This is a genomic window from Pantoea sp. S-LA4, assembly GCF_054482835.1.
This window is the reverse complement of sequence record NZ_JBTLRC010000002.1, coordinates 1,321,767-1,437,109: the sequence shown is the minus strand read 5'-3', so window position 1 is coordinate 1,437,109 and position 115,343 is coordinate 1,321,767. Positions and strand designations below refer to the sequence as shown.

The following is a 115,343-nucleotide window of genomic DNA, read 5'->3' as shown; positions in this document are numbered from 1 at the left end:
GGCAACGATGCCGCTTTTAGCCGGGCCAAAGCGATCGTGCGCCACTTTACGCGCCAGCTTCAGCGCGGCTTCGTTCGCCTCAGCACCGGAGTTACAGAAGAACACACGGTCCGCAAAGGTGGCGTCGATCAGCTGCTTAGCCAGACGCAGAATCGGCTCATTGGTATAACCGTTACCGGTATGCCATAAACGTGCGGCCTGTTCCTGCAACGCCTGCTGTAATGCCGGATGCGCATGGCCTAACGCATTGACGGCTATGCCACCGGCGAAATCGATGTAATCCTTGCCGTTCTGATCCCAGACGGTTGACCCTTCAGCGCGAACCGGCACAAATGTGGCGGGCGCATACACCGGCATCATCCATTGATCGAAATCGTGACGCGAAACCTGCAGTGACATAACCGACTCTCCTGCTTACCCGGCTGGGTAAATATTTTGTTTTAAAATTGTTAAAGGATGTTGTGAAGCTGCTCTACTGTAGAGTGCAGATAGCGTGCCAGCCAAGGAGATTAATGCATAAAATCGTCCTGCAAACGGATTATCAATAACTTAGCCACTGACACTATTCACTTATTTTGCATATATAGTGAATAATTGTCTTATCGCAGCGGCAGCGCCGGGTTTTAATCAGCAGAATTATGCATTTATGGCAGGAAATATCGCTTTTGTGATCGCTGATAAATTATCTGTCCAAAAAAGGTCAACCGTTGCCCTGTTTTGGCGCAAAAGGCTACCAGACGGTGCAACAGAAGCGTGGCTATAAAGGGGTTATGCGGCGGAAGGCGTCAGGAAAGAGAAAAGTATCTTCATATGGCCTGCCATATCAGCGAGGTGACCTCGCCGACGATGCCAGCCATTAACATTGTCGCAGCGCTGTGCGGCAAATATGCGTAATTGTGGAGCAAAACAGTGGGGTGAACCGGTTACTGATTAGGCTGAATCAGTGAGTGCCTCGCCGCATCCGATAGAGCGGATCACGGGTTCTGGGTAAGGAGGTTGGCGACTCAAAACGTTTCACTGCTTCCGCCTGTTGTTTCCTTTGCAGAATCTCATAATCCCTTTCCGGGTCCGTTGATTTTTCTATCGAAGAACAACCTGCGACTAACAGAGAACATAGCGGCAGAAGAAAGCGTATTTTCATGTGCAACTCGCTGAGGTGGCTTAAACATGGCGAGGTAACGACGAGACTGATGTCGATATCTCTCTCATCTTCACGCCAGGTTAACCATGCTGTAAGCGCATCGGATAAAGGTGATGCTGGCCCGACACGGTACAATTAGCCGATACGCCCGTTAGCAGGCACGCTTAAAGGCTGAGCCTGCGCCGGTTTATCTTCAGATCTGTAGCTTTTCACCTGGATATTGATGGGGTTATCGCCAGGACAAGTAACAACAGGCCATCAGATTAGCCGGTACCTTAGCGCAGGGCGCGGACGGCAGCGCTGCGGTATTTCACCTTACAACGCGACACATCAACGCAGCTGCAACAGTATTACACTTCAGCACGATGGCTACAGCGCCACACCCGAAACGCCGGCTGGTGCCATCAGATCGTAACGCTCATCCGGTGACGGTGGGTCCATCGCCATTGGCGGCTGGATTTTCAGGGTGATCCAGTTTGAGGTCACACGCTGTTGCTTGTTGTCTTCCAGCGTGACTGACAGCCGGTATTCGTTGCTGGCACCCGGCGAATCATCCCACTGCGGTAAAATGACGCTCCAGCCCTGCGGATCGGCATTATTGGCAGGTGGTGTCAGGCTCAGGGCCTGGGTATCGCCCTGCCAGCTAACGGCTTTAATCGGATTACTGGCGCGCACCTGCAGCTTCAGCGGCAGACTTTCACCGGCGTTCAATTGCCACGGCGGCGTCGCGAGGAACACCGACAGGGTTTTGCGCTGGCGGAATGAGAGCACCGGCGTATCGCTGCGGGTCACAGTATCGTAACGACTGCCGCGCAGCGAGTGCGCTTCAGCAACGTTACTGGCATCCAGCTGGCGGCTCAGCGCCACACCGAAGCGGTAATTGAGCTTCAGGCCGAGCTGATCCTGACTTTCTCCGGCACTGCTGGTTTTATGGGTCGCGGACAGCGTCACCAGCGGCACCGGCGTATAGGAGAGGCCAAATGCCATTGCGGAGGGATTATGGTAGCGGTTGCCGCTGTTAAACAGATCGACATTTTCGCCGAGATATTGCTGGTAGCTCACCGAGACGCCAAGCTGACGATAGAACGGCAGATAGCTCTGGCTGGTGATGTCGTAACCGCGCGCCATGCGCTGCTGCTGTGAATCGCCGAGATTTTTCCAGCCTGACAGCGGCATATAGTAGTTGGCGGAGAGGCGCAGATTGTCGCTCCAGGCCTCGGTCCCCAGCGAGGCACGCTGCAGGCCGCTGCTGAAAATGCGATCGACAAAACCGTTGTAGCCCAGCAGCCAGTTGCCTGCATCCCAGCGTTGCCCCAGCCCGGCATTCCCCACCAGCCCGTCGCCGGTGTCGTGTACTCCGAGCTGGCTGAAGGTGAGCATACTGTTCTCATCGGCCAGCGCACTGAACAGATCGCCACCGGTGCCGGTAAAGTTACCGTTCATGTCCACCATCAGATCGAGCTGTGCGGTGCCGTACGGGGAGAGCAGTGACTGCCCTTCGCTCTCGACCCGATCGGCCACCTCATCACGCAGATGATTAAAGGCCCAGACGCCAGCCTGCTGTCCAAAGGAGACGTCACTGTCACTGTTGTTACTCGCTTCACCAATACTTTTGGCGACCGCCGCCAGTTTTTTGCTCCACTCTTCATCCTGCTCAGCGCTGCTGCCCAGCGACGGCAATGCGTCCAGCGACTGACGATAGCGAGCAGGATCGTCAAATGGCGTCTCAGACACCTGTGTTTCGGTCTGGAGCGCGCGAACAGGCTGCAGCGTCAGCAGCACCGGTGCGAACAAAGAGAGAATCACTGTTTTTCGTATCATGTCACCAGGCATTCAGATTAAGGTTTAGTGGCAGCGGATGAAAAATAACGTGCCTTTACCTTACCATATTGTGACGGCGATACAGGACAGAGGTGACAAATCGTGCATATGCCAGAAAAATCTGACGCAAAAAAAGGCCTGCCGCAGCAAGCCCGGAGTTAATGCGCATCCTCAGGAGAAAATTAATCCGCCATCGACATTGATCGTCTGGCCGGTGATGTAGCGCGCATCCTCAGACGCCAGAAAGGCCACCAGACCGGCGACATCCTCAGGCTGACCGGCGCGCTTCAGCGGAATATTTTGCACCCACTCCGCCATCAGCTCGCCCTTGCCGTAGGTTTTCTGGTCGCTACTGAGGATTTCTCCCCAGACGCGGTCGTTGTAATCCCACATCTCACTCTCAATAATGCCGGGACAAAAAGCGTTGACCGTGATGTGCCAGGGTGCCAGTTCCAGCGCCAGGCTCTGAGTAATGCCGATGACTCCCATTTTGCTGGCGGCGTAGTGCGGCGTGTAGATGAAGCCCTGCCGTCCCTGTCCCGATGAGGTATTGATCAGACTGCCGCTGCGCTGCTTTACCATATACTTCGCCGCTTCGCGACAGCAGAGCCAGACGCCGGTAGTATTCACCGCCAGCACCTTCTCAAAATCACTTTTCGGCATCGTATCGAAGCGATCGATGGTGATCACGCCAGCATTCTGGATCGACACGTCGATCTGGCCAAAGCGATCGGCAGCCTGCTGATAGAGCTGCTGCACCGCCGCCTCATCGGTGACATCCACCTGTAGCGCCAGAATCTCACTGCCGTATTGCTGCTGTAACTGCTCAGCGGTGGCGAAGACGCGGTCGGCGTTGGACACCATCACCAGCTTCGCACCATCGCGGGCAAAGCGGGCTGCAATTCCGGCACCGATGCCGCGACAGGCACCGGTGATTACCACTGTTTTTCCACTAAAATCGCGGGTCATAAACACTCCTGTTAGCTGTGACGAATGTCAGAGAGCGGTGCCGCCTGTAACTTCTTTTCATGGCGACGTAACAGCACCACTTTGCTTTGCAGACGCTGCTGGAACTGGTCAATGACGACGGCGGTCACAATCACCAGCCCTTTAATTACCATCTGCCAGAAATCGCTGACGCCCATCATCACCATGCCGTCAGCCAGAAAGACAATCACGAAGGCGCCAATAATCGAACCGGAAACCCGTCCGCGTCCGCCCGCCAGCGCGGTGCCGCCCAGCACCGTGGCACCAATCGCATCCATCTCAAACATGTTGCCGGTCATCGGATGCGCCGTCTGTAGCTGAGAGGCCACCACCAGCCCGACCAGGCCAGCACACAGGCCAGAAAAGGCGTAGACAAACACTTTGACTTTGATAATCGGCACGCCCGCCAGCCGGGCCGCGGACTCATTGCCGCCGGTGGCGTAGATGTAACGCCCGAGCGGCGTTTTGCGCGTCAGGTAGAGCCCGAGCAGCAGGAAACCGATCATCAGCCAGATCGGGATGTAAACGCCCAGCACCGTGCCGGAGCCAAGCAGCGCAAAGCCGGTATTGCCGAGCGCCGGCAGCCCGACCAGATTGGCGTAGGTGCTGCCGTCGTTGAACAGCAATGCCGCACCGCGCGCCACATACATCATGCCGAGGGTACAGATAAAGGGCGCCACGCCCAGCCGGGTAATCACCGTGCCGTTGATGAATCCCACCAGCACGCCAAAGATCGCCACCACCAGAATCACTTCGGGCACGTTAAGAAACAGCGTATTCCCGCCCCACAACGGCACGCCGTTGGTGAGCAGCGCGCCCGCCACCATGCCGCAGATGCCCGCCACCGCACCCACCGAAAGATCGATACCGCCGGTCAGGATCACCAGCGTCATACCAATCGCCAGCAGGCCAGTAATTGCCACATGCTGAGTCATAATCAGCAGGTTGGAGGGCGTCAGAAAGTTCGGCACCATCACGCTGAAAAAGCCGACCACAATCAGCAGCGCGATGAAAGTGCGCGCCTTCAGCAGGTACATATAGAGCAGATATTTTTGGTTCATGAAGTTCTCCGGCCAGCTTAGGGCCTGGCCCACCAGGCGTAATGGTTGCAGGCAGTCTGGACACGGACAGCGCGGAACAACCAGCCGTACACGCAGTACGTGAGGATTACTCGCTGTGCTCGCCCCTTCAGGGCCGCCCTGACGGGCGTTCAGGTTGCTAAAGCAGCCTGTGTGACCACTGCCCAGCGTCAGACTGACAAATAAAATAGCCCGATGGACCAGGCTTTTAATCCTGCGGGGTTGATGCCGCAATCAGTTGTTCTCGCGTCGCCACGGCACGCGGCAAATCGGCAGTAATCCGGCCATCGGCCATCACCAGGATGCGGTCTGCCAGCGCCATCACCTCATCCAGTTCTGAGGAGGAGAACATGACCGCCAGCCCCTGTTGCGCCAGATTGCCAATCAGATGGTAAACATCGGTTTTTGCGCCGACGTCGATGCCGCGCGTTGGCTCATCCAGCAGCACCACCTGCGGACCGGTCATCAGCGCTTTACCCAGCACCACTTTTTGCTGGTTGCCGCCGCTCAGCGCGGTGATCGGCAGTTCCGCATCGCTGACCTTGATCGACAGATGCCCAATCATCTCATTCACCCGCTGATTCTCCTGAGCCGGCCTGAGCAGCCGTAGCGCATGGCGAAACCCGCGCAGGCTGAGATCGGAGAGCGTCATGTTGGCGGTGATCGACATCAGCTCCACCACGCCTTCCCCTTTACGGTCTTCCGGCACCAGCGCGATACCGCTTTTTAGCCGCTGCTGGAAGCTGCGTTTCGCCAGATCTTTACCCGCCAGCTGCACCTGACCTGACTGACACGGCATCAGGCCAATCAGCCCTTTAAACAGTTCGGTGCGCCCGGCACCCAGCAGACCGTAAATGCCAATCACTTCGCCTTTGCGCAGGGTAAAGGTCACGTCATTCAGGGTGTAACCGCCGTTCTGGTGCAGGGCAGTCAGGCCGTCAACCTGCAATACCGTTTCCCCCTGCGGAGCCGCCTGGTAATCGAACTGCTTCTTCTTATCACCCACCATCTGGGCGATAATCCACGGCACGCTCGCCTCACGCACGTCGCGTTCGCTGATAAAGCGCCCATCGCGGAAGATGGTGATGTGATCGCCAATCTCCATCAGCTCCTCCAGCCGGTGCGAGATATAGATGATGGTGACGCCGCGCCGCTTGAGCTGAGCGATCACGTTAAACAGCACTTTCACCTCGGACTGACTCAGCGCGCTGGTCGGCTCATCCATGATCAATACCCGCGTATCCTTGGAGAGCGCGCGGGCGATTTCCACCAGTTGCTGATGACCGATGCCCAGCTCACCAAGGGGCGCATAAGGGTCAACATCCAGCTCCAGCCGCTCCAGCAGCGTCTTCGCCAGCGCATACTGATATTTTTCGTTGATCACGCCACGCTGGAAAAACTCGTTAGCGATAAAGATGTTGTCCATCACGTTCATGTTGGGGAACAGGTTCAGCTCCTGAAAGATGATACTGATGCCCTGCTTCTCTGCCTGATGGGTCGAGTTAAGCGATACCACCTTACCGTCCAGCAGGATCTCGCCGGATGAGGGCGTTTCGACCCCCGCCAGCATCTTCATCATGGTTGATTTGCCGGCACCGTTTTCGCCAATCAGCACGTTGACTTTATTGCGATAGACCCGGTAGTTAACCTGATCGAGTGCCGTAACGCCGGGATAGAGACGCGACACGTTGCGGGTTTCGATGATCACATCGCTGCTCTGCTGCGGTTGAAGATCTTGCATCTGCCGCTCCTTATTGCCGGCTGATCGACGCCGGAGTGATCTCCGGCAGCGACTGCGGGATGTCCCAGCTACTGAACACGCCGACGACCGTCACCTTATCGCCCACGCCAGGCTTGAATGTCTGCATCAGGCTGGCCGCCTGCTGATTAATCGCTTTGCCGTAATCACCAAACAGCACCTGATCGTTAAAGTCCTGATAGCTCGCGCCCTTATAAGCATCACGCAGCGCGGTCCCGCGAATGATCGGCCCGGTCTGAATAGTGACAGTGTCACCTGATTCATCTTTGACGCTCATCTTGCCGCTGCGGGAAGTGGTGTTTAGCGCGGTGACGTCACCACGAACCGTCACGCTGAATACGCACGGATTTTCCGCCTGGCTGCGGTAGCCATAGGATTGGCAGGCGCTGTCAAAATCTTTCGCCGTCTGCAGCGACTTCATTAACACCGCCAGCGGTTTCGCCTCGGCCGTGAGCTGTGGCACCAGCTTTTGCTGCCAGACCTGATCGATGTTGGCCATCTGTGGATTGGGGGGATTTTTCAGCTCGGCCAGCTGTTGCTGCGACACAATCCGGCAGCCGCTCAGCAGCAGGACCCCCAGTGTCAGCCAGACTCTTCCGGACATCTTCTTCTCCCTGGCGCCCGCTCAGGCAGGCGCGGCGGCGATGAGTGAATTACGATTTGAAGTTGAAATCCTGTACGCCGCTGGCGTTATCCGGCGTAATCAGGATGCCGCGGAACATTACCCGCTGTTTCTCCGGTTTCGCCCCTTTCTGGATATAATTGTCGAGGTCGGTCACGCCCTGCGCCGCAATCGCCTGCGCCTGTAACATCACCGTGGCTTTCAGGGTGCCGGCCTTCACCGCATCCCGTTCGTCATTGCTGCCATCGATCCCCACCACAATCACATCGTTGCGTCCGGCTGCTTTCAGGGCGGCAATGGCCCCCAGCGCCACCGGTCCGTTACCGCAAATCACCCCTTTCACATCCGGATGCGCCTGCAGAATACTGTCCATGATCCGCTTGCCGTCGATCAGCGTTCCTTTGGCATCCTGGCGTGCCACGCTCTGCATATCGCTGTACTGATCCAGCACCTGATGGAACGATTTGGAGCGCGTCACGCAGTTATTGTCGGCCAGGTTACAGGTCAGCTCGGCGTACTTGCCCTTCTCACCCATCTTCTCGACAAACACGTTGGCGACGTCAGAACCGGCCTGGAAGTTGTTATGGGTAATCTGCGCCAGCGCCACGTCATCCACCGGAATTTCACGGTTGATCAGCACCACCGGAATACCGGCATCTTTGGCTTTTTTGATCGCCGCCACGCTGGCGGTAGAGTCGGCGTTGTCCAGCACGATACCCTGCACTTTTTTACCGATGGCGGCGTCGATCAGTTCGCTCTGCTTCTTCACATCTTCGCCGTGCGACAGCACCGAGGTTTTGTAGCCCAGCGCCTGCGCTTTGAGGTTGGCGCCTTTGGCTTCCGAGGCGTAATACGGGTTATCGAGGGAGTTAACCAGAATCATAATGGTGCCTTTCTCGACGGCGAATGCCGCCTGCGAAACCAGACAGGCGGCCACAGCAGTGCACAGCAGGGTACGGTTTTTCATGATGTTCTCTCTTATCGTTATCACTGGGTGTTGATTCCCGGGTGTCAGAGCAGCCTTACCAGATGGTAAATCCGCCATCGATCATCAAATCTGCGCCGGTGATCATGTCGCTGCCGTTGCTGGCAAAAAACAGCACTGCGGCGGCAATCTCATCGGTGTAAGCAAAGCGGCCTAACGGAATCAGTTTCTTCATCTGCTCGCCCTTCTCGCCGCGCCAGGCTTTTTCGCCCATCGGCGTCAGCACCACTGTGGGCGAAAGGGTATTAACGTTGATGCGGTACGGCGCGAACTCTTTCGCCATCACCTTCGTCATGCCGAGCAGTCCCGCTTTGGCCGAGGTGTAGGCGACGTGGTTATCAATGGCGATGGAGGCCGCCTGCGAGGCGATATTGATGATTTTTCCGCCGTTACCCGCCGCGATCATCAGGCGCGCTGCGGCCTGCGAACAGAGAAAAGGGCCAGTGAGATTGACGGCGATCTGCTTCTGCCACTCGGCAAAATCGGTCTCGATCACCGGCTGTAACATCACATACCCGGCGCAGTTCACCAGAATATCGATGCGGCCGTAGTGGGCGATCACCTGGTCAAAGGCCGTCGTAACGGAAGCGGGGTCAGTGACATCACAGCAGACGAAACGCACCCGATCGGCAGCAAACTCCGCCTCAAGGCTGGCTACCTTATCCGCCTCGAACGGCGGATAGAGCAGCGCCAGACGTGCGCCTTTCTCCAGCAACATGCCATTGGTCGCCATCGCAATGCCGCCGAGCCCGCCGGTCACCACCGCGACTTTCTCAGCCAGATTCAGCGCGGTATCCACGCCGTAGCGCAGGTTTACGTCATATTCAGCACTCATCCCACTTATCCCCTCAGTTTTTTGCTGCCGCTCTGGACTCAATCATTTTCGAACAAAAATATAAGCTATCGAAAAGAAATGATATGTGGGGCAGATCAAATTTCGACCATCTGCCTGCTGGCAGGGATTATCTTATTGAAAAGACGTGATCCGGCTTGCAATGCGGAAATAAAAGTGCTGAACCGCATGGATGAAAACTCGGATGATTCAATGACCTGTCGGATATTAACTTTCGTTCGAAAATCAATGTTGCTGCGGGCTATCTCGCATTCATAAAAACGTCGCGTTAAACTCTGCGACAGATCCTTCTTCGCCTGAACCCCTGCGATTGGAAAAGGGAGCATTTCGATTGAAAAGCAAAAGTGAGCAGTTAGCTGATATGCAGCAACGCCGCGAAAAAATTCTGGAGATGATCCGCGAGGATGGCACCGTCACGGTCAAAGCCCTGACCGAGACCTTTGGCCTGACGGAAGCCACCTTGCGCAGCGATCTGCGAATGCTGCAAAAACAGGGCTTTGTCCAGCGCTACCACGGGGGCGCAACCCTGATGACCGGCAAACAGAATACCGGGGCGATGCTGCTTGAGCGGCAGACCCATCTGGAAGAGAAGGAGGCGATTGGCCGGCTGGCAGCCCAGCATATCGAAAATGGCGACACGGTGATTTTCGATTCCGGTACCACCACCACCGCCATCACCGACGCCATGACGCATATCCGCCGGTTGTCGGTGGTCACCACGGCGGTAAATATCGCACTAAAACTGGGCGGCGAGCCCGGCATTAACATACTGCTGACCGGCGGCACCTTTAAGTTTCCGACGCTGTCGACCTCCGGCGAGAAGGCAGCTAACTTTTTCGAAAATGTGTTAGCGGAAAAACTGTTTCTGGCGACCGCCTGCATCTCACCGCGCCTCGGCCTGAGCTTTCCAAGCGAAACCGACATCAAGGTCAAGCTGGCGATGATCCGCTCCGCCAGTACGGTGTATGTGGTGGCCGATTCCAGCAAGATTGATAAAGTTTCAATGTTTGCGCTGCCCTGTGACTGGAGCAATATCCACTATCTGATTACCGATAGCGGCATCAGCCCGGCGCAGGTCAGGGCTTTCGAAACGTTGGGTGTCAGGGTGCTGGTGGCACCGCTGCCGATGAAGCGGGCAATGTAACCGCAATAGCGTCGGCGGGGATCATCACAACGACATGTGGTGCGTCTATGTTGCGATCACGACGCTGAACGTCGCGGTCAGAAAGGTGAACAACCGATGAAAGACGAGATTTTTGAGCGCAGGCGGACACGGGCATTCGCCATCATGGCGGAGAAAAAAATGTGGGGCAGCCACGCCCCACCGCCGTTACATCGACTGCTGTGGAACATGAAAATCTACCTTCCCTTGCCGCCCTTTGCTGCTTTCTGGCTCAATGTGCTGGTTTTTGCCTCGCTCTATACGCTAATGATGCCGCTGCTGCTGTTATTTCCTTCACTTTCCGCGCCCACTTTTGACGCCATTTCCATCGCCACCAACCTGATGGCCGCGCTCTTTTTTGGCCTGTCGATCGCGGGATTCTACGCCTGGCGTAAAAGAGTTTATCGTTTGCCCGAATGGGATCAGCTTTAAGCGCAGCCAGCGCTCGCACCTGACGCTTAGCCCACTCAGATCATTAAGCCCTTTCAGCCCCTCACCAAAACGCGTACTCCAGCCCGCCGGGCAGGCACTTACTGACCACTGCACCTGTCTCACAGCCCGCTCCGTCGCACGGTTAGCCCCCTGACCTCAACACGCGGCAACGCGCGCCAGCGCACCCACCTGCAAATCAGCACGGTAATAACGCACCACCTCACCGACCAGCAACAGCGACGGCGACACCGGCTTCTCCTGAGCTACCGTCTGTGCCAGCCCGGCCAGCGTGGTAATCAACACCCGCTGATCCGGCCGGGTGCCGTTCTCAATGATCGCCACCGGCGTCTCTGCATCACGCCCCTGAGCCTGCAGTTGCGCACTGATCGAGGCACTCCAGCTCAGGCCCATATAAAACACCAGTGTCTGATTGTCCGCCGCCACGGCGGCGGCATCGAGTTGCGGCTCCCCGCTACGCCCGTGCCCGGTAATCAGCCGCAAAGACTGCGCACAATCACGGTGCGTCAACGGAATACCGCTGGCCGCCGCACAGCCGACCGCAGCAGTAATCCCCGGCACCACTTCACAACGGATCCCGGCCTGCTGCAGACTCACCATCTCCTCTCCGCCACGACCAAAAATAAAGGGATCGCCGCCTTTCAGCCGGATAACATCCCGGCCACTGTATGCCAGATCGATCAGCAACTGATTGATCTGCGCCTGCTTCAGACCGTGCTGCCCAGGCTGTTTACCGACATCAATACACAAGGCGCTCTCCGGCACTTCCGCCATCACCGCCTCGCTCACCAGCCGGTCATAGACCACCACCTCAGCGCAATGCAGTAACCGCAACGCTTTCACCGTCAGCAACTCAACATCACCCGGCCCGGCACCGACTAACCACACTGCACCCTGCTGCGGAACAACGCCCTGTGGCGTCAGTAATTTATCCAGCGATTCAATGGCCAGCGTCATGATTCCTCCGTTACCGATTGGGAAAGCAACAGCTGTTTCAGTTCCGGAATGCAGGAACCGCACTGCGTGCCGCATTTAAGCCTCTCACCCAGCGCCTGGGTCGTCCTGCAACCCTGCGCCACCGCCTGCAAAATGGCCTGTTCGCCAACCACCATGCAACTGCAGATAATCCGCCCCGCCGCCTGGCCCTGCGCGGCCTGACCTGCCAGTAACCGGTGCCGCCGAAACGCATCCGGTGGCGCAGCCTGAAACGCGGCAGCGACTAAATCGTGATCGACATCCGGCAACCTGGCCCCGGCATAAAACGCCCGTTGCAGCACGCCATCGCGCCATGCCAGCACCCGATAATCACTGCCGCTGCCGCCCGCGACCTGCAACTGACACCCGGTGAGATCATCATGCGCAGCCAGCCAGGCTTCCGGCGCGCCCTCGCCCGCGACCACATAGCGCTGCACCCCGGCGTAGGGTGAGCGTGCCCAGTAACGTAATCCCGCTGGCGACGTCACCGCGGGCTGCCATAACCAGCCCTGCCAGCTCACCGGCAACGGCATAATCCGCACCGGCGTCTGTTTCAGCGCCGGTTGCTGTGAAAACGGACAGCCTCGTGCGGCGACCAACATATCGACATGGCTCTGCTGACTGAACTGACGGTTCCAGTGCATCGGCACAAACAGCTCTCCGCACCGCAGCCCGCGATCAATCGTCACCCGGACGCTGATCCAGCCCGCAACCGACTGCACCCGCGCCAGCGCCCCTGCCGTTAACCCATAACGGGCCGCATCGGCCGGATGAAGCGCCACAAAGGGTTCGTCACAATGCTGCATCAGCCGCGGCACCAGCCCGGTACGGGTCATGGTATGCCACTGATCGCGCACCCGTCCGGTATTCATCAGTAACGGATAAGCCGCCTCGCGTGACATCACCGCGGGCGTTGCCGGCACCCACAGTCGCGCCTTACCATCAGGATGATAAAACCGCCGATCGCGAAACAATCGGGCGCAACCCTCGGGATGTTCAGCGTTCACCGGCCACTGAACCGGACGCAACGCATCCCAGCCAGCATCACTTAACTGCGCCAGCGCGCTGATATCAAACGCTCGTCGACCACCGTTCTCAAAGCCCGACAGCGCCGCGTGTTCACGAAAAATCGCCGCCGGATGCTGCCAGTCAAATCCATCAAAACCTAAACGCCGGGCCACCTGGGCCAGCAACCACCAGTCGGGACGGGCATCGCCAGGTGCGGCGGCAAAGGCGCGCTGACGCGAAATCCGCCGTTCGGAATTGGTCACGGTGCCATTTTTCTCGCCCCAGCCCTGGGCCGGTAGCAGGATGTCAGCAAACGCACTGGTATCGGTGTGCGCCATGATGTCCGACACAATCACCAGCGGACAGGCCGCCAGCGCCTGCGCCACCCGATTGCCCTCAGGCATCGACACCGCCGGATTGGTGCCCATAATCCAGACTGCTTTCACCTCGCCGCGCGCAATAGCCTGGAACAGATCCATCGCCGTCAGACCAGGCTGACGGGCAATGGTCGGACTGCGCCAGAAACGCTGCACCCGATCACAGTCAGCCGGGTCAAATCCCATGTGCGCCGCCAGCTGATTGGCCAGCCCACCCACTTCACGGCCGCCCATCGCATTTGGCTGTCCGGTCAGCGAAAACGGGCCGCAGCCTGTCCGGCCGATTTTGCCGCTTAACAGGTGTGCATTGAGAATCGCCTGGTTGTTATCACTGCCGGTCACCGACTGATTAATCCCCATGCACCACAGCGTCAGTACCCGATCGGTGCCACTGAACAGCGTAAAAAACGCCGTGACCTGCTGCAGTGTCAGATCGCACTGCTCGGCGACGTGCGCAATCTCCCACGGCTCTGCCGCCGCCAGGGTCTCTTCCACGCCGCTCAGATGGGGCAGCATCGTCTGATCGATGCCGCCCTGCGTTGCCAGCCAGCGCAGCAGACCGGAAAACAGCAGCGTATCGCTGCCAGGACGCATCGGCAGATGCAGATCGGCCAGATCGCAACTGGCGGTGCGGCGCGGATCGATCACCACCATCCGCATTTCCGGACGCTGCTGTTTCGCCTGTGCCAGCCGCTGCCAGATCACCGGATGTGCCCAGGCAGCATTGGAACCGACCAGCACCACCAGATCGGCCTGCTCCAGATCCTCATAACAGCAGGGCACCGCATCCGCACCGAACGCCCGCTTATAGCCAATCACCGCCGACGCCATACAGAGCCGCGAATTGGTATCGATATTGGCGGCGCCGATATAGCCCTTCATCAGCTTATTGGCGACGTAGTAATCCTCGGTCAGCAGCTGGCCGGAGCCATAAAACGCCACCGCCTGCGGACCATAACGATCCATTACTTCTCTTAATCCCTCTGCCGCGGCATCCAGCGCTGCGTCGAGCGTCACTGGCTGGCCGTTGACCTGCGCGGTAAGCAACCGTCCCTGTGGCGTCAGCGTCTCGCCTAACGCAGTGCCCTTAACGCACAGCCGCCCGGCGTTGGCCGGATGCTGGGGATCGCCCATCACCTGCGCCCGATGATTGTCCTGCGGCGTGACGCAGACGCCACAGCCGACGCCGCAATAGGGACAGGTGGTCTTCATGATGCCTGCGCCAGCTGATTAATCGGGCGATTGGCCAGCCAGATCTGCCCCGCTTCCAGCTTCACCGGCCAGCAGCGTAACTGATGCTGCGGATTATCCAGACTCTGACCGTCCCGCAGACGCACACGCTGCTTGTGGAGTGGCGAAATCACCACAGGCTCACCGCCAACATCACCGAGGATACCGCGCGACAACACGCTGGCTTCGCTGCCCGGTTCACGATCTTCCAGCGCATAAAGCGCCTCGCCAAAGCGGAACAGGGCGATACGCTCGCTGCCCAGCCGCGCCCCGATACCCGCCTGCTGTGGCACCGCATCAAGGGCGCAGATCGCGCTCCAGGGTTCAGCGGGCAGTTGCAGCACCGGCCGGGATGTCGCTTCATCCGGCTGGCGCTGGCCGCGTACCCGGCTGTAATACAGACTCTCATCCGGTTGATCGCTGTTGACCGTCGGAGTAAACAGCGCAAGGCGTGACGCATCGGCCAGCGTGGTCTGCCATTCGCACTGGTAAGCCTGCACCACCTGCTGCATCTCCTGCTCCAGGGTGGCGGCCAGACCGAGGCTATCGTCGATCACCACCTGGCGGAGATAGTCGAGTCCGCCCTCCAGGTTATCCAGCCAGACGCTGGTACGCTGCAGACGATCGGCGGTACGGATATAAAACATCAGCAGTCGATCGACATAACGCAGCAAGGTGGCGTCGTCGAGATCGCTGGCGAACAGATCGGCGTGACGCGGCTTCATGCCGCCATTGCCGCAGACGTAGAGGTTCCAGCCCTTGTCGGTGGCGATCACCCCGATATCTTTGCTCTGTGCTTCGGCACACTCACGGGTGCAGCCGGAGACCGCCATCTTGATCTTGTGCGGGGCGCGCAGGCCCTTGTAACGATTCTCCAGCGCGATGGCGAATGCCGTCGAATCCTGTACGCCGTAGCGGCACCAGGTCGAGCCGACGCAGGACTTCACGGTGCGCAGCGATTTGCCGTAGGCGTGGCCGGTTTCAAAGCCGGCATCCAGCAGCGTCTGCCAGATAGCGGGAAGCTGTTCGAGCCGCGCCCCGAACAGATCGATGCGCTGCCCGCCGGTAATTTTGGTGTAGAGATCGTAACGCGCCGCCACTTCACCAATGGCAATCAGGCCTTGCGGAGTGATCTCACCGGCTGGCACGCGCGGCACCACCGAATAAGTGCCATCTTTCTGGATGTTGGCGAAGTAGCGATCGTTGGTGTCCTGCAGCGGCAGATGCGCCGGTTGCAGCAGATAATCGTTCCAGCAGGAGGCCAGTAACGAGGCCACCAGCGGTTTACACACTTCACAGCCGTGGCCTTTGCCGTGCGCCGCCAGCAGATCGTCAAAGGTAGTGATACCTTCCACCCGAATCAGGTGATAAAGCGCTTGCCGTGACCAGGGGAAGTGCTCGCAGATATCCGTCTTCACCTCGACGCCGAGGTTTGACAGCTGGTAGTCCATCACCTGTTTCACCAGTGCGGAACAACCGCCGCAGCCGGTGGCGGCTTTGGTGCAGCTTTTAATGCTGCTCATCTCACTGCAGCCACTTTTCACCGCGGCGCAGATATCGCCTTTGCTGACGTTATGACAGGAGCAGACCTGAGCACTGTCACGCAGCGCGGCTACGCCGGGCGCTTTGGCCGGTGCGCCCGCCAGTTGCGGCAGGATCAGACTCTCTGGCGCGGCAGGCAGCGGCAACGCATTCAGCATCATCTGCAGCAGCGTGGCGTAATCGCTGCTGTCACCCACCAGCACGCCGCCCAGCAACCGGCTGCCATCGGCAGAAATCACGATTTTTTTGTAAATGCCCTTTGGACCGTCCGTCCAGTGATAACTCTGGCAGCCCGGGGCCCGCCCCTGTGCATCACCAAACGAGGCCACCTCGACGCCCAGCAGCTTGAGCTTCGTGCTCATGTCTGCACCGCTGAACGCACTGGGTTCCGCCGCCAGATGGCCCGCCAGCACCCGTGCCATCTGATAGCCAGGTGCCACCAGACCAAAAATCTGCCCGTTCCACAGCGCGCATTCGCCGATGGCGTAGACCGCTTCATCGCTGGTCTGGCAACGATCGTTAATCTCAATACCGCCGCGCGGACCGAGCATCAGCCCGGCATCACGCGCCAGTTCATCACGCGGTCGGATGCCCGCCGAGAACAGCACCAGATCGCTGTGCAGGCTGCTGCCATCGGCAAAGTGCAGCAGCACGCTGCCGTCAGCCCGGGTCTCAATCTGCTCTGTCTGTTTTGAGGTATGTACCGTCACGCCGAGCGCCTCGATCTTCTGACGCAACATTAACGCGCCGCCCTCATCCAGCTGCACCGCCATCAGGCGCGGCGCAAACTCCACCACGTGGGTTTCCAGCCCCAGTTGCCGCAGCGCATTCGCTGCCTCCAGACCCAGCAGCCCGCCGCCAATCACTACGCCGCGCTGACTGTGCCGGGCGCAGGCGGCAATCGCGTCCAGATCGTCCAGCGTGCGGTAGACGAAACAGCGTGCCGCGTCGTGGCCGGGAATCGGCGGCACGAAGGCGCGTGACCCGGTGGCCAGCACCAGCCGATCCCACGCCAGCTGGTTGCCCGCGCTGTCAGTCAGGCTACGCTGCGCCCGATCAACCGACACCACCTGGCAGCCGCTGCGCAGTTCAATACCGTGCTGAGCAAAGAAATCCGCCTCCACCAGAGAGAGGTCAGCCGCCTGCTTGCCGTTGAAATAGTCCGACAAATGTACCCGGTCATAGGCTGGCTGAGACTCTTCGCCATACACCACAATCTGATAGTGCTGATGCAGTTCACGGGCGACCAGTTGCTCAAGAAAATAGTGGCTGACCATGCCGTGACCGATCACGGCTAATAGAGGTTTACTCATCAGAAGGCTCTCTGCAGCCTGTGGCTGCGTTTCAGGTTGATCGGGATCGAACAGGGTCGCGAGGGTGGCGGATTCAGCGCGCTGCAGGCGGCCAAGCAGTGCGGCCCCCTGCTGGCTGTCACCAAACAGCAGCACGCCGTTGAGGCGTCCCTGTCGCAGAAAGAGACGACGATAATCGCCGGAGATCGGATCAAAACTGCTGACCGACGGCGCTTCACGGATATCCCCGGCGCTGAACAGGGAAATGCCGCTGACTTTGAGCCGCGTGCCGCCGGGCTGCGTCCGGTAATCGGGTTCTGGCGTACCAGCCAGCTGCGCCGCCAGTACCTTCGCCTGTGCCAGACAGGGCGCCACCAGGCCAAAAGTTTCGCTCTCAATTTCACAGCACTCGCCGACGGCGTAGACACCGGGTACGGCGCTGCGTAGCTGGCGATCGACCAGAATACCGCGCTGACACGGCAGGCCCGCATCCCGCGCCACGGCCACCGCCGGTTCCACCCCAATGGCGATCACCACCTGGCTGGCCGCGCAATGGTAGCCATCGGTCAGCAGCACGCCCGCGGCAGTGATCGCCTGCACGCCGCTGTTCAGCGCACACCGTATGCCACGCTCGCGCAGCGCCGTCAGCAGCAGTTCGCCCGCTCTGGCATCCAACTGGCGATCGAGCAGGCAGCCTTTGTGATGAATCAGCGTCACTTCGCGTCCCTGGGCTCGCAGCGCCGCCGCCGCCTCAATACCGAGGAAACCGCCACCCAGCACCGCCACCGGACCGTGGCCCGCCAGCAGCCGCTCAACGTCACTGATGCAGCGGAAACTGCTGACCTGCGGCCGATCGATGCCTGGAATAGCTGGCAGGCGCGGCTGCGATCCGGTGGCGAACACCAGCCGGTCCCAGCCCAGCTGACGCTGGTCGGTCAGCACCGTACGGGCCGCCAGATTGACCTGCTGCACCGTTTCGCCCGCCAGCAGCGTCACGCCGTGCTGCTGATACCACGACGTTGCATGGATCAGGGTCTCGCTGAAGCGCATCTCACCCGCCAGCACCGGTGATAACAGCACGCGGTTGTAGTTGCCATACGGCTCGCGGCCAATCACCGTGATGGCGTAACGCTGCGGCGCCCGTTGCAACAGGCTCTCGACCAGCTGCATCGCCGCCATGCCATTCCCTATTACCAGCAGCCGTTGCGTCATAATGCGATCCTCACGCCGCCGTGGTCTGTTTTTCATACAGAAAGTGCAGCACCTGCTGGCGCAGCTGGTGATAGCGCGGCTCATCGGCCAGCGCGACGCGTGAACGCGGACGCGGCAGATTGACCGGCAGGATCTCACCGACTCGCGCTGCCGGGCCGTTGGTCATCATCAGTACCCGATCGGACAACAGCACCGCCTCATCGACGTCATGGGTAATCAGCACGATGGTGGTGTTCAGCTCCTGCTGAATACGCATCACGCTGTCCTGCAGGTGGGCGCGGGTCAAGGCGTCCAGCGCGCCAAACGGCTCATCCAGCAGCAGCACACGCGGCTTCATCGCCAGCGCCCGCGCGATGCCAACCCGCTGCTTCATGCCGCCGGAAATTTCACCCGGCCGCTTGTGCATCGCATGGCTCATCTGCACCCGATTCAGGTTGTGCTCAATCCAGTCCTGCATTTCCGCTTTACTCAGCCTGCCTTTAAACACCTGCTGTACCGCCAGCTCAACGTTCTGAAACGCCGTCAGCCACGGCAGCAGCGAATGGTTCTGAAACACCACCGCCCGCTCCGGCCCCGGACCGCCGATCTCACGGTTATCACACAGCAATACGCCGCTGCTGGGCCGGCTCAGTCCGGCAATCAGGTTCAGCAGCGTCGATTTTCCGCAGCCGGAATGGCCGATCAGACTCAGGGTTTCGCCTTCGTGAATATCAAAACTGACGTTATCCAGTGCCAGGAATTCACCGCTGGCGGTATTGAAGCGCTGGCTGACCTGCTGGACGCGTATAATGTGTGTCATGGTGAACTCCTTATTTATCCCAGCTAAAACGACGTACCAGCAGCATCAGGCCCTGCTCCAGCAACAGGCCGACGCCGCCGATAATCAGGATGGCGATCAGAATGTTTTCCACGTTGAGGTTGTTCCACTCGTTCCAGATCCAGAAGCCGATACCGAGTCCGCCGGTCAGCATTTCAGCGGCGACAATCACCAGCCACGCAATGCCAATCGACAGGCGAACCCCGGTCAGCACGGCGGGCAGCACCGCCGGCAGCAGGATGCGGCGCATCACGGTCCACTCGGAAAGCTGCAGCACCCGCGCCACATTGAGGTAATCCTGCGGAATGCGTTGTACCCCTTCGGCGGTGTTGATGATCATTGGCCAGATCGAACAGATGAAAATGGTCCAGCTGGCGGCAGGCTCAGCGCGCTGAAACAGCAGCAGGCCAATCGGCAGCCAGGCCAGCGGACTGACCGGGCGCAGCAAGGCGATAATCGGATTAAACATCCGCGCCATAAACAGAAACCGACCGAGCAGAAAACCGGCGGGAATACCCACCAGGGCGGCCAGGCCAAAGCCGATAGCGACACGCTGCAGTGACGCCAGCACGTTCCAGCCGATACCCTGATCGTTGGGGCCATTGCTGTAGAACGGATCGGCAAACAGAATCTGCGCCGCCTGCCAGGTGGCGTACGGCGTTGGAAAAGCCGGCGCCGATAGCGCAGCGATTTGCCACACCAGCAGCAGCAACAGCATCCCACCAGCGACCGGAATAGCCCGCTGGATCAGCGGACGCAGGCGGGCCGGTCTGGCGGCGGCTTTCGGGGTAGTCTGCAACGGGATCACGGTGGCACTGCTGTCGGTCTGCACCGGCTGCGCCAGGGCGCGCGCGTCAGTTTTCATGGCATCCTCTCTTAACGTTTGATGGCGAAACTGGCGGCATAGGCGGCAGGATTGCTGCCGTCCCACACTTTGCCGTCGATGAGGGTACTGCTGCGCATCTCTGTGGCGGGCAGCGCGATCTGGCCGACCGCACTGGCGGCCTGTTTATAGATGTCGATACGATTAATCTGGCGCGCGACGGCCTGATAATCGGGATCGCGGGTCAGCAGCCCCCAGCGCTTCATCTGGGTCAGAAACCACATGCCGTCGGAGAGCCAGGGGAAACTGACGTTGCCGTCACCAAAGAAGCGCATCGGGTGCGCATCCTGCCACGACTGACCGAGCCCGTTCTGATACTGCCCCAGCATCCGTCCCTGTAACATCTCAACTTTGGTATTGATCCAGGCGCGTCCGGCTAATACCTGAGCCGTTTCGCGGCGGTTATCGTCGGAGGCGTCAATCCAGCGGGCGGCGTCCAGTACTGCCGCCGTGAGGGCACGGGCGGTGTTGGGGTTCTCTTTGACCCACTGCGCACGGGTGCCGAGGATTTTCTCCGGATGTTCAGGCCAGATCTGCTGGCTGGTGGCGGCGGTAAAGCCGATGTTGTCGCTGATGGCACGCTGGTTCCACGGCTCACCGACGCAGAAGCCACTCATGTTGCCAATTTTCATGTTCATCACCATCTGTGGCGGCGGCACAACCACAGTGCGCACATCCTCAAACGGGTTGATGCCAGCATTAGCCAGCCAGTAATAGAGCCACATGGCATGGGTGCTGGTAGGAAAGGTGTGGGCGAAGGTCAGGCTGCCTTTGGCCTGGCTCTCCACCGCCTTTTTCAGGCTGGCCGCGTCGGTCACGCCGCTGGCTTTCAGCTGGTTCGACAGGGTGATCGCCTGGCCGTTGTGGTTGAGCGTCATCAGGTTAGCCATGTCGTGTTGCGGACCGGCCACGCCGAGCTGTAACGCGTAGATCATGCCGTATAACACGTGCGCCGCATCCAGTTCACCGGAAGTCAGTTTGTCGCGCACTGCCGCCCAGCTCGCCTCTTTACTGGCCTGAAGGCTCAGGCCATATTTTTTATCGAAGCCTTTAACGGACGCCATCACCACCGGCGCGCAGTCAGTGAGCGGAATAAAGCCGACCCGGACCTCGGCTTTTTCGGGTGCATCTGATCCCGCCGCCCAGACGGCATTGCGTAATCCTGGGATAACCCAGGCCGCACCCAGCGCGGCCCCGGAAATCAGTAACTGGCGTCGTGAGACTGGCATTTTGCTCATCATATGGCCCCTGAACAGGAATAAAAAAAGGCGTCCTCCGACATGCCGAAGCATGCGGATGGACGCCTTTATCCAAAGCACTGGCCCCACCGCCGTTGGCAGGAACAATGCGTACTGTCTGTAAGGTTAAGCAAACAGCGTGCCAGACTCCCTGCCCACGCGCTATCAGGTCTCCCGCCTCAGGAGTGGTGGAAAAATAACCGTTTTTGCACTCCTCTGACGCAGCGTGCGCACAAGCGTTGTGCAGCTACCTCTTACGGGTTAAACGCTGAGCGTCGCGGCGACGGCCAGCACCGCTTGTGCGATCTCCATGACCTTTTTGTTCTGGTTCATGGCGCTTTTACGCAGTGCCTGCCAGGCCGCTTGTTCACTGAAACCGTGCTGCTGCATCAGCCAGTGCTTGGCCTGTTCAATGATCCGGCGCTCATCAAGTGACGCGCGCATAGCGGCCAGTTCATCAGCCTGCTGCTGCAAGCGCTGCTGCTGTTCGCCAATCAACGACAGTACCGAACGCCCAAGCTGCGGTGCCAAACCATCGCTGTCCAGCGTGGCCGCGCCGGGCAGCCAGTCGGCACCGGAAACATAAAGCGCAAAACTGCTGTTTCCCTGCGCGGGGGTCAGCGGCAATGCCGCCTGGTCAATCGCGGTGCGGCAACGCAGCATCAGGGTAGCGGAGAGACCATCTTCGACCCTTTTCATCTGATCGAGCCGCTCAGAGAGCAGTGAAAACCAGTTCAGCGCGCCAGATTCTTCGCCGGTGCCGCCGGTGCAGGCGATGCGCCGTAGCCGCTCGATATCCCGGCTGGCCTGCGCCAGCGGCTGCCACTGGGTACAGGCTTCAGCATCGGCAAACTGGCTAAAGGTGGTGAAGCTCTGCTCCTGGGCGGCAATCAGCGCCACCATCTGGCTGCGCTGGTCGGCAGTGAACTGCCCGGCCGCAAAGCCAGCGGACCCAATGGCGCGCTCCTGTCCGGCCAGCTCTTTGCCCTGCATAAAGCTGAATAGTGCTATCAGGGCGCGAGAAATATCGGGATGGCTGGCAGTGTCTGCCGCTTCAAAGACCAGATTGAGTAAGGTGCGGATCACCTGATTAAACGCCGCCATTGCCGTTACCTGAGTCAGCGTTTCTTCAGCGATCTGCTGTCGTAGCGCGGGCAGCTCGCTCAGCGCCTGCAACGCGGCGGCAATCAGGTGACAGAAGCGGCTGTAGCCCGGCTGCGCCACGGCGGGCGGTAGCGCCTGATAAAAGTGCTGCAGGCAGGCGCTGACATCCTGCTGACGGGCGAGCCGCTCAGTGCTAAACAGCCGCCCATGAGAACAGATCCAGATATTACTGGCCCCGCGTTCCCGCTGCAGCTGGTGAACCAGCTCACTGACCGCAGTAATCAGTTGTCCGGTCTGGAGTAGCCGTTGCAGGCTGGCAATATCGCTTTCCCGCGATGCACGTAGCCAGGTCAGGGCGTCTCTCATTGCTCACCTCTCATCGCCATAAAACACTTTTTAAGCAAAAGCCGTGCCGCTTTCGGCGCATAAGCGGGATGAGACGGACCCGGAAATTCCGATTTTAATAAGATTATTAAGGCAAACGGATAAAATTTTCTGGTAATAAGTGATTAGAAAAACTTAATAGTTTCCAATTGAATTCAATGCATGGCAAGATGCGCGGCAACATTCACAACCGGTTTGCGGTCGCGATAATTCAGTTCGCTTTAACTATTGTAAAGCATGGCGCTTTTCCTGCGCCCTGGCTTAGCGGTAACGCGCCCGCTATCACGCATCGGCAGCCGGTGCAATGGTTTGAATTCTCAAAAGTCTTAGGTAGACTGAACGCAGTACTATCCCGATGTAATCTGACCTTTTTTTGAATGTCAGAACGTTGGCCCACTGCGGTGCCAATGTCGGCCTTCCCCTGCGTCGGGCCAGGCAATATGCAGATACTTTGATGAGATCACGAGGAACATGGTGAAAAAGAGTCTTGCGTTAACACTGCTGGCGGTCCTTACCCTGGCAGGCTGTAAGGCCCCGCCGCCGCCCGTCACTGATGACACGCTGGTGACCAGCGAAATTAATGGCGTCAAACTGGTTCATCGGCACGCCGTGGCGCCGCCGACTGAATTTGAGCCGGTCAACCAGACCTGGCGGGCGCTATACGGTGCGTCAGTAATGACCACGCCCGATTATGGCGGCAAAGTGGTTCGCTATCTCGAAACGGGTAAACCGTTTGAAGTATTAGGCAATGTGGAAAATCACTGGCTGGCGATTGCTGACCAGGCTGACGGCCCGATGATCGGTTACGTCCCGTTAAAAGCGGGTGTGGAAAGCAGTCGTTATGATGCAACGGTGCTTAGCGATCGTCCCCGTCCCCGCAAAACGAAACAGGTCTGTGTCGCCGTTGGCGGTGCCAGTAAAGCGTGCCGCACTAACGATACCGCGACCTGGATCTTAGACTAAACATGAAATCCGGCGCATATTGCCCGCAGCACCGTCCTGGGCTGCGGGTACAGGGATTTGCCATTGGCTGGAAGATCACGAATTAATGACTGTGGAATCCCCTGCGCGTGAGGTCATCCCCTCAGGCAATGAGAATCTATTACTTCAGGCTGCAGCACCACTGCTGAACGCGGTGGTGCAAATTCGTCAGTCAGCCACCCATGACGACCCCGCGGGCTTACGCCAGTCGCTTATTGATGAGATCCGCCTGTTCGAACAGCGTTGTAAACAGGCGGGTTTGCCGTTTGAGATGATTATCGGCGCACGTTACTGCGTCTGCAGTGCGCTGGATGAAGCGGCGGCACAAACCCCGTGGGGGACGCGCGGCGTCTGGTCTGGCAACGGTATGCTGGTGACGTTTCACAATGAGAGCTGGGGCGGCGAGAAATTTTTTCAGCTGCTGTCACGCATTTCACAAAGCCCGCAACAGCACCTCTGGCTGCTGGAGGTGGTGCACTACTGTCTGCTGCTGGGCTATGAAGGCCGCTATCGCGGCAGTGAAAACGGTCGCGCCCAGTGCGACGGCATCCGCAAGCGATTGAAAAGCCTGATTGACGAAACGCGCGCGCAGCGTCAGACGCCGCAGCCACCGCTGGTGGAGGTGCATCCGCTGGTCAGCACGCTGGCGCGGCCGATGGTGCCGCTGTGGGCCTGCGCGATGCTGGTGGCGCTGATTGGCTGCCTGATCTACAGCGGCCTCAACTGGCGACTGGGTAATGCCGCCGAGCCGCTGCTGCGCGCCATCTACCAGACCCCATTGCCGCAGATTACGGCTGGCCGTCGTCCCTCCTCTCCGCAGGCGCTGCTCGATCTGCGCCAGCGTCTGAATGATGTGATTGCCGCCGGTCAGCTGGAAGTCAGCGACGGCGCCTTCGGCAGCAAAGTGATTATCCCGGCGGATAAGCTGTTCGCCGAACAGGGCACGGTGATCAATCCGGTGGGCCGCGCCCTGCTGGCTCGTGTCTCGACGGCGATGAAAAATGTGAAAGGCGCTATCCTGGTGTCGGTGTTTACCGACGATCATCCGGTCGACAACAGCCGTTTTGCCTCCAGTTACGAATTTTCTTTCGCCCGCGCCCGCGCGGTCACGCAGTTGCTGCAGTCCCAACTGGCGGATGGCCATACGGTGCGCTCTGAAGGCCGCGGCGACAGCGACCCGCTGCTGCCGAATGACAGCAGCGAAAACCGAACCCGCAACCGCCGCGTTGAAATCACACTGTTTGCCGCGCCCGAAACGCTCAGTAATCATCAAGGAGCACAATAATGCGCGCTTCCGTTCGACTGCTTCTGACGCATCGATTGTTATGGAGTTTTATCGGCGTCACGGCGCTGAGCTGTCTGGTCTGGATGCTCGGGCCGCTCTGGTCGTGGGGCGAATCGCGCCCGCTGGAGCCGATCCTGCCGCGTCAGCTCACCGTCGCTGCGCTCTATTTTCTTTGGGTTCTGTTCCAGCTGATCCCCTCGCTTTATCGTGCCTGGTTTAACAGCCGGTTACTGACCCAGCTGCAGGCCGCCGGCAGCGACGATCCGGCTGAACGTCAGGTCACCGAGGAGCTGCTCAACCAGCGCTTCAGCGATGCAGCAATGCAGCTCAAACGGACCCAGTTTGGCCGTCGTCACGCTGGCGGTCTGCTGACGCGGTTCAATTCAAACTACCTTTATCAGCTGCCGTGGTATCTGGTGATGGGCGCACCGGGCGCCGGAAAAACCACCGCCCTGCTGAATGCCGGTCTGAATTTCCCGCTGACAGACACGCTGGGTAAAAATGCGATTCGCGGCGTGGGCGGCACCCGGAACTGCGACTGGTGGTTTACCGACAGTGCGGTGCTGATTGATACCGCGGGCCGCTACGCCCTGCAGGAGAGCCAGCGTGCGCGCGACGCCGCCGAGTGGCACAGCTTTATCAACCTGCTTAAACGTTACCGCACCCGTCAGCCGATTAACGGTGTGATCATGACCATCAGCGTCGCCGATCTGCTGAGTGACTCCGCTGAGGCGCGCTTTGCGCAGGCCAGTGCACTGCGTGAACGCATGGCAGAACTGCATCAGCAGAGCGGCATCCATTTCCCGGTCTATGTGATGGTGACCAAAACCGACCTGCTGAAAGGCTTTATGAGTTATTTCGGCTCGGTGGACAAAGCGAAGCGTGATGCTATCTGGGGTTTCACCTTTAACTGGGACCTCGGCAAGCCGCATAAAGGTGACTGGCATCGCCATTTCGGCCAGCAGTTTCAGCGGCTGGAGCAGCAGCTACAGCAGCAGCTGGCTGACCAGATGACGCAGGAGCGCGATCTCAATGAGCGTGCTGAATGCTTCCTGTTTCCTCAGGAGTTTGCCTCGCTGCGTCCGCTGCTGAATGAGTACCTCGACATCGTCTTTTCCGATCATCAGGATGCGGTTGCCTGGAGTCCGCGCGGCCTGTTTTTCACCAGCGGTACGCAGGAAGGCCTGCCTTTTGACCGGGTGATGGGCGAGCTGAGCCGAAAATTGCAGCTGCGCCCGGCGGGTGACCATTCGATCGCCGCGTGGGACAGCGTTAACCGCAATAGCCCGATTCCGGGTAACAAAGGACAGAGCTTCTTTATCCGCGATTTGCTCAGCGATCTGATCTTTAAAGAGAGCGGACTGGCTGGCAGCAACCGACGCTGGGAATACCGTAATCAGCTGTTTCACTGGATCGGCTATGGCGTTCTGGCCGGCGCTCTGCTGATTATGTCGAGCCTGTGGGGCATCAGTTACTACCAGAACCAGCACTATCTGGATCAGGTTGAGGCGCGGGTACCGGCTATTCGTGAGCAGAGCCAGCAGGTGATTCATCAGCCTGCTGATAATATTTTTGATCTGCTACCCTTTCTTAATAGCCTGGTGAAACTGCCGCTCTCAGACCGTTTTTCTCTCGATAATCCGCCGCTTACTATGCGGATTGGCTTATATCGCGGAACCCAGGTCAGCGATGCGGCCTGGGCACTTTATCAAAATGCGCTTAAGTCTTTACTGCTGCCGCGCGTGGCCCAGCAGATCACCAATATTTTGCGTAATGACCCAGGCGATGATAATGCGTATAGCCGCAATGCCCTGCGCGCCTATCAGATGCTCTATCAACCGCGTAATTACGATGGTGAATTTCTGCGTGCCTGGCTGCTGCAAAACTTACAGCGTTCGCTGCCCGATACGGTCAGCACCCGCGACCTTCAGCAGCTCGACTGGCACCTGAGTCAGCTACTGGATCAGCAGATTCAGTCATCGCCCTATGCACGTGATAATGCGCTGATGATGCGGAAACTTGCGGAAAATCTGAAAATTGCGGGGCAATCCGGCCCTGTGCTGGCGGTAACGCCCTCGCGCTCTGCACAGCGGTTGACCCTGCATAGCGAGTAATGGTGAGGTGAATATGGCTGCTTATACTGCCCCCGGCTGGTATGGCAAGCTGCCGTCTACCGGCGACTTTCTGCACCATCGGCTGAGCGAGCAACAGATCACCCCGTGGAACCACTGGTTCCAGCAGGGATTACTGCACTGGCATCAGCAGGACGACGCGGTGACCGCGAACTTTTTGCGCGCGCCGGTATGGAATTTTGTCTTGCCGATCACCCCGACCCGGCAACAGGTGCAGATGGGCTGTTTACTCCCCTCCTGTGACCGCGTCGGACGGGCCTGGCCGCTGCTGGCGCTGCACAGCTTTCCGCTCAGCCAGTGGCATCCGGCGCAGCTGACTATCTCGGGAGAGTGGTTTCAGGAGCTGGGTGCCACGCTGCTGCGTGCGGTACAGACGCCGCTTAATGGTGAGCAGCTTGAGCAGCAAATCCAGGCGCTGACGCCGCTGCTGGTGCCCGCCAGGCAGCCTTCGGACATTATGGATGTGATCGGGTTTCAGGATTTGCCCTGCACGCTGAGCTGGCGTGAAGTGGCTGAACGTTTCGATCCCCAGCAGCATATGAGCTACTGGTGGAGTAACCGCAGTGATGGTTTTGCCCACGCGACCCATAAGCACAGCGGCAACCTCACCGCACAACTGTTTTCGTTACTGTTTAACCCGGCGGCAGGTGCACAGCCGGGACGTAATGGCCTCTACCCACCGATGTTTGAGTAAGGCCGGTTGCGTTTGCCGTTCAATCTGGGATAACTCATGCAATTTACCATTGTGCAATGCACTACGGATGTTCCGGTTAAAACCGTCGTGTTTCAACCGCCTGGAGGCACCATTGGCCGCAGTCAGGACAACGATCTGGTACTGCCAGATGAGTCACGCGCCATTTCGCGTCTGCAGGCGCTGGTTCATGTGTCGCACGACGGCGAATGCCGGCTGACGAATCAGGGCAGCGTCACGCCGGTGGAGCACAACGGCATCACGCTCGGTCGCGGGATGCAGGTGCTGCTGAAGCATGGCGATGCATTACGCATCGGCGACTATGCGCTGGACGTGCGCGATCCCGCCTGCCATCGCGAGCAGAGCGATCCTCTCGCGCTGTTTGCCGGTAACAGCGACCACCCGGCGAATCCGTTAGGCATTCACGAACATCATGAGGTGGAGGATCGCCTGATGGTGAATGAAAGCGCGCCGGTGCGGCACGAGCGTCACAATGATGCGCGGCTGGCGATAGAACCGCAGGCCAACGAGCCGCGCCGTGCGCTCGCCTCTCAGCCGCAGGATCAGGATAAGCTGATTGCCGCGCTGCTGGACGGCATGGGGCTGAGCAACGGCCACGCGACACCCATCGACGAAGAGCAGATGCGCATCACCGGCCGGATGCTGAGCCTGTTTTCGCAGGGTACGGTGGCGTTGCTGTCGTCGCGCTCCATCCTCAAGCGCGGGGTGAAAGCGGACATGACGATGATCCTTAACGAGGCCAACAACCCCTTTAAGATCCTGCCTTCCGGTAAGACCGTGCTGATGCAGATGTATCAGAGCCAGATGCCGGGCTTTATGCCGCCCGAGCAGGCGGTACGCGATGCGCTGGTTGATCTGCAGGCGCATCAGCTGGGGATGATCGCCGGTATCCGCGCCATCATTGCGGCCATGCTGCAGTCGTTTAATCCGGCCCGGCTGGAAGAGCAGGCCCGCGCCGACGGCATGCTGCCTAAGCTACCCTTCACCAGCCTCAAAAAGGCGGCGCTGTGGGATTACTTTACCCGCAACTATCAGCGTACCGCCGGCGAAATTGACGATGATTTCCATACCCTGTTTGGCGAAGCGTTTCTGCATGCCTATGACATGGAGGTCAATCAGTACAAAGATTCCCAGACGCGGGTAGATGAAGCATGAAGATCGTTTTTGCCAGCCGCTGCCAGCAAGGTCTGCGCGATGATAATCAGGATCGCACCGGTGCCGAGCTGGACGATCGCCGGGCCTGTTTTGTGGTCTGTGACGGCGTCGCCGGCCTCCCCGGCGGCGAGATGGCCGCGCAGCTGGTGCGTGACTGCCTGATTAGCCAGCTACAGCATTGCGAGCACTTTACCCCGGAGTTTACCCATCAGGCGATCGAACAGTGCCGGATTGCGCTGCACGAGGCACAGGGAAAGAATCCTAAATTTGCACGCATGAGCACCACCCTTGCGGCGCTGTTTATTGACCGCCAGAAACAGCGCGCATGGTGGGCGCACGCAGGTGATAGCCGGGTTTACCACTTCCGGCGTGGGGTGCTGCATGAGGTGACCCGGGACCACAGTCTGGCCCAGCAACTGAAAGAAGCGGGCTATGAAAATACCGGCATTAACAGTAATTTACTCTATAATGCGCTCGGCGCTGAACCGCCGCGTGCCGTCAGTTTTTCTCAGGAGATTGCGCTGGAAGATGGCGACGCGTTTCTGGTCTGCACCGATGGATTCTGGCTTAACCTGACCACCGGTGAAATGGAACAGGCACTGCGTATGGTTAACGCCTGCGAAGAGTGGCTGGCGCTGATGGAACAGGCGGTGAGCCGTAACGTGAAAAAAGATAATCTCAGCGCACTGGCGGTCTGGATTGGTGAGCCGGAAGAAGCGACATTGCTCTATTCACTGGCTGATTCGGCGCGCTTTCTGCCGCCTCGTTTTTGATTCCAAGGATTCTTATGAAACTGTGGTTGCCCGGCATCGCCACCTTACTGATCGCCTTTCACGCCCAGGCCGAAAATTATCGTGTGGTCTATTCGCCCAGCCTGGCGCTGGAGGTCTACATCGATAATGTGGTGAGCAAAGCGCCTGACGACTGGTGCAAGGAGACCTTGCCGCTGCGCATTGTCTCTGGCAAAAGTAAGGATTCGGCGGTGCTGACCACCTTTTTACCGCGCGTCGGCACCCTGCTGGCTAACCAGTGCGGCTTGCTGGATGTTATGCCGTGGCAGATGACCGACAAAGAGGGCGGCGTACTCGCCAGCGGCAGCGCCAGCAAGTTACAGAACTGGCGGCCGATTGTGATGGCGGACGCCACGGCCAGCGCCAGCGCCAGTAATGCCGCCCCGCTCGATCTGTCACGTCCGGCCAACAGCACGCCGCTGCAACATTTTGATCTGCCCAGCGGCTGCCATTTCCGCACCGCCTGGGATGAGAATGCCCAGACGATGTTTATCCCGGATGTCAGCAAGCAGCAGTGCTCGCCCGACGGCTGGGTCGAGGGCAAAAGTGAGCTGACGCTGGCCACGCCGGATCATTCGACGCCGGTGGCAGTGACCTTTTATCAGGGCTATCCGATCGCCAATCTGGCCATCCCGGATAGCAAACTGGAGGTCATTGCGGCGAATAATCAGCGCATGATCGTCACCCGCGCCGAAGCGCCCGATAGCTGGCTGGTGCTGCCGTTTGACAGCCAGCAACATGTCTGGCGCTTTAATGGAACCTTGTTGATTAAGATGGATAAGAATGCTGCGCAGCAGGACGCTGACGCTGTGAAATCGCGGGTTGAGACTTTGCGCGGCCAATGGGCGCCGCATTTCATGCCACAGCAAAAAGTGAATGTGTTACTCATCGACACCCTGCACGCGGATCTGGTTGATCCTGCCATTGGTGCCTGGCGTAACATCAATTAATTACCGCGCAGCCTGGCGAGCAGGCCGTGTTCAGAGAGTTCACTATGTCGGCAAATGATAATCAGAAAACGGTTCCGAATGCCCTGCCGGACGGATACCGCTTTAACGAGTTTGAGATCAAGGAAGTGATTGGTGGCGGCGGTTTCGGCATCGTCTATCGCGCGTGGGATCACCAGCTGGAACGCACCATCGCCATCAAAGAGTACATGCCGGTTTCGCTGGCGGTGCGTGCGGCGGATTTAACCCTGGAACTGCGCGGCGAGCGCTTCCAGAAACTGTTTAACGCCGGGCTGAACAGCTTTATCCAGGAAGCACGTCTGCTGGCCCGCTTTAACCATCCCGGCCTGCTGCACGTATTGCGCTTCTGGGAGCAGAACGGCACCGCCTATATGGGCACGCTTTACTACAGCGGCATGACGCTGAAAGAGTGGCAGCTCACCAGCCCGGAGTCGATTTCCGAAGCCTGGATTCGTCGTCTGCTGCCGCCGCTGCTGGGCGCCATCAGCACCATTCATCAGGCGGGCTATCTGCATCGCGATATCTCGCTGGATAATATCCAGATTCAGGAAAACCAGCTGCCGGTGCTGCTGGATTTCGGCTCGGCGCGCAAAGAGATCGGCAATCTCTCCGATGAAACCGAAATCATGCTGAAGCCCGGTTTCGCCCCGATTGAGCAGTACAGCGAAGAGGGAGAGGTTGAACAGGGCCCGTGGACGGATATCTACGCGCTCGGTGCCGTGCTGCACAGCCTGATCACCGGTAATCCCCCGCCGGTGAGCGTGGTGCGCTGCATTGAAGATAACTATCAGCCACTGGTTGAACGTCAGCCAGAAGGGTATTCGCTGCCGCTGCTGCATGCGATTGACTGCGCGCTGGCGATGAAGCCGGGCGATCGTCCGCAAACTATCGATGCGTTTGCGGCGCTGATTGATCTGCCGGTCAGTGATGTTGAAGCCGTGGTTAACAGTTTCCCGGTGCCGGGCGAAAGTCCTGCCGTCGTGGAAGAGGAGCCGGTCGAGACGCCAGCCCCGGTAGTAATGGCGGTGAATCACGGTGCCGCCGCCGCCGAGCCGGTTACGCCGCGTACCGTACGCCGACTGTCGCCAGGATTGCTGGGCGCTGCGGCCGTTGCGCTGCTGGCGGTGGTGGCTGCCGTCTGGCTGGCGAATCGTCACGCTGCAACACCGGAACCGGTCAGCCATGCACCGGTTGCCGCCACCGGTGCGCCCGCAGCGGCAGCGCCGGCCACGGACGCGCCAGCAGTACTGGCGACGGTTTATCTCAAGCTGGAAAGCGGTGAAAACGTGGTGCTCAACGGACAGCAGGTGGAAGTTAAACCGGGCAGCAGCGGCTTTGCCGCGCTGAATCTGGCGGCCGGACAGTATCGCATTGAAGTGCATAACGGCAGCGTGACCCACACACAATCGCTGACCATTGATAAGCCAGGCACCTGGCTGATTAATCCGGCCAACTGAGGTGAGGTAAGGCGGGAACGTAACCGCCAGCTCACCGTTTCCCCTGCTGCCAGAGGGCGGCAGGGGAAACGGGTTACGGTTACGGCGTCAGGCCTGCTTCAGGCAATGGCTTTGTTGTAACGTCCGTACCTGATGGGCCAGCCGGCTCAGACTCTCCTCTTCCATGCCGCGTCGGGTCAGCTCTTCTTCCAGCGAAAACAGATACTGGGCATTGGAACCCAGCGGGCCACTGGCAGCGGCAATCAGTGGGGCGATCGCCTCCGGGCAGGAGTCCGATTCATACAGCGGGTGACGCGGGTCCATAATAAAGGTCAGTGCCGTCACGCTGCGGCCATCATCCAGCTGCAGTTCGCACCAGGTCGGCAGATAGCAGCCGGTAATCATCTCGCGTTTCCACAGCAGCGCCAGCTCCTCATGCAGCCGCGCCTCCGGCAGGCGAAACGCCAGACCGCTGGTGCGACCGCCCTGTTTCAGCGCCAGCATCCGGCCGGGGTGCGTGGCGGTGCCGCGTCCGGCAATCAGCCGCAAACAGAAAGCGCGATGCCAGCCTTCCAGCCAGCCGGAAGCCACCTCATCCGCTTCAAAGATCGGGTTCCACATCAGAGAGCCGTAACCAAAGATCCAAACCGGGCTGTGATCGGGACGGCAGGCCAGCGTAGCCGCCAGCGACGCCGCGCGCTGCTCGCAACTCCAGAGCAGCGTCTCTTCGATATCACCGAACGACGTTTTACAATCCGCTTTTAAAAGAAATTCCCGGGTAAGCAATGCGACCTCCTCGACTATCACGGCGTCCTGTCCAGATGGCTCCTCTGTAATGATCACCAAAACGGCTTCGCGTTTCGTTCATAAAATTGACATTAATCCATTTACCGGACGGGTTTCAAGCGTGAGGTGGGTCGCAGGATAAAAAAAACCAGATAAACCTGATAGCGCAGAGGCAAAAAAGGACCAGATGTTTCTGGCCCTTTGCTGAAATCCGTCTACCTGCCGGCGTTAACGTTTAGGATGCCATTTATCATCATCCCCTTTTTCATACTCTTTCTTTACCGCCGACCAGGCAACTTTATGCGCCACCTCTTCGCGGGACTCATCACCACGACGATCGTCGGCGTCTTTATACTGTGACCAGGCGCTGTTGAATGCCTGCTGATAGATATCCTGCGCATGGGCCGGCAGTACGTGTCTGACGTTGTCGGGTAGATCGTTTCGGTTATCGTAAGGCATGTTTGCTCCTCGCTTTACAGGGTAATATTAAGTCTGGCCCAGCAGCGGAAAATTACAAATGCCGATTTATGCCAGGCTCAGATTAAAAATCGATTATCGGCACTGTAAATGCAGTTATCTGAGACTTTTTATCCGACTATCACGATGAAAGGATGGGTTTCGGCTTTTTATTGTTAACTGATTAATAATGAAATATTGATGATAATATCTGGTTAAGAGGCTTACGTTCATTTATTGGGAATAAGTAAAAAGCAGTAAATTTTCCCCGTTGAGTCAGCTGAAAAGATAAACTGCGCCCTGCCCTAAAACTGATTATATTTTAACAGCAGCAGCCGCTGCCCTTATGATCATTAACCAGAGAGGATGGTGAATGCCTTCACATGAAAAAACACGTCACAAGGAATTCTCGCTGATATTTCCCATCGTTACGCTGGGTGTACTCTACTTTTTTGGCGCACAAACCTCGTTCCCGATCGTCGTCGGTATCAACATTCTGGCCCTGATTGCCATTCTTAGCAGCGCGTTCAGCGTAGTGCGGCACGCAGACGTGCTGGCACACCGGCTGGGTGAGCCTTACGGATCGCTGATTCTGAGTTTATCGGTGGTAATCCTTGAGGTGAGTCTGATCTCGGCGCTGATGGCGACCGGCGATGCCGCGCCTGGCCTGATGCGTGACACGCTCTACTCGATTGTCATGATCGTGACCGGTGGGCTGGTAGGCTTTGCCCTGCTGCTTGGCGGTAATAAGTTTGCAACGCAATACGTTAATCTGGCGGGCGTGAAGCAATATCTGATCGCTATCTTCCCGCTGGCGATTCTGGTGCTGGTCTTTCCCAACGCCCTGCCCGGCGGCAACTTTTCCACCGCGCAGGCGCTGCTGATCGCGGCAATTTCAGCGGCGATGTATGGCGTTTTCCTGCTGATCCAGACCCGGACTCACCAAAGCCTGTTTATCTATGAACATGAAGATGAGAGTGACGATGGCGATCCGCATCACGGCAAACCCTCGGCCCACAGCAGCATCTGGCATACCGTCTGGCTGATTGTGCATCTGATTGCGGTGATCGCCGTGACCAAAATGAATGCCAATACGCTGGAAAGTTTGCTGACCGAAATGAATGCGCCGGCACAGTTCACCGGTTTCCTGGTGGCGCTGCTGATCCTCTCGCCTGAAGGCCTGGGCGCGATCAAAGCGGTGCTGATGAACCAGGTGCAGCGCGCCATGAACCTGTTCTTTGGTTCCGTGCTGGCCACCATCTCGTTAACCGTCCCGGCGGTGACTATCATTGCCACTCTGACCGGCCAGGAGTTGATCTTTGGCCTGGAGCCGCCACAGATGGTCATTATGATGGCGTCGCTGATCCTGTGTCAGCTCTCCTTCTCTACCGGCCGCACCAACGTGCTGAACGGTGCAGCGCACCTGGCGTTGTTTGCCGGTTACCTGGTCACCATCATGCTGTAACAACCCTTTTCGCAGACGAAAAAAAAGAGCGATTTCTCGCTCTTTTTTTCGTTGCGGCCGTTACTTACTTGCTGGTATCGAGATCCGGGAAGCTCTTGACCAGATCGTCAATCGCCTTCATCTGCATCAGGAACGGCTCCAGTTTGTCCAGCGGCAGCGCAGAAGGACCATCACACAAGGCGTGATCCGGGTCCGGATGTGCTTCAATAAACAGGCCGGCAATGCCCACCGCCATACCGGCACGTGCCAGTTCAGCCACCTGCGCACGACGTCCGCCAGACGCGGCGCCAAACGGGTCGCGGGTCTGCAGCGCATGAGTCACGTCGAAAATCACCGGGCTGTTTTTGGTCACTTTCTTCATCACGTTGAAGCCAAGCATGTCGACCACCAGGTTGTCATAACCGAAGTTGCTGCCGCGGTCACACAGGATCACCTGCTCGTTACCACCTTCAGCAAACTTATCCACGATGTTGCCCATCTGGCCAGGGCTGACGAACTGCGGCTTCTTAACGTTAATTACCGCACCGGTTTTCGCCATCGCTTCCACCAGGTCCGTCTGACGCGCCAGGAAAGCGGGCAACTGGATAACGTCAACCACATCGGCCACCGGCTGCGCCTGCGATGCTTCATGGACGTCAGTGATGATTTTCACGCCGAAAGCCTGCTTCAGCTCCTGGAAAATCTTCATGCCTTCTTCCAGGCCCGGACCGCGATAGGAGTGAATAGATGAACGGTTAGCTTTATCAAACGACGCTTTGAACACGTAAGGAATGCCGAGTTTGTCAGTCACTTTTACATAGTGTTCGCAGATGCGCATTGCCAGGTCGCGCGACTCCAGCACGTTCATCCCGCCGAACAGCACAAACGGCAGATCGTTTGCTACTCTGATGTCACCAATACTCACGACTTTCTGTGTCATGCCCTTTCCTTTTCAGTGGGTACGCTTAGTGCAGCGTGACCTGTTTTTGTTCGATTGCGTGAATCTGAACTTTGATCATTTCGCTGACCGGGTCCTCAGGACACTGCTCAACGAAGTACGTTAAATCATTCAGCGCGATATGTTCGCATTCCAACTGCGCATAGATCAAACCGCGATCGCGGATTTCATAGGGATCGTCCGGATCGATACGCAACAGCACCTGGCTGACGTTCAGCGCCAGCTCCATCTGCTTCTCTTCCATCAGGGCAGCTTTCAGCGTATCGAGCATTTTACGCATCACGGTGACGGTTTTGGCTTCATCGAGATCGTCATCATACAGCCGCGCGGTCGGACTGATGTTGCCCTTGAGCCACACTTCCAGCGTATGGGTATCCAGGGTTTCGCCATTGAACGGATTGATCAGCCATTTTTCGCCATCAATCCAGTCGGCACGCAGAATCAGCTGGGTTGGGAAGATGACCGGCATCAGCGGCAACTCCAGCTCAGCCGCAATATGCAGCAGAATAACGCCCAGCGAGACGGCGGTGCCCTGCCGGGTTTTCAGTACGTTGTCGATCCAGAGCGCATCAGAAAGGTTATATACCCCGCTGGCGCCGCCAAAACCCCACTGGCGATAGAACAGCTCCAGCAATTTTTCGAGTTGCAGATCCGCATCTTCGGCGTGGCTGACATAGTCACGCGCTTCGGCCACCAGGGCCGCAAGTTGTGCTTCCACCGACACGGCCGGGAAATCGGCGCGGATGGCAAGCGTAGCGCCAATCACCGCTTCACATAACGGTGTCTGGCTAAAATCTAATTGTTCGGTAGAGGTCATGCTATCCCCACAACGGCATTTTGCTCAGCGCCAGCTTAATGACCAGCACCAGTGCGATTAACGCCACCAGAAACGCAATCCAGCGGGTACGGTCAGTGCGTGGTCGGCGGCTCAATGCCACAAATCCTAAGGCGATGTAGATAATAACCCCTAATAGCTTCTCAGTCAGCCAGCTTCCTTGCGGAGTGAAGGGATAGAAGTGCGTAATCATCACCAGTGAGACACCGGTCAACAGTAACAGGGTGTCGTTAGCGTGAGGCAGAATGCGCACCCAGCGCCGCGACAGCATCGCTGACCCGCTGCGCAGCCAGTAAAAACGCAGCACAAACATAAAAATGGTGATCGCCACCGTTAACAGGTGAACATTTTTGATCAGAGGGTACCAGGCGTACATGGTGCGTCCTTGTCAGTCCGTTTTCAGGTTGAAGATTGTCCCAGGGTGACACGAGGGTTGCCACCGTAATCATTGACGGTTTCTACCGCGCGATAGCCTTGCTGGCGCATCTGTTCACGCACCGCATCGCCCTGCTGCCAGCCGTGCTCCAGCAGCAGCCAGCCGCCGGGTTGCAGCCAGTCAGGCGACTGCACTATCAGCGTGCGTAAATCTGCCAGACCGGCGTCAGCCGCCACCAGCGCGCTGCGCGGCTCAAACCGCACGTCGCCCTGTTCCAGGTGGTGATCGCAGGCATCAATATAGGGAGGATTGCTGACGATAAGGTCAAATCGCTGCGGGGCGAGCTGCTGAAACCAGTGGCTAAGCAGGAAACGGGCATGGGTAAGGTTGAGCCGCTGCGCATTACTGCGCGCCAGTTCCACCGCTTCGGCGATACGATCCACTCCGGTGACCTGGCAGTCAGGCCGTTCGCTGGCCAGCGCCAGTGCAATCGCGCCGGTGCCGGTACCCAGATCAAGAATGGTGGCGGGAGACGCGGGCAGATGTGCCAGCGCCTGCTCAACCAGCAGCTCAGTGTCCGGTCGCGGGATCAGCGTGGCGTCCGTGACGCGCAGCGGCAGCGACCAGAATTCACGTTCGCCAACCAGATGCGCCACCGGTTCACCGCGGGCGCGACGGCTCAGCAAGGCATCAAGCTGGCTCAGCTGCTCCTCACTCAGCACGGTGTCATCAAAAGCGATTAGCCAGCTGCGCGATTTACCGGTCACAAAACTTAACAGAATTTCAGCATCGCGCTTTGGGCTCTCGCCGCTGCGCAAGGTCGCAACGGCCTGTTTCAGCCAATGGCGAATCTCCATCAATCCTGTCCAGCCAGCGCCGCCAGCTGATCCGCCTGATATTCCTGCACGATCGGCTCAATCAGGCTGTCGATTTTGCCTTCCATGGTTTCATCCAGACGGTAAAGCGTCAGGTTGATGCGATGGTCGGTGACGCGGCCCTGCGGGAAGTTGTAGGTGCGGATACGGTCGGAGCGGTCACCGCTGCCCAGCAGGTTACGACGGGTGCTGGCTTCAGCGGCGTGACGACGGGCCATTTCAGCGGCGTGGATACGCGCGCCCAGCACCGCCAGCGCTTTGGCTTTGTTTTTATGCTGCGAACGTTCGTCCTGACACTCCACCACAATGCCGGTCGGCAGGTGAGTAATACGGATGGCTGAGTCGGTGGTGTTAACGTGCTGACCGCCGGCCCCCGATGAGCGGAAGGTATCGATCTTCAGATCGCCGGCGTTGATCTCCGGCAGTTCCGCTTCAGGAATTTCCGGCATCACCGCCACGGTGCAGGCGGAGGTATGGATTCGGCCCTGTGATTCGGTTTCAGGCACGCGCTGAACCCGGTGTCCGCCCGATTCAAACTTCAGGCGACCATAGGCACCGTCGCCCGTGACCCTGGCGATCACCTCTTTGTAACCGCCATGTTCGCCTTCGTTGGCGCTGACTATCTCTACCCGCCAGCGGCGCGCTTCAGCATAGCGGCTGTACATGCGGAACAGATCACCGGCGAAAATCGCCGCTTCATCACCGCCGGTCCCGGCGCGCACTTCGATGAAGCAGGCGCGTTCATCATCGGGATCTTTCGGCAGCAACAGCACCTGCAACTGCTGCTCCAGCACTTCACTCTGCTCACGCGCCGCCTGCAGCTCTTCCTGCGCCATGTCGCGCATTTCAGGATCGTCGAGCATCTGCTGCGCGGTTTCGATATCTTCCTGCACCTGCTGCCAGTCGCGGAAGCAACGGGTCACATCGGTCAGCTGGGCATATTCGCGAGACAGCGCACGGAAACGCTCCTGATCGGCGATCACGCCAGCATCGCCCAGCATCGCTTCCACTTCTTCGTGGCGCTCCTGCAGGGCTTCCAGTTTGGCAACTATAGAGGTTTTCATTTAAATGTGGGATTCCCGTAACAGGTGGCAGCAGCCTGGTGCCTACTCGAGACCCAGGCTGTCGCGTAAAATCTGCAGGCGTTCATTATCGCCGTCGCGGGCGGCCTGCTGAAGCGATTTGGTTGGTGCGTGAATTAAACGGTTGGTCAGCTTGTGTGCCAGTTCCTGCATCACTTTTTGTGGGTCGGCACCCTGTTGCAGCGCCTGCAGCGCGCGGCCTTCCAGCTCAGCACGGATCTCGTCCGCCTGAGAGCGGTATTCACGAATGGTATTGACCGCGCCCTGAGAACGCAGCCACGCCATAAATTCGCCGCTCTCCTGCACCACGATGCTCTCGGCCTGCACTGCCGCGGCTTTGCGTTGCGCCAGATTCTGCTCGATAATCGCCTGCAGGTCATCGACGCTATAGAGATAGGCATTCGGCAGCTTGCCCACTTCCGGCTCGACATCGCGCGGAACGGCGATATCCACCAGCAGCATCGGCTTATTACGACGTGCCTTCAGCGCGCGCTCCATCATGCCTTTGCCAATAATCGGCAGCGGACTGGCGGTGGAAGAGATGATAATGTCAGCTTCGGCCAGGCGGGCATCAATCTCCGCCAGGCTGATGACATCGGCCCCGACTTCTTTCGCCAGGGTTTCCGCCCGCTCGCGAGTGCGGTTAGCGATGATGAGTTTTTTGACCTGATGCTCGCGCAGATGGCGCGCCACCAGCTCAATGGTTTCACCGGCACCGACCAGCAGCACGTTGACGGAAGAGAGCGATTCAAAAATCTGACGCGCCAGGGTACAGGCGGCAAACGCCACCGAGACGGCATTGGCACCGATATCAGTTTCGGTCCGCACCCGTTTGGCGACGGAGAAGGTTTTCTGGAACATGCGTTCCAGTTCGCTGCTCAGCGCCTGGCCGCGCGAGGAGTCGGCAAAGGCTTTCTTCACCTGGCCGAGAATCTGCGGTTCACCCAGCACCAGCGAATCGAGCCCGCTGGCGACACGCATCAGGTGGCTGACCGCCTCGTTATCCTGATGCCAGTAAAGGCTGTTGCGTACGTCTTCTTCATCGAGCTGATGATAGTCGCATAACCAGCGTACCAGACGCGCCTGCAAATCAGCCTGCTGCTCTACACTGAGGTAGAGTTCGGTCCGGTTACAGGTCGACAGCACCACGCCGCTCTGCACCATTGGCTGTGATAACAGGCTGTTCAGCGCCTGCTCAAGCGTCTCCGGCCCGAACGAGACACGTTCGCGCAGAGCAATGGGGGCAGTTTTGTGATTGATTCCGAGAGCGAGCAGCGTCATGGTGGTTTCGGTTGGGATGTCCCAATAATGTCAGGGTTTTGTGAGGCGCATTCTACAAGATGCGACAGATCAAGAAAAGCCATACAAAGCCTATGACTGTAATAAGATTAACCTGATCGTGCTCAATTTGCTGCATAACAGCATTGACGGCTTAAATACGGATGGTTAGCGTTATCCGTTACGAATTATAAACGTGTCTGAGGAGATGACCACTTGATGCTTTATTCACCACGCACTCTGTTGCGCATTTTGCCCCTTGCCAGCGTATTGCTGGCTGCCTGTAGCGTGAACAAACCGCAAGGTCCGGGTCCCAGCGTAACTGCGCCACAGTGGCAACAGCATCAGCAGGCAGTATCGAAAGTCACGCATTATCAGACGCGCGGCGCTTTTGCTTACCTTTCTGACAAGCAAAAAGTCTACGCACGCTTTAACTGGCAGCAGACCGCGCCCGATCGTTATCGCCTGTTGCTGACCAATCCGCTCGGCAGCACCGAGTTGCAGCTGGATGCCCAGGGTACAGTGGTGCAGATCGTTGACAACAAAGGCAAACGCTACGTCAGCAACGACGCGCAGAAGATGATTTCGCAGCTGACCGGGATGAATATTCCGCTGGCTAACCTGCGTCAGTGGATGATGGGTCTGCCAGGCGAAGCCACCGACTATCAGCTTAATGAGAACTACCAGCTGCGCAGCCTGAACTACAGCCGTGATGGCCAGAGCTGGCAGGTGTCGATTGCCGGTTACGACAGCAAAGTGACGCCGCCGCTGCCCGCCAGTCTGGAGCTGAAAGAAGGCGATCAGCGGATTAAACTGCGTATGGACAGCTGGACCGTTCAATGATCACCTACTGGCCATCACCGGCAAAACTGAACCTTTTTCTCTACATCACCGGCCGTCGTCCCGACGGCTATCACAACCTGCAGACGCTGTTTCAGTTTCTCGATTATGGCGACAGGTTGCAGATTACGGTCGATCAGAGCGATCGCATCCAGCTGCTGACGCCGGTCGCAGGCGTGGCCGAGGCGGATAACCTGATCGTCCGGGCGGCCGAACGCTTAAAACAGGCGGCTCAGGCGAAGCAGACGCTGCCCGCCCAGGCTGGCGCGCAGATTGCCATTGAGAAGCGTTTGCCGATGGGTGGTGGTCTCGGCGGCGGCTCATCCAACGCGGCAACCGTGCTGGTGGCGCTCAATCATCTGTGGCAAACCGGCCTGACGCCGGATGAACTGGCGGCCATTGGCGTGCAGCTCGGTGCCGACGTTCCGGTGTTCGTAAAAGGCTTCGCCGCCTTTGCTCAGGGTGTCGGTGAACAACTTCAGCCCGCAGAGCCGGAAGAAAAGTGGTATCTTGTCGCCCATCCCGGCGTGAGTATCAGCACCCCGGCAGTCTTCAACGACCCCGCGCTGACGCGAGACACGCCGGTGCGCAGTTTAGCGACGCTTTTATCCTCACCCTTCGCTAATGATTGTGAAGCAGTGGTAAGAAAACGTTTTCGCGAGGTTGAAGAGCTTGTTTCCTGGCTGCTAGAATACGCGCCGTCGCGCCTGACTGGCACTGGCGCTTGTGTGTTTGCTGAATTTGACACCGAGTCTGCTGCTCGTCAGGTGCTGGAACTTGCCCCGAATGGGGTGCGCGGATTTGTAGCCCGAGGCGTAAATGTTTCGCCGCTACAGCGTGCCCTGCGAGGCGATTAGCGAATGCGTGACAGTGTCACCCCGTTCCAGACACTGCACGTTTCGCATCAACACACCCGTGTGAACGCCCATGACCGTATTCGCCGGTTACTGTCGTGCCGTTCATTCTCTGGACGCAAAGCCTGAGGTTCTTCTCGTGCCTGATATGAAGCTATTTGCTGGTAACGCCACCCCGGAACTAGCACAACGTATTGCCAACCGCCTTTACACCAGTCTGGGAGACGCCGCCGTTGGTCGTTTCAGTGACGGTGAAGTGAGCGTACAGATTAACGAAAATGTACGCGGTGGTGATATTTTCATCATCCAGTCCACCTGTGCTCCCACCAACGATAATCTGATGGAACTGGTTGTGATGGTCGACGCGCTGCGTCGTGCTTCTGCTGGTCGTATTACCGCAGTCATCCCCTACTTTGGTTATGCCCGTCAGGATCGCCGCGTGCGCTCCGCGCGTGTACCTATTACCGCTAAAGTAGTGGCAGACTTCCTTTCCAGCGTCGGTGTTGACCGTGTTCTGACGGTTGACCTGCACGCCGAGCAGATCCAGGGCTTCTTCGACGTCCCGGTTGATAACGTATTTGGCAGCCCGATTCTGCTGGAAGACATGCTGCAGATTGGTCTGGAAAACCCGATTGTTGTTTCTCCCGATATTGGTGGCGTAGTGCGTGCCCGTGCTATCGCTAAACTGCTGAACGACACCGATATGGCAATCATCGATAAACGCCGCCCGCGCGCGAACGTTTCTCAGGTGATGCACATTATTGGTGACGTTGCTGGCCGCGACTGCGTGCTGGTCGACGACATGATCGACACCGGCGGCACGCTGTGTAAAGCGGCTGAAGCGTTGAAAGAGCGCGGTGCGAAGCGCGTATTTGCTTACGCAACGCACCCAATCTTCTCAGGCAACGCGGTTGAAAACCTGCGTAAGTCGGTGATCGACCAGGTGATTGTCTGCGATACCATTCCGCTGTCTGAAGAGATGAAGTCACTGCCGAATGTGCGCACCCTGACTTTGTCTGGCATGCTGGCTGAAGCGATTCGCCGCATCAGTAACGAAGAGTCAATCTCGGCGATGTTCGAGCATTAATCTTCGCGAAACCGGGCTTCATGCCCGGTTTTTTTCATCTGTGCGACGGCCCGATTAACTCGCTGCCTTTAGTGATATTCCCGCGATAAATTTCCCCGAAATCGGTTATTTTCAACGCCACCCACTCTTTTAGTAAAACGCCGCATTCCTCACTTCTGCCCCAGACGGTTAAGTGATAATTTGCTGCGCACTTTTCATCACAACGCCACCACTATGACTCTGGATATCTATACGCTATTTATTTGTGAGCTCTACGTGTTGGGTTTTTTAAGCATCATCATGGTTTTTGCCTGGATGGGATCGCAATACGATCGCGTGCTGGGTTTTACCTGTCTGTCGCTTATTTTTACCCTGGTGGCGGTGTTTTTTAGCAGTTTACGCAGCAGCGGAATGCAGTTTCTGCCGGTTGCCGCCGGCAATGTGCTGGTGATGCTGGCCTATGGCGGCTTACTCAATGCCTTTCGCTTATTCTGCGGTAAAAAGATCGGCACCGGCTGGCTGCTGGGCGCACTGCTCTGGGCGATCCTCTGCTGTTTTCCAGCGTTCTACTACAGCTTACCCAAGCGGGTGCTGGTGCTGTGCATCGCCTGTGTTGCATACACGGCGGCGCTGATCCAGTTGTTATGGCTGGCCCGTGATTCGCTGAAAGTCACCTTCTGGCCCGCGCAACTGCTGCTGTGGATCCATCTGCTGTTTCATCTGGCGCGGATGCTGCTGGACAAGGCGATACCGACCCGCCTGCACGGTGCGATTGGCGGGTCTGACTTTTCGGTTTATGTGATTCTGGAATCGATTCTGTTTGTCATCGGCCTGACCTTCACCATTCTGGCGATGGTCAATGAGCGCACCCAGATCGCCTACAAATACGCCTCACTGCACGATCCGCTGACCAGCGTCTGGAACCGGCGGGCGCTGTTTCTTGAGGCAGAGAAAATCGTGGCGCGCTGCCATCGGCAGAACCGCCCGTTTACTGCGGTGCTGTTCGACCTCGATCACTTTAAAAGCGTCAATGACCGTTATGGACACCATCAGGGCGACCAGATTTTGATCGACTTTTGCCAGTTAGTGACCGGACTGATCCCGGTTGAAGGACGTTTTGCCCGACTGGGCGGTGAGGAGTTTGCAGCGATTATTCCGGCAGGTGCAGAGGAAGCACAGGCCTGGTGTGAAGCGATTCGTTTGGCGACCAGTCAGTCACAAACCAGCGCCGTAGACTATACGGTCAGCATTGGATTTGCCACGGCGACCCGTCGTCAGCACCGCTTCGAGGATTTACTGGCGCTGGCCGATGAGGCGCTTTATCGCGCCAAAGCCAGCGGCAGAAATCGTACTGAACAGCAGCCGATATCGGCAGCCATCCGTTAGTGATGGGTGTGATGAGACCGACGGCAGCGTTTGTCGTAATGACGCAGCCAGTAATAACGATCTTCCACTTTTTCACGACCGCTGACGCGTGCGCCGACCAGCCACAGCAGCGCGCCGATAAAAATACTGAACATCGCACCGTGCGCCAGAAACTGTGGCAGATGAAGCGACGGTAACTGGTTGATAATTGAATAGCCAACACCCAGTACCATTGTGAGTAATCCCAGTACCATCAAACTATTACCCGCGACGCGACAATGTTGATGTTTCATGTTGCACCTCCATCCTTATGAGCCGATTAAAACCGCACACAATGTTAAGTTGCCATAAGTTTAGGCAATGGCTGACGGCAACGTTGCGGGCCGGATCACACAACCGCCATAAACTTGTGACTGGATCTGATTGCAGCTTATTGATTTAGATGAAAAATGATTAATCACCGTTCTGAATCACTTTAACGGTATGCGCTTTGTCATCTCGCCTGCGGCGAAGTAAACTAACGCCCTTTGGCAATAACAGCAGGATATTCATTGTGAGCAGCATTAAACTGATTGTGGGTCTTGCCAATCCCGGCGCTGAATATGCCGCCACGCGCCATAATGCCGGTGCCTGGTATCTGGATTTACTGGCTGAGCGCCACAATCAGTCACTGAAAGAGGAAGGTAAATTCTTCGGCTATACCGCCCGTCTGGCGATCGCCGGAGAAGATGTGCGCTTGCTGGTGCCGACCACTTTTATGAACCTGAGCGGCAAAGCGGTGGCCGCAATGGCGACCTTCTATCGCATTGCACCGGAAGAGATTCTGGTGGCCCACGATGAACTCGACTTGCCGCCAGGCGTAGCGAAGTTTAAGCAAGGCGGCGGGCATGGTGGCCATAATGGGCTGAAGGACATCATCAGTAAGCTAGGCAACAACAATAACTTCCACCGTCTGCGCATCGGCATCGGTCATCCGGGCGATCGCAATAAGGTAACCGGATTTGTGCTGGGCAAACCGCCCGCCAGTGAGCAGAAACTGATTGATGACGCCATTGATGAAGCGGTGCGCTGCACCGAACTGTGGCTGAAAGAAGATCGCATCAAGGCGATGAACCGGCTGCACGCTTTCAAGCCTGCTTAATCGCCCGAATCGTCGCGATTCTGTGTATAATGCGCGAAAATTTTCATTTCGTCTCCGACAGTGCGCCGCCGGGCGGGCTGTCCATCCAGTTATAAAGGGTATCAAACCATGGGATTCAAATGCGGTATCGTCGGCCTGCCGAACGTCGGTAAATCCACGCTGTTTAACGCGCTGACTAAAGCGGGTATCGAAGCGGCTAACTTCCCCTTCTGCACCATTGAGCCCAACACTGGCGTGGTGCCGATGCCTGACCTGCGTCTCGATCAGCTGTCTGAGATTGTTAAACCGCAGCGCGTGGTGCCTACGACCATGGAATTCGTCGACATCGCTGGCCTGGTAAAAGGCGCGTCAAAAGGTGAAGGACTGGGTAACCAGTTCCTGACCAACATCCGTGAAACCGAAGCGATCGGTCACGTGGTGCGCTGCTTTGAGAACGACAACATCATTCACGTTGCGGGCAAAGTAAACCCGGCTGAAGATATTGACGTCATCAACACCGAACTGGCGCTCTCCGATCTCGATACCTGCGAACGTGCGATTCAGCGCGTGCAGAAGAAAGCCAAAGGCGGCGATAAAGACGCGAAAGCCGAACTGGCAGCGCTGGAGAAGTGCCTGCCGCATCTCTCTGAAGCCGGTATGCTGCGTTCGCTGGATCTGGATGCTGATGAGAAAGCGGCAATTCGCTATCTGAGCTTCCTGACGCTGAAGCCGACCATGTACATCGCTAACGTCAATGAAGACGGTTTTGAGAACAACCCTTACCTTGATCAGGTGCGTGCCATCGCCGAAGCGGAAGGTTCCGTGGTGGTGCCGGTGTGTGCTGCGGTGGAATCAGATATCGCTGAGCTGGAAGATGAAGATCGTGATGAGTTCATGGCGGAACTGGGACTGGAAGAGCCAGGCCTGAACCGTGTGATCCGTGCCGGTTACTCCCTGCTGAACCTGCAGACTTACTTCACCGCAGGCGTGAAAGAAGTGCGTGCCTGGACCATCCCGGTAGGCGCTACGGCTCCTCAGGCAGCCGGTAAAATCCATACCGACTTCGAGAAAGGCTTCATCCGTGCACAGACCATCGCCTTTGAAGACTTTATCGCTTATAAAGGCGAGCAAGGCGCGAAAGAAGCCGGCAAGATGCGTTCTGAAGGGAAAGAGTACATCGTCAAAGATGGCGACGTGATGAACTTCCTGTTTAACGTCTGATTGGTTTCTGTTGTCTCATGAGGTTTAACTGAACCTGATGCAGCGCAACATACCCGATAAAATCCACGCCATGGCGTGGATTTTTGTTTTCAGAAGCTATGGAGCGCCCTTTGAAAGGAGGCGATGAAGTGCTGGCTGCCATCTGCTGCACTTTAACTCAGCCTGGTAACGGGTTAAGGGATCTGCCGGAAGATCAATCTGTTGTTTTCAGATCATAGCGGCGCAGCGGTATCGCACTGATGGCATCAACAATGCTGACCGGCGCGGCCAGCAGTGTTGTAAGCGGAAGCGATCATTGCTGAATCCACTCATCAGCGGAAAGCGAGATCAGAATGATGCTGCCGTGGTCTCTTTTTCTTTCTCCTTCATCAGCGCATAGGCCTGTGCACGCAGATGCTGCCCGGCTTGCTCGATCTGCTGCTGCCTGGCAGGTGAATCATCTGGTAGCTGACGAATGAGCCGCAACTGTTCCTCTACGGGTATCGTCTGCCGAAAATGCGTCATCATGCTGAAGACCGCTGATTTAAGCTCGCTGACCGTCAGGTACCTGCCTCGCTTTTCATCCAGAGCATTTAATTTGTCCGCCAGAGTCTGCAATTCCGTCATGCCCTGATGCCATCCATTCATCGTATCGGCAGGTAAAGCCGCGGCGTTAACCTGCTGCTGCCACTGTTGTGTCAGTTGACGCGATTTTTCCGGCCACAGCACCTGAGCCTGTTTCACCAGCTGACGGCTGTAATCCGTTGCCCAGTCCGGCGGTAACTGGCTGAGACGGGTAAGCTGCTGCTGTGTCGCGGTAAATAGCGCGTCAGAGAGCGGGCCCTGCTGACGAAGCGCCTCCAGCTGCATCGGTGAGAGTACCGAAGGTAACGCTGACAGTGATGAAGCAAGTGGTGTCTGCAGCGGGTCCGGACGCTGAAAAAGGTTCCAGCTCCACAGCGCGACGCTGGCTAGCACCAGCATGGCCAACATTCCCAGCGCAAACGGCTGCCATAACGTTGCAGCAGCAGGCGGCGGGATCTGCGGGTTCGTCGCAGGCTGGGGTTCCGGCGGCACCAGATAAATCCACTTCACCTCATTGGCCGACCGGGTCGTTTCTGGTGAGGGAGCCGCTGAAATCCCGGTGCTGGTAAGGACTACGTCAGGATCATTTTCAACGACTGGCGCCGCGGCGCTGTCACTCTTCTCCAGCCTGACGGCACTGTGGTGTATCAGGCTGAGCAAAGCATTCAGCGGGCTCAAAGGGGTAAGCTCCCGTCGCTGTAGCGCGCTTATCAGACGGGTCAGCTGCTGCTCAGCAAGATTGAGCGCGCTGTAGTCGCTGTCGCTGGGCGAGAAGGTGCGGAGCAGCTGTTGCATCCGCTGACTGAGGCTGCACAGAATTTCCATCCTTACCGCCACAGGCTGCGGCCAGAGCGCGTCCCACTGATGGGTGATCAGGGTTTCCAGTAACGACAGGCCTTCATTCAAGCCGGAAAGTCCGGCCAGATGCGTACGCGCCAGCGTATACCAGGCCGCCGACTGCAACTCCACGCCATTCTGCTCAAACAATGCATCACAGCGTTTTTCGACAGACTGCCAGTTCACATCGGGACGGGCCGGATGCGAGAGTTTAGCCAGTTCATTGCGCAGTGCGGCGTAATCAGGAAGCCTGCGCGGATCGCTGCCGGTTTTTACCCGGCGGTCAGAGAAATTGGTCATGAAGATAAACTCAGGGAGGAAAAATCGTGGTGACTCAGGTCAGTATGTTGACGCCCGAGGCTCAAGATAGTGCTGCTGTTTCATATGCCTGATGAGCACCCGTCCTTCCGGCATAAACTCAGTACCGTAGCGAACCAGTCCAACACCTTTCAGTTCAGCATCGATGGCATAACGTAACTCTCCCGGAATAACCTGGTCGAGCAGCACGACCTTAATGCTTTTCAGACGTGGCTCATATTTGAGCAATACCGCCGACAGCGTTCCCATCAGTTCATGTGCCGTACCCGGCATTCCCTGGAGAATTTTGGTCATGTCCGGCAAACCATAGTCAGGAAGATGAGCCAGCGTCCCGGCACGACAGTTCAGGACGCGCTGCATGTTGTCGAGTACGGACATGATCACCTGGTTTTCTTCACTGACCTGATGTAAATCGAGGCCACCGGAGAAATTTCCGGCGAGCATCTCATACAGCGAGGGCGTCTTGTGGTTCTGGGGCATTATTTATCCTTCACCGCGATCAGCGTCAGAGAGTTATTCCCGGCCTCAATCACCCTGGCCTTGTCGGGATCAAGCGCTTCACGCTCAATCGTCAGCTTCCATCTGTTTTTCACCTGATCGGGATGGCGGAACAATCCCGCCACGCCCACATATTTCGCCGCCTCTTCCATCGGCATATCAAGCTGCACATCACCACCCGGTTTAATCACCACATCACGGGTGGACAACAGATCTGCGGCCAGCACCGTTTCTCCTTCCTTCAGCAGTTGCTGGTACACCGTCTTATCGAAGGTTTTACGATCCCTGAGCTGATAAATTCTCACCACAAGCGACTCAGACAGAGAGTTGCTCTCTCGTTCATCGGTATTCAGCGCTTCACGCGCGGTGAAATCGAGATGCAGCACTTTGATCTTCTTATAGAACACTGCGGTGAAGGCCGATTTGGTCCCGTCACTGACGCGTTGTGTCAGGCCACAGCCCGTCAGGCTCAGGGCCAGCAATATGGGCAGCCAGCATGCCGCCTTAGTCAAATTTATACGTAACACGTCGGTTTCCTTGTTGTAATATTGCGGGCTGCAGGCCACTGTAGCAGCCCAGTTCCGTGGTGAAAGTCTGCGGGATATCGTCTGTCAGTGTCTCCTGATCGGCACCCAGCACGCCGTTCATTCCAAGCCAGAAAGGCCCCTCGCCAAGCGGCGGAACGGCCAGCAGACGAGTCTGTGTGGTCAGGGTGATTTTTGCTTTAAAGCGCCAGCCCAGATAGACCCGCAGCATGACCAGAAAATCCTGATACAGCAGGCCATCTGGCTTCCAGCCCTGCGATTCCCGCTCATCATCGGTGAACAGCGCAATCAATAGCTGACTGTTCGCATCCATCGCCTCGTCGCCAAGCGGCGTATTGCCATCCAGCAGAAAGTCTTCATCACCGTAAAAGCCAAGCGGCCGGGTAATCTCCACCGGACGCAGAGAGTACGGGCTGACCTGTACCCGGGTTTCAGGTGCCAGCAGGCTGACCAGCGCCTGCATCCCCTGCTGAGTTTTTCCGGGCTGCTGCAGCACCCCAAGCAGCGACAAAAAGCGAGATACCGGCGTAGCAATATGCTCTGCGGTGCCTGGAATCCCCAGACCCACCAGGCCCAGCAGCGATTGTGAGATGCTGTCGGTCCCGCCGGGCTCGAAGGTCGCCGGGTAAGAGTACTTACGCCAGATACGGTAAAACTGCGTCAGGATGCGATGGCTGAAAATATCGAGGAAGCCCTGCAGTGCCTCATGCCCTTCCCGGCGTTGCGTAATATCATCGAGATAGGCGGTCGGCAACGGTGAGTCGACGCCGTACATCCCCATAAACGTAGTGCGGATGCGTGGCGGTTTACTCTCATCATCTTCGTCGTATTCAACAGATTTAAGCTCACTGACCGGAAAACCCATCCCCGGATAAGGCGCAAAGCGCACCGGGTCATCAGCCGGATGGCTGGTAGAACCGAGCAGCGGACTGCCCGGATGACGCTTCTCCAGCAGCTGACAGAAACGATAAAAGTTAATACGGTGAAGGTCGGCTTCCAGCCGCGGGGTCAGCCGGGAATGCGGCGGTTGTGCTTCTCTTCCCATTCCAGGCGTTCTCCGGTCGGTTGCAGGGTAATAATCAGACGGTTAAACAGATAGATGTCGGTATAGAGTGCAAAGAAGCGGCTCAGCATCTCGCCAAACAGGCAGATGTCACCACGCCCGGCAAAGCCGTGGCTGTCCAGCGTCACGTCAATCTGGACGCCGCGCACCAGGTAACCCTGTTCGAAGCGCTCAGTTTCGCTGTGCTTCACATCGATAATGGCTTCCAGACGGCGGCGGTTCATCTCACTGTCGGTCCACTCATACAGCGCCAGGGTGCCGCGCAGCACGTCAGCATTATCCATCATCGGGAGGAAACCACTGCCGAGATGACTTAGCACACGCCAGTGAAAACGGTCCTGTGCTGGCGGATAACAGGGCAGCGTTGGCGCGCAAAGGTTGCGGACGGCGATACTGGCTGAGGTGGTTTTCATTACCGTATCAAGAACTGTACTTTGCAGCGCGCGGCGCGGTAACTGGCCGTGAGTGCCGGTCAGTGTCAGCGACAGGCTTTCGTCTTCCGGTACCGTATGATTGTCAAAGGCTTCGCCCCCAAGAATCAGCCAGGTATTATGTAATCCGGACGGACCGCGGCGAACGCGAGTGTGGTAGTAATACTCAGGCGCTTCGTGGCGCATCATCCCGCCTTTATGACGAAAACTGGAGAACGGCACATAAGTCTGCTGACTGGAGGACGTTACTGAGTCGACGGCGTAAATTTCCGTGTGACCATCCTGTACGCGCATCGGGCGCAGCATATATTCCGTCTGCAGCGAGTTCAGCGTCAGCGGATCCGATTCCAGTGGGAACAGATTAATCACCGGCACGCAGTTAAGACGCAGGTGCTTCTCGGTAAAGCTGAAGTCATGCTCCCAGCGTTCCGCCAGCACCACGTCGATTTCAAACCAGGGAAGATCCGATGGCCATGCTACGCTCTCCAGCCCGCGCAGCCCGGTGAACATGAATTTCTCGCGGAAGGTAAAGTACTCCAGCAGCAGTTGATAGCCACTAAAGCTGCTGTTGCCCTTCGGCCAGAGGGTATCGTCATCGTCAAACCCGAGCGCGGTGAAGCGCCCCTCCAGCCCCCTTCTGTCCGGCTCACCCGGCATCCGCAGCCACATCCGGGACACATTCATGGTGAAGGCTTCGTGCATGGCGCAGGCCAGCGGTGCATCCGCATTGAAATAGAATGGAATATGGCTGAGATCGATACGGCTCCAGTCCGCCAGTTTGCTGCAATGAAAGCGCAGCGAGATAACAGAGCGGCCATCAGGATCGGTCGACAACCGGGCGCGTTCCAGTGACAGTGGCTGAAGATTGATCGCCTTCGTACTGCTGTAGCGGCAGCGCGTGCCTTTTTCACCGATTGGTCGGGAAAGGACTTCGAAGCCTTTAGCGATACGCATCGGCTCTTTCATTTCGCGCCAGTCCGGCGTGAACTCCACTACCGACATCGACGGAATAGTGCGCAGATAATGCGGCCACAGCAGGCTGACCAACCCTTCGGTCAGTTCTGGCAGGTCATCATCCAGCTTTTCACGCAGTCGTCCCATCAAAAAGGCAAAGCCTTCAAACAGGCGCTCCACGTACGGGTCGCGCGCACCCGCTTTATCGAGATTGAGCATTGCAGCCTGCTCCGGATGAGCACGGGCAAACTCTTCGCCTGCTTCAAGCAGGTAGCGCATTTCAGCGTCGTAATAACGCAGGGTTAAGTCATGCATAATTATGTCTGTGTGTTGATTACTGCTTGTTGAGCGGTGAAGAAAAATCCAGCCCCAATGAAGGCACCAGATGATGTGAAGGATCGTTAATGCTGGTTTCGAAGAGAACAGCCTGCTATCTGGCGGGTGGCTGCTGGCCTGAAGGAACACCATTGCAGCGGGCTTCCCTCACTAAGCAATGCCTGTTAATACAGAAAGATACCCCACCACCGCAGGGTTACCTTCTGCCATAGCACTCTGTTTTCCGTTGAGAGGTACTCAGCCGCACAGCACCGCGGCCCGAGCAGGATCCAGTGAGATAAGCCCGGATAGCAGCATGTCCATTTCAGGCTGCAGCCGCGTTTTATCAGCTTCGCTGCGTGCGGCTTTGCCCCGCAGCAGTTTTAGCCGGCGAGCTTTGACTTCAAATATCAGCTCAGGCGTCCACTGCTTAAGCGTGAGTTCGCGGGCACCGGAGTCGAGCTCACCCAGCAGGTGCAGTGCCATTTCATTTTTTCCGTACTGCTCGCTCACCCGGGCCATCAGCAGACGCATCAGCCACTGGTTACGGGAAGAAGTGTAACCCGACTGAACCTGAAGCCAGTTAAGCGCGGCTTCAAATCCTTCTGTATCGGCTTTTGTTAACACTTCAGGCTCCAGTGCCAGCACATCATCGCTGCCCACAGCAACGACTGATACCGTCCCCTCTTTCCAGCCAGCCATATCATCCAGTACGCTTTCGTTTATCCAGTTCAGCGTCACCTCGTCAGCAAAGGGTGTTCCGTCACTGAAAGCCAGTGCTTCCAGCCCAGGAAGGCGGGCCAGCAAACCTTTGAGATCACGGCAGAGAATATCTGCGCGCACCCTATCGCTATCGAGTTTTGCCAGTGCCTGACAGGCGTACCACTGCACATCCAGCCACAGATGATTGACGCCCTGCGCCAGCAACGTGTCTGTATGCTCCAGCAATTCAGACCAACTTTTTTGCAGGTAGAGTCGCTTGAGGTGAGCCCTGCTGTCTGGCTTAGGTGGAACCAGACGCGTACGCCCCGTCGCATCCAGCGGCGGCAGTTCGGTCAACGTATCCCAGCGGACACTTTTCAACAGATGATGCCCGGCCAGCCAGCCTCCAGGCTGATCGCGAAGATATTTCGCCAGCACTTTCGCCTGATCTAGCAAATCACGCCCGGATGTAACAGCGCTCATTACTGGCGCAGAAGTTACTGACACGGCTGCCGCGCTATCCTCACGGCTGGTCTGAGGCACCAGACTGTTGGCACCGCCGTTCTGTACCAGCCGGTTGTCCAGCGCCTGATACAGTCCGCCGAGTTCGGGACGGGCATCTTCATCAAACCATTGAAAAGCCTGATCCGAAAGTAGCAGGCCTGCTGTGATGCGCTGCATCACCGACAAATCCACTTCCGGATATAAGGAAAGGCTATCAATTAAGCGGCCGCTACCCAGCCACTCCAGAGCTGATTTGCGGCTCCGGTCGCGTAACGGATGCAGCCGGGCACCGAACCGCTCAAGCATTGCCGCCAGCAGTTCAATCCCCTGTGCCAGTCCGGACTCACCATCCTGATGCAGGCGCGCCCAGACATAGAAAGTAATAACGCGCAGATCCTTGCAGCAGCCGGTCAGCAGCTTTTCCGCCAACTGGCATATCAGCCCGGTATCAATGCCGGAAAGTTTGTTGACCTCTTCACGGATGCGCTGGAAATCGTCATCGTAGCCTGGGTCCTCTCCGGTAGGCGCATCGTCGCTAACAGGCTCCAGCCAGCGTTCCCATTCAGCACAGCGCGACCTGGCACTCTCCAGTAACGTCTTCTCATCAGCGCCCATCGCCTGAAGTAAATTTTGTAATGTCGCCATTATTCCACTCCTTCCATGGCTGAATAATCTGTATCAACCGGAGCCTGTGAGGTGACCGGGGTATCCAGACTGAATATCTGGTCCGGCAGGCTGAAGTTGCGCAGTGAAAGTAGCGCCAGCGGTCCGTTGCCTAGCTGCGATCTCAGTACCCACTGCAGCGTTCTGCCGTCAGAGGCACTAAAACTCAGCATCCATTGACTGCGGTCAAGTTGCCGCCGTTTGCTCTGATCCAGCCAGCGAATAAAGCCCCAGGTCCCGCTATAGTCCCCGAACAGGCGCGCGCCGGCGTTGATAGTAGTCCAGGTCAGCATAGTGCCTGGCCTGAAGGTATCACCCGGCCAGCGCAAAGATTGCCAGTCGGCCATCTGGTTAAAGTAATGCAATTTTTGTCCGTCAATGGTCAGTTGAGTCTCTGTAACTTCTGCCGCGGGACGTGGCTGCAACTCAAAACTGATCCCCTGACTGCCATCGGTAAATAAAATATCCGACAGCTGACTCAGCTGGTTAACTGCTCTGAGGAAAGCCGGATTAAAGGTCAGGCCCTGACTGTGTGAATTGTCCGGCACCCACTGACTCCCCTCTTTGTGGAGCACGCCGCTGAGCTCCGTACTGAGGAACCGGTCGATGCGGCCACTATCCTTACGAATAAACTCGGCCAGCATCGGCAGAGAAGCATCACTCTTGCTCATTGCAAACGGGAAGCGTCCGTCAAAGGCCGTGTGCCAGTTCGCGACCACCGAGCGGCTCCAGCGGTCATTCAGGCTGGCAGCCGAGGGCTGCAGAACCGTTTCCCAGGCCTGAGTCAGCGGCTGAACAAACATCGTGTTGCCAAAACCGCTCCACTCTTCCCCCAGGCTGGCAGCGACAAGGCTGCCGTACTGCTGGGTATCCGTCAGATCCACGCTTTTGCCCTGGAAGACGGTCTGGGCCAGGGTCTGCATGCTCTCCTGCGGATCCGATGAATTGGCTACCTGTTGCAGGCGAAGACGTACACGGGTGATGCGGGTCAGCCAGGTCTGCAGGCTCAGCGTGCTGTCAGCTGACATGACATTGCTGGCTTTGTTTTTCCCCATCAGCGCCAGCAGCGGCCCAAAGGTGTCATCCAGCGGTCCTTGCGGACCGGCCGCGCTCTGGTCGATCACCGGTTTCTCCTGACTGCCGACCAGTTCTTTTGCGGATTTGATAATTGAATCGGACAGGCCGGCTCGCTGCTCGCCGGTCTGTCCCTGCCACGCCAGCGTATTCATCAGCGCAATCAGCGGCGACTGGCGTACATCACTCATCAGCGTCAGCTGGTCGGTGACATCGGCAATATTGTGCGCTGGGTTCCAGTGCAGGCTGTTCAGGAAGCTCAGCCAGTTACCGGCAAAATCAGCGAAATAACGCTGGGTCAGACGCGCCTTCAGCGCTTCCGGCGACAGGTCGGCCGAAACGGCTTTGCCGGAATCACTTAATACCCAGTCAATCTCATCGCGGCGTGAATTGGCTGCTTTCTCGATTGCCTGCTGAATTCCACCCTGCCATGCCTGACGGGTGAACATGCCGGGGACCACCTCATCGGTAGTGAACAGTCGCCGGGCATCGGTGCCACTGGTTATGTCTTCGAGAGAGATATCCGCGAAGTTACGACGTACCGATTTGAGCATGTTTTCATATAGGGTGCTTTCTGCGTTGCGACGGCCAATCTGCGCCAGCAGCACCTGACGGCTCTGACTGAGCAGAGAGGCATCCGGGACGATTTTCCACTGGGGCTGCCGTGGCAGCTCGGTGATATAGAAGGCCCACAGATCCGGTGAGAGACTTTGCCACAGGCCCGTTGAGATACCCATGTGCGTCGGCTGCAGGGCTTTCATGGTCTGTGCGTAAAATGGGCCGTCGGCTTTATCCGGACGGGCCATCATCAGCCAGGCTTTCAACTGGTCATAACCCGGTTTAGCCAGTTGTGCTCGCTGGTCGCTGCCAGGTGCAGAGTTTGCCAGCACGCTAAGCTTTTGCGTCAGGGCAGCAGCTGCCGGATCGCGTATCAGGCGGTTGTTCGCCACACCATACCAGGGCAGCATTGCGGCGAGCAGCTGCGGGTTATGGTCAAGGCCGAAGCGCTGATACCAGGGCGCGCCTTCCTGAATACGGTGTTGCAGGCGGCCAGCATCATTACGCAGGTTATGCAGCGCTGTCAGTTGGTAATCCGATACGGAAGGATGCTCTACCAGGGCATGAGCCTGTTCAGCAACAGCCACTATCTGCAGACGGTTTACCGCAAATGACAGCAGTGTCCCCGCTCCCCAGACACCGATAATGATCATCAGTGTCCAGGCGAGTGTTTGTTCCCACGCCATTCCGACACGGCGGCCACGTATACGGGTGCAGTCATCAACAATACTCTGCCAGATCACCGGCAGAGTCAGTGCATGCCGTTGTGATTCCGCGCGGAATCTCTCTGTGTCAGCAGAAGTGGGATTAAAGGCTACGCCATTCTCAGATATGCCTGCAGGTTTATTCTCCGGCAGGCTGAACATCAGGCCACGCAGCGGAACACGCTGCTGGGTGACAGAGAGCCACGGCACCAGTTGCTGAGCCCAGCGGGCGATACCGCCGTCGCTGAGATGCTGGCCAAGGCGTAGCAGGAAATCGTGGCTGTTGTTCTCGATAACCTGATCGACACCCTGCGCTCGCAGTGCAGGCAGCATCTGTTCAAGTTGTCGGGAAATATCGTCTGCTCTGGCGCGCAGTGGAAAGCTTGCCCCTACCGCCTGCTCAGGACGCTTCGACTGCGACCAGTCGCTGCTGCACAGTTGCCACAGCCAGACGGGTGCGGAATAGCGCAGCAGTTCACTGATTTTTTCCAGTCCGCGTAAATCGTTGTCGCTGATTTGTGGGGTAAGATTAAGCGACTCAGGCATGACGCGTACAATACCGTCCAGCGGGCGCCCGCGACGCAGTTTACGCAGCGCGGTGTATTTTTCGCTGTCCGGCTCTTCCTTCAGGCTGCCGCCAAAAATCAGCACGGTACGGTTGCCTTCAAGCCACTGACTTTCCTTCAGGCCAGGTGCCAGTTGTTCGATTGCCGCCTCATCGCCAGTGATTAGCAGCAGGCGGACTTTGCGACGCCAGAAGAGGTGATAGCGAGCTTTTAGGTAATCTTTTAACGGAGCCTTTGCTGTAAGATTTTTCTTCGTCTTATGCAAATCGGGTACGCCTGGCTTATCAACCTTGATGGTCTGAAATCGCAAACCTCTTTGGTAGGTCCAGACACCGAAATTCATCAAAATCAGGAACGCGGAGAACAAAAGCATACATAAAAACCAAAGAGTCATCTTTTCTTTGGCTGACATCCATTCAAGATAATTCCCGTAGTAATAACACCCAAGGAAAGTAACAATACCAAAGATAATAAGACAAGCGACAAGCCCAATTACTCTCCATTTTGCTGAGGTTGTCAATTCATTGCTCCCTGCCATTTTCAAATGGCTTAACAACATTAAAAACATAATCATTGCCAACACTGGAGATCATCAGAACGGACTCCCTGCTCTTTTCACAAACAAATAATGCCAGAGTAAAAACCAGCCAAAAATGTTTACCTCCTAGCTTCCCTAATAATACATTCATATCTTGCATTTCATATTCCCACGAAACACCCATGGGTAAGCATGAAGTTCGCAACAGGTCTGAAATATCTAAAGCCTCGTCCACGCTCATGTTACTAAAAAATACTTTTGAGCTTTCAACAACATCAGGCTGGTAAGTCATCATATGAATAAACTCTTGTTTAGCTGAGTTTTTCCCACATGTCAGCGCGCGCAAAGCAACACCATTGTTTGCGTTACCTGAAAGTTCTTTCTGGTGAGTGACCAGTAAAACAGATGCAAACTCCGTTAATTCAGCAGAATATTCCTCCACGCTTTCAATATTGGCAGAGAAAATTATAGTCACCAGATTATTTTTCACGCTGGATAACCGTTCAAACTCCTGCTCTAACGTGCCATGTAGGTAATAATATTTATTAAGACATTTTTCCGGGAGGCCGATTGCAACCCAGCACTCTTTGAATATAGTAAAGGAAACATTGCTACTACCATAGGTAAACATGACATCGAAAACACATATTTTTGCCAGATTCATTACTTTCGCCCTTACTGAGGCCAAAAGCTCATAAATAATTTGTTCTTCAGTAAAAGCTTCTCCACTATGCCCCCGCAATCGCAGCTGTTGCCCGCTATACACTTCAACAAGTTTACCAATGGCTATATCTGATTGCGATATATCTAGTGGAGTAAACAATTTATAGGCAGCAACATAAAGCTCGCGACTAGCCCATTCGGTCCACTCTTTCTTCGTTAATGCTGATTCCTTTTCATAAGCCTCAAATGCTGACAAGCAAAGCCCAAAGTAATAAATCCTAACAGCGAGGGAAATAAAGTATATAAAAACTGCCGCAAAAAATAATAAAAAAAGAAATTTCAGGGAATTCACATCCTCAACGGGAACGGCAACTTTTACAATAATTGCAGCCATCAATGATACGAATAAAAGGGTTACGAAAGAGAAACCCCATTTTTTCCAGTTAATACCAGAGGCACGTTCTTTTGGTAAAATTATTTGTACTGGCCACCCCATATATGACTCCATCATTAATACTGGGATTTTTATGCCCGAGTAAATGCCTTTTCCCATTCCAGACGTTCCACCCTGGCCTTGACTTCAGGATATAAAGGTAGGTTTGCAATATTGTTATTCAATAAGTATTTTTCAAACACTCCATCCTGATAAAATAGTTGCTGGGCATTGAGTACATCAAGACCAAACTCATTAACCCCCTCACCAACAGAAGAGAAATGATCGTGGAAATAACGTAGTGCAGGCTGTAACAACCTCACTGCCTGTTGCTCTCTAACTTTTCCCACATCTTGTTTTTCACGATACTTGCGCAAGATATTATTAATAATAGCTATGTTATTTATATCCAAAAAGTTTAACTCTGTTAACTCTAATGAATAGCTTAATTTTTTTACATTTCCTCCATCACCGTTCACGACTTGTGCAGTACCATCACCATCTATATAGCACCAGACATTAATATTCCTCAGTAACTGCTCTTTTTGCCAATTATCAAGTATTGGCAGGAAAAGACCAAAGACTGAAGGGTCAAAGTAACGAATTAACACATCACCACCAGTCTGAACAGTCTGAACCGCAGATCTTGAGATACTTTCGGAAAGTTGTTCTGTAGTTAACGGCGTCGAGATCCACGCACAAACACTGCGCCCCTCTCCGGAATTAATCCGTTCCGATCCTAGTTCATAGAACGCATGATGAATACTATTATGAAATAATTCGTTATCTTTTGTGCTCTGGACATCAAGAGAGACAAGATAGAGTGGTAGTGCATCATGGAGTTCATCCCGATCAAATATTACAGGATAGAGCGGATAATCTTTCAATGCATCATACAGAAAACTATTCGACCGGTACTGCTCCAGAGAAGCGTCTATCAGCATGAAACAACGCCCATTGTTTGCAAAAACAGTCTTAAAGATCTCTTCTTTAATTTTATTAAAAGACGCACTATCCATACACCACCCCTATAGAACCATCAAAAAAACAATTATTAGTAACTATTTTACTATTTTACTATTTTACTATTTTACTATTTTACTATTTTACTATTTTACTATTTTACTATTTTACTATTTTTATTCATGCTTCATTACTTCACGGAAACCTTTCTTTTTTAAATCCTGACAATAATTATTATATATAATTAGAGTGCAGTTCATTATGTAGTTAAATATCCTGTTATTGTTTAGTAATAAAACCAGCTTTCGGCAGAATAAACAAATTTCTGGGTGGGACAAACGGGTTGCGACTGGTCGTCCGGATCGTGCCACTTTCCCTTATCCATTAACTGTTGCTCGCGCTCCTTTGTTATTTTATTGAGATTCAAATTTGCAACGTTTCTCATTCCCAGTAGATGGAATATTTCCTCAGCCAGTTTGCAACGGGTGGGTGTACAGGCTTTGTAAGCAAAATATGCGATCAAACCAGATATACCCAATGAACCTGCTAGCATTACATATATAGGGCCATGATAATTAAACCAATATTTAGCGTAATCTCCATCATGAAAAAAAACTCGCAACATAAACATAAACATAAACATAAACATAAACAATAATATCGCGGTGAGAATAAACATATTCTTAATACGCCACAGCGCATGGGCGATATGTCCCATATCACATTTTGGGATTATTGAAACAATCCGTTCTTCCGGCAGCGCAATGGCATACACCTCATAATGATCATGCTGCCACTCGACGACCATTTCCACCTCATCACTCGCCTGCAGCCTGGTCCGTCCCACCCAGCCACGAAACGGCCTGCCGTTTATCTCACCCTGCACGTACCCCGCAGTATCATAAGCAGAATCACTCCCGGCCATAATTGCAGCTCCGACGCCGGGGCTGCCGGCTGCAATGGCCACCGCTGCGGTTGCGCCACGCTGTCCGTCAGATATATCCGGCAGCGTGCTGGTGCGGTAGGCCTTCACGTCAAAATATTCCTTAAAATACTCGCAGCCAAACGATTCGAGACGCCCGCTAATTTTTTCCAGCGGGCCGAAAGGCGGCAACACCGGAGGCGGCGGCAGCTCCCGCGTCCACGGCCTGCCGTTCATCAGTTCGATTTCCCGCTTTGTACGTAAGTCCCTGAGTTTCTCTCCCTTAATGTACCGGGCATATTTTTTCTTATCGTCTGCGCTCATATCACATCCTTTATTGCCGCTTCCAGGGCCTTATCCTGGTCCGTCAGAGAACGGTTGAATGGCGCTGTGCCAAACACGCTTTTTTTACACCACAGCTGAAGCTCATCATCCGATATGCTGGTCGCTATCACCTGTAACGACATAATTACTTTCAGCAAACAGATCCGCTCTGTTGTGGGTACTCAGTAATAAAACCAGTGCTCGGCAGAATAAATAAACTTCGCGCTGGGACAGGCCGGTTTACTCTTATCACCCGGATCGTGCCATTTCCCTGCATCCATTAATTGTTGCTCGCGTTCTTTTGTTAATTTATTGAGATTAACCCATGCCACATTTTTCACACCCAGCAGATGAAATATTTGCTCTGCCAGTTTACAACGCGTCGGAGCGCAGGCTTTGTAAGCCGAAAGAGCTATTAACCCAGCAATTGAGACATTAACGACTAATGCCATGATAAAAAGCCAGAAATAAGTAGATAAAAAATCCCCCCCCCTTTCCAGTCACCATCAATAACTGTATGAATCACTCCCACAGAAACCAACATAAGCAATAATATTCCGGTAAGAACGAACATATTCTTAATTCGCCATAACATGTGAGCTATATGCCCCATATCACACTTGGGGCAAATTGATACGATACGAACTTCCGGCAATGCAATAGCGTAAACCTCATAATGGTCATACTGCCACTCGGCAATCATGTCCACATTATCTCCCGCCTGAAGGCGGGTTATTCCCACCCAGCCCCTAAAGGGTTTGCCGTTAATTGTGCCCTGCACATATTCAGCCGTGTCGTTCGATGATTCACTCTCGGCCATAATTGCAGCCCCTACTCCCGGGCTACCCGCTGCAATGGCTACAGCAGCGGCTGCACCACGCTGCCCATCGGAGACGCCCGGCAGCGTGCTGGTGCGGTAGGCCTTTACGTCAAAATACTCCCGAAAACATTCGTTATTAAAAGATTCCAGACGGCCGCTGATTTTTTCCAGCGGGCCGTAAGGCGGCAATACCGGCGGCGGCGGCAACTCCCGCGTCCACGGCCTGCCGTTCATCAGTTCGACTTCCCGCTTTGTGCGTAAATCGCTTAATTTTTCCGGTTCGATGAAACGGGAGCTGGTTGTTTTTTGTGTGTCGGTCATACCACATCCTTTATCGCCGTTTCCGGTGCTTATCCTGGTCCGTGAGGGAGCGGTTGAACGGGACGGATCTAAATACAAAAAACCTGCAGTCATATATTATATTCACGCCATTACTATGACCATCACAAACACCTGCACTCTTTCGGCATGCATTAATAATAATACCACTTACCCCGTGAGATTGGATACTTCGGGCTCGGGCAGGACGGACGGCCCTCTGTATCAGGTGGATACCATTTCCCCTGAGTCTTCAGCCAGGCTATATGTTCTTTTCTTTTTTTCTTCAGATTAATACCAGCAGGATTCTTCATATTAAATACCCTGAATATCTCTTCAGCCAGTTTGCAGGTTGTCGGGGCATAGGCTTTGTAGGCTGAAAATGCAATTAATCCAGAGCAAATGATTGATATCGCTAACAGAACTAATAAAGGGCCATAATATAAAGACCAGAATCCAATCTGTTCCACATTATCTTCGGAGGCTGATTTAATGATATATATACCCAAAAACATAGACATAATTATTGCTGTTAATATAAACATATTCTTTATTCGCCACCACGCATGGGCCAGACGTCCCATATCGCATTTCGGGCAAATGGAGATAATTCGCTCTTCCGGGAGCGTGATGGCATAGACCTGATAATGGTCTTCCTGCCATTCCACCGCCATCTCCACCTCATCACCCGCCTGCAGGCGCGTCTGACCCACCCACCCGCTGAACGGTCTGCCATTTATACTGCCCTGAACATATTCTGCGGTATCCGTATGGTCGCCTTCCATCATCATCACCGCCCCCACGCCCGGGCTGCCCGCCGCAATGGCCACCGCAGCCCCCGCGCCACGCTGTCCGGCAGACACATTCGGCAGGGGATTCGTCCGGTATGAATCCACATCAAAGTATTCTCGAAAACGTTCGCTGCTGAAGGATTCCAGCCGTCCGCTGATTTTTTCCAGCGGGCCGAAAGGGGGCAACACCGGCGGAGGCGGCAGCTCCCGCGTCCACGGCCTGCCGTTCATCAGCTCGATTTCCCGCTTTGTACGTAAATCGCTTAATTTTTCCGGATCAACAAATCGGGAGCAATTCTGTTTTTGTTTATCTGACGTCATGAAATATCCTTTATTGCCGCTTCCAGGGCTCCGATCAGAATATCAGCCAGCTTAATATCAGTAGTAAAACCAGCTTTCGGCAGAATAAACAAACTTCTGGGTGGGGCAAACGGGTTGCGACTGATCATCCGGATCGTGCCACTTTCCCTTATCCATTAACTGCTGCTCGCGCTCTTTTGTTATTTTATTGAGATCAACCCTTGCGATATTTTTCATGTCCAACAGATTAAATACCTCCTCCGCCAGTTTACAGCGGGTGGGGGCACAGGCTTTGTAAGCTGAAATAGCAATTAGTCCTGATATCATAGTCGTTCCTCCCAGCCCCATAAAAAGGAAAAGCCCAAAGCGCTCCCATAGTGACTCCCCCTGTGGATTTGCCTCAGAAAAATTTATGCATATACATATAAATATAAACATAGTCATTAATATCATTATAAGAATAAACATATTCTTAATACGCCACAGCGCATGGGCGATATGTCCCATATCACATTTTGGGATTATTGACACAATCCGTTCTTCCGGCAGCGCAATGGCATACACTTCATAATGATCATGTTGCCACTCGACGACCATTTCCACCTCATCACCCGTCTGCAGTCTGGTCCGTCCCACCCAGCCACGAAACGGCCTGCCGTTTATCTCACCCTGCACGAACCCCGCAGTATCATAAGCAGAATCACTCTCGGCCATAATTGCAGCCCCGACGCCGGGGCTGCCGGCTGCAATGGCCACCGCTGCGGCTACGCCACGCTGTCCGTCAGATATATCCGGCAGTGTGCTGGTGCGGTAGGCCTTTACGTCAAAATATTCCTTAAAATACTCGCAACCAAACGATTCGAGACGCCCGCTAATTTTTTCCAGCGGGCCGAAAGGCGGCAATACCGGTGGCGGTGGCAGCTCCCGCGTCCACGGCCTGCCGTTCATCAGTTCGATTTCCCGCTTTGTACGTAACTCCCTGAGTTTCTCCCCCTTAATGTACCGGGCATATTTTTTCTTTTCCTCTGCGCTCATATCACATCCTTTATTGCCGCTTCCAGGGCCTTATCCTGGTCCGTCAGAGAACGGTTGAATGGCGCTGTGCCAAACACGCTTTTTTTACACCACAGTTGAAGTTCATCATCCGATACCCGGATCGCTATCACCTGCAGCAATGTTATAGCCACCATGGCTTCCCAGGTCATCAGCACGGCCAGAACCCTGATACCAAAAAACTCCGCTGACAGAAAACCGGTTATTCTTAAAGCACCCCGCTCCGCCAGTGGTTTATCAATCACCTCCAGCAGGAGTCCCAGCCATTTAACAGCACCCAGACCATCAACAACGGTCTTAACGAGCAACACAGCCGAAAGGTAAAAACGATTGTTTTTTAACTCATTATAGGTATTCATTCCATCTGCATACGCTGAGAGCAGCGAAGCCGCGCCTCCCGCCGCCGCCCCCATCCCCTTTATCCACGCCACACTCAGCGGCTTCGCTTCCAGCCCCTTTTCCATCGCCGGTAAAAATACCGAGGTCCCCTGGCTCACCATCGCCAGTCCACTGGCCATCAGGCTTGACAGCGGCTTCCGGTCATTCTGTACCTCCCCGCACAGGTAGATAAAATCAAGCGCATTCAGCACCAGCAGCAGGCTGTTTATTTTAGCCAGCTGGTATTCGCCTCTCCCTTTCTCTGTCGCAAAGTGCTCTTCCAGTTTGCTGCTCAGGGTCTGTTTAATGGTCACCACTTCGCTCTGGCTGGGCATAAAACGTTTACTGTTGCGGATACCCGCCAGCACCGTGCTGCGCAGGGCCGGGGCTTCACGGAGATAATCATTCACCAGTTCGTGCATTTTTTCTGACGGAATACCGGCACGCGCCATAAACACCAGACGAAATGCCGTAGTTGACAGCTTCTCACCCAGCTTATCGACCAGCAGTATCCGGCTTACCCGGTCCCCCACCGTTACGATAAATGCATCGGTTTTGAAAATCTCCTGCTCCAGCTTACTGGCGTTTTCCCGCAGCCCTTTCACAACCGAGTTCAGGGACTTCTGGTAAAACCCCTCCAGCTTTTTCAGGTTTCCGGCCTGCTGCATCAGAGACGCTGTCACCGCCGTGGCCGTTAGTGGCGTCACATTCTCATCCTTTCTTGCCTTCGCCTCGGCCAGCAACGGTTCCAGCTCACCCATCAGCGCCGGATTATTGGCGGCAACGTGTCGCCACAGCAGGTTGCCGCTGTTTTTTGTGCTGTACTCATGCCACCAGTCGTCTATTTTTGCTGCGCCCTTCGGACAGCTGCTGATGCCGTTTATCGCCATACTCACTGCGGACTGGTAAAACACGCCCGCCCGCTGTGCCGTACAGTGAAAATCGTTAAGCACCGTCACCAGCAGCGGCGCCCCGAGCCAGTTCACCACGCTGACTATCCTTTTCTGAAAGAGTGCGTTTACCCTCTCCCCCAGACCTTTATAGCAGGCATCAAAATTTGCCTGCCGGCTGCCGTTCAGCTTCGCCTGATAAGGTGACCAGCTTCCGGCCCGCGCATCTGCCAAACTCTGTGGGCGTGCCGCCAGCACCTGCTCCACCCGGACCGTAAGCCCGCTCACGCGCTGCCGGTGAACGGCAAGAGGCTCCATTGGTTCCTGCAGGACATTCTCCATGTACATAGCCGGAACATTCTGCGCCCGCCATGACCGGACCAGACTGATATCTGCCCGACCCTGTGCCAGCACATCAGGTTTGCTCTGATAGCGTTGCTCAAGAGCCTGCAAACGCATATCAAGATATTCGTCCTTCAACATCGTGTTTTCAGGCTGTGCAAAACGTTCCAGCACCGCCTCACCTGTGGCCTGCGCCCTGTCGCTTAGCAACGTTTTTAACGCATCAAGATTCGCTTTCGTCGACAGCTCAAGCTCGCGCTCGCGCAGAAACTGAGCCTGACGCCCCAGCACATCCTGACTCCAGCCATTCAGCTCATGCACTATTCCCACCGGGTCCCGGAGCGGCAGTATCAACGGTGTGATTCCCTCACTCCGGTTTTGCATGGCAGTTACCGTCGCACACGCCATGCCACTGCGTTTTTGCGCCCACGGGTACAGGCTGGACTGCGATTTGACAACTTCATCATTTATCCGCCAGACATCTTCAGCAGAAGGGTCCCAGAGCGACGTCGCCCGGCTGACATTGTGCACGCGCAGGTCATCCGGCCCCGGCAGCAGACCAGAAACAGAAGGAACACGATAGTCCAGCACCTGATTCAGGCTGGATTCCGTTGCGTCGGCTCCCGTCTCTGAACGCTGCGTCCCCGAGGCAGATGGCATGACCTTCTGCATTCTCCCCGCGCGGGCAGTTGTATCGGACCCGTAACGGTCCAGTGTTTCCTGCTCCCACGGGTACTGGCTGAAGGCAAACCAGACGTTGCCGCAACTGTCCGGCGTCTCAATGCTCATAAACTCCACGTTTTGCGCAATATGGTCACCGGTTTCGCACAACGTCTTATCTACAGCGGCCGGATTGACAGCAACCTGCTGCAGCCACAATGAACCATCCGGTGCGACGCTGTAACACTGCCAGTAATTTGTACCCTGCTTTCCTTTTTCATAAAAAACATAAAGATAGCCCTGACGAAGTGCCCGGAGCGTGTACTTTTCGCCGCTGGCGAGCGCTACGCCGGTAACCTGCTCATCCTTTGCCCACTCGGGCAGGTCGGCATCTATATTTTCAGGTACGACGGCATACCGTACCGGCAGCACCGCTAGTCCTTTTGTCGTACATAACCCCTGGCATGCCATACTCATGTCCTTTTTATTAAACAAGTCCGTCACTAAGGGTCCGGAATTTATCCAGTGAAATAATTTGATCCCGCAATGACTTTATGCGCGGAACATTGACAGAGCACGCGATCCTGGTCCTGGACCAGTAGTACGCCGCTGCTGATTATTCCCCGAGCTGTCCCCTGAATCGGGAACGTTCCTTTACAAACCGAGCATGTGGCTTTGTCATTGTTCTGCGCGACCTGTTTACCATCACTGAAAAAGTTGGCGGTGGCAGACACTAATTTGCCGTTGCTCGTTCTGTCACCCAGCACAGCTAATTTTTTGGTCATAGGACTCTCCCTGAATCTCAGCTAAGGTTGACCACGGCCCCTTGCTGCTGGGCGGCTGCAATAACCCCAGGCTTACATCCAGAGGGTAGCTTCAGCGTTGAATTCAACGCTGAAGCAGGCTGCTGTTGAACAGCAATACACTTCAGCGTGACATTTTTGGCTGTCCCGACTTCTACTCCTGTGTCACTTAGCCGGAGAAAGGAGCCACCGCAGGTCAGTAGAATCTCTTTCTTCGCCGATACGACGACGCTATTGTCCGAGCTGGCTACAGAAAGCTGCTGTTTGGCAAATAAATTCAAGGCATCTGACTGTGCCTGAATGTCAACTTTACCCTCTGAGGCATACATTTTGATTCCCAGTTTATGAGCAAAGAAGCTCAGCGCATTACCCACCGCCAAAGTGAATTTTTTAGCGATACTAAAATCTGCATTCTGCCCTGCAGTGATTATCATGTTTTCCCCCGCAGAGAGCTGAACGCTAGCCGGGGTTACCTGTGCAATTCCTGATGGTGCCGAAAGCAACAATGCCTGCTGCTTTAGATCGTTGAGTGTTTGATTCATTAATGCTGTCTGTTTCTCAAGATCGGCCAATTCAGCCTGAGCAGCCTGAGCGGCATGGCGCAGTCCTGAAGTGACTTCTCTCGCGGCATCAAGCTCTTTTAGCGCCGACTGCATTTCGCGCTGTTGGCCCTGCGCCTTCGCCTGACCGTCCGCCGAGATAAACAGCCCCTTCTGCGCCCGTATTGCGCCCCAGCTGTCGGTCCGCAGCTCAAAGCCCTCGCCGCGCTGTTGCTTTTCGGCATCCACTAAATGACCCAGGTTCAGCTGGCTTTTGCCGCCGTACTCGGTGCTGATCTTGATGTGCTCTTTCCCGCGCTCATCGTCGAGGCGGATTTTGTTGTTCGCCGGCGTGCGCAGCACGTTGCGCTTATAGTTGCGGATGGTGACGTGGTCACCGTGCGCCGAGTCGTGCAGCACGCCGGCGATATAGGGCCGGTCCGGGTTACCGTCCTCAAAGCCAATCGCCACCTCGGTGCCCGCCAGCAGCGGCAGGTGCAGGCCGTAAGCGTCCCCGGCGTACGGGCGGGACTGCCGCACCCACAGGCTCTCAAAGCCCGTATCCCAGCTGTCCCGGTCAAACAGCATGCTGACGCGGTAGCGGCCATCTTTGTCGATATGTCCGTAGGTGTCATTTTCCGTGGTGCTGGTGACGCGCGCCGGCAGCGTGCCGGCCATCACCGGGCGGGCGCCGGGTTCAGGGCGGAAGCTAAAATCGTCGCTGTCCGGGATGCCCTCAACGCTCACCCTGAAGTCTTCGTCACGCCGGGCGTGGCTGTGCATCGCCGTGATGACCACGCCCTGAGCAAAGACCTCCGCCACCTCATAGCCGCCGGTCACCTTCAGCACCTGACCCGGCGCGAGCACCGGACAGCTGGTGATGGCACGGGTCTGTGTCTGGCCGTTCAGGTAGCGTTCATGACGGATGCGGGCATAAAACGCACCGGACTCCGGCGCCGGGTTGCGGTCGTAAGCACTGCCGGGCGTCAGATAGTTACCGGCATAATGGTAGGCTTCACCGTAGGTGATGGTATCCCCGGCGACCGCACCGGCCTGCGCGCTCATCTCTTCCGTGGCCTGACGGTAGTTGTAATCGCCGGTCGTGACCCGCTGCTGCACCACGCGGTGGTGACTCTCCATTGCCCATACCGAGTCCGCCCCGGCCGAATGCTGCCCCGACGGCGGCACCGACGGCAGGGTCGGGCCTGCCTCATAGCCCTGCCGGCTGTCGAAGAACTCCACCACGTCAATACTGAGCCGCGTGTCGGTGGTAAAACGGAACCCGATCCCCACCTCCCCCAGCAGGCGGGTGATGAAGTGCAGATCGTCTTCACCGTACTGCATCACCTGCTCACGGCGCGGGTACTCTTTTGTCAGCGAGAACTGGAAGTCCTGACCGCGCATGCTGTGACGCTCGCGCAGGATTTTTTCCACGATCTGCGGAACGGACATGTCCTGGTAGATGGCGTTCTGATGCGAACGGTCGAGCAGCGCCAGGCGCGGCTGGAGCGTCAGGGCGTAGTGGGTTTCGTCTTTTGAGGTGCCGAAGCGCTCAAAGCCCGTCACCACGCCCTGAATCACCCGCACCGGCTGCTGTATTTTAATGCCGTAGCCCTGATCGACCGGCGCCTGCAGCGTCAGGGAGGCGGCCTTCATCAGCATCATTTCTTTGCTGATGGCATGGTCACTGCTGGTGAACTCAATGCGGTAACGGAACGGCCTGCTCAGGGCCTCATCGCCCTCAAACGCCAGCACGTCGGGCGCTGTTTCACTCTCTTTCACCGCCAGCAGGTGGTGGCTGTGGCTGAATCTTATCGGGAGATTCATGCGTTCACTCCTTGTACAGGATCAAATTCCAGCGCAATCCCCTCTTCCTCACGCCATTCCAGAGTAAGCGACTGCGGTTTCTGTTTAGCCGCCATCCGGGTCAGCAGCTGCTGGCTCAGCACCGGTAAAATCTGCTGGTTCAGCAGGCTGTCGACGTTGCGTGCACCGGTGTCCGGCAGCAGGCAGGCAGCGGTCAGGGCGTCGTACAGGCTCTCATCAATGTGCGTGGTCAGGCCGTAGTGACGATGTAAGCGCTGGCTCACCTGTGCAAGCTTCATCTGCACGATGGTGCGCATGGCGGTTTCCGTCAGAGGGCGGTAAATCACCGTCTGGAAGCGGGCCAGCAGCGCAGGCTGGAAGTGGTCGCGCAGAATCGGGCGCAGCAGTTCGTGCAGCTCGCCTTCGGTGGCGTCCGGCTGCTCATCCAGCAGCTGCATCAGGTGGTCGCTGCCGAGGTTCGAGGTCATCAGAATCACGGTGTTGCGGAAGTCGATTTCACGCCCTTCGCCGTCGCGCATAAAGCCGCGGTCGAATACCTGATAGAACAGGTTCATCACGTCGCGGTGCGCTTTCTCCACCTCATCGAGCAGCACCACGCTGTACGGACGCTTGCGCACCGCCTCAGTCAGAATGCCGCCCTGACCGTAGCCGACGTAGCCCGGCGGCGAGCCCTTCAGCTGAGAAACGGTGTGCGGCTCCTGGTATTCCGACAGGTTAATGGTGATGAGGGACTTTTCGCCGCCGTACAGCACATCGGCCAGCGCAAGCGCGGTTTCGGTTTTCCCGGTGCCGCTCGGGCCGACCAGCAGGAACACGCCCTGCGGGCCGTTCTCTGACGTCAGCCCGGTTTTGGCGGCGCGCAGACGCTGTGCGATGGCGTTCAGCGCCACCGGCTGGCCCACCACGCGCCTGCCGATTTCATCTTCCAGCGTCAGCAGGCCGGTCTGCTCATCTTTCAGCAGCGATGAGAGCGGCACGCCGGTCCAGTCGGCAATCACGTTCGCGACCGTGCGGGTGTCCACATCCACCTGAACCAGCACGTCGCCCTGCTGCGCCTGTTCCAGCTGCTGTTGCAGGCCGGCAATTTCAGCCTGCTGGCTGACGTTCTGCCGGCAGGCCATCAGCTGCTGCACCAGCGCCTTTTCCTTGCTGAACCGCTCTTCCTGCTGCTGAATACGCACGTCCAGTTCAGCCCGCTGCTGCTCAATGACAACCAGGCGGTCACCATGACGGCTGCTGCCGGCGGCGATATCGTCCAGCAGCGCCTGCTCTTCCAGTTCCAGAGCGGTCAGCTGTGCTTTCAGGCGCACAATTTGTTCTGGCACCGTGTCGAGGTTCATCCGGACGCGCGCCGCCGCCGTATCCAGCAGGTCAACGGCCTTGTCCGGCAGCTGGCGTCCTGTTAAATAACGGCGGGAAAGCGTGACAGCGGCACGGACGGCGTCATCGGTGATATGTACGTTGTGGTGTTCGGCATAGCGCGATTTCAGGCCCCTGAGCATCAGGCAGGCTGTGTCGTCATCCGGCTCGTCGACCTTCACCATCTGGAAGCGGCGTTCCAGCGCGGCATCGCGCTCAAAATACTGCTTGTATTCGCTCCAGGTCGTGGCGGCAATGGTACGCAGTTCGCCGCGCGCCAGAGCGGGTTTCAGCAGGTTGGCCGCATCCGCGCCGCCCGCCTGGTTACCGGCACCGATGATGGTGTGAGCCTCATCGATAAACAGCAGAACCGGGACCGGCGACTGCTGCACCGCATCGATGACGTTTTTCAGGCGCTGTTCAAATTCGCCTTTCACACCCGCACCCGCCTGCAGCAGACCGAGGTCGAGGGTGCGCAGTACAACAGGTTTCAGGCTTTCCGGTACGTTGCCTTCGGCAATGCGCAGCGCCAGGCCTTCGACCAGCGCGGTTTTGCCGACGCCCGGCTCACCGACCAGGATCGGGTTGTTCTTACGACGGCGCGAGAGGATGTCTACCATCTGACGGATTTCGGTGTCACGGCCAAACACCGGGTCAATCTTGCCTTCTTTCGCTTTGGCGGTGACATCGAGGGTGAATTTATCCAGCGCGTTCTGCAGCGCCGGGTTGAGCTCACCGTCTTTCAGCTCTGCCCCGACCGGACGACCAACAAACTCCACTTCACCACCATGGTTTTGTGCCAGCTCGGCTTCCTGCTGAACCTCCGGACGCTCCTCCGACTGCGCATCCAGCAGCGGACGCAGGCGCTCCAGCTGGCTCTGACCGAGCGTCAGCAGTGGCCACAGACCATCGCAGCGCACCAGCTTCGGTTTATCCGCCAGCGCCATCAGCAGATGCACGCTGCGGATATTGTCTTCACCGCTGAGTGAGGCGAGCAGCCAGGCCTGCTGCATCAGGGTCCGGGTGCTGTCCGCCAGTTGCGGGCGAGTGCGTACCGAGCGCGGCCGTGCCTCCAGCCAGCCGAGTAAATCCTGCCACAGGCCGTCCATATCCCATTCATAGCGGCGGGCCAGAACCGTGAGGTCACCTTCGCCCTGCTCCAGCAACTTCAGCAGCCAGTGCTCCGGCAGGATTTCCGCATGGGCGCGGGTCTGGCAGAGCGAAGCCGCGCCTTCCATCGCACGGGCACAGTAAGGATTGAGACGACGCAGAAGAATTGCCGGGTTTTCCATGTTCTTGAACTCGCAGTCTGAGGACCGTCAGGCACGCTACCGCCCATCGCTTTTCCTTGTCGTAAGGAACCTAAAGCGCATCAGGTCAGATTTCTCGGTTAGGGAATGTTTTTTACTCAGTACCCGCCAGGCAGATACTCAGAAAAACAGCGGAAAGGTCATCCCCCTCCGCTTAAAACGAGGATTACGCGAAAGCGTTCGCGTCGCAGGAAGGCGGCAGGCTGGTCAGCCTCCGGGAACAGAGATAACTCTGTGGCCGGAGCGGGCGAACGCAGCCAGCGCACCTGCAGCGCAAAACAGGACGCGTAATCAGGCGGTGGCGCGTTCGTTCCAGGAATCGGAATGAATGATGTTGCCGTCTTTGTAGGTCCAGGTGATTTTTTCGTAACGCAACTCGACCTGTTCCAGATGGTTGTGTTTCTCGAAGGAGGAATCTTTAATGTCGTGCATTTTCGGCGCGACTTTCACCAGCTTCACGTTTTCCAGTCGGGTGTTGAAGTACTCCACTTCCTGACCGGCGTCGTTGATTTTGTACCATTTGAACTCAGCAGATTTCAGGGTCTGACCGGTGGTCACCGCCTTATAGAGGTACGGGCTGGAGGAATCGATTTCTTTGGTGAACAGGAACGGCGTGTGGATACGGGTACCGGTCAGCTTGCCGGTGTTGTTGTCAGTCGGGATGTAAACGCGGTGATCCTGCGCAACCACTTCGATGCTGCCTTCACGATCCTGAACGTCCACAGACCCTTTGATGTCTGCGCCGCCGTCGTCTTTCAGCCAGAGATAAACAGGAATTGCCATGGTATTACTCTCCATTGTGTTGTGACGCGCCATCATCCTGCGATGGCGCCGGGTGTTTGCCGGGTATCTGACAGGCGTCGGCCTGCGGTACCAGACTGATTTCGACACGGCGGTTGAGCGCGCGCCCTTCCGGGGTGTCGTTAGTTGCGGCAGGGCGGCCTGCGCCATAGCCCTGCACGGCAAAACAGCTTTCCGGCACGTCGCCGGTGTCACGCATCCAGTCACGTACCGCTTCGGCACGTTTCAGGGACAGCGTCTGGTTCAGCTCCGGGTTACCGGTGTTGTCGGTATGCCCGCTGACCACAATCAGCCAGCCTGGCCTGGCTTTGATGCCCACCAGCGAATTGACCAGCATTTTGGTAGAGCCGGCTTTCAGGACGGACCTGCCGGAATCGAACAGCGACATGCTGTCGAGACGGACAATTTTCGGGACCGGTTCTGGTTTTGGTTGCGGTTTGGGCGGCGGTGGCGGCGGAATATACGAGCGAATGGCATCCAGCAATGGCATACGCAGGCGTTCGCCCTGATAAAGACCCAAACTCATCCGGATAGGTACGCCATTGCGTGCCCAGTTATCCAGCTGTGCGGCATCCTCACGCAGGACCCTGACGGCATCGGCTTTCGGACCGTAGTTGTCCATCCCGATACGGTCATATCGGGCAATATCAAAGCTCACACGGTGCAGCAGCTGGCGATTGTTCCAGCCACTGCTGAGCAGCGCCGCGATAGCCGCCAGGCTGAAAAGAGTCAATGCGCAGCGCCAGGTCCGGCCTCGCGGGGTTAAACCTCGACCTTCCGGTAACAGTGGCAGGACGAAATCCGGCAGTGGTGATATCACCGTACTGTCAGTGCCGACCGGCTGCCAGCCTGCCACCTGCTGCATGGCGGTGTGGCGAGACAGCCATGCTGTCCAGGCTGAAGAGGCCAGACTTCCGGCAAGAATCGGTCCCATGCCCCACAGCACTGCCGCAGGTTTAATGGCCGGAACATCAGGATTCTCATCCGTAAACACCGCATTAACGTGCTGATGAAACCAGCGCATCAGGCTGTTCATCAGCACCTGTTGCTGCATCGCGGGCGTACCACCCTGGCTGACCCATGCGGCAATCGAACCAGGCGCCGTGGACTCACGCCAGATTCTTACTCCTTCCCCGGGGATCGCCGCCTGCCAGAGCATGTCCCTCACCATTGCACTGCCGGCCTGACCATTCAGTACCAGCGGCACAGAATGGCCACTCTCCTTACGCAGCAGGCTGATTTGCCAGCGCAGGGCCAGCAGGCGGCTGGTCAGCGCTTCACTGTCTGCATGCTTCTGCGGACAGACTGTGACCATCACCGAGAGCTGACGTCCCCACTCAGGACGTTGCCACAGAAGCTGGCAGGCAACCTGCTCCAGCGCCTGGTCGTCTTCGACCCGGATCCAGCAACCCTGCGTGACATTCAGTACCGGTGACGACTGAGGCCACGCCAGCGGCAGATCGCCACAAACCAGGACCACCGGCTGGCGGTATGTCGCTTCCGGGAGCCCCTCCAGAGGCAGGATCTCCTCATCCTGGACACGACGGCGGACGGCGAATCCGATCGCCGCAATCAACCCGATTACCGCCAGCAGAATCAGCACAGCAGCCAGTCGGGAAACCGGCAGAAAGCCCAGACAGACGCCCGCGCTGAGCAGGAGCGCCCACAGCGCAAGACCACGCTGTTGTGCAGGACTCATTTCACGGCTCCCGGCAGCAGTGTCGACAGCATCTGATCGAGCCAGTGGTTCAGCCCCCACCACAGGGCGATAAGCACAATCACACTCAGCCCTATACGCATCGGCCATGACGAGAGCCAGCCGCCCATCCGCCAGCCGACAGGGCTTTCCGCCAGCACCGGCTGGGTCTGGGGATAGCTGAAGGGTGTGACATGTTCATTAAGCGCGCTGACAAGTTTCTGACGTGCCGGATCGTCCAGAGACTGGAAGTTGCCGAGGAATCCCAGCATCATCACCCGCTGGAAGCAGGTAATGACGGCCAGATCAGGTGCCGGTTCACGCAACACGTCACGCATCCGGTCACACAGCGTGTCACCTGCGTCCATGGTGCCGAGGAAATGTCCCTGCAGCGGAATGTCATACCACTGGACGCAGGCATCATCTTCCACGCCGCGGCCTTTTACTGTCTCATCCAGCAATGCACACTGTGCGGTGAGAATATGCAGGCAATGGGTTTCATCGAGTCCACTCGCTTTCAGGACACGCTGCACCTCTTCAACATCGGCGATGCAGCGTTCCCACAGCTTTCGCCCTTCCCCTTCCTGAAACTGCGGGCCATGGCGCAGGCTGATAACCTGCAACCAGGTATTTTGCAGCAAGGCATCGATATCAATGGATGCGGCGGTACCGCTTTTATGCTCACTCATGTTCTTAGTACCGCAAAGAGTTCAAGCTCAGGCTCGCCGAGCATGCCCGGCACGTAAAACATACAGGTACCGCTCTGAAGCATTTCCGTCGCCAGGGGATGAGAGACATCGAGGCTGAAATATTGATTTTCCAGACGTAACGGAATGGCGGCAGGAACATGACGCAGCGGCGTCAGTGGCACCCCTACCCGTGAAGAATTGACGATGCCCCGGACATGATCCGGGCTGCCCACCTTGCACTGGCGCGGGAACTGCTCCTGCAACTGGGCCACAGGCATGGGGGATCGCACGGAGAGATAGTAATCGGCCCCTTCACGCAGGCGCGGGTCATGCAAACGGGCCTGCCAGAAGTGGAGACGGGGATCATTTTCCAGCTCGATTGACACCACGCGCGAGGGCAGACTGGCTTCCAGCAGATCGCCCAGTAAGTCAAACAGCGGCGGAAACACAGCATTCAGCTGCTCGTGCTGCCAGGCCGGAATAGCGCTCACCTGATGCTCCAGTGAAAAGGTCAGCAGGCTACCCGCCAGGCGGGCCAGTTCCGGATACAAGCGCTCCGGCGGGCTTTGCAGATTGCGCTGAAACTGTCCCAGCACCGGTTCTGCGCTGTTCAGGGCATTAAGCAGCCAGAACAGGGAAACATCGGCCACGGCAAAATCGGCCATCCGCTCGTTACTTTCACGGCGCATCGCCATCAGGCGGCTCAGCCGGGCGCGCAGCTGAGTCATCAGCTGTTCAAGCTGAGTGACCAGCCAGCGGCTGCCCTGAAGGGTAAGCAGTGGAGGCAGAAACGCTTCATCCAGTCTCCAGCTGCCCTGCGAATCCTGCTGCAGTCGGGCAACCGGACAGGTCAGATAGTCGCTGTTGTTCTGATGGGAAAAACGCAGGCTCAGCTCCGGCTGCATTACGGCAATCTGGCGGATATCTTCGCCAAAAGTATTGCGGACATCCCGCCAGCGCTGGCGAAAACGCACCGGCCGTTCGGCCACCTCATCAGGTTTCAGGCAGTTCCCCCCGTTCGCCCGCATCAGCGGGAGCGCCAGCAATACCACTGCATTATGCGATTCGCTCTCAAGCGACAGCGCCGGTGGCAGGGCGTCAGCATTGTCAGTGTCAATCAGCGTGCCGTCCCGAAAACGGATGTGCAGATGACGGGCCTGCAGGCGGCCCAGTTTCAGTGCCTCCGGTTCGAACGTGGCTTCAATCATTCCCCAGGGATGGGAAAGGCCCAACTGGGCGATGCATTCCACAGACCAGGCCGCATACGCGGCCTGTTGCTGGAAGTGCTGGGGAGAGACCATCTGGCCCCTGCCCCATAACGGTTGTTCCGTTTTCATCGGCTTCCTGCCTTACTTTACGCTTTCGCCTTCGGCATCTGGGAAACCAGCGACAGATTGACGTCCATCCCTTCCACCTGGAAATGCGGCACGGCATAGAGTTTCACGCGGAAGAAGCCCGGGTTGTCTTCGATATCTTCCACCGTCACTTTCGCGTCGCGCAGCGGATGCGAAGCCTGCAGGTCGTCGCCTGGATCGGTCATCTCCGTCACCAGCCCGCGCACCCAGGTATTGAGCTCCAGCTCAAGCAGGCGGCGATCTTTAGTGGTGCCGATATTTTCACGCTGGATCAGTTTCAGGTAATGAGCGATACGTGACAGCAGGAAAATGTACGGCAGACGCGCGTTGATGCGGCTGTTAGCCGTCGCGTCAGCGGTGTCGTACAGGGCCGGTTTCTGGGCGGAGTTAGCCGAGAAGAAGCAGGCGTAGTCGCGGTTTTTGTAGTACGACAGCGGGATAAAGCCCAGGCTGGCAAATTCGAACTCGCGGGTTTCCGGGATCATCACCTCTGACGGAATTTTCACCTGATTACCGGTGCCCAGGTCATAGAGATGAATCGGCAGATCCCGTACCGCGCCACCGGCCTGCGGACCACGGATTTGCACGCACCAGCCGTTGCTGATAAAGCTCTGCACCATGTTGGCCGCAAAGGCGAAGGCGGCGCTGGTCCAGAGGTATTTGTCGTGATCCGGGCCTTTGACCTGCTCAACATAGTTGAAGCTGCGCACCGGCACGGTGTCCGGGCCATACGGCAGGCGACCCAGCACGCGCGGCATCACCAGGCCGATATAGCGGGAGTCATCGGTTTCACGAAAAGATTTCCACTTGATGTACTCGGCGCGATCGAAGTAGCTGCCGATGTCTTTAATCGCCGCCACTTCTTCCATTGCATCCTTGAGGAAGAATTTCGGACCGGCAGCGCCGATAAACGGCATATGCGCCGCGGCGGAGACTTTCGAAATATTGCGCAGCAGCGCGACATCCTGGGCTGACGCATCAAATTCATAGGCAGAAATCAGGGCGGCAATCGGCTCACCACCGGGGCTGTCATACTCAGCCGTATAGGTGTGCTGGTATAATCCGCTCTGAATAATCTCCGGCGCGTCTTCGAAATCCTGACGCAGGTGATCTTTCGACAGATCAAGCAGCTCGATTTTAACGTTCTGCCGGAAATCGGTTTTATCGACCAGCGACTTCAGCCCGCGCCAGGTACTTTCTGTCTGCTGAAAAGCCTCATGATGCATCACCGCGTCCAGCTGACGGCTGATCTGGTAATCCAGCCCGGCGATATGGTGGTCAATCAGCGTCTTGTCCAGCTTTTCGACTTTTGAACCCGACTTCTTCAGGCACTCCAGAAAGACCTGCATGCCGGCCGTCAGGCGCTCATCGGCCGTGGCATCAGACATTGCCTGCGCATCCTGCCAGATATCCAGCGCGCTCAGCTCAGAGACCGGATTAAGGTTGATTTTTTCAAACAGAGACGCGTAAACCCCGCCCGCTGACGGACGTTCCAGCACAACGCTTTCGCCACCCGCGCCATTTTGATTTTGTACAGACATGAGCATTCCTTGGTTAATCCGTTATTACTCGTGAGGGTTAAGGCTGTTTGGGTGCCAGCGCCGACAGCTCGCTACGCAGTTCAGCGCTGAGCGCCGGGTCGATCAGGATTTTTTCCAGCTCTTTGCGGAAGGCCTGGTTATCCAGCAGGTTGGCTTTGAGGTCGCGCAGCAGGTTGCGCATGGCCAGCATCGCTTTAAGCTGCGGGATTTGGCGGGCGACCTGCTCGGGTTCGAAGTCTTTCATCTGCGTGAACGACAGGCTGACGTTCTCTTCGCTGCCGTCACCGGCCAGGGTGTTTTCTACAGCGAGGTTTACCGACGGGGCAAATTCAGCCATGACGCTGTCAAAGTTGTTTTTGTTGACGTTGATTTTTTCGCGTTCAGACAGCGGACGCTGTTCTGCACCGTTGCTGTAATCCCCCACCACCATCAGCTTGAGGGGCAGTTCGACTTTCTTCTGCGCGCCACCGGTGTGTACGCTGAGCTGGATGTTAACGCGGGCTTTGGGGATCTCGGACTGATAGGAGTTAGACATGGCTATCCCTGTTCTATGCATTAATAGAAATGGTCAATGCCAGCATGAAATTATCAGAAAGGCTTACCCTGCCAGAACGGCATTCCTGCTTACGTTGTCCGACGTAAAGCAAAAACGGGGGCGTCAAAAGCGAGTGTAATCCCTTCACCAGCGAGCATGACACAGTTTTTCTAGCAATAATCCGAAAGATTAATTTTCAGACAAAGAGCTATTGCCGCGAGTGTAAAAACATTTACATGAACAGGGGAAATTAATATTTGTAACAAAATAATACGAAACCTTGATTTTATCTGAATTAACCATCTTCATGATAAATAAGAAATTTCTTAATATTTCCCTGCAAAGCCTGTGGGATAAGGATTGCGGCGAAGCGAGATTTTCATTTACCGGACAAAATTGAGGGAAAAAACGCCCTCATAGGAAATCAAAAATTTTTTTTGAAAGATGACAGGCTGTACATAAGTGAAGATGAATTGCCTGAATTATTTCATCAGACCGTCCTTCAGATAGTGACTTTTATATCGGACAGGCTTTAACTTCAGACCAGGAATTAACGTTTTAACCTTCAATATATAAACATTATTTATAGAGAACTTTTAACGCGGCTGTATCATGAATAGGAAAATGAGGATGCTAAGCCAGACTCATTGATCAAAAAGTCGTTTAATCCGGATTATTTTTTAGAATCTTTTAGCTGTTACAGGCCAGATTTTAACGAAAACAGCCGCAAAATGCCGCCCGTTCATAGCTTTCTGTTTCAGGCTGGTGATCCTTCCGATCTTAATCCGATGAAAACGACGGCATTAGCGGCGGGATGAGTTAAAGGTGATGTGATAGAGCGAACGCGCTGACAGCGTGCCGCCCGACGGCGGCACGCCCTGATCTCACCGACTCAGAAGAAGCCAAGCGGTTCAATGCTGTAACTGATCAGCAGATTTTTGGTTTGCTGATAGTGATCGAGCATCATTTTGTGGGTTTCACGACCAATACCCGATTTTTTATAGCCTCCGAAGGCAGCATGTGCCGGATAGAGGTGATAGCAGTTGGTCCAGACCCGCCCGGCTTTGATCGCCCGGCCCACGCGATAGGCGCGGTTGATGTCACGTGTCCAGACACCGGCACCCAGGCCGTAAATCGAGTCGTTGGCGATGCTGACTGCTTCGGCCTCATCTTTGAAGGTGGTAATGCCAATCACCGGGCCAAAAATCTCTTCCTGGAACACCCGCATGCTGTTGTTACCCTTGAGTAAGGTCGGCTGGATGTAGTAACCACTGGCGAGCGTGTCGTCCAGCTTCTCCACACCACCGCCCACCAGCACTTCTGCGCCTTCCTGCCGGGCAACCTCAAGATAAGAGAGAATCTTATCGAACTGCTGCTGTGACGCCTGCGCGCCGACCATCGTTTCGGTGTCGAGCGGATCGCCACGCTTGATGGTTTTAACCCGTTTCATCACCGCTGCCATGAACGGCTCGTAGATGGACTCCTGCACCAGTGCCCGCGATGGACAGGTACAGACTTCGCCCTGGTTAAGGAAACCCAGCACCACCCCTTCCGCGGCTTTCTCTATAAAGCTCTCTTCCGCCTGCATGATGTCTTCAAAGAAGATATTGGGGGATTTGCCGCCCAGCTCAACCGTTGACGGGATCAGGCTTTTCGCCGCCAGTTCCAGAATATGGCCGCCGGTCGCGGTCGATCCGGTAAAGGCGACTTTGGCGATCCCCGGATGGGACGCCAGCGCTTCACCCGCCTCTTTACCGAAACCGTGCACCACGTTCAATACGCCGGGCGGCAGTAAATCTTTAATCAGATCGACAAACAGGGTGATCGACAGCGGCGTCTGCTCTGCCGGTTTCAGCACTACGCAGTTTCCGGCACCTAACGCAGGTGCCAGCTTCCACGCAGCCATCAGCAGCGGGAAATTCCACGGAATAATTTGCGCCACCACACCCAGCGGCTCATGGAAATGATACGCCGCGGTAAATTCATCAATCTCCGCCGCGCTGCCCTCCTGCGCCCGCACGCAGCCAGCGAAATAACGGAAGTGATCGACCGCCAGCGGCAAATCGGCGGCCAGCGTTTCCCGCACCGGTTTACCGTTATCCCAGGTCTCGTTCACCGCCATATATTCCAGATTCTGCTCCAGCCGGTCGGCGATTTTCAGTAGCAGTAACGATCGCTGCTGCGGTGACGTTTTTCCCCAGGCATCTGCTGCTGCTGCCGCGGCAGCGACCGCATTATCGACATCAGCGCGGTCCGAACGCGGAAACTCGCCTGCTACTGAGCCATTTACCGGCGAGGTATTGGTGAAGTAGTTGCCCTTCACTGGCGCGACAAATTCACCATTAATGAAGTTGCCATAATTCTTTTGTAGCGTGATCAGAGAACCCTGTTCTCCTGGCGCGGCGTAACGCATGGTCATTCTCCTTACAGGTGACGAGATGCAACAATGATGAAACTTATTATTAACATGAATGATCATTGCCAGCCTGTCAGATCTGTCGCCCGGAAACTGTGACCGCCCCGAAGGAAAACCCGCATGGGTTGCTGCTACAGATAATTCCGACTTTTCCCGGTTGCGCTTATAAATAAGAAACTTGTCAGCCTGAAGGGGTCAATATGAGGAAGAATTCACACGGGAGGTAAGCATGCTGGCTTCGGCTTTCACCCTGATGCGCGCTAAAGCAAACTTCGTGCATCAGTTCATCCGCAATCCGCGCAAGATGGGCAGCATTACGCCTTCATCCGATGCGCTGTGCCGCACAATGATCGCGTCGGTGGAATGGAATACTCAGCTGCGTATCGCCGAGCTTGGCGGAGGAGACGGTGTGTTAACCCGTCGGTTACTGGAACGAATGGCACCGGACGCCACGCTGGATGTGTTTGAGATCAGCAGTATGCTGGCGGAGAAGCTCAACGCACTGGACGATGACCGTATGACCGTCCGCACCTGTTCAGCGGAGTACCTCAACGGGCAGTATGATGCGATCTTCTCCGGTCTGCCGCTGTTGTCACTGCCGCCCGCGCTGCGTGAGGCGATTCTGCGCGCAGTCTACAATGCGCTGGGTCCCAACGGGGTGTTTGTACAGTTTCAATACACTTCTCTGACCCAGCCTGACCTGTCACGCTACTTTACCTGGGAGCGGCAGCGGGTGCTGAAAAACGTGCCGCCCGCCTGGGTTTATCGTTGTACCCGCCACTACGCGCCCTGAGCCTGCTCAACTGACGGGCGCGCCTGTTGCCAGAAAGCGGTTAACAGTGCACGCGCCCAGTCTTTTCCCTCCATCACAGCAGCCACATCGCTGCTGTCGTCCGGCAGACAGGCGCGCATGATGGATGACGAAAATTCGGGATGAAACTGCACTGACAGCGCCTGAGGTGAATAGCGAATGATCTGGCAGCCGTCACGCTCAGAAGCGGCTAATACCTGAGCCTGCGGCGGCGGCGTCAGCACCGACTGTCGATGCGACAGCCAGGCGCTAAAGGTCGACGGTACTCCCCGCAGCAGCGGGTCGCGCTGCGCCTGTGCGCCGCAGGTGACCGGCAACAGACCGCGTTCCCAGCCATTCGGGTTATCCGCCACCTCGCCGCCCAGCGCATACGCCATCAGCTGATGACCGTAGCAGACCCCCAGCAACGGCAATGACGCCTCGATGGCCGCTCTGATCCATGCCGCGCTGCGTTCGCTCCAGTCGGCATGATCGGTGACCATCGCCCACGAGCCACTGAGGATCGCCGCAGAGATCTGATCGAAGGCGGGCAGCGCCTCGCCCAGATGCGGACGGACGATCAGATACTCATCAGGCTGTAAATTTAACGCGTCAATAAACCAGCGCGGTTGTTCACCAATCTGCGCGACGACGTGAGCGGGCGGGACTTCGAGCTGAATTAATGCAATGGGCAAGGCGGGCGTGTGGGTCATACCGAATCGGGTCCTGTTCCAGAGAGGCGTTTCGGAAAATCAGTCTGACAGCAACGCGCAAAAAAGTCTTATGATTTTATTTTCCCCTCTGCGACAGAAAATTTCTTAGCGCTGCTGCCAGGAATGCCGCAGTTCGTGCCATCATTAGCGGGCTAAGCAAAAAAAGTTAAGGATATTATTGTGGCGGTGCGGCATTTCTTTCTGGTCCTGATGGTGGTGTGTATCTGGGCCTTCAACAACGTAGCGGTAAAATGGGGCTTGCTTGAGCTTCCGCCGCTGTTCCTGACCTTTATGCGTTTTGTGGTGGTCGCCATTGTGCTGGTGCCGTTTTGCCGCATCACCCGACAGCAACTGCCCTGGCTGTTGCTGCTGGCGTTCACTTTCGGCTTTATGCACTTCTCGCTATTGTTTGTCGGAATGCGCTATACCGATGCCGGCACCGGCGCGATTGTGGTCCAGCTCGGCACGCCGATCGCCATGCTGCTGGCGATGGTGGTGCTAAAAGAGAAACTGAAGCTGGTGCAACTGGTGGGCATTATGATCTCGCTGAGCGGCGTGGTGGTGCTCTCCGGCAGCCCGACCATTCCCACCTGGTGGGTGCTGTGTCTGCTGTTGTGCAGCGCAACCGGCTGGGCGGTAAGCAACCTGATAGTTAAAAAATCGCCATCGATTAAGCCACTGACCATGACCGGCTGGATCGCCTTTCTGGCGATTCCGATAGTCGGTGCCGCCAGCCTGATAATGGAGTCAAACCAGCTCTATGCCCTGAGTCATGCCGGCTGGCACGGCTGGTTCGCCATCCTCTACAGCGCCATCGCTTCGTCGATCGTCGCCTATACGCTGTGGTATATGCTGCTGAAGAAATATAACGTCAACCTGATTATGCCCTACTCGCTGCTGACCCCGGTGCTGTCGGTACTGATGGGGATCGTGGTGCTGGGCGACAGCCTTAACAGCTTCAAAATCATCGGCGCCTCGCTGGTGATACTCGGTACGGCGATTGCGGTGATTAATCTGCGTAATCTGCGGATGCATGCCCGCTTTCCGCGTCTGCGGCGACGTTAATCACGCGTGCTATGCTTGAATGATTGTCACTCGTCAGGAGCACAGCAGATGGAGCATCAGCTCGCCACGTCCCTCTGGCAGCAGATGTGGCAGGGATTGCGTGGCAACGCCGCCGCACACCCATTACCCACCTTTGTCGATCATGCCAGTTTTCCCGCCGCCTTTGCCGTCAGTGAACTGGCGGCCACCAGCATCGGCCTTGCCACCCAGGCCGCTGCCGACCTGATCAATGCCAGCCGGCCAGTTGAAGTGAATGTCCGGCTGGCGTCGCGCTGGTTCCGGCACAGTTTTATGCCGCTCAACCGGCCTGCTCCCGCGCTGTGGGACGCTTTCGCCGGCGATTACGCCAGTCGCGATGGCTGGGTCCGCCTGCACACCAATGCTGCCCATCACCGCCAGGCGATGGAGCAGGTGCTCGGCCAGCATCCCGATCGCGCCGCACTGGCCCGCGAGGTGCAGCGCTGGCAGGCTGCTGAGCTGGAGCAGGCGATCATTGATGCCGGCGGTTGTGCCGCAGAGATGCGCAGCAGCGCGGCCTGGCAGCAGCATCCGCAGGGCCAGGCGATAGCGCAGGAGCCGCTGTTCGCCTGGCAGCGTACCGATCAGGCCGCCGCGCCCGACTGGCCGTTACCGTCGGCGCGCCCGCTGCTCGGTGTCCGGGTACTGGATCTGACCCGGATTATTGCCGGTCCGGTCGCCACCCGCTTTCTGGCCAGCCTCGGTGCTCATGTGCTGCGCATCGATCCGCCTGGCTGGCAGGAACCGTCGCTGGATGAGGAGATCACCTGTGGTAAGCGCCGTGCGGTCCTGAATCTCAGACAGGCCAGCGATCGGGAGCAGTTCATCCGTTTACTGCGTGAGGCCGACGTACTGGTGCACGGTTACCGGGCCGATGCGCTGGAGCAACTGGGCTTTGATGCCGGAACCCGTCGGGCGCTGGCTCCGGGCCTGGTCGATGTCAGCCTGAATGCCTGGGGCTGGCAGGGTCCGTGGCGCAACCGGCGCGGCTTCGACAGTCTGGTTCAGATGGGCTGTGGTATTGCCGAACAGGGGATGCAGTGGCAGCAGAGTGATAAACCGACGCCATTGCCAGTGCAGGCGCTGGATCATGCCACCGGTTATCTGCTGGCGGCGGCGGTACTTGAGGGATTACGGCAGCGGCGCACTGACGGGCATGGCAGCCAGGTGCGGCTGTCACTGGCGCGTACCGCCTGGCTGTTGCAGCAGCATCCTGCTACGCCGGGCACTGTACAGTCCGGCATCACGCCGAAAACAGAGGATAACCTGCCCTTTTTTGAGTTCACGCCCTGGGGGCTGGGCGTAAGACTGCGCGCGCCATCCTGGCTGCCCGGCACCGCGCAATGCTGTGCGACACCGGGCTGTCTGCCGGGTACGCACCCGGCATCATGGTAAATCAGGCATCCTGCTGCGGTTCAGCGCTGTCGAGCAGTTCATTGTACATCGCCTGAATCGCCTCACGGCTCAGCGCAGCCAGCGTACGATAAAATGCAGTGGTGGCATGCGCCTCAACCTTCCCGAGGAAAGTGCCGCACCACGGCAGCAGATACTCTTCAAACAGCGCCAGCTGGGCGCTGCTCTCATCTTCCGCAGACTGATCTTCCAGCCACGACGCCGCCAGCAGCAGCACGCCAAAGTGATCGGCAGGCGCATCGCTCAGCGGCATACCACGCGAAGTCAGAAAAGCACGCACCTCCGGCTCCGTTTTACCTTCGGGCCACTGCGACGCATACGGCGATACCTTACAGTCGCTGCCGACAAACAGCGCATTGTAATCGGCGGCCAGCGCCTGCGGATCGCTGTTCTGTTGCAGGCGGGTCAGCAGTTCGTCCTGCTCCAGCGGCCACTGCGCCTGCAGTTTGCCCTCACGCAGCAGCGTAAACAGCGGCACCAGCAGCGGGTCCTGCGGCTGACGATTGTACAGTGAGCCGAGCACGCGGCACAGAATGGAAAACTCATTCATGAGTCAGATTTCCTTGAGGCAAAGTAAATTAAAAGTCAGCCAGTTCAGCAATCGATTTGCCGGTGCGCTGTTCGAGGAAGTCGAGCAGACGCCGCGGCGTGACATTTAACACCCGATCCTCCGGAAAATCCACTTCGCGGGTGATGCGCAGGCAGTGCTCAAAATGGCCGAGCGTAAAGGCGGTATGGGAATCAGAGCCAAAAGCCAGTCGTCCGCCCGCATCCCGTACCGCCTCGGCGATCGCCCGGCAGTTGGGTTCGCTGCCTGGACGAGAGTGGGTAAACGAGGAGTTATTGATCTCCAGCGCCACATCGTAGTGGGCCGCCGCCTCGGCAATCGCCGTGATATCCACCGGGAATTTCGGGTTACCCGGATGGCTGATGATATGCACCAGTCCACCCGCCATCGCCGCAATCATCGCATCGGTGTGGTGCTTTCTGTCGCGCGGCGCGTAGACCGGCTCATGAAAGCCCGCCACGATCAGATCCAGCGCATCCAGCATCGGGCCGGAACAGTCAATCTCGCCCTGCTGGTTTTTTATATTGGCCTCAATACCGCGCAGAATCCCGACGCCATCAATCACTCGCGGCCAGATGCGCATATTAATAAAGTGCCAGTAGTGTGGCGCGTCGGCCATATCAGGGCCGTGATCGGTAATGGCAAACAGTTTCATCCCCGTTTGCTTTGCCTGAGTGACGTAATCGTGCAGCGTACTGTAGGCGTGGGTACTGGCGATGGTATGCATATGCAGATCTACCGGATACATCATCTTCTCCTGCTGATAGCCCCTGACTGAACAGGGTAATTAGTAGCCACGCTGTCGATCGACCCGCCCCTGCGGTATTTCTCCCGCCTGATGCTGGTCAATCGCCCGGGCAATGTAGTCAATAGCTTCGTCGATTAAGGTTACCGCCGCATTATGCGGCGTCAGGGTCACGCGAGGATGAGACCAGAGCGGATGCGATTCCGGCAACGGTTCAACCTGAAACACATCCAGCGCGGCGGCTTTTAGCTGACCGCTGTTGAGCGCCGCCAGTAAGTCCGCTTCCACCACCTGCGCACCGCGCGCGATATTAAGGAAGAAAGCGCCGTGCGGCAGCTGCTGGAAAAAATCGTGATTGATTAAGTTGATGGTTTCCGCCGTGCTGGGCAGCAGGTTGATTAACACCCGCGTGCCCTGCAGAAAATCGTGCAGCGACTCAGGGCCGGCAAAGCTGGTGACGCCGGCGATCTGCTTCGGCGAACGGCTCCAGACGCGGACCGGAAAGCCCCAGGGTTTCAGCGCTTCTGCCACGCTCCGTCCCAGCACGCCCGCGCCGAGGATGCCAATAGTAAAGCTGTCGCGCGGATAAGCGGGCAGCGGCTGCCAGCAGTGCTGCTGTTGCTGCAACCGATAGTCGTCAAAGCGCCGGAACCAGCTCAGCACGCTGTGGACCGCATACTCCTGCATCTGCCGCGCCATGCCGGTATCTTCCAGCCGGAACAGCGGTACCTCCTCCGGTAACATGTCCGGATACTGCTGCAGCTGCTTCAGAATTTCATCCACACCGGCACCCAGCGCAAATACCCCGCGCAGCCCGCTGCGTCCCCGCAGCATCTCCGCCGGCGGGGAGCGCACCAGCGCGTAATCGGCCGGGCCATCATCGCCCGGTTGCCAGGCACGGACCCGCGCCTGCGGCAGGCGCTGTTGTAAACCGTTAATCCATGTCGCCGCAGATTGCGACGGGTGATACCAGATGATCTCCATCCTGCTCTCCTTTTTTTCTTTCAGCGTCAGGGAAAACCGGCATCAGGGCAAGTAAAAAGCGGCGGGAAAAAGCGCTTTTTTTAGCAAAAATAATTCCCGTGGCTTCACAATTCCGGACCGCTTCAGGGTGAAGTGGCCAGATAAGGTCTAAAGTTGGTCCTGTGGTCAATGCGTTACGCGCGGCCGCGTTTCGGACAAGGAGAAAAACCGATGACAAAAATTGAGGTAAACGCCACTGAACGGCGTCAGCGTTATGTCCCCCTTCTGCTCACACTGCTGCTAAGCGTGCCGGCCTTCACGGTTCACGCCGACGACACGTCGCGCATGTTGAATAATCAGCCGCAGCCGCCGGATGTCCGTTTAGGGCCACTGTTTAATGCTGTACAGCAAGCGAAGTTCTATCCCGATCAAAAAACCTTTGCCGATGCCCTGCCTAAATACGATCCGGCCTCGATCCTCGCCGACTGGCAGATGCAGAAAAAACAGCGCAACTTTGATCTGAAACGCTTTGTTGACGCCAACTTCACCCTGCCCGCCGCGGGCGATAAGTATGTGCCGCCTGCCGGGCAGAATCTGCGTGACCACATTGACGGCTTATGGCCGGTGCTGACCCGCACCGCCAGCAGCGCCGGTCAGTATGATTCGCTGCTGCCGTTGCCAAAACCTTATGTGGTGCCGGGCGGCCGTTTCCGTGAAGTCTATTACTGGGACAGTTACTTCACGATGCTCGGCCTGGCCGAAAGCGGCCACTGGGATAAAGTACAGGATATGGTGGATAACTTCGCCTCGCTGCTTGATCGTTATGGTCACATTCCCAACGGCAACCGCAGCTACTATCTGAGCCGTTCGCAGCCGCCATTCTTCAGCCTGATGGTGGACCTGCTGGCGAGCCATGATAACGGCAAAGCCTATACCCGTTATCTGCCACAGCTGCAGAAAGAGTATGACTACTGGATGGCCGACAGCGACAAACTGGCCGCCGGCTCAGCCAGCAAGCGGGCGATCAAACTCAGCGATGGCACACTGCTGAACCGCTACTGGGATGCCCGCGATGTGCCGCGTACCGAGTCGTGGATGGATGATGTCACCACCGCGAAGAAGGCACCACAGCGTGACAAGGCTGAGGTCTATCGCGAACTGCGTTCGGGTGCGGCGTCCGGCTGGGATTTCAGCTCCCGCTGGTTCACTGATGCCCATAATCTGGCCACTATCCGTACCACCCAACTGGCGCCGGTCGATCTCAACAGCCTGATGTTCCATCTGGAGCAGACGCTGTCGAAAGGCTATCAGATGAATAATCAGGATGATCTGGCGAAGCAGTTTGCCGACCGCGCAGAGAAGCGCCAGGCCGCAATTAATCGCTACCTGTGGAATGACAAACAGGGCTGGTACGCCGATTACGACTGGCAGAAAAAACAGGTGCATCCGCAGCTGACCGCCGCCACGCTGTTCCCGCTCTACCTGCGGGTCGCCAGCGATAAGCAGGCGGAAAGCACCGCCAGCGCGGTGGAAAAACAGCTGCTGAAACCGGGCGGGCTGGTGACGACTACGGTCAACAACGGCCAGCAATGGGATGCCCCGAACGGCTGGGCGCCGCTGCAATGGGTCGCCGTGGAAGGTCTGGAGCACTACAACCAGCCGAAACTGGCGAAAGAGGTCGGGCTGCGGTTCCTGCAGAACGTGCAGAACACCTACGATCGCGAGCATAAGCTGGTAGAGAAATATGTGGTGGAAGGCAAGAATCTCGGCGGCGGTGGCGGCGGTGAATATCCGCTGCAGGACGGCTTTGGCTGGACCAACGGCGTTACCCTGAAACTGCTGGATAAATATTGCCCGAAAGATAAAACCTGTAACAGCGCCCACGATATTCCCCAGGCGTCTGCGTCTCAACCCTGACCTTATCCGGAGACCGCCGGCCTGGCTGGCGGTCTCTGCCCGCGCGTTTTAACGAAATTTACTTGACGTTCTTCAATTGGCAGGCAAAATTGCAGCGAACTTACAAACGGTAATAGTTCTCACTCTGATAATGAGAACGCTTATCGAGAATGTTAATCATCTGCTGAACCTCTGCCATGAAAGGAATTTCAATGAGATTGCCATCGCCGCTGAAAGGTTACGTCCCGTTCTGCACTCTGGCGCTGACTGCGCCTGCCCTGAGTTTTGCTGCCGATATGGTAGTGACAGCCCAACCGCAGGAGCAAGCTGACTCCCCGACTCAGGGTTATCTCGCCACCACCAGTCAGGGCGCGACCAAAAGCGATCGCCCGCTGATTACCACACCGCAGTCGGTGTCGGTGGTGACGCGCCAGCAGATGCAGGATCAGGGCGCGCTGACCCTGAATCAGGCGCTGGGCTATACGTCCGGCGTCTTTACCAACTTCGGCGGTGCTGCAACCCGTTATGACACCATTGCCCTGCGCGGTTTCCACGGTGGCGATGTCGATAACACCTTCCTCGACGGCTTACGGGTGATGAGCGACGGCGGCAGCTTCAATGTGTTGCAGGTCGATAACGCCTTCCTGGAGCGGATTGATGTGATCAAAGGCCCCTCTTCCGCGCTTTATGGTCAGACGGTGCCGGGCGGGCTGGTCAATATGGTAACGAAACGTCCACAGTTCCGTGAAGAAGGTCATGTCCAGCTGCAGGCTGGCAATAACGCCACCACCGGCGCGATGTTTGACTACACCAACGCGATTAACGATCAATGGGCGTTTCGCCTGACCGGTGTGACCCGCAACAGCGATACCCAGTATGACCATACGCGCGAAGAGAAGTATGCGCTGATGCCTCAGCTGATGTGGCAACCGGATGAGGATACTCAGCTGATCCTTAAAGCCTATCTGCAGAAAGATCCCTCCGGCGGTTATCACGGCTCGGTGCCGGGCGACGGCAGTATTACGGAGCATAATGGCTATAAGCTGAGCAACGGTTTTTATGAAGGCAACAGCGATCTGGATCAGTTCAAACGCCGTGAGCAGATCTACAGCTACGATTTCACTCATCGCTTTAGCGACGTCTGGTCGTTCTCCTCAACCGGCAGCTACAGCCATTCCAACGTCGATCTCGATCAGGTTTATCAGATTGGCTGGGATGCGCAGAATCCCGATCTGCTGAACCGTTACTATTCGGGTGAGCGCTCCTCACTGGCCGCCTGGGCCACGGATAACCGGCTACAGGCCGAATTTAACACCGGCGAGCTGGAGCATCGCGTCTCGCTGGGCGCGGAGTATCATCGCTATAAAAATGAGATCAGCAAAGCGGTCGGCAACGCATCGCAGCTTAATGCCGTGACCGGCGAACAGGTTGGCGACATGCCGGCCTACAGCTGGAGCGATAACAGCCGCAGCTACTATCAGACCGGCCTCTACCTGCAGGATGAGATGAAGCTGGATCGCTGGCATCTGGATCTCTCCGGCCGCTATGACCGCATCGTTGCCAGCAACAGCGGCAGTGACCGCCGTCAGGACGATCACATCAGCGGACGCGCGGCGCTGCTTTATGCGTTCGACAACGGTATCTCGCCATATGTCAGCTGGAGTCAGGCGATCACCCCTACCGCCCTGACCGACCCGAACAACAACCTGCTGAAGCCGACCACCGCGGAACAGTATGAAGCCGGGGTTAAATATCAGCCAAACGGCACCCGCGATCTCTATAGCCTGGCGGTCTATGATCTGACACAGAAAGATGTGGCTAACCGTAATGTACAGGATGGTACCTACACGCCGTCTGGCAAAGTGCACTCGCAGGGGATTGAGCTGGAAGCGCGTAATCAGTTGACGCCGCGTCTGAGCACCGTCGCCAGTTACACCCTGAATCACCTGCGCTTTAAAGATTCCGTTGATGGCAATGATGGTCACACGCCTTACGTGACGCCAAACAGCATGGCGGCCTTCTGGGGACACTATCAGTTTGATTACGGCCTGAGTGCCGGCGCGGGCGTGCGCTATATCGGCAAGCAGTGGGCAGATAACGAAAACACCACCCGTTTGCCATCAGTGACGCTGTTTGATGCCTCGGTTCGTGCCGATCTCGGCGTCTGGAACAGCAGCCTGAAAGGCGCGTGGCTGCAGGTGAATGCGAATAACCTGACCGACCGTAAATACGTGGCGGGCTGTTACGGCACGGGCTATTGCTACTGGGGTGCGGAACGCAGCGTGATGGCGACGGTGGGCTACGATTTCTGATCGCCAGAAGTGAAAAAGGGGACGAATCGCTTCGTCCCCTTTTTGATTAAATCTTTGTTAAATCGTTACGATCAACTGCGTACTTTACGATAGATAAACAGCACCACGATGGCACCGATGACGGCGACCACGAAGCTGCCGAAGTTGAACCCATCGACGCGACCGAAGCCAAACAGCGTACTGATCCAGCCACCCACTACGGCACCAATAATACCCAGTACGATAGTCAGAATGAAACCGCCACCGTCTTTACCCGGCATGATCCACTTCGCCAGGATACCTGCGATTAAGCCAAAGACGATCCAGGAAATAATACCCATCTGTTGCTCCTTCCTTTTTTTGATTAAATCGTGAACGCTTGATTTATCAAGCGGTTTACCGCGATAAGTATAGACAGGTTTTCAAAAAATGTTTACTTGCTCACAGTTATTATTGCGCAGGGAGAGGCTAAAGCTTTTTTTTGCCACGCCGATAACGGAGATGAGGGCAAAAAAAAGAACAAACAAAGCACCAACCTTTTGGAGCCAGGAAGTGAAAGAAGCCGATCAGGAACAATATTTAAAACGTGGCACGCTGGCCATCCTTGGCGTGATGAAAGACCTGCTGCGTTTACAGACGCCGCTACTGGTGAGTTTTTCCCGTGGGCAGTTTATCAGCCGGATGCTGGCGGCCGATGAAAATCAGTTGCTGTTCGACCTCGGCAGCAACAATCTGGATAACGACTACGCCTTAACCTGCGATGAACTCAGCATCGCTGCAGAAACCCACGGCGCTAAAGTGGAGTTCAGCCTCGCGTCGCTGGCGCGGGTCGATTTTGAAGGCTTACCGGCGTTCAGCGCGCCGTTGCCGGAGCTGGTGTGGCAGATCCAGCGTCGTGAGTTTTTTCGCGTCAATGCGCCACTGGAACCACAGTTCTGGTGTCATACCGAGTGGCCCGACGGCAATACAGCCCGTCTGCGGTTGCAGGATCTGTCGCTGGGCGGTATCGGCGTACTGGTGGATGAGCCGCTGCCCGAAGGATTACAAAGTGGCGACAGTTTCAAAAAATTCCGCGTTGAGCTGGGCGAATATGGTCACTTTGAAGTGCCGGTGAAACTGTTGCACATTGGCGAACGCAGCGTGGTAACGCATAAAAATGAAACCCGAATTACGCCACGCCTGAGCTTTCGCTTTTCAGCACTCGATCCGGTGCAGGAGCGGCAACTGCAGCAGGTTATTTTTGCCCTTGAGCGGCTGGCACGCGATAAATCAACCCGTTTTCAATAAGTTCTTCCCGGATGCGCCGCACAGTTGCGTCGCATCCAGGCTATGCTTCTTGCGTGTTTTCTTTTAAACCGGAACCCAGCAAGGAGAATCTCCCCAATGGAAAACTGGCTTTCTTCACGTCATTTTCAATCCATTCTGTTCAATCAGAGCTTCTGGATCAACAGCGCCATCGTTATCGTCGCGACCCTCGTCATTTACTGGCTGCTGCGTACCCTGATCCGTTTTATCTCCAACCGTATTGCCCGCTATAGCGAACATCGGCATGTCCGGGCGACCGGCATTGTGGTGGAAATTCTGCGCAGTACCAGCCAGAGTCTGCTGCTGATTTTTTCACTGCTCATTGCGTTAAAATTTGTCGATTTACCCGCCTCGTGGAGCGTGGCGATCTCACACGGCTGGTTCCTGGCGTTAATCGTTCAGCTGGCGCTGTGGATCGACTGCGGCATCCGGCTCTGGCTGCACAGTCTGCTGCGCGACCCTTTGCATGTGCGGAACCCGGTCACCACGGTGATCCTCGGTATTCTGCTGCGCGTAGTGGTGTGGATCATGATGTTCCTCGCCATTCTGTCGAATATGGGCATCAATATTACCGCGCTGGTGGCCAGTCTCGGCGTCGGGGGTATTGCGATTGCGCTGGCGATTCAGACCGTGCTGAGCGACGTCTTCGCCTCGCTGGCGATCGGGTTCGATAAGCCGTTTGAGCACGGTGATTTTATCGTGTTTGGCGATATTGCCGGGTCGATTGAGCATATCGGTCTGAAAACCACCCGGCTGCGCAGCCTGAGCGGTGAACAGATTGTCTGCTCAAATACCATTCTGCTGCAGCAGACGATCCACAACTATAAGCGGATGCAGCAACGCCGCATCGTGTTTAAGTTCGGTATCAGCTACGCCACGCCGTCGGAACAGGTGCGCGAGATCAGTCCGCTGGTGAAAGAGATTATCCAGAGCGTTGACACCACCCGCTTCGACCGCGCCCACTTCCTGGCGTTTGAAGATTCGAAACTGACCTTTGAAGTGGTCTACTTTGTGCTGGACGCCGACTACAACAAGTACATGGATATTCAGCAGGAGATCAACCTGCAGCTGATGGCAGCGCTGGAACAGCGCAACATCCGCTTTGCCTTCCCGATTCGTCAGGTCGAGTTCAGCGGCGGTAATCTGCCGCCGGTGGATCTGGTGGCGGTGGACAATGAGGATGGCGAGGTACGCAGAATGGCGCGCTAAGCGCGCTCAGGATGCCAGCCTTCCCGAGGATCAGGGAAAGGCTGGCGAAGCCTGTTCACGTCAGCGTAAGTGCGGCCCGCGCGTGCCAGCATCGGCCGCGCGAGCCATGCCGACATCACTGCCATCACTGACTGCGGCTCCGCTACTGATGGCGATAACAGCTGACGCCCAGATACTGGCTGAACGCTTCCTGCAATACGTCTGCCGTGGCGGAGTGGTTCATCGCCACATGGTGTTCGAATCCGTTACGGCAGATCCACGCCAGCAAGGATTCCAGTTGCGGGACCTGAATCACCGCGCGGCAGCCCACCGTATCCAGCGGATCGTCTACCGACATCCCCTCACCGACGTAGGCCTTGATCTCTCCGCTGAAATCATCGGTTGAGAGACGAAAATAGGTCAGATCGCCGCTTTTCATCCGGCCATGCACCGCGCCACAGGTGTTCTCTTTCCCGACCGTGGTACCAATAATATCGGCCGTGCCCATCGTGGGTGACTCCAGGCTGGCGCTGGCGAAATTACCGCAGTGAAACAGCACGCATTTATCCCGATCATCGCCGAAGTTGTTGTTCCAGTCCGCCAGTGAGGCGGGATTCAGCGAGCAGCTGGCCAGGGCATACATCGACAGCGCCCCCATCACGTCCACCTCGCAGGCGCTCGGCATCAGCTGTCCTGACATCACGCTCATGATCGAGCAGACGTTAATACCGAGATTCTCCTGCAGCGAGGTCCAGCACTGAATCGCGGTAGTATCGATGTCGTTGTCGTTCACCCATTCGCTGATGACCACAAACAGTTTCGCCATGGTTTGCAGCTTTTCGCCGGGAATCCCGCGCGCATCGGCGTTGGCTTCCAGAATCTCGCGCTTCTCCGCCACGCGGATATCATCATCGCGCAGCCGGTTAGTACGGGTAAAAATTTCTGACAGATCCAGCGTTTCCACCGCAATGCCCATCTTCTCCAGCAGTTTCTCACTGTAGCGCACGGTGTTAAAACCGGCGGGCCGGGCACCGATCGCCCCGACACGCACCCGCCGCATCGCATTCACCACCCGACAGAGCTGGCTGAAACGCTGCAGATCCTGCATGAAGATCTCACCGCTCAGGGCGCAGACATGCTGGCGGGTCAGGGAAAAGGGGATGCCATATTGCCGCAGGTTATTACACAGTGAGATTTTGCCGCAGAAGCTGTCACGCCGGGTCGCCAGCCCCATTTTATCGAGGTTATCTTCTTCCGCCTGCACCAGCACCGGCACATTTAATCCGGCGAGGCGCAATGCCTCGGCGATCGCTTTCTCATCGCCAAAGTTGGGCAGCAACACCACCACGCCGTGAATCGCTTCGCGGTGCTGACGAAACAGTTCGGCGCAGATTTTCGCTTCCTGACGGGTTTCGACTCCGCCGAGATGCGTCTGACTCTCGTCCAGCATCACCGTATTGATATTCATTTTTTCAAACAGCGCGACCGCCTGCTGACGCGCTTCGCCCACCAGATAGCTGGGAAAGAAACCCCGGTTGCCAATTATCACGCCGAAGGTTAACTGCTGAGGAAGTTTTGACATGGCTCTGCTCCGAAAGGGTTAATGTGGCTGATAACGACAGCGTGCGACGGCGTCGATCCAGCCTTTATAGTTTTCCTGCATCTGTTGCGCACAGGCCTGACGCGGTTCGATCATGTTGCCGCCCTGTAACGCCTGCATATCACTGCCCTGCTGCCACCAGCCCAGCACTTTTCCCGCCAGCAGCGCGGCACCCAGCGCCGAGACTTCGGCGGTCGGCACCCGCAGCAACGGACGCTGCAAAACATCTGCCTGTAACTGCATCAGCCAGCTGTTTTCGGTAGCGCTGCCATCCACGCATAGCGCAGGAAGTTGCTGCCCGCTGGCCTGCTCCATGGCAAAAAAGACGTCGGCGATCTGCCAGACGATCGACTCCAGCGCCACCCGCGCCAGCACCGCCGGTGTGGCGGCATCCGTCAGGCCACAGACCATACCGCGCGCCTGCAAGTCCCACCAGGGCGCACCCAGCCCGGAAAGCGCCGGCACAAAATAAACGCCCTGATTATCTTCGCTGCGTTGCGCCAGTGCGGTGAGCTGGCGCGGGTCCTGAACCCCCAGCATGCTGCCGAGCCACGCCGCGCCCGAACCGGTGTGGGTGATATTGCCTTCGAAGGCGTAACGCAGGGTGCCGTCGTGCCAGGCCACGGTGGTGCTGAGGCCGTTCTCGGTCAGCAGCGGCGTGGCCATCGACATCATCAGCGACGAACCCGTGCCGTAAGTGGCCTTCACCACTTCCGCGGTGCCACGCCGCTGTGCCTGCAGGGCGGCGTGGGAATCACCGATACGCGCCAGAATCGGCGTGCCCGGCGGCAGCCCGGCAATATCCGTGACGGCCACCACGCCCTGTTCGCTGGCGGAGGCCACGATGCGCGGCAGCGCGGCGCGTGGCAGCTGAAACAGCGCCAGCAGTTCGTCATCCCAGTCATTAAGATGCAGGCTGTAGAGCTGGGTGCGCGAGGCGTTGGCGTGATCGGTAATAAAAGTCTCACCCGCGCTGAGCTGCCAGCTGAGCCAGCTGTCCACGGTGCCGATACAGAGCTCGCCCGCTTCGGCACGCGCCACGCCGTCGGGAATTGCCGCCAGCATGCCGGTCAGCTTGGCAGCCGGGAACATCGGGTCCACTGCCAGCCCGGTGAGGCCGGTGATGCGCGGTGCTTTACCCGCAAGGTGTAAATCGCGACAGAACGGCTCGGAACGTCGGTCCTGCCAGCTCACCAGCGGCGTCAGGGGCTGACCGTCGCGACGTTGCCAGATCAGTACCGACTCACGCTGATTACTGATCGCCACCGCTGCCACGCTGGCCCCGCCACATGACGCCAGACACTGCGCGATCGCCTGCTTCACCGCCCGCCAGATGGCCAGCGGGTCCTGCTCCGCCAGGCCTGGCTGCGGGTGCGCCAGCGTCAAACTCTGGCTGCCGCGCGCCACCACGCTGCCGTGACGATCCACCGCAATCGCTTTGGCATTGGTGGTGCCTTCGTCAATCGCCAGAATCAGAGGTCCCACCATCGTTACGCTCCTGCGCAGATGCGCACTGCACTGTTGACCACGCTGCTGGCATCAATGCCATGGTGGGCCCGGGTTGAAGCGCGGTCACCGGCAATGGCATATTCCCCATCCGGAATACCGAGCCGCAGCAGTGGAATCGCGCAGCCGCCTTCCGCCAGCACCTCAGCCACCAGGCTGCCGACGCCGCCATTGACGTTGTGCTCTTCGACGCTGATGACCGCTGGGTAGTGATTTAACAGGTTGCGCAGCTGTTGGGTATCACAGGGTCGAATCGATGGAACCGCGATCACACCGGCTGATATGCCCTGCTCAGCCAGTTGCTCCGCGGCGTGAACCACCTCGTGAACCGTGGAGCCCATTGCCACCAGCGCGATGTCGTGGCCTTCGCGTAACAGATCAATCTGACCCGGTCTGAACTGGTAGCTCTCATCGTGCAGCTGGGGCAGATCTTTGCCATCGAGGCGGATATAGACCGGCCCGACGTGCGCCAGTGCGTAGTCGATAATCTGACGGCACTCCAGCGGGCATGACGGCGCGTAGATCTCGATGTTGCCGAAGCCGCGCATCACGGCGATATCGTCAATACTGTGATGGGTACTGGCGAGCGGGCCATAGCTGGCACCGGCATTGAGTCCGAACAGTTTGACGTTGGTGTTGTTGTAGCAGACGTCGACTTTCACCTGCTCGTTAGCACGCGAGACCAGAAACGGCGCGGCATTACAGGTGACGGCGATCTTGCCGCCCAGCGCCAGGCCTGCCGCCGTGCCGACCAGCGTCTGCTCCGCAATGCCGACGTTGATTAACCGGTCGGGAAACGCCTTGATAAAGGGCGCGATTTTGGCGGTTGAGGTGGAATCAGCGACGACCGGCACCAGATCCACGCCGCGATTCACCGCGTCGATAAAGGCCGTGACCATTACACTGGCTAAATGTTGTGCGTTACTCATCTTTTAACTCCTCCAGCGCCTGCTCAATTTCTGCCCCTTTTGGCACCCGGTGATGCCACTCGGCTTTACTCTGAATAAAGGAGACGCCAAAACCCTTCTCGGTATGCGCCACAATCACCTGCGGTTTGCCGTTCTGCGGCAGGCCTTCAATGGTTTCGACCACCGCCGCCATGTCATTGCCGTTGCACTCGGTCACCTCCAGGCCAAAGGCGCGCCATTTTTCCGGCAGCGGATCGGTGTTCATGATCTCGCGCGTCGCGCCTGCCAGTTGCAGCTTGTTCTTGTCATTGATGATGATCAGGTTGTCGAGGCCATAATGGGCCGCCACCAGCGCCGCCTCCCAGTTGCTGCCTTCCGCCAGCTCACCATCGCCGGTCACCACGAAGATGCGGCGCGCGCTGTTGTCCTTTTTCGCCGCGATCGCGATCCCGACTGCGACCGGCAGCCCGTGCCCCAGCGCCCCGGTATTCAGCTCCACGCCAGGGGTTTTTTGCCGCACCGGATGTCCCGGCAGATGAGAATCGGCGTGCTGATAGGTCGGCAGCCAGTCGGTAGGGAAATAGCCCGCTTCCGCCAGCACACAGTAGTAACCGCCTACCGCGTGACCTTTTGACTGAATGTAGATATCACGCTGGTCATCTTCGGTGCGATCCGGCGCGCAGTTGAGAATGCGGAAATAGAGCGCGGTGAGGATCTCCACCTGTGACAGATCGGCACCGGTATGACCGCCTGCCGGGCTACCGGCGTTAAGCTGAATGATACGGCGGCGGATCGCCCGCGCCCGGCGCTTGAGGTCGTCTACCGGAAGATTGAAAGGATTCATACACTACCTCTGAATTTTAAATCGATTATGAATAAATATTCAAATCAGTTAAAAAAAAGGTGAAACACGGGAGATAAAGAGCGTCACAATCGACTCCGTTTCTCTTTCTCCGTTCGCCTGTTTCGTCTCCTGCTGCGGCGTGTGACGACGCAGCAGGAGGTTAACCGGGTTAGCTTTTTATTGGCGCGCCCTCCTCTATCAGTGCTTTCTGCGCCACCACGGCCGCTTTTTGCTGCATCCGGCTCTGGGTCTGGTCGATGATCACCGCGATGATAATCACGATGCCTTTAATCACCATCTGCCAGAATTCACTGACGCCCATCATGATCAGCCCGTCCGCCAGGAAACCGATGACGAACGCGCCAATCAGCGTGCCGACAATGGTGCCGCGTCCGCCCGCCAGCGAAGTGCCACCCAGCACCACCGCAGCAATGGCGTTCATCTCAAACGCCGTGCCGTTGGCCGGATGGCTGGCGACCAGTTGCGATGAGACCACGATGCCGGCAATCGCCGCGCAGAATCCCGACAGGGTATAAACCAGAATCTTTACCTGCCGGGTTTTGACGCCCGACAACTCGGCGGCACGTTCGTTATCACCGATGGCGTAAACCTGACGGCCAAACGGCAGGCGGCGCGCGACGTAAGCAATCACTAACGCCAGCAGCACCATCATCCAGATGGCATAGGGCAAGCCGAGCAAATTACCGGCACCAATCCTGTCGAAACCGGTGTTGCCCAGCAGCGGATTGCCCTGCAGGCCAGGAAAGGTTTCGCCACCGGAGGTAAGCATCGCCGCACCGCGCAGGATATACATGGTGCCGAGCGTGCAGATAAAGGGCGCAACGTTGTAGCGTGTGATGATCCAGCCATTGCCCGCGCCAATCAGCGCACCCACCAGCAGAACAAACGGCACGATCACCCAGACGCTGGGAAAGATGGCGATGCCAAACATCGGCAACACAATGCCTTTGGTGATCATCCAGCCGGCGATCATGCCGCACAGCCCCAGCGTGGCGCCAATCGACAGGTCAATGCCGGCGGTGATAATGACGAAGGTGATACCCAGCGCCAGAAAGGCGTTGATGGCAATGTGCTTCACCATGATCACCAGGCTGCCCACCGCCAGAAAGTCCGGCACGGTAATCGCAAAGAAGCCAACAATCAGAATCAGCGCAATAAAGGTGCGCAGCTTCAGTAGCAGCAGCAAAAAATTTTCACGCGAGTTAAACGCCTTAGCGGGAAGTGTGGCCAGCGCCACGCTGTCATTGCTTTTCATGCTCAGAACCCCTGCGCACTTGCTTTCACCAGCGCTGCCTCTTCCGCCTGCTCTCGCGGAAGGTCAGCCGTAAGTTTGCCGCCCGACATCACCAGGATGCGATCGGCTACCGCCATGATCTCTTTCAGGTCGGAGGTGGAGAACAGCACCGCAATCCCCTGCTGCGACAGCGCCACCATCATGCGAAATACCTCCGCTTTAGCCCCGACATCAATGCCGCGACTCGGCTCATCCAGCAGCAGCAAACGCGGATTGGTCAGCAGCGCGCGGCCAATCACCACCTTTTGCTGGTTACCGCCGCTCAGCGCGCTGATCGCCACCTCCGGCGAGGAGATTTTGATCGCCAGGTTGCCTACCGTCTGTTTCACCGCCTGCTGCTCCTGCTGATGAGCAATGGCAAAACGATGCGACAGCCGCCGCCACAAACTGGCGATAGTGAGGTTACTCGCCACCGACGAGACCGGGAAAATGCCGGAGCGTTTGCGGTCCTCCGGCACCAGGCTCATACCCATCCGGATGCGATCCGCCGTTGGCAGGCGGGTGGGCAACGGTTTGCTGTCGAGCCACAGTTTGCCCAGGTAGTTGCGCTGGCTGCCGAGCAGGCACTCAAACAGCTCGGTCCGTCCGGCGCCCATCAGGCCATAGATGCCGACGATTTCCCCGGCCCGGACCTGAAAGCTGACATCGTCCACCAGCGTGTTGCCGTTGGGGCTGACGCAGGTGATGTGTTGCGCTTCCAGCATCGGCGCACCAAACTGCCGCGTTTCCGGCAGGAATGTGGTCACCGGTTCGCTGCCCAGCATCTCCCGCACAATCCACGGCACGTCGATGCTGCTGACCTGCGCTTCGGCCTGGAAACGGCCATCACGCAGGATGGTGATGACATCGCCAATTGCCATCAGCTCTTCCAGCCGGTGCGAAATGTAAATGATGGAGACGCCCTGCTGCGTCAGATCGCGGATCACCCGGAACAGGATCTCCACTTCAGTTTTGCTCAGCGCGGAAGTCGGTTCATCAAGGATCAGAATGTCGGCATCTTCGGCCAGCGCTTTGGCGATCTCCACCAGTTGCTGCTGACCCACTTTCAGGTTACCGACCCGCTCAGCGGGCGAAATGGGCTGGTCGAGACGCGCCATCAGCGCGGCGGTGCGACGCGCCTGCTCCGCCTCGTTAATCGGCGCTAATCCACGCTGCAGTTCACGCCCCAGGAACAGATTTTCCGCCACCGTCAGGTTCTCAAACAGATTCAGCTCCTGATGCACCATGCCGATGCCGTGTCGGGCGGCGTCGCGGGTGCTGCTGAGCGTCAGCGGCGCACCGTTGAGAAACATCGTCCCGGCGGTGGGTTGCTGTACTCCGGCCAGAATCTTCATCAGCGTCGATTTACCGGCGCCGTTTTCACCGATGATGACGTTAACTTTGCCGCGCCAGACCCGGTAATCGACATGATCCAGCGCCAGCGTGCCGGGAAACAGCATCGAAATCTGCTCGGCCCGCAGAATGATCTCCTCGTCCATCAGGGCGTCCCTCGCGTCAGTTCAACCGCCACCACATCCTCAACGCTGCCATGCCCGATGCTCACCGCCAGCAGCGCCTGTACTGGCTGGTTGACCCAGCTGGCATCCAGCGTCGGCAGCTGCTTCACCGCATGACGATTCAGCGCCCGGGTTAACTGGGCGTACTGCACCTGATTGGTGAACTCTTCGAAACGGAAACCGGCGGCATCGCGGATGGCGTTGCTACGCAGCACCGGCCCGATGCTGACCTCAACCGGCTTACCGTTCAGCTTCAGCGTCAGGATGCGCTCGCGTGGATTGCTCTCATTCAGCGCCGTTACCGTGCCGCTGGCGCGGACAAACACGCTTTCACTGGCACCCGCTTTCACCGTCTGACTTTTCGTTTCCATGTCAGCCCAGCTCAGCGCATGGCTGCTGGCGGTGGCCATCACCCGCGGCGACCAGCTCTCCTCCGCAATTTGCTGCGGCGTCTGGGTCGCATAACCCGGTTTCGCCTGCGGATCTTTCGGCAGAATCGGCTGACCGTTTGCATCCAGATCCACTACGGTACAGGCGCTAAGCAGCGCCATCCCGGTTAAAACCGCCAGTATCCGTTTCATGGTCATTTCGCCAGGTTGAAGTTTTTCAGTCTGGCGGCGTTGCTGTCATCAATCAGCACACAGTCCATCAGCTGTTTCTCTTCTTTCTGCGCTTTGCCATTTTTCAGGTAGTAATCGGCCTGACTGACCGCCATCTGCGCCTGATCCCAGCCCGGTTGCAGCACCGTGGCCTTGATATTGCCTTTGTTGATAATCGAGTCGCGGGTGTAGTCACTGCCGTCAAAGCCCACCACGATCACCGCGGTTTTACCCGCCGCTTTCAGTGCGGCTTCCGCGCCCAGCGCCATGGTGTCGTTGCCGGAGATCACCCCCACAATATTGGGATGCTTCTGCAGAATGGTTTCCATCCGGCTGAAGGCCTCGGTCTGGCTCCAGTTGGCGCTCTGCTGAGCCACCATTTTCATCTCGCTGTAATCATCCAGTACGTCGTGGTAACCCTGGGAACGCACGCCCGCATTGGTGTCGGACTCTTTACCGAGCAGTTCGACATAGTCCCCTTTGCCGCCCAGCAATTTGGCAAACTTTTCGGCGCCCAGCTGCGCGCCCTGATAGTTGTTCGAGACGATCTGCGCCACCGCAATGCCGGTTTTGTTAATCTCCCGGTCGATCAGGAAGGTCGGAATACCGGCATCTTTCGCTTTCTGCACCGGTCCGACCGTGGCATCGGCACCGGCGTTATCCAGAATGATCGCTTTGGCTTTTCGGGCAATCGCCGTTTCAATCAGCTGGTTTTGCTTACTGACGTCATCATCATGCGATGCCACCAGCGTGGTGTAGCCCAGCTCTTTGGCTTTGGCTAACGCGCCTTCCGCCTCCGCTTTAAAGAAAGGGTTGTCGTGTGACGGTGTGATAATTGCCAGCAGGCCTTGTTCCGCCGCCAGCAACGTGGTTGAGAAAGTGATGATTGAAGCCAGCAGGGTCAGTTTGATCAGAGGACGAGTCATTATTTTTCTCCGCTTGAATATATATTCATACGCGATTTTATATGCATAATGACTATGCGCCGTCGATGAGACGCCGTCCAATGCGGGATCGTCAAAAAGCGAAAACGATCACAAATTCGCCTGCGTTGTGATTTCGACCATCCTGGTTAACAATACCGGGCAGAATCAGAGAGGGAAAAACCGATGGCAAAACAGGATGAACAGCGACTGATGGTGAAGATTGCCACCCTTTACTACGTCGAAGGGTTGAAGCAGTCAGAGATTGCCCAGTCACTGAAGTTATCGCAGTCGTTTGTCTCACGTATTCTTAATCGCAGCGTCAAAGAGGGCGTGGTTAAGATCAGCGTGGTCCCGCCAGCCAATGTTTTTCCTGAACTGGAAAAAGCGATTGAGCAGACCTACGGCCTGCCGCAGGCGATTGTGGTGGATGTGCCGGATCAGGCCTCGACATTACAGATTAAACAGGCGATTGGCTCCGCAGCGGCGCACTATCTGGAGACCCGTCTGCGGGATGACGAGCTGATTGGCATTTCATCGTGGAGCGGCACCATCCGGGCGATGGTTGATGCGCTGCATCCGCTGAACAGCTCCTGCAAAGGCGTGATTCAGCTGCTGGGCGGCGTGGGCGCGAACGGCAATGTGCAGGCGACTATTCTGACGCAGAACCTGGCGGCGCTGCTTAACTGCCCGGCCTGGCTGCTGCCCTCGCAGTCGATTGAGCGGTCAGTCAGCGACCGCCAGCGCCTGTCGGCCAATCCCGAAGTGGCGGAGGTGTTGGGGAAATTCGATCAGGTCGACCTGGCGATTGTCGGGATCGGCGATCTTGAGCCGTCGGCGCTGCTGCGTAATTCCGGCAACTATTATGATGGCGGGATGCTTCAGACGCTGGCGGCGCGCGGTGCGGTCGGTGATATCTGTCTGCACTACTTTGACGCCAGCGGTCAGCCGGTGTTGCAGGCAGAAGAAGATCCGGTGATTGGCATGGAGCTGGCGCAGGTGAAGCGCTGTCCACAGGTGGTGGCGCTGGCGGGCGGCACGGAGAAAGCCCAGGCGATCCGCGGTGCGCTGCGCGGCGGTTATGTCAAAGTGCTGATTGTTGATTATCCGACGGCGCGGCGGCTGCTGGAGCCCTGAAGCCGCCGAGGCCGTTTCGCCCGGCGAGGCTGCCGGGCGAAACGGTTAAATGGTGCGATAAGCGGTGGTGACTTTCCACAGATAGCGCGGTGCCTGGGCCGCCGGATGTTTATTCTGCACATGCTGATAAAACTCATCCGGTGACATGGCATTGATCATCGCAATCGCCCGATCGCGGTCACGGGAGAAGGTACGCAGCAACGCCCCGGCCCCGTTGGCATAAGAGACGATAGTCGCGTAACGCAGCGTCAGCGGATCACGGATGCCCGACAGCGCAGAATCCTGCAGAATGCGGATATAGGCGGTGCCGATATCAATATTCTTCGCCGGATCGCGCAGCTCCGCATTGGACGGTTGTCCGCGCCGTCCCAGGGTGCGATAGACTTCGCGGCCCGCGGTTGAGGCTTTAATCTGCATCAATCCCACGGCATTTGAGCGGCTGACCACGGCTGGATTCCCGCCCGACTCGACACTAATAATGGCGCTGATCAGCTTCTCATCAACACCATAATGACTGGCGGCATCTTCGGTAAACATGGCCCAGGCATCATTCACGCTGGAAGGTGGGGCCTGAGTGAGCGGCGTATTCTTCTCTTTCACCGCATGATGCGACGGCTCGCTGGCACAGCCGGTCAGGAATAACGCTGAGAGTATAAGGTGTCGGAATTTCAGCAATTTTTCATCTCGTTGCAGAAGTGGCGAATGCTATCATACCCAGGCAGACTCAGAGCAAAATTACCGTTTATCCTAAATAACGTAAATCGCAGTGCGTACCGTGACTTCAGTGGCACTTTTGGTCATCATCGGCCTGAGTCAGGTGCGCTAACAGCAGGAAAGTATGATGATTTCACGTTCAATCCGTCTTATCTCCCCATCCGGTTACTGTCACAACCAGCCTGCGGCACAGCTCGGCATTGAACGGCTGCAGGCAGCGGGACATCAGATAGAGAATCAGCAGGTGATTGCCCGCCGGTTCCAGCGCTTTGCCGGCACAGACGCCGAGCGGCTGGCGGATATCAACCAGCTGGCTGCACTCACCACCCTGCCCGATATCGTGCTGGCGGTGCGTGGCGGATACGGCGCCAGCCGTTTGCTGGAATCGATTGACTACACGGGTCTGCAACGCCGCCTGCTGAATCAGCCGCTGGCGCTGTGCGGCCACAGCGATTTCACCGCCATCCAGCTTGCCCTGCTGGCGCAGGTGGGGTTAATCAGCTTCAGCGGCCCGATGCTCACCGGCAATTTTGGCGCCGCGACTTTATCTGAATTTACCCTGCACCACTTCTGGCAGGCCGTGACATCACCTACAGTCAATGTGAACTGGCAAAGCGCGTCGCCGGACCAGGGCGAATGGCAGGGTACGCTGTGGGGCGGAAATCTGGCGATGATCTGTTCGCTGGTTGGCACCCCCTGGATGCCGCAGGTCGATAACGGCATTCTGGTGATCGAGGATGTGAATGAACATCCGTTCCGCATTGAACGCATGCTGATTCAGCTGCAGCAGAGCGGGATTCTGGCCCGCCAGCGCGCCATTGTTACTGGCAGCTTTACCAGCACTGCCCTGTCAGAATATGACAACGGTTTTGATTTCAGTACCGTCTGGCAGCGGCTGCGCGATACCTGCGGCTTGCCGGTGATCAGTGAGTTAGATTTTGGCCATGCGGCGGATACCGTTACGCTGCCGCTGGGAGCCCGAGCCAGGCTCCGGATCAGTCAGGGCCACGCCCATTTGCAAGCGACCGGGCATCCCGTCCTGCGCGGATAAAAAGGTTCCAGGAGATCGACATTGAAGCCGTTGTATGACGATTTGTGGATCTCAACCCCGGAGTTTCCGGTGGAAGATACCGTTAATGACCTGATGATGCATGGGTTTATGCTGCGTCACCCGCGCGGTAATCTGCTGATTGGCCGGGTGGAAAATCCGCTCGATCATGAAGTGATTGCCGATACCGGCGGCGTGATCCGCCACTATCTGACCCACTGGCATGAATCTGCGCCCGGTACGGCGCTGATCCAGCAGCGCTTCAGCAGCGCGCTCTATTGCCACAGCCGTTCACTGGGTCCGATCAGCCATTTTGCCGAACCCGATGACACCTTTTCCCAGCCGGAGACCCACTTTGGTGATTTCCAGCTGCTGCCCACGCCAGGCCATACGCCGGGCAGCTGCAGTTATCTCTACCGTTCACCGCTCGGCCTGACCTATCTGTTTGTCGGGGATACGGTGACGCGTTCGCACGACCGCTGGATCACCGTGCTGGTGCCGGACAGCAATCCGGCCGAACTGAGCCAGACGCTGGAGTTTTACCGCACGCTGCGGCCCGATGTGGTGCTGATGAGCACCACCCGCGGTCATCTGTCATGGAAAAAAGTCACGCTGCAAAGCTGGCTGGCGGCGATAGATGAAGCGGAGCAGCAGCCGCTGGATCTGCGTCAGCAACCGCTGTTCTGATTACAATATTTTGGTCAGATAATGACGCTGGTGGTGGCGTGGGTAATGATCAAGGCTGAAGCGCAGGCTGTAGCCGAGCTTCTCATAGAAAGGACGCGCCTGAAAACTGGCGGTATCCACCTGGGCGTAACGGCAACCGCGCTGGCGCGCTTCCTGTTCTGCCGCCTGAATCAGACGGCTGCCGACGCCCTGCCCGCGCAGCGCATCACCAACCCACAGCATATCGATACGAAGCCAGTTGCCGGCCGTTGAGCCGGTCAGCCCGGCCAGCTTCCTGCCCAGCTCATCACGGATAAAAACGCCGATCGATTTGATCTCATCAACATTAATAAACTTGCTGTTAAACGCCGTCAGGCCCAGCCGGACCTCATCCAGATCCTGGGACGTCACGTTATCGGTGATAGTGAGTTGCATAGCGGCTCCTGTTACGGCGGGTTACGAGTCAGAACGCTGACGATCGTCGTAACGCTCCAGGCTTAACGCCTCGACATCACGCTTTTCGCTGCGGCTACAGGGCACCAGCTTATCGCTATCGCGGTAAACAAAGAAAGTCGCTTCACTGCGCTGGTTGACGATTAACTGATCGCCATTACGAAAGCGGGTGATCGCCACTTTATCGCCCGCCTGTAACCGGGTGCGCTGTTGGCCGGCAGCAATCTGGAAATGGTTCTGCGGCCACATTAAAGTGGTTAAACCATATTCGGCACGCGAAATAGTCATAGTCGGACGACCGGGACAGTTGATTTGAAATTCGCTTTCGCTCCAGGCTGGCGCGACGTGACAGGCCAGCAGGCCCAGCGCAATCAGTGCTGATTTCATCGGTTCTCTCCGCTGAATTGATGATTTTATTAGGGATTTTTTAGCTTAACACATCACAGCAGAGAGAAAAGGCAGCAGAGCAGCGGGAATAAGACCAGTAAAAGATAGAATCTGGCGCAGCGAGAGCAGGAAAGTTGAGAAATTTTGAAGTAAACAGGCCAGCATAACCCTGCGTCATGCTGGCCCATCAGACGTTATTCTGAGGAGACCTCTGCAGCGACTAACATCAGTGCCAGTCCTGCATTTTCGCCGTCGTAGGCCTGCATCGCGGCGCGAATATCAGCAGCGCAACTGACCACCTGGTGCTTTTTATCGCTCTCAAGTTGCTCAATTGCGTGGCGAATAATCATTAGATGTGCTTCTTCTTCGTTCATCATTTATCCCTGGTTTTGCCTAAGTGGTGCGCAAAGAAGCCAAGAATACCGTTTATTTGTTAGCAAAGTCACCCTTTTACATTCCCGTTGCTTAACGATTAAACAAATTGCAAATGGGAAGCGTATCCGGAACTGCTATGATCAAGCTATCCGTGACGTAACCAGATAGAATCTGCGCCACGCGTTTCCCAGGGACTGAAGCAGGTAGAGGATCATGTTGCGACTCAGCATTTTCATATTCATCATACTGATGACTGGATGTTCATCTGGCCCGAAAGGGGTTGAGTGTCCGGGTGAGGTATCGACAATTTATGGTCAGCCGATGGGACAGACGCAGAGCGTTATTTTTGACCTGGTGAGTTCATTCAGCGTCAGCCGCGATGATGTCAGGGTGGAGAGCGGGCCTTTGCAGTCGCTCGATCGTTTTAAATATGTGCCGTCGAGCGTGACGCGTGAAGGTTATTACGCCCAGCGCCTCTCTGATAAGCAGTTCCGCCTGATTAATCCTTATCAAAACACGCAGATTACCTGGACATGTCCATAAGGGATGAATCCTGCTGCCAGATGGTTTATTGTCAGAAAACGTCAAGCAGCAGGTCTCTTTACCATGGAAAAGCGTCTGGATAACAACGGCTACATCGATTTTCCCTTCCCCGCCACGCGTAATGCCGATGGTTCGGTTAATCCCTGTGGTTTCGATCTCACGCTGGAGACCGGCCGGCTGGAGGAGATTGCCGTACTGACGCACTCGGTCAACCTGCGTCGGCTGGTGGAGGAGATCAACCTGCAGGATGGCCTGTTTATGACGCTGGCCTGTGACTGGCAGCAGCAAGCCCATGCGGTGTGCGGCTTTATTGACGTGGCTTTTCGTCCCGATCTGCCGCATCACGGTCACGATGAGGCGTTGCAGCTTGAGGCGCGCTTTAATCACTATCTGGCGGAACAGGAGAAGCAGCATCAGATGGCGCCTGACACGCTGGTAAATTATGCCCGCTCGGTGCTTGACTGGAGCTGGTCGCCGCTGCGTCAGCGGCAGCGCGACTATGAAAAGATCACCATTCAGTTTTATTGCCCGCAGGCTGACGACGCTGAATGGTGCTTTGATCACCTGCGTCATTTTCTGGTGAGCTGGTATCCGGCTTGCGTGGCGTCCCGCTAATCCTGCTTTTATCTGCGCCCGGAGCCGCTATGCGCCCTTTCTGGTTACTTGCTGTGACGTTGTTCTGTTCGCTGTTGTTGACGTCAGTCGCACAGGCTGATGAGTGCCGGCAAATCCGGGCTGGCCTTGATATCGGTTCCGGCACGACCAAAATCGCCGTCGCCCGCGTGGATCTCTGCCAGCACCGCATCGAGAAGATGCTCTATCAGGATCAGCGTGCCGTGGCCTGGAACGAGGCGCTGTCGCAGGCCAGCGATAACCAGCTGAGTCCGGCGGTGGTCCGCCAGGGCGAAGTGGCGTTGCAGCAACTGCTGAAAAATGCACAACGTTACCATCCGCAACGCATCACGGGCGTTGCCACGGCGGCGTTTCGCCGCGCCAGTAACGGCCAGGCCGTCATTGAGCATCTGGCCAGCCAGACCGGCACCCGGCTGACCGTGATCTCACAACAGCAGGAAGCGAAGCTGGGTTTTTTGTCGGCGAAAGCGGCACTTAACGATCCGTCCATCCGCGACGAGCAGCTGCTGGTGTGGGATATCGGCGGCGGTTCAATGCAGATGACCGCCTGGCGGCAACAGCAGAATCAGCCGGTTGCGGATATTTATCAGGGCAAGCTCGCCTCGGTGACGCTAAAGAACTTTATTCTGACGGTGCTGAAAAACAGCCCGGACGCCGCATCGCCGAACCCGATTGGCTCATGGCGGCAGACAGTGCTGCGTTTTGTCGAATTGTTTGCCGGTAATGATGTCACGCCGCAAATCCGCCAGGATGTGGCGGGTCGTCAGGTGATTGGCATTGGTGGCGTCCACGGTTTTTCGATCCGTAATCAGCTGCCGGGCAAACCCGATCGTTACAGCTTGTCCCGCCTGAGCGAGTTATCGAAACAGCAGGTCTGGAAGGGCGACAGCGAACTGACGGGCGAATACCGGGCGACCGACGTCAGTAATCTGCTGCTGGTTGAAGGCTATATGCGGGCGCTGAAGATAGACGAGGTAACCGTCGTGAATGCCAGTCTGATTCAGGGCGTGTTGCTGCAATAGCCTGCCAGCATAAAACCGGACGCCGTGCCGGTTTTTCACTTGCGGGCGCGAAGTCAGACGTGCTCAGGGCTTGATCAGACGAATCGCGTGCTCCAGCATCTTTTGCTCGTCGCGATCGCTATGCGCCCGATGCTGACGGGTGCGTTTCAGTACGTCGAAGATTTCATTGCGTTTGGTTTCATGACCACACTCTGCCAGCATAATCACTGCGTCACCAATCACCCGGCACACCTCGTCATAATCGTCTTCTTTCAGTACATCACGTTTCATCGCTTCTCCTCCCGTTACGCCTGATTTCTGTCCAGCTTAACAAAGGCTAGACAGGAAATGCTTAGCCTGCAAATTGAACGCCATTCACAGCCAGAAACGATTTTTACCGCTTCATTTACCGCTAAACGGCGCAGAGTTCGTCATCTTTGCTACGCTTGGAGAGTCTCACTAAAACCAAGGAGCAATAAATGTCAGGAAAAATCGAAGATAAAGTCAAAGAAGCAGCTGGCGCGGTTCAGGAACAATGGGGCGCAGCAACCGGTTCATCTGAGCATCAGGCGAAAGGCGCAGCCCGCCGCTATACCAACCAGGCCAGCTATGCCGCGCGTGATGCTGCGGATTGCATCAAGGATCAGGTTCAGTCCAATCCTTTCGCCGGTCTGGCTGTGGCCGCTGGCGTGGGCGTCTTCATCGGTTTCCTGCTGGGTCGTAAATAATCCGGCAGTTCAGGTGACAGAACGGAAGCCAGTGGCTTCCGTTTTTTTTTGCTGACAATCCCCTCCCTGAGAAATCTCTGAAAAATCAGCCATCTCAAGGCTGAACGTTTTTTTTCAACCAGGCTTAATCGGGTAAGTGCTTACCCCATTCTTTCTACTTTCTGAATTAATAAAAAGGTGGTTACATGAAAGCATTCCCTGCCCTGTTGCTGGTTGCAGCAACCCTGACCTCACTGGCAGGCTGTTCACACCGGAGCAGCGCGATTAAAGAAGATGGCCGTCCTCATGCCCCTAGCGGTCAGTCCTCACCTGGCGGCACCCTGGGTTCCGGCCCGGTCGGTCAGCCTCAGTCATAAAACCTCTCCCCGGCACAGTGGCCGGGGAATTTTTTCGGGATAAACAGTGATCTTTGTTAAGCGGACAAGGAGATAAATAACACTCACACTAATAATTATCTCGCTATTAATTACCAGCTAAATAAATATTTTTCCTCATCAAAAAATAAATCGCAGAATCATCCTAATTCTTTTTCTATTATTTTCCTGCTCTGCTGGTCCGTATGTAAAGAATCCGCCTATAAACAGTAAAATTACTGGTTATAACTTCAACACTTCCTCTACGGCCGCTAAAAATAAAGCCATTCAATGAACTTTACCCGCCGCCTTATTATCTAATTCTTCACAACACCTTCTGTTTAATAAAATTAATACGTTCAAGAGAATTCAGACGTGAAGAAAAAAAAGATTTATCTGATAGACCGCTTTTTAACGCTTTATTCTCGATTTTCCGGCCGGAAAAAACCCCATAACCTGCAGGGTCTGACGCCAGAGACGGTCGTCATCTACTCCACCACCGCACTGGGGGATTTCCTGATGAACACCCCGGCGATCTGGAGTCTGAAAAATCGTTTTCCCACCAGTAAATTTATTCTGGTCTCCAGCAAGAAAAATAAAGATTTAGTCACGCGTTATCACTGGTTCGATGATGTCTATATCTGGGATAACAAAATGCTGAATTTTTTACCCTTAATATTCAAACTGCGACGTAAAAAACCCGATTTATCGGTGATATTACACGCCCATTTCCCCTACGACATTTTGAGTTCAGTGATAACCGGTAGCCAGACAATTATCCGTGACCACTATGGCAGCGAATCAGCACTGCTCAATAAACATCTCGATCATTACTCAGGTTATTTCGACGATCACACCATTAAGCGCAAACTGAAACTGGTGGAATCACTGGGTGCCGGGACGTATCAGACAGAGATGCACCTGCCGCCGCAGGAAACTCACACCGCAGCGCCCTGCGCCCATCGGCGGATTGGCTTCCAGTTAGGTGCATCGAAAGATATTCGCCGCTGGCCGCTGGCGCATTTTAGCCAGCTGGCAACGACCTTAGTGGAGACCTGGCCGGACTGTGAGATTATCGTGACCGGCACCGCCGCTGAACAGCCGCTCGAACAGGCATTTATTGACAGCCTGCCGTTGCCATACCGCAAAAATGTGACGCCGATGGCGGGCAAAACCCCGCTCAGTGGGCTGATTACGCTGATCCGCAGCCTGGATTTGCTGGTCACCGGTGATACCGGCCCGCTGCATATTGCCGTTGCGGCGCAGGTTCCCACCGTCAGCCTCTTCTCAACCGCCAATCCGCGCTATACCGGTCCCTGTCAGGACCGCGATCGACATATTATTATTCATCGTCCGGAACGCCACGCCTCACAACATCCGATGGCCTCGATTAAGGCTGAGGAAGTCCATCAGGCTGTGACGCAACTGGTGGGATAATGGCGAAGCCCTGCACACCACAAGCGGTCATCGCGTTAATTGAATATCACAACCAGCCAACGGCATTGGGCTGGTTTCGCAGAACAGATCGCCATAACTTTTACCTGCAGCAGTTGCCGCTGAATGAAGTGGAGTTTGCTCTGCTGATGAGTGATTTCTTTCTGACTTTTGACGTCTGTTCGCAGCACTACGATGAGGATCGCTATTTTCCGGCGTCAGACTCGTTGTTGTCGAGGCTGACCAGACGGATGGGCATAGCATCCCGGCTGGCTTACCGCCCGCTGACGGTGGCGATGCTGTGCGAAGCGGCCAGCCTGGGACGCTGGCCTGAGGAAGATTACTGGATAACGGTGCCGACAAAGGCCTCATAGACCTCGCTGCAGCTTAGCGCGGTAACCTGACGTGAAGACGGGTGCAGCACCTGGTGCTTCACCTGCCACGGATGCCAGCAGACCGGATCGCTGTCGCCGAACATCGCCACCACCGGCAGACCGAGCGCGGCACCGATGTGCATCGCACCGCCATCGCTGGTCACCAGGCCCTGACACAGCGACATCGCCGCGATCAGCTGTGGCAGGCTGGTGGTTGCTACTGCTTTCAGCGACAGTTGCGGACAGAGCGCCATAATTTCACTGGCTTTCTCATCATCGCCTGGATGGCGCGGGTTATCGCGACTGCCCGGTGACCATAGCAACATGATCTGGCAGGAATGGCGGGCCGCAAGAGTTTGCGCCAGTTCGGCAAAGCGTTCAGCCGGCCACTGCTGGCTCGGCTTACGGGCGCTGATTTGCAACGCATAAACTGGTCGATCGGCATCGATAGCGTATGTTTTTCGCAGAGCAGCCGCGATGGCGGCATCGGGTTGCAGCGTCAGTCCGCCCGGCGCAGAGACGCTAAGATTGAAGGGGCGCGCTAAACTGAACAGGATTTCGCTGATGTGTCGCTGCCCGGAGGTGTCCGGTGCTAACAGCGTGGTAATCAACGGATGCGGTTCCTGCCCTAACGCAATCACCTGCGCAGGACGTATCACTTTGACCCACTTCAGGCCATGCTGATCCCAGCGGCTTTTCGCCAGAATCACCGCATCGTAATGCTTCTTTTTCAGCGTCAGCATCAGTTTCAGACGCTGCAGCAGACAGGCGACTCTTCCCTGTCCCGCTTCCCGATGATGCGATTTGGTGTAGTAAAACAGGTGCCGGATTTCAGGATTATGCTGCAACACCGGTGCCGCATAGTTGTTCGTTAACACATCAACCTGGTGCTCACCCGACTGGTGCAGCGCGCTAATCAGCGGCGTAGTCAGTAACGTATCGCCAATGTTATCCCGACAAATAATCAAAACCTGCATGTCTGACATCCTTTGCACACCGGGCAGGCCGTTATGCTGGCTAAAAGTGAAGCTCGCCACCCTTGTCCCCGAAAGGGATAACCGTGACGGCATAAGTCAGCATTTAGTCAGCGCAGATTGAGGTTGGTTCCGTAGCGGTATCAACAGGAAAAGAGGAGTACAGAGAGGAAAAGCCTCAGCTCAGCGTGCGGCAGGCCTGGGCCAGGAAGCATGCCCCATCCGGCGCTTATCTCCGGCACTCGCAATGGCTTAGCTCTTGAAGGGGCATAAGAATCATCTCATTTCACAGTGCAGCGGGATTAACAATAATTGCGATTATGACTATTACCCTGCTAACAAAAGGTAAACCACCTGCTGTTCAGTGATGCCGGATGAGCCATTACTGAACAGCGCCAGCCGGGGATTAGCGAAAGACTTATTAAATCCTGACGGTTTCCCGACGAAATATTCACAGCCTGAAATATAATTAGTTTTTACAGCACACTTTGCTATTGAAAAGATTTTATATTCGGATGCAAATCCGCTATTAAATACAATTATTAAACTTCACTTCTCAAATAAAACTGATCGTTTGTCAGGATTTAAAAATTAAAATGCCGGTGTATATTGCTTTCGACTACTCCTCCCTATGGCAAACTTAGATAAGGATCATCATGAAAAAAATCGCAGTTTCTTTAATTACACTTGCCCTTCTGTTACCCGCCGTTAGCTTTGCAAGTAATGGATTTTATCCCAGCGGTCATAGCGAATCTCATCGGCATGAAAAAGAAAAATCAGGCAGTCACGATGTCCGCCTGAAGAGGATTGACCACAAAAAAAAGACTCAACACCACGACCGTTGGGATCATAAAAATAATAAGCACCTTACCAGACAC

The 115,343-nt window shown here is 56.7% G+C and carries 103 protein-coding genes (2 of these 103 cut by a window edge); 35 read left to right on the top strand and 68 right to left on the bottom strand.

The window, feature by feature from the left end:
• From ACX3P5_RS07545 to ACX3P5_RS07510, 8 genes are all read right to left on the bottom strand, one after another.
• Window positions 1-399, bottom strand: the 5' portion of a protein-coding gene (locus ACX3P5_RS07545) for an aspartate aminotransferase family protein (protein ID WP_233984504.1). Its footprint begins 822 nt before the window's first position; only the first 399 of its 1,221 coding nucleotides appear in the window; the start codon lies at window positions 397-399; its stop codon lies beyond the left edge, outside the window.
• Window positions 400-1,510: 1,111 nt separating this feature from the next.
• Entirely contained in the window at window positions 1,511-2,962 is a 1,452-nt protein-coding gene (locus tag ACX3P5_RS07540) for a YchO/YchP family invasin (protein ID WP_233984505.1), read from the bottom strand.
• A gap of 171 nt (window positions 2,963-3,133) precedes the next feature.
• Window positions 3,134-3,931 (bottom strand): SDR family oxidoreductase, encoded by a 798-nt coding sequence (locus ACX3P5_RS07535; RefSeq protein WP_233984506.1) that lies wholly within the window; start codon window positions 3,929-3,931, stop codon window positions 3,134-3,136.
• Between the two features lie 11 nt (window positions 3,932-3,942).
• Window positions 3,943-5,010: an ABC transporter permease gene (locus tag ACX3P5_RS07530; protein WP_233984507.1), complete on the bottom strand. Its 1,068-nt coding sequence runs from the start codon at window positions 5,008-5,010 to the stop codon at window positions 3,943-3,945.
• 226 nt (window positions 5,011-5,236) lie between these two features.
• Window positions 5,237-6,769, bottom strand: coding sequence for a sugar ABC transporter ATP-binding protein (locus ACX3P5_RS07525; protein ID WP_336755079.1), 1,533 nt, complete (start codon window positions 6,767-6,769; stop codon window positions 5,237-5,239).
• 10 nt (window positions 6,770-6,779) lie between these two features.
• Window positions 6,780-7,391, bottom strand: coding sequence for a DUF2291 family protein (locus tag ACX3P5_RS07520; RefSeq protein ID WP_233984509.1), 612 nt, complete (start codon window positions 7,389-7,391; stop codon window positions 6,780-6,782).
• Window positions 7,392-7,440: 49 nt separating this feature from the next.
• On the bottom strand, window positions 7,441-8,376 hold the full coding sequence (locus ACX3P5_RS07515) for a D-ribose ABC transporter substrate-binding protein (RefSeq protein WP_233984510.1): 936 nt from the start codon (window positions 8,374-8,376) through the stop codon (window positions 7,441-7,443).
• Between the two features lie 55 nt (window positions 8,377-8,431).
• Window positions 8,432-9,229, bottom strand: coding sequence for a GolD/DthD family dehydrogenase (locus tag ACX3P5_RS07510; protein WP_458968502.1), 798 nt, complete (start codon window positions 9,227-9,229; stop codon window positions 8,432-8,434).
• A gap of 349 nt (window positions 9,230-9,578) precedes the next feature.
• Between ACX3P5_RS07510 and ACX3P5_RS07505 the strand changes: the two genes are divergently transcribed.
• Together ACX3P5_RS07505 and ACX3P5_RS07500 are read left to right on the top strand one after the other, a co-directional pair.
• The gene (locus ACX3P5_RS07505) at window positions 9,579-10,391 is read left to right on the top strand and encodes a DeoR/GlpR family DNA-binding transcription regulator (protein WP_336755076.1); all 813 of its coding nucleotides are present in this window, start codon (window positions 9,579-9,581) and stop codon (window positions 10,389-10,391) included.
• A gap of 96 nt (window positions 10,392-10,487) precedes the next feature.
• Window positions 10,488-10,841, top strand: coding sequence for a DUF6404 family protein (locus ACX3P5_RS07500; RefSeq protein ID WP_458968501.1), 354 nt, complete (start codon window positions 10,488-10,490; stop codon window positions 10,839-10,841).
• 156 nt (window positions 10,842-10,997) lie between these two features.
• On the opposite strand, the gene cobA is transcribed toward ACX3P5_RS07500, so the two are convergent.
• From cobA to ACX3P5_RS07465, 7 genes are all read right to left on the bottom strand, one after another.
• Complete coding sequence (gene cobA / locus ACX3P5_RS07495) at window positions 10,998-11,816, bottom strand: uroporphyrinogen-III C-methyltransferase (protein WP_233984514.1); 819 nt, start codon at window positions 11,814-11,816, stop codon at window positions 10,998-11,000.
• A complete protein-coding gene (locus ACX3P5_RS07490; protein ID WP_458968500.1) occupies window positions 11,813-14,431 on the bottom strand; it encodes a nitrate reductase in 2,619 nt (872 codons plus the stop codon). The genes cobA and ACX3P5_RS07490 overlap by 4 nt, the downstream gene beginning before the upstream one ends.
• On the bottom strand, window positions 14,428-18,495 hold the full coding sequence (nirB, locus tag ACX3P5_RS07485) for a nitrite reductase large subunit NirB (RefSeq protein ID WP_458968499.1): 4,068 nt from the start codon (window positions 18,493-18,495) through the stop codon (window positions 14,428-14,430). Before nirB ends, ACX3P5_RS07490 begins: the two co-directional genes overlap by 4 nt.
• 10 nt (window positions 18,496-18,505) lie before the next feature.
• On the bottom strand, window positions 18,506-19,294 hold the full coding sequence (locus tag ACX3P5_RS07480; protein WP_233984517.1) for an ABC transporter ATP-binding protein: 789 nt from the start codon (window positions 19,292-19,294) through the stop codon (window positions 18,506-18,508).
• Between the two features lie 10 nt (window positions 19,295-19,304).
• Entirely contained in the window at window positions 19,305-20,177 is an 873-nt protein-coding gene (gene ntrB, locus ACX3P5_RS07475) for a nitrate ABC transporter permease (protein WP_458968498.1), read from the bottom strand.
• Between the two features lie 11 nt (window positions 20,178-20,188).
• Window positions 20,189-21,433 (bottom strand): CmpA/NrtA family ABC transporter substrate-binding protein, encoded by a 1,245-nt coding sequence (locus ACX3P5_RS07470; RefSeq protein ID WP_458968497.1) that lies wholly within the window; start codon window positions 21,431-21,433, stop codon window positions 20,189-20,191.
• A gap of 261 nt (window positions 21,434-21,694) precedes the next feature.
• A complete protein-coding gene (locus ACX3P5_RS07465; RefSeq protein WP_458968496.1) occupies window positions 21,695-22,903 on the bottom strand; it encodes a nitrate- and nitrite sensing domain-containing protein in 1,209 nt (402 codons plus the stop codon).
• A gap of 489 nt (window positions 22,904-23,392) precedes the next feature.
• Between ACX3P5_RS07465 and ACX3P5_RS07460 the strand changes: the two genes are divergently transcribed.
• The 8 genes from ACX3P5_RS07460 (at window position 23,393) to ACX3P5_RS07425 (ending at window position 32,402) form a co-directional block, all read left to right on the top strand.
• Entirely contained in the window at window positions 23,393-23,884 is a 492-nt protein-coding gene (locus ACX3P5_RS07460) for an SH3 domain-containing protein (RefSeq protein WP_336755070.1), read from the top strand.
• 85 nt (window positions 23,885-23,969) lie between these two features.
• Complete coding sequence (gene icmH, locus ACX3P5_RS07455; protein WP_233984521.1) at window positions 23,970-25,187, top strand: type IVB secretion system protein IcmH/DotU; 1,218 nt, start codon at window positions 23,970-23,972, stop codon at window positions 25,185-25,187.
• Window positions 25,187-27,301 carry a type VI secretion system membrane subunit TssM gene (gene tssM / locus ACX3P5_RS07450; protein ID WP_233984522.1) on the top strand — a complete coding sequence of 705 codons (2,115 nt, stop codon included), beginning with the start codon at window positions 25,187-25,189 and terminating at the stop codon, window positions 27,299-27,301. The genes icmH and tssM overlap by 1 nt, the downstream gene beginning before the upstream one ends.
• Window positions 27,302-27,314: 13 nt before the next feature.
• Window positions 27,315-28,013: a type VI secretion system-associated protein TagF gene (tagF, locus tag ACX3P5_RS07445; protein ID WP_233984523.1), complete on the top strand. Its 699-nt coding sequence runs from the start codon at window positions 27,315-27,317 to the stop codon at window positions 28,011-28,013.
• A 36-nt stretch (window positions 28,014-28,049) separates the two neighbouring features.
• Complete coding sequence (gene tagH / locus ACX3P5_RS07440; protein WP_233984524.1) at window positions 28,050-29,186, top strand: type VI secretion system-associated FHA domain protein TagH; 1,137 nt, start codon at window positions 28,050-28,052, stop codon at window positions 29,184-29,186.
• Window positions 29,183-29,959, top strand: a complete 777-nt coding sequence (locus ACX3P5_RS07435) for a PP2C family protein-serine/threonine phosphatase (protein WP_233984525.1) — start codon at window positions 29,183-29,185, stop codon at window positions 29,957-29,959. Before tagH ends, ACX3P5_RS07435 begins: the two co-directional genes overlap by 4 nt.
• 14 nt (window positions 29,960-29,973) lie before the next feature.
• Window positions 29,974-30,927 (top strand): hypothetical protein, encoded by a 954-nt coding sequence (locus tag ACX3P5_RS07430; protein WP_458968495.1) that lies wholly within the window; start codon window positions 29,974-29,976, stop codon window positions 30,925-30,927.
• 44 nt (window positions 30,928-30,971) lie between these two features.
• On the top strand, window positions 30,972-32,402 hold the full coding sequence (locus tag ACX3P5_RS07425) for a serine/threonine protein kinase (protein WP_336755068.1): 1,431 nt from the start codon (window positions 30,972-30,974) through the stop codon (window positions 32,400-32,402).
• A gap of 87 nt (window positions 32,403-32,489) precedes the next feature.
• On the opposite strand, the gene ACX3P5_RS07420 is transcribed toward ACX3P5_RS07425, so the two are convergent.
• Both ACX3P5_RS07420 and chaB read right to left on the bottom strand, forming a co-directional pair.
• Window positions 32,490-33,167 carry a gamma-glutamylcyclotransferase gene (locus tag ACX3P5_RS07420; RefSeq protein ID WP_233984528.1) on the bottom strand — a complete coding sequence of 226 codons (678 nt, stop codon included), beginning with the start codon at window positions 33,165-33,167 and terminating at the stop codon, window positions 32,490-32,492.
• A gap of 228 nt (window positions 33,168-33,395) precedes the next feature.
• Complete coding sequence (gene chaB / locus ACX3P5_RS07415) at window positions 33,396-33,626, bottom strand: putative cation transport regulator ChaB (protein ID WP_094121767.1); 231 nt, start codon at window positions 33,624-33,626, stop codon at window positions 33,396-33,398.
• Window positions 33,627-33,996: 370 nt separating this feature from the next.
• Here chaB and chaA point away from each other — a divergent pair, with 370 nt between their 5' ends.
• A complete protein-coding gene (gene chaA / locus ACX3P5_RS07410; RefSeq protein WP_233984530.1) occupies window positions 33,997-35,088 on the top strand; it encodes a sodium-potassium/proton antiporter ChaA in 1,092 nt (363 codons plus the stop codon).
• Window positions 35,089-35,152: 64 nt separating this feature from the next.
• Here the strand turns inward: chaA and kdsA are convergent, their stop codons facing one another.
• The 6 genes from kdsA to hemA are packed head-to-tail and all read right to left on the bottom strand — an operon-like array spanning window position 35,153 to window position 40,474.
• Window positions 35,153-36,007, bottom strand: coding sequence for a 3-deoxy-8-phosphooctulonate synthase (gene kdsA / locus ACX3P5_RS07405; RefSeq protein WP_233984531.1), 855 nt, complete (start codon window positions 36,005-36,007; stop codon window positions 35,153-35,155).
• A 25-nt stretch (window positions 36,008-36,032) separates the two neighbouring features.
• Complete coding sequence (gene sirB1, locus ACX3P5_RS07400) at window positions 36,033-36,842, bottom strand: invasion regulator SirB1 (protein ID WP_094121771.1); 810 nt, start codon at window positions 36,840-36,842, stop codon at window positions 36,033-36,035.
• Window position 36,843: 1 nt separating this feature from the next.
• Window positions 36,844-37,236: a SirB2 family protein gene (locus tag ACX3P5_RS07395; RefSeq protein ID WP_233984532.1), complete on the bottom strand. Its 393-nt coding sequence runs from the start codon at window positions 37,234-37,236 to the stop codon at window positions 36,844-36,846.
• Window positions 37,237-37,259: 23 nt separating this feature from the next.
• Window positions 37,260-38,093 (bottom strand): peptide chain release factor N(5)-glutamine methyltransferase, encoded by an 834-nt coding sequence (prmC, locus tag ACX3P5_RS07390; protein WP_458968494.1) that lies wholly within the window; start codon window positions 38,091-38,093, stop codon window positions 37,260-37,262.
• On the bottom strand, window positions 38,093-39,175 hold the full coding sequence (gene prfA / locus ACX3P5_RS07385; RefSeq protein ID WP_233984534.1) for a peptide chain release factor 1: 1,083 nt from the start codon (window positions 39,173-39,175) through the stop codon (window positions 38,093-38,095). Before prfA ends, prmC begins: the two co-directional genes overlap by 1 nt.
• A 42-nt stretch (window positions 39,176-39,217) precedes the next feature.
• Entirely contained in the window at window positions 39,218-40,474 is a 1,257-nt protein-coding gene (gene hemA, locus ACX3P5_RS07380; RefSeq protein ID WP_458968493.1) for a glutamyl-tRNA reductase, read from the bottom strand.
• A gap of 216 nt (window positions 40,475-40,690) precedes the next feature.
• On the opposite strand from hemA, the gene lolB reads away from it, so the two are divergent.
• The 4 genes from lolB to ACX3P5_RS07360 all read left to right on the top strand — a co-directional run bounded on the left by lolB (window position 40,691) and on the right by ACX3P5_RS07360 (window position 44,617).
• Window positions 40,691-41,314, top strand: coding sequence for a lipoprotein insertase outer membrane protein LolB (gene lolB / locus ACX3P5_RS07375; protein WP_094121776.1), 624 nt, complete (start codon window positions 40,691-40,693; stop codon window positions 41,312-41,314).
• Window positions 41,311-42,168, top strand: coding sequence for a 4-(cytidine 5'-diphospho)-2-C-methyl-D-erythritol kinase (ispE, locus tag ACX3P5_RS07370; protein ID WP_233984536.1), 858 nt, complete (start codon window positions 41,311-41,313; stop codon window positions 42,166-42,168). Before lolB ends, ispE begins: the two co-directional genes overlap by 4 nt.
• Before the next feature lie 136 nt (window positions 42,169-42,304).
• A complete protein-coding gene (gene prs / locus ACX3P5_RS07365; RefSeq protein WP_006118899.1) occupies window positions 42,305-43,252 on the top strand; it encodes a ribose-phosphate diphosphokinase in 948 nt (315 codons plus the stop codon).
• Window positions 43,253-43,465: 213 nt separating this feature from the next.
• Window positions 43,466-44,617, top strand: coding sequence for a GGDEF domain-containing protein (locus ACX3P5_RS07360; protein ID WP_458969170.1), 1,152 nt, complete (start codon window positions 43,466-43,468; stop codon window positions 44,615-44,617).
• On the opposite strand, the gene ychH is transcribed toward ACX3P5_RS07360, so the two are convergent.
• Entirely contained in the window at window positions 44,614-44,889 is a 276-nt protein-coding gene (ychH, locus tag ACX3P5_RS07355; protein WP_031375314.1) for a stress-induced protein YchH, read from the bottom strand. The genes ACX3P5_RS07360 and ychH overlap by 4 nt on opposite strands.
• A 260-nt stretch (window positions 44,890-45,149) precedes the next feature.
• Between ychH and pth the strand changes: the two genes are divergently transcribed.
• Window positions 45,150-45,737 (top strand): aminoacyl-tRNA hydrolase, encoded by a 588-nt coding sequence (gene pth / locus ACX3P5_RS07350; protein WP_233984537.1) that lies wholly within the window; start codon window positions 45,150-45,152, stop codon window positions 45,735-45,737.
• A gap of 108 nt (window positions 45,738-45,845) precedes the next feature.
• The gene (ychF, locus tag ACX3P5_RS07345) at window positions 45,846-46,937 is read left to right on the top strand and encodes a redox-regulated ATPase YchF (RefSeq protein WP_031375312.1); all 1,092 of its coding nucleotides are present in this window, start codon (window positions 45,846-45,848) and stop codon (window positions 46,935-46,937) included.
• 327 nt (window positions 46,938-47,264) lie between these two features.
• Here ychF and ACX3P5_RS07340 read toward each other — a convergent pair whose 3' ends face one another.
• The 25 genes from ACX3P5_RS07340 to exaC all read right to left on the bottom strand — a co-directional run bounded on the left by ACX3P5_RS07340 (window position 47,265) and on the right by exaC (window position 81,496).
• Window positions 47,265-48,638: a VasL domain-containing protein gene (locus ACX3P5_RS07340; protein WP_458968492.1), complete on the bottom strand. Its 1,374-nt coding sequence runs from the start codon at window positions 48,636-48,638 to the stop codon at window positions 47,265-47,267.
• A 39-nt stretch (window positions 48,639-48,677) separates the two neighbouring features.
• Window positions 48,678-49,136 carry a type VI secretion system baseplate subunit TssE gene (gene tssE, locus ACX3P5_RS07335; protein ID WP_458968491.1) on the bottom strand — a complete coding sequence of 153 codons (459 nt, stop codon included), beginning with the start codon at window positions 49,134-49,136 and terminating at the stop codon, window positions 48,678-48,680.
• Window positions 49,136-49,681, bottom strand: coding sequence for a type VI secretion system lipoprotein TssJ (gene tssJ, locus ACX3P5_RS07330; RefSeq protein WP_233984540.1), 546 nt, complete (start codon window positions 49,679-49,681; stop codon window positions 49,136-49,138). The genes tssE and tssJ overlap by 1 nt, the downstream gene beginning before the upstream one ends.
• A complete protein-coding gene (gene tssG, locus ACX3P5_RS07325; protein WP_458968490.1) occupies window positions 49,659-50,744 on the bottom strand; it encodes a type VI secretion system baseplate subunit TssG in 1,086 nt (361 codons plus the stop codon). The genes tssJ and tssG overlap by 23 nt, the downstream gene beginning before the upstream one ends.
• On the bottom strand, window positions 50,708-52,462 hold the full coding sequence (tssF, locus tag ACX3P5_RS07320) for a type VI secretion system baseplate subunit TssF (RefSeq protein WP_458968489.1): 1,755 nt from the start codon (window positions 52,460-52,462) through the stop codon (window positions 50,708-50,710). The genes tssG and tssF overlap by 37 nt, the downstream gene beginning before the upstream one ends.
• A gap of 258 nt (window positions 52,463-52,720) precedes the next feature.
• Window positions 52,721-54,313 (bottom strand): type VI secretion system protein TssA, encoded by a 1,593-nt coding sequence (tssA, locus tag ACX3P5_RS07315; protein ID WP_458968488.1) that lies wholly within the window; start codon window positions 54,311-54,313, stop codon window positions 52,721-52,723.
• A complete protein-coding gene (locus ACX3P5_RS07310) occupies window positions 54,313-57,807 on the bottom strand; it encodes an ImcF-related family protein (protein ID WP_458968487.1) in 3,495 nt (1,164 codons plus the stop codon). Before ACX3P5_RS07310 ends, tssA begins: the two co-directional genes overlap by 1 nt.
• Window positions 57,755-58,987: a hypothetical protein gene (locus ACX3P5_RS07305; RefSeq protein WP_458968486.1), complete on the bottom strand. Its 1,233-nt coding sequence runs from the start codon at window positions 58,985-58,987 to the stop codon at window positions 57,755-57,757. Before ACX3P5_RS07305 ends, ACX3P5_RS07310 begins: the two co-directional genes overlap by 53 nt.
• The gene (locus tag ACX3P5_RS07300) at window positions 58,960-59,886 is read right to left on the bottom strand and encodes a DUF4123 domain-containing protein (protein ID WP_458968485.1); all 927 of its coding nucleotides are present in this window, start codon (window positions 59,884-59,886) and stop codon (window positions 58,960-58,962) included. The genes ACX3P5_RS07305 and ACX3P5_RS07300 overlap by 28 nt, the downstream gene beginning before the upstream one ends.
• A 230-nt stretch (window positions 59,887-60,116) precedes the next feature.
• Window positions 60,117-61,076 (bottom strand): putative type VI secretion system effector, encoded by a 960-nt coding sequence (locus tag ACX3P5_RS07295; protein WP_458968484.1) that lies wholly within the window; start codon window positions 61,074-61,076, stop codon window positions 60,117-60,119.
• 182 nt (window positions 61,077-61,258) lie between these two features.
• Window positions 61,259-61,528, bottom strand: a complete 270-nt coding sequence (locus tag ACX3P5_RS07290; protein ID WP_458968483.1) for a hypothetical protein — start codon at window positions 61,526-61,528, stop codon at window positions 61,259-61,261.
• Window positions 61,519-62,217 carry a putative type VI secretion system effector gene (locus tag ACX3P5_RS07285; RefSeq protein WP_458968482.1) on the bottom strand — a complete coding sequence of 233 codons (699 nt, stop codon included), beginning with the start codon at window positions 62,215-62,217 and terminating at the stop codon, window positions 61,519-61,521. Before ACX3P5_RS07285 ends, ACX3P5_RS07290 begins: the two co-directional genes overlap by 10 nt.
• Before the next feature lie 152 nt (window positions 62,218-62,369).
• A complete protein-coding gene (locus ACX3P5_RS07280; protein WP_458968481.1) occupies window positions 62,370-63,326 on the bottom strand; it encodes a putative type VI secretion system effector in 957 nt (318 codons plus the stop codon).
• A 57-nt stretch (window positions 63,327-63,383) separates the two neighbouring features.
• Entirely contained in the window at window positions 63,384-64,340 is a 957-nt protein-coding gene (locus ACX3P5_RS07275) for a putative type VI secretion system effector (RefSeq protein WP_458968480.1), read from the bottom strand.
• On the bottom strand, window positions 64,337-67,099 hold the full coding sequence (locus tag ACX3P5_RS07270) for a T6SS effector BTH_I2691 family protein (RefSeq protein WP_458968479.1): 2,763 nt from the start codon (window positions 67,097-67,099) through the stop codon (window positions 64,337-64,339). The genes ACX3P5_RS07275 and ACX3P5_RS07270 overlap by 4 nt, the downstream gene beginning before the upstream one ends.
• Window positions 67,100-67,146: 47 nt before the next feature.
• Window positions 67,147-67,413, bottom strand: a complete 267-nt coding sequence (locus ACX3P5_RS07265; protein ID WP_458968478.1) for a PAAR domain-containing protein — start codon at window positions 67,411-67,413, stop codon at window positions 67,147-67,149.
• A 17-nt stretch (window positions 67,414-67,430) separates the two neighbouring features.
• Complete coding sequence (locus tag ACX3P5_RS07260) at window positions 67,431-69,797, bottom strand: type VI secretion system Vgr family protein (protein WP_458968477.1); 2,367 nt, start codon at window positions 69,795-69,797, stop codon at window positions 67,431-67,433.
• Window positions 69,794-72,448: a type VI secretion system ATPase TssH gene (tssH, locus tag ACX3P5_RS07255; RefSeq protein WP_458968476.1), complete on the bottom strand. Its 2,655-nt coding sequence runs from the start codon at window positions 72,446-72,448 to the stop codon at window positions 69,794-69,796. The genes ACX3P5_RS07260 and tssH overlap by 4 nt, the downstream gene beginning before the upstream one ends.
• A 309-nt stretch (window positions 72,449-72,757) precedes the next feature.
• Window positions 72,758-73,249, bottom strand: coding sequence for an Hcp family type VI secretion system effector (locus ACX3P5_RS07250; RefSeq protein ID WP_233984552.1), 492 nt, complete (start codon window positions 73,247-73,249; stop codon window positions 72,758-72,760).
• A gap of 4 nt (window positions 73,250-73,253) precedes the next feature.
• Window positions 73,254-74,966, bottom strand: a complete 1,713-nt coding sequence (locus ACX3P5_RS07245; RefSeq protein ID WP_458968475.1) for an OmpA family protein — start codon at window positions 74,964-74,966, stop codon at window positions 73,254-73,256.
• Window positions 74,963-75,652 carry a type VI secretion system protein TssL, short form gene (gene tssL / locus ACX3P5_RS07240; RefSeq protein ID WP_233984554.1) on the bottom strand — a complete coding sequence of 230 codons (690 nt, stop codon included), beginning with the start codon at window positions 75,650-75,652 and terminating at the stop codon, window positions 74,963-74,965. The genes ACX3P5_RS07245 and tssL overlap by 4 nt, the downstream gene beginning before the upstream one ends.
• Window positions 75,649-76,989 (bottom strand): type VI secretion system baseplate subunit TssK, encoded by a 1,341-nt coding sequence (tssK, locus tag ACX3P5_RS07235; RefSeq protein ID WP_458968474.1) that lies wholly within the window; start codon window positions 76,987-76,989, stop codon window positions 75,649-75,651. Before tssK ends, tssL begins: the two co-directional genes overlap by 4 nt.
• A gap of 17 nt (window positions 76,990-77,006) precedes the next feature.
• Entirely contained in the window at window positions 77,007-78,554 is a 1,548-nt protein-coding gene (gene tssC / locus ACX3P5_RS07230) for a type VI secretion system contractile sheath large subunit (protein WP_233984556.1), read from the bottom strand.
• 31 nt (window positions 78,555-78,585) lie between these two features.
• Entirely contained in the window at window positions 78,586-79,083 is a 498-nt protein-coding gene (gene tssB / locus ACX3P5_RS07225; protein ID WP_233984557.1) for a type VI secretion system contractile sheath small subunit, read from the bottom strand.
• Between the two features lie 892 nt (window positions 79,084-79,975).
• Entirely contained in the window at window positions 79,976-81,496 is a 1,521-nt protein-coding gene (exaC, locus tag ACX3P5_RS07220; RefSeq protein WP_336755043.1) for an acetaldehyde dehydrogenase ExaC, read from the bottom strand.
• A 232-nt stretch (window positions 81,497-81,728) separates the two neighbouring features.
• Here exaC and ACX3P5_RS07215 point away from each other — a divergent pair, with 232 nt between their 5' ends.
• Window positions 81,729-82,292, top strand: coding sequence for a class I SAM-dependent methyltransferase (locus tag ACX3P5_RS07215; protein WP_233984559.1), 564 nt, complete (start codon window positions 81,729-81,731; stop codon window positions 82,290-82,292).
• Here the strand turns inward: ACX3P5_RS07215 and ACX3P5_RS07210 are convergent.
• Complete coding sequence (locus ACX3P5_RS07210) at window positions 82,280-83,002, bottom strand: glutamine amidotransferase (RefSeq protein ID WP_233984560.1); 723 nt, start codon at window positions 83,000-83,002, stop codon at window positions 82,280-82,282. The two genes, ACX3P5_RS07215 and ACX3P5_RS07210, sit on opposite strands and share 13 nt — an antisense overlap.
• Before the next feature lie 180 nt (window positions 83,003-83,182).
• On the opposite strand from ACX3P5_RS07210, the gene ACX3P5_RS07205 reads away from it, so the two are divergent.
• Together ACX3P5_RS07205 and ACX3P5_RS07200 are read left to right on the top strand one after the other, a co-directional pair.
• Window positions 83,183-84,067 carry a DMT family transporter gene (locus ACX3P5_RS07205; RefSeq protein WP_233984561.1) on the top strand — a complete coding sequence of 295 codons (885 nt, stop codon included), beginning with the start codon at window positions 83,183-83,185 and terminating at the stop codon, window positions 84,065-84,067.
• 48 nt (window positions 84,068-84,115) lie between these two features.
• Window positions 84,116-85,480, top strand: a complete 1,365-nt coding sequence (locus ACX3P5_RS07200) for a CoA transferase (RefSeq protein WP_458968473.1) — start codon at window positions 84,116-84,118, stop codon at window positions 85,478-85,480.
• 1 nt (window position 85,481) lies between these two features.
• Here the strand turns inward: ACX3P5_RS07200 and ACX3P5_RS07195 are convergent, their stop codons facing one another.
• The 3 genes from ACX3P5_RS07195 to ghrA are packed head-to-tail and all read right to left on the bottom strand — an operon-like array spanning window position 85,482 to window position 87,795.
• A complete protein-coding gene (locus tag ACX3P5_RS07195; protein WP_336755039.1) occupies window positions 85,482-86,048 on the bottom strand; it encodes a TorD/DmsD family molecular chaperone in 567 nt (188 codons plus the stop codon).
• 28 nt (window positions 86,049-86,076) lie between these two features.
• Window positions 86,077-86,814, bottom strand: coding sequence for a phosphatase (locus ACX3P5_RS07190; RefSeq protein ID WP_233988192.1), 738 nt, complete (start codon window positions 86,812-86,814; stop codon window positions 86,077-86,079).
• Between the two features lie 39 nt (window positions 86,815-86,853).
• Window positions 86,854-87,795, bottom strand: a complete 942-nt coding sequence (ghrA, locus tag ACX3P5_RS07185; RefSeq protein WP_336755037.1) for a glyoxylate/hydroxypyruvate reductase GhrA — start codon at window positions 87,793-87,795, stop codon at window positions 86,854-86,856.
• Window positions 87,796-88,005: 210 nt separating this feature from the next.
• Here ghrA and treA point away from each other — a divergent pair, with 210 nt between their 5' ends.
• Together treA and ACX3P5_RS07175 are read left to right on the top strand one after the other, a co-directional pair.
• Complete coding sequence (treA, locus tag ACX3P5_RS07180) at window positions 88,006-89,691, top strand: alpha,alpha-trehalase TreA (RefSeq protein ID WP_458968472.1); 1,686 nt, start codon at window positions 88,006-88,008, stop codon at window positions 89,689-89,691.
• A 191-nt stretch (window positions 89,692-89,882) separates the two neighbouring features.
• Window positions 89,883-91,982 (top strand): TonB-dependent siderophore receptor, encoded by a 2,100-nt coding sequence (locus ACX3P5_RS07175; RefSeq protein WP_458968471.1) that lies wholly within the window; start codon window positions 89,883-89,885, stop codon window positions 91,980-91,982.
• Between the two features lie 71 nt (window positions 91,983-92,053).
• Here the strand turns inward: ACX3P5_RS07175 and ACX3P5_RS07170 are convergent, their stop codons facing one another.
• Entirely contained in the window at window positions 92,054-92,302 is a 249-nt protein-coding gene (locus ACX3P5_RS07170) for a GlsB/YeaQ/YmgE family stress response membrane protein (protein ID WP_031375306.1), read from the bottom strand.
• A 211-nt stretch (window positions 92,303-92,513) separates the two neighbouring features.
• Between ACX3P5_RS07170 and ACX3P5_RS07165 the strand changes: the two genes are divergently transcribed.
• A complete protein-coding gene (locus tag ACX3P5_RS07165; protein ID WP_233984567.1) occupies window positions 92,514-93,248 on the top strand; it encodes a flagellar brake protein in 735 nt (244 codons plus the stop codon).
• Window positions 93,249-93,344: 96 nt separating this feature from the next.
• Complete coding sequence (locus ACX3P5_RS07160; protein ID WP_262287880.1) at window positions 93,345-94,475, top strand: mechanosensitive ion channel family protein; 1,131 nt, start codon at window positions 93,345-93,347, stop codon at window positions 94,473-94,475.
• 142 nt (window positions 94,476-94,617) lie between these two features.
• Here ACX3P5_RS07160 and ACX3P5_RS07155 read toward each other — a convergent pair whose 3' ends face one another.
• The 8 genes from ACX3P5_RS07155 to ACX3P5_RS07120 all read right to left on the bottom strand — a co-directional run bounded on the left by ACX3P5_RS07155 (window position 94,618) and on the right by ACX3P5_RS07120 (window position 103,648).
• Window positions 94,618-96,036, bottom strand: a complete 1,419-nt coding sequence (locus ACX3P5_RS07155) for an L-fucose/L-arabinose isomerase family protein (RefSeq protein ID WP_458968470.1) — start codon at window positions 96,034-96,036, stop codon at window positions 94,618-94,620.
• An 18-nt stretch (window positions 96,037-96,054) separates the two neighbouring features.
• Window positions 96,055-97,542 carry an FGGY family carbohydrate kinase gene (locus ACX3P5_RS07150; protein WP_458968469.1) on the bottom strand — a complete coding sequence of 496 codons (1,488 nt, stop codon included), beginning with the start codon at window positions 97,540-97,542 and terminating at the stop codon, window positions 96,055-96,057.
• A 2-nt stretch (window positions 97,543-97,544) separates the two neighbouring features.
• Window positions 97,545-98,489 (bottom strand): transketolase family protein, encoded by a 945-nt coding sequence (locus ACX3P5_RS07145; protein ID WP_094121788.1) that lies wholly within the window; start codon window positions 98,487-98,489, stop codon window positions 97,545-97,547.
• Window positions 98,482-99,312 carry a transketolase gene (locus ACX3P5_RS07140; RefSeq protein WP_233984571.1) on the bottom strand — a complete coding sequence of 277 codons (831 nt, stop codon included), beginning with the start codon at window positions 99,310-99,312 and terminating at the stop codon, window positions 98,482-98,484. Before ACX3P5_RS07140 ends, ACX3P5_RS07145 begins: the two co-directional genes overlap by 8 nt.
• 169 nt (window positions 99,313-99,481) lie before the next feature.
• Window positions 99,482-100,588 (bottom strand): ABC transporter permease, encoded by a 1,107-nt coding sequence (locus ACX3P5_RS07135; protein WP_233984572.1) that lies wholly within the window; start codon window positions 100,586-100,588, stop codon window positions 99,482-99,484.
• Window positions 100,589-100,590: 2 nt separating this feature from the next.
• A complete protein-coding gene (locus tag ACX3P5_RS07130) occupies window positions 100,591-102,105 on the bottom strand; it encodes a sugar ABC transporter ATP-binding protein (RefSeq protein ID WP_233984573.1) in 1,515 nt (504 codons plus the stop codon).
• Window positions 102,105-102,704, bottom strand: coding sequence for a DUF2291 family protein (locus ACX3P5_RS07125; protein WP_458968468.1), 600 nt, complete (start codon window positions 102,702-102,704; stop codon window positions 102,105-102,107). Before ACX3P5_RS07125 ends, ACX3P5_RS07130 begins: the two co-directional genes overlap by 1 nt.
• A gap of 2 nt (window positions 102,705-102,706) precedes the next feature.
• The gene (locus ACX3P5_RS07120) at window positions 102,707-103,648 is read right to left on the bottom strand and encodes a D-ribose ABC transporter substrate-binding protein (RefSeq protein ID WP_233984575.1); all 942 of its coding nucleotides are present in this window, start codon (window positions 103,646-103,648) and stop codon (window positions 102,707-102,709) included.
• A 183-nt stretch (window positions 103,649-103,831) separates the two neighbouring features.
• Between ACX3P5_RS07120 and ACX3P5_RS07115 the strand changes: the two genes are divergently transcribed.
• On the top strand, window positions 103,832-104,782 hold the full coding sequence (locus tag ACX3P5_RS07115) for a sugar-binding transcriptional regulator (RefSeq protein ID WP_336755028.1): 951 nt from the start codon (window positions 103,832-103,834) through the stop codon (window positions 104,780-104,782).
• Window positions 104,783-104,827: 45 nt separating this feature from the next.
• On the opposite strand, the gene emtA is transcribed toward ACX3P5_RS07115, so the two are convergent.
• Entirely contained in the window at window positions 104,828-105,457 is a 630-nt protein-coding gene (emtA, locus tag ACX3P5_RS07110) for a membrane-bound lytic murein transglycosylase EmtA (protein WP_233984577.1), read from the bottom strand.
• Window positions 105,458-105,623: 166 nt separating this feature from the next.
• Here emtA and ldcA point away from each other — a divergent pair, with 166 nt between their 5' ends.
• Both ldcA and ACX3P5_RS07100 read left to right on the top strand, forming a co-directional pair.
• Window positions 105,624-106,547, top strand: coding sequence for a muramoyltetrapeptide carboxypeptidase (gene ldcA / locus ACX3P5_RS07105; RefSeq protein WP_233988193.1), 924 nt, complete (start codon window positions 105,624-105,626; stop codon window positions 106,545-106,547).
• Between the two features lie 21 nt (window positions 106,548-106,568).
• Entirely contained in the window at window positions 106,569-107,231 is a 663-nt protein-coding gene (locus tag ACX3P5_RS07100) for an MBL fold metallo-hydrolase (protein ID WP_233984578.1), read from the top strand.
• On the opposite strand, the gene ACX3P5_RS07095 is transcribed toward ACX3P5_RS07100, so the two are convergent.
• The 3 genes from ACX3P5_RS07095 to ACX3P5_RS07085 form a co-directional block, all read right to left on the bottom strand.
• A complete protein-coding gene (locus ACX3P5_RS07095) occupies window positions 107,232-107,645 on the bottom strand; it encodes a GNAT family N-acetyltransferase (protein ID WP_458968467.1) in 414 nt (137 codons plus the stop codon). It abuts the gene before it with no gap.
• A 21-nt stretch (window positions 107,646-107,666) separates the two neighbouring features.
• On the bottom strand, window positions 107,667-108,050 hold the full coding sequence (locus ACX3P5_RS07090; protein ID WP_233984580.1) for a hypothetical protein: 384 nt from the start codon (window positions 108,048-108,050) through the stop codon (window positions 107,667-107,669).
• 194 nt (window positions 108,051-108,244) lie between these two features.
• Window positions 108,245-108,424 carry a hypothetical protein gene (locus ACX3P5_RS07085; RefSeq protein ID WP_233988194.1) on the bottom strand — a complete coding sequence of 60 codons (180 nt, stop codon included), beginning with the start codon at window positions 108,422-108,424 and terminating at the stop codon, window positions 108,245-108,247.
• A 214-nt stretch (window positions 108,425-108,638) separates the two neighbouring features.
• Here ACX3P5_RS07085 and ACX3P5_RS07080 point away from each other — a divergent pair, with 214 nt between their 5' ends.
• The 3 genes from ACX3P5_RS07080 to ACX3P5_RS07070 all read left to right on the top strand — a co-directional run bounded on the left by ACX3P5_RS07080 (window position 108,639) and on the right by ACX3P5_RS07070 (window position 110,623).
• Window positions 108,639-108,968 (top strand): hypothetical protein, encoded by a 330-nt coding sequence (locus ACX3P5_RS07080; RefSeq protein WP_233984581.1) that lies wholly within the window; start codon window positions 108,639-108,641, stop codon window positions 108,966-108,968.
• A gap of 63 nt (window positions 108,969-109,031) precedes the next feature.
• Complete coding sequence (locus ACX3P5_RS07075) at window positions 109,032-109,583, top strand: hypothetical protein (protein ID WP_233984582.1); 552 nt, start codon at window positions 109,032-109,034, stop codon at window positions 109,581-109,583.
• Between the two features lie 29 nt (window positions 109,584-109,612).
• Window positions 109,613-110,623, top strand: coding sequence for a Ppx/GppA phosphatase family protein (locus tag ACX3P5_RS07070; protein WP_458968466.1), 1,011 nt, complete (start codon window positions 109,613-109,615; stop codon window positions 110,621-110,623).
• Between the two features lie 63 nt (window positions 110,624-110,686).
• Here ACX3P5_RS07070 and ACX3P5_RS07065 read toward each other — a convergent pair whose 3' ends face one another.
• Complete coding sequence (locus ACX3P5_RS07065; protein WP_233984584.1) at window positions 110,687-110,893, bottom strand: DUF2767 family protein; 207 nt, start codon at window positions 110,891-110,893, stop codon at window positions 110,687-110,689.
• 188 nt (window positions 110,894-111,081) lie between these two features.
• Here ACX3P5_RS07065 and ACX3P5_RS07060 point away from each other — a divergent pair, with 188 nt between their 5' ends.
• The 4 genes from ACX3P5_RS07060 to ACX3P5_RS07045 all read left to right on the top strand — a co-directional run bounded on the left by ACX3P5_RS07060 (window position 111,082) and on the right by ACX3P5_RS07045 (window position 113,491).
• The gene (locus tag ACX3P5_RS07060; RefSeq protein WP_233984585.1) at window positions 111,082-111,330 is read left to right on the top strand and encodes an ElaB/YgaM/YqjD family protein; all 249 of its coding nucleotides are present in this window, start codon (window positions 111,082-111,084) and stop codon (window positions 111,328-111,330) included.
• Window positions 111,331-111,515: 185 nt separating this feature from the next.
• Window positions 111,516-111,686 (top strand): hypothetical protein, encoded by a 171-nt coding sequence (locus ACX3P5_RS07055; RefSeq protein WP_233984586.1) that lies wholly within the window; start codon window positions 111,516-111,518, stop codon window positions 111,684-111,686.
• Between the two features lie 372 nt (window positions 111,687-112,058).
• Complete coding sequence (locus ACX3P5_RS07050) at window positions 112,059-113,120, top strand: glycosyltransferase family 9 protein (RefSeq protein WP_233984587.1); 1,062 nt, start codon at window positions 112,059-112,061, stop codon at window positions 113,118-113,120.
• Entirely contained in the window at window positions 113,120-113,491 is a 372-nt protein-coding gene (locus ACX3P5_RS07045) for a DUF1493 family protein (protein WP_233984588.1), read from the top strand. Before ACX3P5_RS07050 ends, ACX3P5_RS07045 begins: the two co-directional genes overlap by 1 nt.
• Here the strand turns inward: ACX3P5_RS07045 and ACX3P5_RS07040 are convergent.
• Entirely contained in the window at window positions 113,458-114,468 is a 1,011-nt protein-coding gene (locus ACX3P5_RS07040; RefSeq protein WP_458968465.1) for a glycosyltransferase family 9 protein, read from the bottom strand. The genes ACX3P5_RS07045 and ACX3P5_RS07040 overlap by 34 nt on opposite strands.
• 653 nt (window positions 114,469-115,121) lie before the next feature.
• Between ACX3P5_RS07040 and ACX3P5_RS07035 the strand changes: the two genes are divergently transcribed.
• Window positions 115,122-115,343, top strand: the 5' portion of a protein-coding gene (locus ACX3P5_RS07035) for a hypothetical protein (protein WP_458968464.1). 15 nt of this gene lie beyond the right edge of the window; 222 of the gene's 237 nt are visible here — the first part of the coding sequence; its start codon is at window positions 115,122-115,124; its stop codon lies beyond the right edge, outside the window.

Bases quoted from the DNA above. Each gene is read 5' to 3' on its own strand.
- ACX3P5_RS07540 (WP_233984505.1), bottom strand. From the start codon at position 2,962: ATGATACGAAAAACAGTGATTCTCTCTTTGTTCGCACCGGTGCTGCTG.
- ACX3P5_RS07535 (WP_233984506.1), bottom strand. From the start codon at position 3,931: ATGACCCGCGATTTTAGTGGAAAAACAGTGGTAATCACCGGTGCCTGT.
- ACX3P5_RS07530 (WP_233984507.1), bottom strand. From the start codon at position 5,010: ATGAACCAAAAATATCTGCTCTATATGTACCTGCTGAAGGCGCGCACT.
- ACX3P5_RS07525 (WP_336755079.1), bottom strand. From the start codon at position 6,769: ATGCAAGATCTTCAACCGCAGCAGAGCAGCGATGTGATCATCGAAACC.
- ACX3P5_RS07520 (WP_233984509.1), bottom strand. From the start codon at position 7,391: ATGTCCGGAAGAGTCTGGCTGACACTGGGGGTCCTGCTGCTGAGCGGC.
- ACX3P5_RS07515 (WP_233984510.1), bottom strand. From the start codon at position 8,376: ATGAAAAACCGTACCCTGCTGTGCACTGCTGTGGCCGCCTGTCTGGTT.
- ACX3P5_RS07510 (WP_458968502.1), bottom strand. From the start codon at position 9,229: ATGAGTGCTGAATATGACGTAAACCTGCGCTACGGCGTGGATACCGCG.
- ACX3P5_RS07500 (WP_458968501.1), top strand. From the start codon at position 10,488: ATGAAAGACGAGATTTTTGAGCGCAGGCGGACACGGGCATTCGCCATC.
- cobA (WP_233984514.1), bottom strand. From the start codon at position 11,816: ATGACGCTGGCCATTGAATCGCTGGATAAATTACTGACGCCACAGGGC.
- ACX3P5_RS07490 (WP_458968500.1), bottom strand. From the start codon at position 14,431: ATGAAGACCACCTGTCCCTATTGCGGCGTCGGCTGTGGCGTCTGCGTC.
- nirB (WP_458968499.1), bottom strand. From the start codon at position 18,495: ATGACGCAACGGCTGCTGGTAATAGGGAATGGCATGGCGGCGATGCAG.
- ACX3P5_RS07480 (WP_233984517.1), bottom strand. From the start codon at position 19,294: ATGACACACATTATACGCGTCCAGCAGGTCAGCCAGCGCTTCAATACC.
- ntrB (WP_458968498.1), bottom strand. From the start codon at position 20,177: ATGAAAACTGACGCGCGCGCCCTGGCGCAGCCGGTGCAGACCGACAGC.
- ACX3P5_RS07470 (WP_458968497.1), bottom strand. From the start codon at position 21,433: ATGAGCAAAATGCCAGTCTCACGACGCCAGTTACTGATTTCCGGGGCC.
- ACX3P5_RS07465 (WP_458968496.1), bottom strand. From the start codon at position 22,903: ATGAGAGACGCCCTGACCTGGCTACGTGCATCGCGGGAAAGCGATATT.
- ACX3P5_RS07460 (WP_336755070.1), top strand. From the start codon at position 23,393: ATGGTGAAAAAGAGTCTTGCGTTAACACTGCTGGCGGTCCTTACCCTG.
- icmH (WP_233984521.1), top strand. From the start codon at position 23,970: ATGACTGTGGAATCCCCTGCGCGTGAGGTCATCCCCTCAGGCAATGAG.
- tssM (WP_233984522.1), top strand. From the start codon at position 25,187: ATGCGCGCTTCCGTTCGACTGCTTCTGACGCATCGATTGTTATGGAGT.
- tagF (WP_233984523.1), top strand. From the start codon at position 27,315: ATGGCTGCTTATACTGCCCCCGGCTGGTATGGCAAGCTGCCGTCTACC.
- tagH (WP_233984524.1), top strand. From the start codon at position 28,050: ATGCAATTTACCATTGTGCAATGCACTACGGATGTTCCGGTTAAAACC.
- ACX3P5_RS07435 (WP_233984525.1), top strand. From the start codon at position 29,183: ATGAAGATCGTTTTTGCCAGCCGCTGCCAGCAAGGTCTGCGCGATGAT.
- ACX3P5_RS07430 (WP_458968495.1), top strand. From the start codon at position 29,974: ATGAAACTGTGGTTGCCCGGCATCGCCACCTTACTGATCGCCTTTCAC.
- ACX3P5_RS07425 (WP_336755068.1), top strand. From the start codon at position 30,972: ATGTCGGCAAATGATAATCAGAAAACGGTTCCGAATGCCCTGCCGGAC.
- chaB (WP_094121767.1), bottom strand. From the start codon at position 33,626: ATGCCTTACGATAACCGAAACGATCTACCCGACAACGTCAGACACGTA.
- chaA (WP_233984530.1), top strand. From the start codon at position 33,997: ATGCCTTCACATGAAAAAACACGTCACAAGGAATTCTCGCTGATATTT.
- kdsA (WP_233984531.1), bottom strand. From the start codon at position 36,007: ATGACACAGAAAGTCGTGAGTATTGGTGACATCAGAGTAGCAAACGAT.
- sirB1 (WP_094121771.1), bottom strand. From the start codon at position 36,842: ATGACCTCTACCGAACAATTAGATTTTAGCCAGACACCGTTATGTGAA.
- ACX3P5_RS07395 (WP_233984532.1), bottom strand. From the start codon at position 37,236: ATGTACGCCTGGTACCCTCTGATCAAAAATGTTCACCTGTTAACGGTG.
- prmC (WP_458968494.1), bottom strand. From the start codon at position 38,093: ATGGAGATTCGCCATTGGCTGAAACAGGCCGTTGCGACCTTGCGCAGC.
- prfA (WP_233984534.1), bottom strand. From the start codon at position 39,175: ATGAAAACCTCTATAGTTGCCAAACTGGAAGCCCTGCAGGAGCGCCAC.
- hemA (WP_458968493.1), bottom strand. From the start codon at position 40,474: ATGACGCTGCTCGCTCTCGGAATCAATCACAAAACTGCCCCCATTGCT.
- lolB (WP_094121776.1), top strand. From the start codon at position 40,691: ATGCTTTATTCACCACGCACTCTGTTGCGCATTTTGCCCCTTGCCAGC.
- ispE (WP_233984536.1), top strand. From the start codon at position 41,311: ATGATCACCTACTGGCCATCACCGGCAAAACTGAACCTTTTTCTCTAC.
- ACX3P5_RS07360 (WP_458969170.1), top strand. From the start codon at position 43,466: ATGACTCTGGATATCTATACGCTATTTATTTGTGAGCTCTACGTGTTG.
- ychH (WP_031375314.1), bottom strand. From the start codon at position 44,889: ATGAAACATCAACATTGTCGCGTCGCGGGTAATAGTTTGATGGTACTG.
- ychF (WP_031375312.1), top strand. From the start codon at position 45,846: ATGGGATTCAAATGCGGTATCGTCGGCCTGCCGAACGTCGGTAAATCC.
- ACX3P5_RS07340 (WP_458968492.1), bottom strand. From the start codon at position 48,638: ATGACCAATTTCTCTGACCGCCGGGTAAAAACCGGCAGCGATCCGCGC.
- tssE (WP_458968491.1), bottom strand. From the start codon at position 49,136: ATGCCCCAGAACCACAAGACGCCCTCGCTGTATGAGATGCTCGCCGGA.
- tssG (WP_458968490.1), bottom strand. From the start codon at position 50,744: ATGGGAAGAGAAGCACAACCGCCGCATTCCCGGCTGACCCCGCGGCTG.
- tssF (WP_458968489.1), bottom strand. From the start codon at position 52,462: ATGCATGACTTAACCCTGCGTTATTACGACGCTGAAATGCGCTACCTG.
- tssA (WP_458968488.1), bottom strand. From the start codon at position 54,313: ATGGCGACATTACAAAATTTACTTCAGGCGATGGGCGCTGATGAGAAG.
- ACX3P5_RS07310 (WP_458968487.1), bottom strand. From the start codon at position 57,807: ATGATTATGTTTTTAATGTTGTTAAGCCATTTGAAAATGGCAGGGAGC.
- ACX3P5_RS07305 (WP_458968486.1), bottom strand. From the start codon at position 58,987: ATGGGAAAAGGCATTTACTCGGGCATAAAAATCCCAGTATTAATGATG.
- ACX3P5_RS07300 (WP_458968485.1), bottom strand. From the start codon at position 59,886: ATGGATAGTGCGTCTTTTAATAAAATTAAAGAAGAGATCTTTAAGACT.
- ACX3P5_RS07295 (WP_458968484.1), bottom strand. From the start codon at position 61,076: ATGAGCGCAGACGATAAGAAAAAATATGCCCGGTACATTAAGGGAGAG.
- ACX3P5_RS07290 (WP_458968483.1), bottom strand. From the start codon at position 61,528: ATGGCATTAGTCGTTAATGTCTCAATTGCTGGGTTAATAGCTCTTTCG.
- ACX3P5_RS07285 (WP_458968482.1), bottom strand. From the start codon at position 62,217: ATGACCGACACACAAAAAACAACCAGCTCCCGTTTCATCGAACCGGAA.
- ACX3P5_RS07280 (WP_458968481.1), bottom strand. From the start codon at position 63,326: ATGACGTCAGATAAACAAAAACAGAATTGCTCCCGATTTGTTGATCCG.
- ACX3P5_RS07275 (WP_458968480.1), bottom strand. From the start codon at position 64,340: ATGAGCGCAGAGGAAAAGAAAAAATATGCCCGGTACATTAAGGGGGAG.
- ACX3P5_RS07270 (WP_458968479.1), bottom strand. From the start codon at position 67,099: ATGGCATGCCAGGGGTTATGTACGACAAAAGGACTAGCGGTGCTGCCG.
- ACX3P5_RS07265 (WP_458968478.1), bottom strand. From the start codon at position 67,413: ATGACCAAAAAATTAGCTGTGCTGGGTGACAGAACGAGCAACGGCAAA.
- ACX3P5_RS07260 (WP_458968477.1), bottom strand. From the start codon at position 69,797: ATGAATCTCCCGATAAGATTCAGCCACAGCCACCACCTGCTGGCGGTG.
- tssH (WP_458968476.1), bottom strand. From the start codon at position 72,448: ATGGAAAACCCGGCAATTCTTCTGCGTCGTCTCAATCCTTACTGTGCC.
- ACX3P5_RS07250 (WP_233984552.1), bottom strand. From the start codon at position 73,249: ATGGCAATTCCTGTTTATCTCTGGCTGAAAGACGACGGCGGCGCAGAC.
- ACX3P5_RS07245 (WP_458968475.1), bottom strand. From the start codon at position 74,966: ATGAGTCCTGCACAACAGCGTGGTCTTGCGCTGTGGGCGCTCCTGCTC.
- tssL (WP_233984554.1), bottom strand. From the start codon at position 75,652: ATGAGTGAGCATAAAAGCGGTACCGCCGCATCCATTGATATCGATGCC.
- tssK (WP_458968474.1), bottom strand. From the start codon at position 76,989: ATGAAAACGGAACAACCGTTATGGGGCAGGGGCCAGATGGTCTCTCCC.
- tssC (WP_233984556.1), bottom strand. From the start codon at position 78,554: ATGCTCATGTCTGTACAAAATCAAAATGGCGCGGGTGGCGAAAGCGTT.
- tssB (WP_233984557.1), bottom strand. From the start codon at position 79,083: ATGTCTAACTCCTATCAGTCCGAGATCCCCAAAGCCCGCGTTAACATC.
- exaC (WP_336755043.1), bottom strand. From the start codon at position 81,496: ATGCGTTACGCCGCGCCAGGAGAACAGGGTTCTCTGATCACGCTACAA.
- ACX3P5_RS07215 (WP_233984559.1), top strand. From the start codon at position 81,729: ATGCTGGCTTCGGCTTTCACCCTGATGCGCGCTAAAGCAAACTTCGTG.
- ACX3P5_RS07210 (WP_233984560.1), bottom strand. From the start codon at position 83,002: ATGACCCACACGCCCGCCTTGCCCATTGCATTAATTCAGCTCGAAGTC.
- ACX3P5_RS07200 (WP_458968473.1), top strand. From the start codon at position 84,116: ATGGAGCATCAGCTCGCCACGTCCCTCTGGCAGCAGATGTGGCAGGGA.
- ACX3P5_RS07195 (WP_336755039.1), bottom strand. From the start codon at position 86,048: ATGAATGAGTTTTCCATTCTGTGCCGCGTGCTCGGCTCACTGTACAAT.
- ACX3P5_RS07190 (WP_233988192.1), bottom strand. From the start codon at position 86,814: ATGTATCCGGTAGATCTGCATATGCATACCATCGCCAGTACCCACGCC.
- ghrA (WP_336755037.1), bottom strand. From the start codon at position 87,795: ATGGAGATCATCTGGTATCACCCGTCGCAATCTGCGGCGACATGGATT.
- treA (WP_458968472.1), top strand. From the start codon at position 88,006: ATGACAAAAATTGAGGTAAACGCCACTGAACGGCGTCAGCGTTATGTC.
- ACX3P5_RS07175 (WP_458968471.1), top strand. From the start codon at position 89,883: ATGAGATTGCCATCGCCGCTGAAAGGTTACGTCCCGTTCTGCACTCTG.
- ACX3P5_RS07170 (WP_031375306.1), bottom strand. From the start codon at position 92,302: ATGGGTATTATTTCCTGGATCGTCTTTGGCTTAATCGCAGGTATCCTG.
- ACX3P5_RS07160 (WP_262287880.1), top strand. From the start codon at position 93,345: ATGGAAAACTGGCTTTCTTCACGTCATTTTCAATCCATTCTGTTCAAT.
- ACX3P5_RS07155 (WP_458968470.1), bottom strand. From the start codon at position 96,036: ATGTCAAAACTTCCTCAGCAGTTAACCTTCGGCGTGATAATTGGCAAC.
- ACX3P5_RS07150 (WP_458968469.1), bottom strand. From the start codon at position 97,542: ATGGTGGGACCTCTGATTCTGGCGATTGACGAAGGCACCACCAATGCC.
- ACX3P5_RS07145 (WP_094121788.1), bottom strand. From the start codon at position 98,489: ATGAGTAACGCACAACATTTAGCCAGTGTAATGGTCACGGCCTTTATC.
- ACX3P5_RS07140 (WP_233984571.1), bottom strand. From the start codon at position 99,312: ATGAATCCTTTCAATCTTCCGGTAGACGACCTCAAGCGCCGGGCGCGG.
- ACX3P5_RS07135 (WP_233984572.1), bottom strand. From the start codon at position 100,588: ATGAAAAGCAATGACAGCGTGGCGCTGGCCACACTTCCCGCTAAGGCG.
- ACX3P5_RS07130 (WP_233984573.1), bottom strand. From the start codon at position 102,105: ATGGACGAGGAGATCATTCTGCGGGCCGAGCAGATTTCGATGCTGTTT.
- ACX3P5_RS07125 (WP_458968468.1), bottom strand. From the start codon at position 102,704: ATGAAACGGATACTGGCGGTTTTAACCGGGATGGCGCTGCTTAGCGCC.
- ACX3P5_RS07120 (WP_233984575.1), bottom strand. From the start codon at position 103,648: ATGACTCGTCCTCTGATCAAACTGACCCTGCTGGCTTCAATCATCACT.
- ACX3P5_RS07115 (WP_336755028.1), top strand. From the start codon at position 103,832: ATGGCAAAACAGGATGAACAGCGACTGATGGTGAAGATTGCCACCCTT.
- ldcA (WP_233988193.1), top strand. From the start codon at position 105,624: ATGATTTCACGTTCAATCCGTCTTATCTCCCCATCCGGTTACTGTCAC.
- ACX3P5_RS07095 (WP_458968467.1), bottom strand. From the start codon at position 107,645: ATGCAACTCACTATCACCGATAACGTGACGTCCCAGGATCTGGATGAG.
- ACX3P5_RS07090 (WP_233984580.1), bottom strand. From the start codon at position 108,050: ATGAAATCAGCACTGATTGCGCTGGGCCTGCTGGCCTGTCACGTCGCG.
- ACX3P5_RS07085 (WP_233988194.1), bottom strand. From the start codon at position 108,424: ATGAACGAAGAAGAAGCACATCTAATGATTATTCGCCACGCAATTGAG.
- ACX3P5_RS07080 (WP_233984581.1), top strand. From the start codon at position 108,639: ATGTTGCGACTCAGCATTTTCATATTCATCATACTGATGACTGGATGT.
- ACX3P5_RS07075 (WP_233984582.1), top strand. From the start codon at position 109,032: ATGGAAAAGCGTCTGGATAACAACGGCTACATCGATTTTCCCTTCCCC.
- ACX3P5_RS07070 (WP_458968466.1), top strand. From the start codon at position 109,613: ATGCGCCCTTTCTGGTTACTTGCTGTGACGTTGTTCTGTTCGCTGTTG.
- ACX3P5_RS07065 (WP_233984584.1), bottom strand. From the start codon at position 110,893: ATGAAACGTGATGTACTGAAAGAAGACGATTATGACGAGGTGTGCCGG.
- ACX3P5_RS07060 (WP_233984585.1), top strand. From the start codon at position 111,082: ATGTCAGGAAAAATCGAAGATAAAGTCAAAGAAGCAGCTGGCGCGGTT.
- ACX3P5_RS07055 (WP_233984586.1), top strand. From the start codon at position 111,516: ATGAAAGCATTCCCTGCCCTGTTGCTGGTTGCAGCAACCCTGACCTCA.
- ACX3P5_RS07045 (WP_233984588.1), top strand. From the start codon at position 113,120: ATGGCGAAGCCCTGCACACCACAAGCGGTCATCGCGTTAATTGAATAT.
- ACX3P5_RS07040 (WP_458968465.1), bottom strand. From the start codon at position 114,468: ATGCAGGTTTTGATTATTTGTCGGGATAACATTGGCGATACGTTACTG.